General features: G+C 73.6%; 99 protein-coding genes, 1 tRNA gene and 1 pseudogene (2 of these 101 running past the window's edge). 53 read left to right on the top strand and 48 right to left on the bottom strand.

Features of this window, described 5'->3' with window-relative positions; all coding sequences use genetic code 11:
* The 3 genes from aztD to ABEA15_RS03425 form a co-directional block, all read left to right on the top strand.
* Nucleotides 1-1,087 carry the 3' portion of a zinc metallochaperone AztD gene (gene aztD, locus ABEA15_RS03435; protein WP_345555440.1) on the top strand. The gene continues 110 nt to the left of window position 1, outside the view, so only the last 1,087 of its 1,197 coding nucleotides appear in the window; the start codon falls outside the window, past its left edge; the stop codon is at nt 1,085-1,087.
* A 469-nt stretch (nt 1,088-1,556) separates the two neighbouring features.
* Nucleotides 1,557-2,054 carry a DUF2975 domain-containing protein gene (locus tag ABEA15_RS03430; protein WP_344147756.1) on the top strand — a complete coding sequence of 166 codons (498 nt, stop codon included), beginning with the start codon at nt 1,557-1,559 and terminating at the stop codon, nt 2,052-2,054.
* On the top strand, nt 2,054-2,335 hold the full coding sequence (locus tag ABEA15_RS03425) for a helix-turn-helix domain-containing protein (protein ID WP_344147759.1): 282 nt from the start codon (nt 2,054-2,056) through the stop codon (nt 2,333-2,335). Before ABEA15_RS03430 ends, ABEA15_RS03425 begins: the two co-directional genes overlap by 1 nt.
* Before the next feature lie 95 nt (nt 2,336-2,430).
* Here ABEA15_RS03425 and ABEA15_RS03420 read toward each other — a convergent pair whose 3' ends face one another.
* Complete coding sequence (locus ABEA15_RS03420) at nt 2,431-3,276, bottom strand: SDR family oxidoreductase (protein ID WP_344147762.1); 846 nt, start codon at nt 3,274-3,276, stop codon at nt 2,431-2,433.
* 77 nt (nt 3,277-3,353) lie between these two features.
* Between ABEA15_RS03420 and ABEA15_RS03415 the strand changes: the two genes are divergently transcribed.
* Entirely contained in the window at nt 3,354-3,776 is a 423-nt protein-coding gene (locus ABEA15_RS03415) for a MerR family transcriptional regulator (RefSeq protein ID WP_345555439.1), read from the top strand.
* A gap of 132 nt (nt 3,777-3,908) precedes the next feature.
* Here the strand turns inward: ABEA15_RS03415 and ABEA15_RS03410 are convergent, their stop codons facing one another.
* The 6 genes from ABEA15_RS03410 to ABEA15_RS03385 all read right to left on the bottom strand — a co-directional run bounded on the left by ABEA15_RS03410 (nt 3,909) and on the right by ABEA15_RS03385 (nt 12,389).
* Nucleotides 3,909-5,330: a benzoate/H(+) symporter BenE family transporter gene (locus ABEA15_RS03410; protein ID WP_345555438.1), complete on the bottom strand. Its 1,422-nt coding sequence runs from the start codon at nt 5,328-5,330 to the stop codon at nt 3,909-3,911.
* Nucleotides 5,327-6,598 (bottom strand): 2Fe-2S iron-sulfur cluster-binding protein, encoded by a 1,272-nt coding sequence (locus ABEA15_RS03405; RefSeq protein WP_345555437.1) that lies wholly within the window; start codon nt 6,596-6,598, stop codon nt 5,327-5,329. Before ABEA15_RS03405 ends, ABEA15_RS03410 begins: the two co-directional genes overlap by 4 nt.
* The gene (locus tag ABEA15_RS03400; RefSeq protein WP_345555436.1) at nt 6,595-7,512 is read right to left on the bottom strand and encodes an FAD binding domain-containing protein; all 918 of its coding nucleotides are present in this window, start codon (nt 7,510-7,512) and stop codon (nt 6,595-6,597) included. Before ABEA15_RS03400 ends, ABEA15_RS03405 begins: the two co-directional genes overlap by 4 nt.
* A gap of 9 nt (nt 7,513-7,521) precedes the next feature.
* On the bottom strand, nt 7,522-8,301 hold the full coding sequence (locus ABEA15_RS03395) for an enoyl-CoA hydratase/isomerase family protein (protein WP_345555435.1): 780 nt from the start codon (nt 8,299-8,301) through the stop codon (nt 7,522-7,524).
* 104 nt (nt 8,302-8,405) lie between these two features.
* A complete protein-coding gene (locus tag ABEA15_RS03390) occupies nt 8,406-10,814 on the bottom strand; it encodes a xanthine dehydrogenase family protein molybdopterin-binding subunit (protein ID WP_345555434.1) in 2,409 nt (802 codons plus the stop codon).
* 3 nt (nt 10,815-10,817) lie between these two features.
* Nucleotides 10,818-12,389, bottom strand: a complete 1,572-nt coding sequence (locus ABEA15_RS03385; protein WP_345555433.1) for a class I adenylate-forming enzyme family protein — start codon at nt 12,387-12,389, stop codon at nt 10,818-10,820.
* 73 nt (nt 12,390-12,462) lie between these two features.
* Here ABEA15_RS03385 and ABEA15_RS03380 point away from each other — a divergent pair, with 73 nt between their 5' ends.
* Nucleotides 12,463-13,032: a PadR family transcriptional regulator gene (locus ABEA15_RS03380; RefSeq protein WP_345555432.1), complete on the top strand. Its 570-nt coding sequence runs from the start codon at nt 12,463-12,465 to the stop codon at nt 13,030-13,032.
* Nucleotides 13,033-13,129: 97 nt separating this feature from the next.
* On the opposite strand, the gene ABEA15_RS03375 is transcribed toward ABEA15_RS03380, so the two are convergent.
* On the bottom strand, nt 13,130-14,401 hold the full coding sequence (locus ABEA15_RS03375) for an FAD-dependent monooxygenase (protein WP_345555431.1): 1,272 nt from the start codon (nt 14,399-14,401) through the stop codon (nt 13,130-13,132).
* A 113-nt stretch (nt 14,402-14,514) separates the two neighbouring features.
* Nucleotides 14,515-15,978 (bottom strand): MFS transporter, encoded by a 1,464-nt coding sequence (locus tag ABEA15_RS03370; RefSeq protein WP_345555430.1) that lies wholly within the window; start codon nt 15,976-15,978, stop codon nt 14,515-14,517.
* Nucleotides 15,979-16,096: 118 nt separating this feature from the next.
* Here ABEA15_RS03370 and ABEA15_RS03365 point away from each other — a divergent pair, with 118 nt between their 5' ends.
* Nucleotides 16,097-16,660, top strand: coding sequence for a TetR/AcrR family transcriptional regulator (locus ABEA15_RS03365; protein WP_345555429.1), 564 nt, complete (start codon nt 16,097-16,099; stop codon nt 16,658-16,660).
* 114 nt (nt 16,661-16,774) lie between these two features.
* Here the strand turns inward: ABEA15_RS03365 and ABEA15_RS03360 are convergent, their stop codons facing one another.
* Together ABEA15_RS03360 and ABEA15_RS03355 are read right to left on the bottom strand one after the other, a co-directional pair.
* Nucleotides 16,775-18,151 (bottom strand): MFS transporter, encoded by a 1,377-nt coding sequence (locus ABEA15_RS03360; protein ID WP_344147796.1) that lies wholly within the window; start codon nt 18,149-18,151, stop codon nt 16,775-16,777.
* Between the two features lie 313 nt (nt 18,152-18,464).
* Entirely contained in the window at nt 18,465-19,256 is a 792-nt protein-coding gene (locus tag ABEA15_RS03355) for a DeoR/GlpR family DNA-binding transcription regulator (protein WP_344147799.1), read from the bottom strand.
* Nucleotides 19,257-19,458: 202 nt separating this feature from the next.
* Here ABEA15_RS03355 and ABEA15_RS03350 point away from each other — a divergent pair, with 202 nt between their 5' ends.
* The 5 genes from ABEA15_RS03350 (at nt 19,459) to ABEA15_RS03330 (ending at nt 24,976) form a co-directional block, all read left to right on the top strand.
* The gene (locus tag ABEA15_RS03350) at nt 19,459-20,154 is read left to right on the top strand and encodes an HAD family hydrolase (protein WP_344147802.1); all 696 of its coding nucleotides are present in this window, start codon (nt 19,459-19,461) and stop codon (nt 20,152-20,154) included.
* On the top strand, nt 20,154-21,926 hold the full coding sequence (locus ABEA15_RS03345; protein WP_345555428.1) for a dihydroxyacetone kinase family protein: 1,773 nt from the start codon (nt 20,154-20,156) through the stop codon (nt 21,924-21,926). Before ABEA15_RS03350 ends, ABEA15_RS03345 begins: the two co-directional genes overlap by 1 nt.
* Before the next feature lie 8 nt (nt 21,927-21,934).
* A complete protein-coding gene (locus ABEA15_RS03340; protein ID WP_344147808.1) occupies nt 21,935-22,387 on the top strand; it encodes a ribose-5-phosphate isomerase in 453 nt (150 codons plus the stop codon).
* Between the two features lie 79 nt (nt 22,388-22,466).
* Entirely contained in the window at nt 22,467-23,519 is a 1,053-nt protein-coding gene (locus ABEA15_RS03335; protein ID WP_345555427.1) for a 2-hydroxyacid dehydrogenase, read from the top strand.
* The gene (locus ABEA15_RS03330) at nt 23,516-24,976 is read left to right on the top strand and encodes an FGGY family carbohydrate kinase (RefSeq protein ID WP_345555426.1); all 1,461 of its coding nucleotides are present in this window, start codon (nt 23,516-23,518) and stop codon (nt 24,974-24,976) included. The genes ABEA15_RS03335 and ABEA15_RS03330 overlap by 4 nt, the downstream gene beginning before the upstream one ends.
* A 149-nt stretch (nt 24,977-25,125) precedes the next feature.
* Here the strand turns inward: ABEA15_RS03330 and ABEA15_RS03325 are convergent, their stop codons facing one another.
* On the bottom strand, nt 25,126-26,553 hold the full coding sequence (locus tag ABEA15_RS03325; RefSeq protein WP_345555425.1) for a glycoside hydrolase family 16 protein: 1,428 nt from the start codon (nt 26,551-26,553) through the stop codon (nt 25,126-25,128).
* 499 nt (nt 26,554-27,052) lie between these two features.
* On the opposite strand from ABEA15_RS03325, the gene ABEA15_RS03320 reads away from it, so the two are divergent.
* Together ABEA15_RS03320 and ABEA15_RS03315 are read left to right on the top strand one after the other, a co-directional pair.
* A complete protein-coding gene (locus ABEA15_RS03320) occupies nt 27,053-28,048 on the top strand; it encodes a LacI family DNA-binding transcriptional regulator (RefSeq protein ID WP_345555424.1) in 996 nt (331 codons plus the stop codon).
* A 126-nt stretch (nt 28,049-28,174) separates the two neighbouring features.
* On the top strand, nt 28,175-28,426 hold the full coding sequence (locus tag ABEA15_RS03315) for a hypothetical protein (protein ID WP_345555422.1): 252 nt from the start codon (nt 28,175-28,177) through the stop codon (nt 28,424-28,426).
* Here ABEA15_RS03315 and ABEA15_RS03310 read toward each other — a convergent pair.
* Nucleotides 28,423-29,340: a methionyl-tRNA formyltransferase gene (locus ABEA15_RS03310; RefSeq protein ID WP_345555420.1), complete on the bottom strand. Its 918-nt coding sequence runs from the start codon at nt 29,338-29,340 to the stop codon at nt 28,423-28,425. The genes ABEA15_RS03315 and ABEA15_RS03310 overlap by 4 nt on opposite strands.
* A 340-nt stretch (nt 29,341-29,680) precedes the next feature.
* On the opposite strand from ABEA15_RS03310, the gene ABEA15_RS03305 reads away from it, so the two are divergent.
* The gene (locus ABEA15_RS03305; protein WP_345555418.1) at nt 29,681-30,712 is read left to right on the top strand and encodes a methyltransferase; all 1,032 of its coding nucleotides are present in this window, start codon (nt 29,681-29,683) and stop codon (nt 30,710-30,712) included.
* 52 nt (nt 30,713-30,764) lie between these two features.
* Here the strand turns inward: ABEA15_RS03305 and ABEA15_RS03300 are convergent, their stop codons facing one another.
* Nucleotides 30,765-31,385, bottom strand: a complete 621-nt coding sequence (locus ABEA15_RS03300; protein WP_345555416.1) for a CGNR zinc finger domain-containing protein — start codon at nt 31,383-31,385, stop codon at nt 30,765-30,767.
* Nucleotides 31,386-31,522: 137 nt separating this feature from the next.
* On the opposite strand from ABEA15_RS03300, the gene ABEA15_RS03295 reads away from it, so the two are divergent.
* The 5 genes from ABEA15_RS03295 to ABEA15_RS03280 all read left to right on the top strand — a co-directional run bounded on the left by ABEA15_RS03295 (nt 31,523) and on the right by ABEA15_RS03280 (nt 35,312).
* Nucleotides 31,523-32,227 carry a haloacid dehalogenase type II gene (locus tag ABEA15_RS03295; RefSeq protein WP_345555415.1) on the top strand — a complete coding sequence of 235 codons (705 nt, stop codon included), beginning with the start codon at nt 31,523-31,525 and terminating at the stop codon, nt 32,225-32,227.
* Between the two features lie 3 nt (nt 32,228-32,230).
* A complete protein-coding gene (locus tag ABEA15_RS25605) occupies nt 32,231-32,575 on the top strand; it encodes a DUF1905 domain-containing protein (protein ID WP_425579350.1) in 345 nt (114 codons plus the stop codon).
* Nucleotides 32,572-33,042, top strand: coding sequence for a hemerythrin domain-containing protein (locus ABEA15_RS03290; protein WP_345555414.1), 471 nt, complete (start codon nt 32,572-32,574; stop codon nt 33,040-33,042). Before ABEA15_RS25605 ends, ABEA15_RS03290 begins: the two co-directional genes overlap by 4 nt.
* A gap of 432 nt (nt 33,043-33,474) precedes the next feature.
* Nucleotides 33,475-33,813: a hypothetical protein gene (locus ABEA15_RS03285; protein ID WP_344147853.1), complete on the top strand. Its 339-nt coding sequence runs from the start codon at nt 33,475-33,477 to the stop codon at nt 33,811-33,813.
* Nucleotides 33,801-35,312 (top strand): sodium:solute symporter family protein, encoded by a 1,512-nt coding sequence (locus ABEA15_RS03280; protein ID WP_345555413.1) that lies wholly within the window; start codon nt 33,801-33,803, stop codon nt 35,310-35,312. The genes ABEA15_RS03285 and ABEA15_RS03280 overlap by 13 nt, the downstream gene beginning before the upstream one ends.
* Nucleotides 35,313-35,426: 114 nt before the next feature.
* Here the strand turns inward: ABEA15_RS03280 and ABEA15_RS03275 are convergent, their stop codons facing one another.
* Nucleotides 35,427-36,236 carry an SDR family NAD(P)-dependent oxidoreductase gene (locus ABEA15_RS03275; RefSeq protein ID WP_345555412.1) on the bottom strand — a complete coding sequence of 270 codons (810 nt, stop codon included), beginning with the start codon at nt 36,234-36,236 and terminating at the stop codon, nt 35,427-35,429.
* Complete coding sequence (locus tag ABEA15_RS03270) at nt 36,233-36,892, bottom strand: TetR/AcrR family transcriptional regulator (protein ID WP_345555411.1); 660 nt, start codon at nt 36,890-36,892, stop codon at nt 36,233-36,235. Before ABEA15_RS03270 ends, ABEA15_RS03275 begins: the two co-directional genes overlap by 4 nt.
* Nucleotides 36,893-37,101: 209 nt before the next feature.
* Here ABEA15_RS03270 and ABEA15_RS03265 point away from each other — a divergent pair, with 209 nt between their 5' ends.
* Together ABEA15_RS03265 and ABEA15_RS03260 are read left to right on the top strand one after the other, a co-directional pair.
* Nucleotides 37,102-38,046: a nitroreductase/quinone reductase family protein gene (locus ABEA15_RS03265; protein ID WP_345555410.1), complete on the top strand. Its 945-nt coding sequence runs from the start codon at nt 37,102-37,104 to the stop codon at nt 38,044-38,046.
* 393 nt (nt 38,047-38,439) lie between these two features.
* Complete coding sequence (locus ABEA15_RS03260) at nt 38,440-39,396, top strand: NAD(P)-dependent alcohol dehydrogenase (RefSeq protein WP_345555409.1); 957 nt, start codon at nt 38,440-38,442, stop codon at nt 39,394-39,396.
* 201 nt (nt 39,397-39,597) lie between these two features.
* Here ABEA15_RS03260 and ABEA15_RS03255 read toward each other — a convergent pair whose 3' ends face one another.
* On the bottom strand, nt 39,598-40,908 hold the full coding sequence (locus ABEA15_RS03255; protein ID WP_344147869.1) for a sensor histidine kinase: 1,311 nt from the start codon (nt 40,906-40,908) through the stop codon (nt 39,598-39,600).
* Between the two features lie 109 nt (nt 40,909-41,017).
* Between ABEA15_RS03255 and ABEA15_RS03250 the strand changes: the two genes are divergently transcribed.
* Nucleotides 41,018-41,932, top strand: a complete 915-nt coding sequence (locus tag ABEA15_RS03250) for an ATP-binding cassette domain-containing protein (RefSeq protein WP_344145170.1) — start codon at nt 41,018-41,020, stop codon at nt 41,930-41,932.
* Nucleotides 41,929-42,687: a hypothetical protein gene (locus ABEA15_RS03245; protein WP_344145168.1), complete on the top strand. Its 759-nt coding sequence runs from the start codon at nt 41,929-41,931 to the stop codon at nt 42,685-42,687. The genes ABEA15_RS03250 and ABEA15_RS03245 overlap by 4 nt, the downstream gene beginning before the upstream one ends.
* Nucleotide 42,688: 1 nt before the next feature.
* Here the strand turns inward: ABEA15_RS03245 and ABEA15_RS03240 are convergent, their stop codons facing one another.
* The 3 genes from ABEA15_RS03240 to ABEA15_RS03230 all read right to left on the bottom strand — a co-directional run bounded on the left by ABEA15_RS03240 (nt 42,689) and on the right by ABEA15_RS03230 (nt 46,233).
* Nucleotides 42,689-43,363, bottom strand: coding sequence for a response regulator (locus tag ABEA15_RS03240; RefSeq protein ID WP_344145166.1), 675 nt, complete (start codon nt 43,361-43,363; stop codon nt 42,689-42,691).
* 573 nt (nt 43,364-43,936) lie between these two features.
* Nucleotides 43,937-44,197: an antitoxin gene (locus ABEA15_RS03235; RefSeq protein ID WP_344145164.1), complete on the bottom strand. Its 261-nt coding sequence runs from the start codon at nt 44,195-44,197 to the stop codon at nt 43,937-43,939.
* Nucleotides 44,198-44,400: 203 nt separating this feature from the next.
* Nucleotides 44,401-46,233, bottom strand: coding sequence for an amidohydrolase (locus ABEA15_RS03230; RefSeq protein ID WP_345555408.1), 1,833 nt, complete (start codon nt 46,231-46,233; stop codon nt 44,401-44,403).
* Between the two features lie 280 nt (nt 46,234-46,513).
* On the opposite strand from ABEA15_RS03230, the gene ABEA15_RS03225 reads away from it, so the two are divergent.
* From ABEA15_RS03225 to ABEA15_RS03205, 5 genes are all read left to right on the top strand, one after another.
* The gene (locus tag ABEA15_RS03225; RefSeq protein ID WP_345555407.1) at nt 46,514-47,278 is read left to right on the top strand and encodes a MoaF C-terminal domain-containing protein; all 765 of its coding nucleotides are present in this window, start codon (nt 46,514-46,516) and stop codon (nt 47,276-47,278) included.
* 40 nt (nt 47,279-47,318) lie between these two features.
* Nucleotides 47,319-48,776 carry an APC family permease gene (locus ABEA15_RS03220; RefSeq protein WP_345555406.1) on the top strand — a complete coding sequence of 486 codons (1,458 nt, stop codon included), beginning with the start codon at nt 47,319-47,321 and terminating at the stop codon, nt 48,774-48,776.
* Nucleotides 48,773-49,546 (top strand): SDR family NAD(P)-dependent oxidoreductase, encoded by a 774-nt coding sequence (locus ABEA15_RS03215; protein WP_344145156.1) that lies wholly within the window; start codon nt 48,773-48,775, stop codon nt 49,544-49,546. The genes ABEA15_RS03220 and ABEA15_RS03215 overlap by 4 nt, the downstream gene beginning before the upstream one ends.
* 18 nt (nt 49,547-49,564) lie before the next feature.
* On the top strand, nt 49,565-50,332 hold the full coding sequence (locus ABEA15_RS03210; protein ID WP_344145154.1) for an SDR family NAD(P)-dependent oxidoreductase: 768 nt from the start codon (nt 49,565-49,567) through the stop codon (nt 50,330-50,332).
* 100 nt (nt 50,333-50,432) lie between these two features.
* Nucleotides 50,433-51,839: an aldehyde dehydrogenase family protein gene (locus ABEA15_RS03205; RefSeq protein ID WP_345555405.1), complete on the top strand. Its 1,407-nt coding sequence runs from the start codon at nt 50,433-50,435 to the stop codon at nt 51,837-51,839.
* Nucleotides 51,840-52,133: 294 nt separating this feature from the next.
* Here ABEA15_RS03205 and ABEA15_RS03200 read toward each other — a convergent pair whose 3' ends face one another.
* On the bottom strand, nt 52,134-54,071 hold the full coding sequence (locus ABEA15_RS03200; protein ID WP_345555462.1) for a primary-amine oxidase: 1,938 nt from the start codon (nt 54,069-54,071) through the stop codon (nt 52,134-52,136).
* A gap of 358 nt (nt 54,072-54,429) precedes the next feature.
* On the opposite strand from ABEA15_RS03200, the gene ABEA15_RS03195 reads away from it, so the two are divergent.
* Nucleotides 54,430-55,422 carry an AraC-like ligand-binding domain-containing protein gene (locus ABEA15_RS03195; RefSeq protein WP_345555404.1) on the top strand — a complete coding sequence of 331 codons (993 nt, stop codon included), beginning with the start codon at nt 54,430-54,432 and terminating at the stop codon, nt 55,420-55,422.
* A 958-nt stretch (nt 55,423-56,380) separates the two neighbouring features.
* Here ABEA15_RS03195 and ABEA15_RS03190 read toward each other — a convergent pair.
* Nucleotides 56,381-56,527, bottom strand: coding sequence for a hypothetical protein (locus tag ABEA15_RS03190; RefSeq protein WP_345555403.1), 147 nt, complete (start codon nt 56,525-56,527; stop codon nt 56,381-56,383).
* A gap of 94 nt (nt 56,528-56,621) precedes the next feature.
* Here ABEA15_RS03190 and ABEA15_RS03185 point away from each other — a divergent pair, with 94 nt between their 5' ends.
* Nucleotides 56,622-56,837 (top strand): tyrosine-type recombinase/integrase, encoded by a 216-nt coding sequence (locus ABEA15_RS03185; RefSeq protein ID WP_345555402.1) that lies wholly within the window; start codon nt 56,622-56,624, stop codon nt 56,835-56,837.
* Nucleotides 56,838-56,944: 107 nt separating this feature from the next.
* Here ABEA15_RS03185 and ABEA15_RS03180 read toward each other — a convergent pair.
* Nucleotides 56,945-57,018: transfer RNA gene (locus tag ABEA15_RS03180), tRNA-Pro, on the bottom strand.
* Nucleotides 57,019-57,056: 38 nt separating this feature from the next.
* On the bottom strand, nt 57,057-57,620 hold the full coding sequence (locus ABEA15_RS03175; protein WP_345555461.1) for a 2-thiouracil desulfurase family protein: 564 nt from the start codon (nt 57,618-57,620) through the stop codon (nt 57,057-57,059).
* A 717-nt stretch (nt 57,621-58,337) separates the two neighbouring features.
* On the opposite strand from ABEA15_RS03175, the gene ABEA15_RS03170 reads away from it, so the two are divergent.
* Together ABEA15_RS03170 and ABEA15_RS03165 are read left to right on the top strand one after the other, a co-directional pair.
* The gene (locus ABEA15_RS03170; protein WP_344145136.1) at nt 58,338-58,667 is read left to right on the top strand and encodes a hypothetical protein; all 330 of its coding nucleotides are present in this window, start codon (nt 58,338-58,340) and stop codon (nt 58,665-58,667) included.
* 228 nt (nt 58,668-58,895) lie between these two features.
* Nucleotides 58,896-59,726 (top strand): aldo/keto reductase, encoded by an 831-nt coding sequence (locus ABEA15_RS03165; protein ID WP_345555401.1) that lies wholly within the window; start codon nt 58,896-58,898, stop codon nt 59,724-59,726.
* 314 nt (nt 59,727-60,040) lie between these two features.
* On the opposite strand, the gene ABEA15_RS03160 is transcribed toward ABEA15_RS03165, so the two are convergent.
* Complete coding sequence (locus tag ABEA15_RS03160) at nt 60,041-60,199, bottom strand: hypothetical protein (protein ID WP_344145132.1); 159 nt, start codon at nt 60,197-60,199, stop codon at nt 60,041-60,043.
* 347 nt (nt 60,200-60,546) lie between these two features.
* On the opposite strand from ABEA15_RS03160, the gene ABEA15_RS03155 reads away from it, so the two are divergent.
* Entirely contained in the window at nt 60,547-61,287 is a 741-nt protein-coding gene (locus ABEA15_RS03155) for an alpha/beta hydrolase family protein (protein ID WP_345555400.1), read from the top strand.
* A gap of 105 nt (nt 61,288-61,392) precedes the next feature.
* Here ABEA15_RS03155 and ABEA15_RS03150 read toward each other — a convergent pair whose 3' ends face one another.
* The gene (locus ABEA15_RS03150; RefSeq protein WP_345555399.1) at nt 61,393-62,280 is read right to left on the bottom strand and encodes a sulfotransferase; all 888 of its coding nucleotides are present in this window, start codon (nt 62,278-62,280) and stop codon (nt 61,393-61,395) included.
* Nucleotides 62,281-62,648: 368 nt separating this feature from the next.
* Here ABEA15_RS03150 and ABEA15_RS03145 point away from each other — a divergent pair, with 368 nt between their 5' ends.
* On the top strand, nt 62,649-63,422 hold the full coding sequence (locus ABEA15_RS03145; protein WP_345555398.1) for an SIR2 family NAD-dependent protein deacylase: 774 nt from the start codon (nt 62,649-62,651) through the stop codon (nt 63,420-63,422).
* A 169-nt stretch (nt 63,423-63,591) separates the two neighbouring features.
* On the opposite strand, the gene ABEA15_RS03140 is transcribed toward ABEA15_RS03145, so the two are convergent.
* The 5 genes from ABEA15_RS03140 to yczE all read right to left on the bottom strand — a co-directional run bounded on the left by ABEA15_RS03140 (nt 63,592) and on the right by yczE (nt 71,707).
* A complete protein-coding gene (locus tag ABEA15_RS03140) occupies nt 63,592-66,918 on the bottom strand; it encodes an NACHT domain-containing protein (protein WP_345555397.1) in 3,327 nt (1,108 codons plus the stop codon).
* 187 nt (nt 66,919-67,105) lie between these two features.
* Nucleotides 67,106-67,780, bottom strand: a complete 675-nt coding sequence (locus tag ABEA15_RS03135; protein ID WP_345555396.1) for a uracil-DNA glycosylase — start codon at nt 67,778-67,780, stop codon at nt 67,106-67,108.
* 151 nt (nt 67,781-67,931) lie between these two features.
* Nucleotides 67,932-68,660: an MgtC/SapB family protein gene (locus ABEA15_RS03130; RefSeq protein ID WP_345555395.1), complete on the bottom strand. Its 729-nt coding sequence runs from the start codon at nt 68,658-68,660 to the stop codon at nt 67,932-67,934.
* A gap of 78 nt (nt 68,661-68,738) precedes the next feature.
* Entirely contained in the window at nt 68,739-70,526 is a 1,788-nt protein-coding gene (locus ABEA15_RS03125) for a glycoside hydrolase family 15 protein (protein ID WP_345555460.1), read from the bottom strand.
* Nucleotides 70,527-71,020: 494 nt separating this feature from the next.
* The gene (gene yczE, locus ABEA15_RS03120) at nt 71,021-71,707 is read right to left on the bottom strand and encodes a membrane protein YczE (RefSeq protein ID WP_345555394.1); all 687 of its coding nucleotides are present in this window, start codon (nt 71,705-71,707) and stop codon (nt 71,021-71,023) included.
* 106 nt (nt 71,708-71,813) lie between these two features.
* On the opposite strand from yczE, the gene yczR reads away from it, so the two are divergent.
* Both yczR and ABEA15_RS03110 read left to right on the top strand, forming a co-directional pair.
* Nucleotides 71,814-73,238, top strand: coding sequence for a MocR-like transcription factor YczR (yczR, locus tag ABEA15_RS03115; RefSeq protein WP_345555393.1), 1,425 nt, complete (start codon nt 71,814-71,816; stop codon nt 73,236-73,238).
* 226 nt (nt 73,239-73,464) lie between these two features.
* Nucleotides 73,465-75,360 carry an AMP-dependent synthetase/ligase gene (locus ABEA15_RS03110; protein WP_345555392.1) on the top strand — a complete coding sequence of 632 codons (1,896 nt, stop codon included), beginning with the start codon at nt 73,465-73,467 and terminating at the stop codon, nt 75,358-75,360.
* On the opposite strand, the gene ABEA15_RS03105 is transcribed toward ABEA15_RS03110, so the two are convergent.
* A complete protein-coding gene (locus tag ABEA15_RS03105; protein ID WP_345555391.1) occupies nt 75,348-76,184 on the bottom strand; it encodes an alpha/beta hydrolase in 837 nt (278 codons plus the stop codon). The genes ABEA15_RS03110 and ABEA15_RS03105 overlap by 13 nt on opposite strands.
* Nucleotides 76,185-76,422: 238 nt before the next feature.
* Between ABEA15_RS03105 and ABEA15_RS03100 the strand changes: the two genes are divergently transcribed.
* On the top strand, nt 76,423-77,286 hold the full coding sequence (locus ABEA15_RS03100; protein ID WP_345555390.1) for an alpha/beta fold hydrolase: 864 nt from the start codon (nt 76,423-76,425) through the stop codon (nt 77,284-77,286).
* Between the two features lie 39 nt (nt 77,287-77,325).
* On the opposite strand, the gene ABEA15_RS03095 is transcribed toward ABEA15_RS03100, so the two are convergent.
* Nucleotides 77,326-78,501 carry a cation:proton antiporter gene (locus ABEA15_RS03095; RefSeq protein ID WP_344145108.1) on the bottom strand — a complete coding sequence of 392 codons (1,176 nt, stop codon included), beginning with the start codon at nt 78,499-78,501 and terminating at the stop codon, nt 77,326-77,328.
* Nucleotides 78,502-78,513: 12 nt separating this feature from the next.
* Nucleotides 78,514-78,996, bottom strand: a complete 483-nt coding sequence (locus ABEA15_RS03090; RefSeq protein WP_345555389.1) for a cation:proton antiporter regulatory subunit — start codon at nt 78,994-78,996, stop codon at nt 78,514-78,516.
* Between the two features lie 404 nt (nt 78,997-79,400).
* On the opposite strand from ABEA15_RS03090, the gene moaA reads away from it, so the two are divergent.
* Entirely contained in the window at nt 79,401-80,390 is a 990-nt protein-coding gene (gene moaA, locus ABEA15_RS03085) for a GTP 3',8-cyclase MoaA (protein WP_345555388.1), read from the top strand.
* A gap of 167 nt (nt 80,391-80,557) precedes the next feature.
* Nucleotides 80,558-82,123, top strand: a complete 1,566-nt coding sequence (locus tag ABEA15_RS03080; RefSeq protein WP_345555387.1) for a hypothetical protein — start codon at nt 80,558-80,560, stop codon at nt 82,121-82,123.
* Nucleotides 82,124-82,279: 156 nt separating this feature from the next.
* On the opposite strand, the gene ABEA15_RS03075 is transcribed toward ABEA15_RS03080, so the two are convergent.
* Nucleotides 82,280-82,948, bottom strand: a complete 669-nt coding sequence (locus ABEA15_RS03075) for a DUF4352 domain-containing protein (RefSeq protein ID WP_345555386.1) — start codon at nt 82,946-82,948, stop codon at nt 82,280-82,282.
* Nucleotides 82,949-83,271: 323 nt separating this feature from the next.
* Between ABEA15_RS03075 and ABEA15_RS03070 the strand changes: the two genes are divergently transcribed.
* Together ABEA15_RS03070 and mobA are read left to right on the top strand one after the other, a co-directional pair.
* A complete protein-coding gene (locus ABEA15_RS03070; RefSeq protein ID WP_345555385.1) occupies nt 83,272-84,459 on the top strand; it encodes an RtcB family protein in 1,188 nt (395 codons plus the stop codon).
* Between the two features lie 91 nt (nt 84,460-84,550).
* Nucleotides 84,551-85,141: a molybdenum cofactor guanylyltransferase gene (mobA, locus tag ABEA15_RS03065; protein WP_345555384.1), complete on the top strand. Its 591-nt coding sequence runs from the start codon at nt 84,551-84,553 to the stop codon at nt 85,139-85,141.
* Nucleotides 85,142-85,198: 57 nt separating this feature from the next.
* Here mobA and ABEA15_RS03060 read toward each other — a convergent pair whose 3' ends face one another.
* Nucleotides 85,199-85,426 (bottom strand): hypothetical protein, encoded by a 228-nt coding sequence (locus ABEA15_RS03060; protein ID WP_345555383.1) that lies wholly within the window; start codon nt 85,424-85,426, stop codon nt 85,199-85,201.
* Nucleotides 85,427-85,871: 445 nt separating this feature from the next.
* On the opposite strand from ABEA15_RS03060, the gene ABEA15_RS03055 reads away from it, so the two are divergent.
* Nucleotides 85,872-86,081, top strand: coding sequence for a dodecin (locus ABEA15_RS03055; RefSeq protein WP_311545266.1), 210 nt, complete (start codon nt 85,872-85,874; stop codon nt 86,079-86,081).
* A 309-nt stretch (nt 86,082-86,390) separates the two neighbouring features.
* Here ABEA15_RS03055 and ABEA15_RS03050 read toward each other — a convergent pair whose 3' ends face one another.
* Both ABEA15_RS03050 and ABEA15_RS03045 read right to left on the bottom strand, forming a co-directional pair.
* Nucleotides 86,391-87,809: a metallopeptidase TldD-related protein gene (locus tag ABEA15_RS03050; RefSeq protein ID WP_345555458.1), complete on the bottom strand. Its 1,419-nt coding sequence runs from the start codon at nt 87,807-87,809 to the stop codon at nt 86,391-86,393.
* A gap of 5 nt (nt 87,810-87,814) precedes the next feature.
* Nucleotides 87,815-89,302: a TldD/PmbA family protein gene (locus tag ABEA15_RS03045; RefSeq protein WP_345555382.1), complete on the bottom strand. Its 1,488-nt coding sequence runs from the start codon at nt 89,300-89,302 to the stop codon at nt 87,815-87,817.
* Nucleotides 89,303-90,471: 1,169 nt separating this feature from the next.
* Here ABEA15_RS03045 and ABEA15_RS03040 point away from each other — a divergent pair.
* Nucleotides 90,472-91,683: an MFS transporter gene (locus tag ABEA15_RS03040; RefSeq protein WP_345555381.1), complete on the top strand. Its 1,212-nt coding sequence runs from the start codon at nt 90,472-90,474 to the stop codon at nt 91,681-91,683.
* A gap of 405 nt (nt 91,684-92,088) precedes the next feature.
* Here ABEA15_RS03040 and ABEA15_RS03035 read toward each other — a convergent pair whose 3' ends face one another.
* Complete coding sequence (locus tag ABEA15_RS03035) at nt 92,089-92,832, bottom strand: VldE C-terminal domain-containing protein (protein ID WP_345555380.1); 744 nt, start codon at nt 92,830-92,832, stop codon at nt 92,089-92,091.
* A 362-nt stretch (nt 92,833-93,194) separates the two neighbouring features.
* Here ABEA15_RS03035 and ABEA15_RS03030 point away from each other — a divergent pair, with 362 nt between their 5' ends.
* Nucleotides 93,195-93,743 carry a flavin reductase family protein gene (locus tag ABEA15_RS03030; protein ID WP_344145086.1) on the top strand — a complete coding sequence of 183 codons (549 nt, stop codon included), beginning with the start codon at nt 93,195-93,197 and terminating at the stop codon, nt 93,741-93,743.
* Between the two features lie 173 nt (nt 93,744-93,916).
* Here ABEA15_RS03030 and ABEA15_RS03025 read toward each other — a convergent pair whose 3' ends face one another.
* Nucleotides 93,917-94,873 (bottom strand): AraC family transcriptional regulator, encoded by a 957-nt coding sequence (locus ABEA15_RS03025; protein WP_345555379.1) that lies wholly within the window; start codon nt 94,871-94,873, stop codon nt 93,917-93,919.
* An 82-nt stretch (nt 94,874-94,955) separates the two neighbouring features.
* On the opposite strand from ABEA15_RS03025, the gene ABEA15_RS03020 reads away from it, so the two are divergent.
* Nucleotides 94,956-95,804 carry a Rossmann-fold NAD(P)-binding domain-containing protein gene (locus tag ABEA15_RS03020; protein ID WP_345555378.1) on the top strand — a complete coding sequence of 283 codons (849 nt, stop codon included), beginning with the start codon at nt 94,956-94,958 and terminating at the stop codon, nt 95,802-95,804.
* A 244-nt stretch (nt 95,805-96,048) separates the two neighbouring features.
* On the opposite strand, the gene ABEA15_RS03015 is transcribed toward ABEA15_RS03020, so the two are convergent.
* Nucleotides 96,049-97,590 carry an LCP family protein gene (locus ABEA15_RS03015; RefSeq protein ID WP_345555377.1) on the bottom strand — a complete coding sequence of 514 codons (1,542 nt, stop codon included), beginning with the start codon at nt 97,588-97,590 and terminating at the stop codon, nt 96,049-96,051.
* A gap of 354 nt (nt 97,591-97,944) precedes the next feature.
* Here ABEA15_RS03015 and ABEA15_RS03010 point away from each other — a divergent pair, with 354 nt between their 5' ends.
* From ABEA15_RS03010 to ABEA15_RS03000, 3 genes are all read left to right on the top strand, one after another.
* Nucleotides 97,945-98,844, top strand: a complete 900-nt coding sequence (locus ABEA15_RS03010; RefSeq protein WP_344145078.1) for an Lrp/AsnC family transcriptional regulator — start codon at nt 97,945-97,947, stop codon at nt 98,842-98,844.
* 138 nt (nt 98,845-98,982) lie between these two features.
* Complete coding sequence (gene folP, locus ABEA15_RS03005) at nt 98,983-99,858, top strand: dihydropteroate synthase (RefSeq protein WP_344145076.1); 876 nt, start codon at nt 98,983-98,985, stop codon at nt 99,856-99,858.
* A 225-nt stretch (nt 99,859-100,083) separates the two neighbouring features.
* On the top strand, nt 100,084-100,734 hold the full coding sequence (locus ABEA15_RS03000; protein ID WP_344145074.1) for an RraA family protein: 651 nt from the start codon (nt 100,084-100,086) through the stop codon (nt 100,732-100,734).
* A gap of 157 nt (nt 100,735-100,891) precedes the next feature.
* Here ABEA15_RS03000 and ABEA15_RS02995 read toward each other — a convergent pair whose 3' ends face one another.
* From ABEA15_RS02995 to ABEA15_RS02980, 4 genes and pseudogenes are all read right to left on the bottom strand, one after another.
* The gene (locus ABEA15_RS02995; RefSeq protein ID WP_345555376.1) at nt 100,892-102,457 is read right to left on the bottom strand and encodes an alkaline phosphatase D family protein; all 1,566 of its coding nucleotides are present in this window, start codon (nt 102,455-102,457) and stop codon (nt 100,892-100,894) included.
* A 449-nt stretch (nt 102,458-102,906) separates the two neighbouring features.
* Nucleotides 102,907-103,136: pseudogene (locus tag ABEA15_RS02990) on the bottom strand (ABC transporter permease); the annotation flags it as partial.
* A gap of 209 nt (nt 103,137-103,345) precedes the next feature.
* Nucleotides 103,346-103,525: a DUF397 domain-containing protein gene (locus ABEA15_RS02985; RefSeq protein ID WP_345555375.1), complete on the bottom strand. Its 180-nt coding sequence runs from the start codon at nt 103,523-103,525 to the stop codon at nt 103,346-103,348.
* A complete protein-coding gene (locus ABEA15_RS02980; protein WP_345555374.1) occupies nt 103,506-104,321 on the bottom strand; it encodes a helix-turn-helix domain-containing protein in 816 nt (271 codons plus the stop codon). Before ABEA15_RS02980 ends, ABEA15_RS02985 begins: the two co-directional genes overlap by 20 nt.
* 144 nt (nt 104,322-104,465) lie before the next feature.
* Between ABEA15_RS02980 and ABEA15_RS02975 the strand changes: the two genes are divergently transcribed.
* The gene (locus tag ABEA15_RS02975; protein WP_344145066.1) at nt 104,466-104,732 is read left to right on the top strand and encodes a hypothetical protein; all 267 of its coding nucleotides are present in this window, start codon (nt 104,466-104,468) and stop codon (nt 104,730-104,732) included.
* Between the two features lie 423 nt (nt 104,733-105,155).
* Nucleotides 105,156-105,827: a TetR/AcrR family transcriptional regulator gene (locus ABEA15_RS02970; protein WP_345555373.1), complete on the top strand. Its 672-nt coding sequence runs from the start codon at nt 105,156-105,158 to the stop codon at nt 105,825-105,827.
* Here the strand turns inward: ABEA15_RS02970 and ABEA15_RS02965 are convergent.
* Nucleotides 105,791-106,489 carry a FadR/GntR family transcriptional regulator gene (locus ABEA15_RS02965; RefSeq protein WP_345555372.1) on the bottom strand — a complete coding sequence of 233 codons (699 nt, stop codon included), beginning with the start codon at nt 106,487-106,489 and terminating at the stop codon, nt 105,791-105,793. The genes ABEA15_RS02970 and ABEA15_RS02965 overlap by 37 nt on opposite strands.
* 168 nt (nt 106,490-106,657) lie before the next feature.
* Between ABEA15_RS02965 and ABEA15_RS02960 the strand changes: the two genes are divergently transcribed.
* Complete coding sequence (locus ABEA15_RS02960; protein ID WP_386699675.1) at nt 106,658-107,908, top strand: CynX/NimT family MFS transporter; 1,251 nt, start codon at nt 106,658-106,660, stop codon at nt 107,906-107,908.
* Nucleotides 107,909-108,087: 179 nt separating this feature from the next.
* Nucleotides 108,088-108,513 (top strand): DUF3592 domain-containing protein, encoded by a 426-nt coding sequence (locus tag ABEA15_RS02955; RefSeq protein ID WP_345555371.1) that lies wholly within the window; start codon nt 108,088-108,090, stop codon nt 108,511-108,513.
* A 187-nt stretch (nt 108,514-108,700) separates the two neighbouring features.
* Here the strand turns inward: ABEA15_RS02955 and ABEA15_RS02950 are convergent, their stop codons facing one another.
* A complete protein-coding gene (locus ABEA15_RS02950; RefSeq protein WP_386699674.1) occupies nt 108,701-109,561 on the bottom strand; it encodes a CPBP family intramembrane glutamic endopeptidase in 861 nt (286 codons plus the stop codon).
* Nucleotides 109,562-109,772: 211 nt separating this feature from the next.
* Complete coding sequence (aceA, locus tag ABEA15_RS02945; protein ID WP_345555370.1) at nt 109,773-111,071, bottom strand: isocitrate lyase; 1,299 nt, start codon at nt 111,069-111,071, stop codon at nt 109,773-109,775.
* Between the two features lie 213 nt (nt 111,072-111,284).
* Here aceA and ABEA15_RS02940 point away from each other — a divergent pair, with 213 nt between their 5' ends.
* Nucleotides 111,285-111,916, top strand: the start of a protein-coding gene (locus ABEA15_RS02940; RefSeq protein ID WP_344145180.1) for a helix-turn-helix domain-containing protein. Its footprint extends 805 nt past the window's final position; the window shows 632 of its 1,437 coding nt (coding positions 1-632); its start codon is at nt 111,285-111,287; its stop codon lies off the right edge, out of view.

Below are 111,916 nucleotides of genomic sequence, written 5' to 3'. Positions count from 1 at the left end.
AGGCCCGGACGGCGGCGCCGAGGAGGCCGCCAACACGGCCGCGAAGGTGGACGACGCCCTCGTCGCCACCTACGACGGCGGCGTCTACGTGATCGACGGCACGACGCTGGAGGTCGTCGAGGACCTCCGGCTGGACGGGTTCAACCGGCTCAACCCGGCGGGCGACGGGCGGCACGTGCTCGTGTCGACGTCATCGGGCTTCCGCGTCCTCGACGCCGCGGGCGCCGAGCTGACCGACGCCGAGTTCGAGGCGTCCAAGCCCGGCCACGTCGTGCGCCACGCCGGGAAGACGGTCCTGTTCGCCGACGGCTCCGGCGAGGTCACCTCCTTCGACCCCGGCGAGCTGGGGGAGGGGCTGCCCGAGGCCGAGACCCACACCACCGAGCACGCCCACCACGGGGTCGCGGTCGCGCTGGAGGGCGGCGGCCTGGCGACGACCATCGGGGACGAGGAGGAGCGCACCGGCGTCCGCATCCTCGACGCCGACGGCGAGGAGACCGCCCGCAACGAGAGGTGCCCCGGTGTGCACGGCGAGGCGACCGCCCGCGGCGGGGCCCTGCTGTTCGGCTGCGAGGACGGGGCGCTGGTCTACTCCGGCGGCGGGTTCACCAAGATCGACAGCCCGGACGGCTACGGCCGCATCGGAAACCAGGCCGGGCACGAGGACTCCCGCTACGTGCTGGGCGACTACAAGACCGACCCCGAAGCCGAGCTGGAGCGCCCCGAGCGGGTGTCCGTCCTCGACACCGCCGAGCACACGCTGGAGCTCGTCGACCTGGGCACCAGCTACAGCTTCCGCTCCCTGGGCCGGGGGCCCGGCGGCGAGGCGCTGGTCCTGGGCACCGACGGCGCGGTCCACGTGATCGAGCCCGCGGCCGCCGAGGTCACCGACTCCTTCCCGGTCATCGGGGAGTGGCGGGAGCCCCTGGAGTGGCAGCAGCCGCGCCCCACACTGTTCGTGCGCGGCGCCACGGCCTACGTGACCGACCCGGGTGAGAAGCGGCTCTACGCCGTCGACCTCGGATCCGGGCAGGTGCGCACGGAGGCCGCACTGCCGGAGGCCCCCAACGAGATCACCGGCGTCTGAGGGCCGGGCGGCCGCGCGGGCGCGCTCCGCCCGCGCCCCGGCGCCCCGCGCCGGCTGCACCGCAGGCCCGGGCACCGAGCCGGGCCTGCGGCTCCGCGCGTTCCTCCACCCCTCCACGTCCGCGTCCAGCCTGGCGCAGCGCCCTCGCCGACCCTTCGTCGAGCATGCGCCGCGCCGCCGGAGACGCGCGCGGCCCCTGGCATCTCACCGGCACCGGCGACTCCAGGGTGCACGCCGGCGCCGAGGACGCCCGCACGCTCCGGCGGCTCATGCCGCACCGGCTTCACCGCGGGCGCGGAGTGATCCGCGTGCGGACGAACCCCGATCTTCCAGCACCGGCCCGGCCGCCTGGCGGCCGGCCGAGCTGTGGTCGCCACGCGCGCGAGCCGTCGTGCAGACCGCCTCGACCGGTTGCCGCATCTATCGAGTTTCGATAGGTTATTATCGTCATTCGATTGAAGGAGGGGTGATGGGAAAACTGACGGTGCTTGCGCTGCGCGCCGTGCTCGCAGCGCTGCTCGCGGGCTCGGTCTTCTTCGAGGCGGTGATGGTGCCGCTGCTGGCCGCCGATCTGCAGGGGCTCGCTGCGGAGTACGCCTACCTGCGGATACCGCTCCTGGTGATCGTGGTCCTGGGGGCCGTGTCGGTCCAGGTCGTCCTGGTCTGCGTGTGGCGGCTGGTGACGATGGTCCGGCGCGGAACGGTCTTCTCCGACTCCGCATTCCGCTACGTGCACGTCGTGATCGGCGCGTTCGTCGCGGCCGCCCTGCTGGTCTTCACGCTCGGGTTCCTGCTGGCGCCGGGCGAGGCCGTGGCCCCGGGCGTCGTCCTGCTGCTGGGCGGGTTGGGCGTGGCGATCCTGGGCGTGGCCCTCATCGTGCTCGTGCTGCGGATGCTGCTCGCCCAGGCCATCGCACGCGACGTCGAGGCCGATCGGATGCGGGCCGAGCTCGACGAGGTGATCTGATGCCGATCGTCGTCGACATCGACGTGCTGCTGGCCAAGCGGAAGATGTCCGTGGGCGAGCTGGCGGAGCGCGTCGGGATCACGCCCGCCAACCTGGCGGTACTCAAGAACGGCCGGGCCAAGGCGGTGCGCTTCGCGACGCTCGCCGCGCTCTGCGAGGCGCTGGAGTGCCAGCCCGGGGACCTGCTGCGCTGGGAGGCCGGCCCTCCCGCCGACGCCGGCGGCACGCCCGCCGCCAACGCCGCCAACGCCCCCGATGCCGCGGACGCGATGGACGCGTGAGGCGCTCCGCCTGCGCCGCGGCGCACCCGCACCCTGCGCCGCGGCGCAGGCGGAGCGCCGGAGCCAAGCGGGCGTCCGCCTGGCTCCGGACCCGGTCAGATGCCGGCCGGGTCCTCCTGGACCGCCACCGAGAGCGCGGTGTCGCGGTGGGCGTCCAGCTCGGCCAGGCGCGCCGTGAGCGAGGCCCGTACGTGGGCGTAGGTGTCGCTGCCCAGCGGCAGCCGCAGCGGCGCGGTCTCGCCGTCGGCCGAGTCGATCATGGCCTGGGCGATCCGCTCCGGGTCGTTGGGGAGCCGGAAGGTGCCCTCCGCCAGCGCCCGGCGCGTGTCGCCCGCGGGCCCCGCGTCGTACTCCGGCATCACCGGCGCCGTGGCCAGGGCGCCGCCGAACCCGGTGGGGGTGGCTCCCGGCTCGACGATGGTGAGGCCGATGCCGAAGGGCGCGATCTCCTGCGCGACGGTCTCGCAGAAGCCCTCGATGCCCCACTTCGAGGCGTGGTAGTAGGAGAAGTTCGGGTAGGTCGTCTGCCCGCCGGACGTGGAGACCTGGAGGATGCGTCCGTGCCCCTGCCTGCGCAGGTGCGGCAGCGCGGCGCGGATCACCCGGACGGAGCCGAGCAGGTTGGTCTCGACGACGCGGCGGATCTGCTCGTCGGAGGCCTCCTCCACCGACGCGAAGACGCCGTGGCCCGCGTTGTTGACGACGACGTCGACCGTGCCGAGGGCCGCGAACGCCTCGTCGACGGCCTGCTGGACCTGGTGCCGGTCCTCGACGTCGAGCCGGGCGCTCCACAACCGGTCGCCGTACTCGGCCCGCAGGTCCTGCACTGCCTCCGGCCTGCGGGCGGTCGCGGCGACCCGGTCGCCGCGGGCGAGCAGCCGCTCGGTGAGCAGGCGCCCGAACCCGGAGGAGGTACCCGTGATGAACCATGTCTTCGTCACGTTGCGTCCCTTCGATCGCTGTACCGGTGACGCTACGAATTCGAGTCGACTCGAAGTCAACCGCGTAGGCTGGCGGCATGGCCGTCACCGAGGAGACGCTCAGCATCGGGACCGTGAGCGCCCGCACCGGACTGTCCGCGCACACGCTCCGCTTCTACGAGCAGGAGGGCCTGTTCGTCGATCCGGTCCGCCGCGACAGCGCGGGGCGCCGGATGTTCACCCATCGCGAGGTGGAGTGGCTGCGGGTCTGCGTCAGACTGCGCGAGACCGGCATGTCCCTGCCCGACATCCGGCGCTACGTCGAGCTGGTCCGGCAGGGGCCGGGCACCGAACAGGAGCGGTTCGCGCTGCTGCGCGGCCACGAGGCGAAGGTCCGCCGCCAGGTGGCGCAGCTGCAGGAGTCCCTCGGCGTCATCGAGGCCAAGGTCGCGACCTACGCGCGCCACCTGGAACAGGGAACGGCCGACGGGCTGTGGCGCGAGGGCCCCGAGTGCGACTGACCGGCGCACAGCGCGGCCGGACCGCCTGCGGCTGAGCCCGGCTCCGGCGCCGCGTCCAGACCGCACGGCTCCGCCTGCCGGCGGACCCGCCGAGCGGGGGCGGGGCCCGACCGGTCCCCGCCCCCTCCGCCGTCACTCGCGAGCGGGCTCCGGCCGCTCGCCGGACGCGGAGCGCTCGTCGCGCCCGTGCTTCCCAGGCGAAGCGGGGGCCGCGGCCCCGGCCTCGTCGCCGTCCGCGCTCTCCGCGCCTTCGTGCCCGTCCGTCTCGTCGGCGCCCAGTGCGCCCTCCCGGTCCCGGCCGCGGAAGTGCCCGGTCTCCAGCACCAGGGACGCGAGCACGCCGCCGACCAGCGCCCAGAACGGCGCGGAGATCCCGAACGCGGTCACCCCGCTCATCGCGATGACCAGCGCGAAGAAGGCGCCGATCTGGAACCGTCCGCCGGAGAACGCCCGCTGCAGGGCGCTCACCAGCACCGTCACCATCGCGAGGCCCGCCACAGCCGAGATCAGCTGGGACGGCAGCGCGGTGACCAGGCCGACGGCCGCCCCGGCCAGCACGCCGAACGCCGCGAAGAGCACCCCGTTGACCACCGCCGCGGTGTAGCGGCCCGCGCGCGGGCCGCTGCCCGGCGCCGCGCAGATGGCGGTCATCGGTCCGGCGATGTTGGCGCTGTGGGCGCCGAAGGGTGAGGCCAGCAGCCCGAAGACGCCGCTGGCGATCGTCATCGCGTTCATCGGCGGGCGGTACCTCTCGGTGATCAGCACGCCGATGGCCTGGGCGTTCTCCGCACCGACGATGAGGACCGCCAGCGGCACCGAGACCGCCAGCACCGCTCCGGCGTCGAACCCGGGCACCACCGGCTGCGGCGCCGTCAGCGCCACCTCCGTCGCGGGCGCGCCGAACGCGCCCGTGGCGGCGGCCGCTGCGGCTCCGCAGACCAGGGCGCCGAGCACGCCCGGCACGCGGGGCAGAAAGCGGGTCGAGACGAGGAAGCCCGCCACGGCCGCCGCCACGATCCACGGCGCCTCCCGGCCGGCGTCGAGCACCCCGACCGCGAAGTTGATCAGCGCGCCGGCGATCATCGCCATGATGATGGGCAGCGGCAGCCACGACATCACCCGCCGGACGGCGCCGCTGAGGCCCAGGACCAGCACCAGCAGCGCGGCCACCACGTAGGCTCCGGCCATCTCCGCGAACGAGTGGCTGCCGAGCGCGCCCACGGCCAGCACCGCGCCGGGGATGCTGTAGGCGCCCACGACCGGCTGGCGGTAATACGTCGCCAGGACCAGGCTGATCAGGCCGCCGAACACGTACACGCCGAAGATCCACGTCGCCGTCTGCTCGGGGCTGAGCCCGTTGGCGGACGCGCCGTCGATGATGATCAGGGCCGGCCCGGTGCAGCCGAAGATCGCGGCCACCAGGGCGCTGCCGGCGGAGGCCACCGACAGGTTGCGCACGAACGCCCGCGGTCCGCGCGGGCCGGGGGGTGCCGGCTCCACGATGCGCCGGCGTGCTGCGGGGCGCTGCGGCGCGCCCGTTGCGGGGGGAGTCATCGCCTTCCTCCTTCCTCGCCGCGCCCGGTGATGCGCGCGAAGAACGCGCGGACCCGCCGGCGCAGCGCATGGGCCATCAGGCCCAGGGCACTGGGCGCCGCCCCCGGACGGACCGGGGCGGCGCCGGCGGCCGCGGCCTGTTCGAGCGACTCGGCGAACTGCTCGAACATGCGGCGGCTTATGTCACCGGCCAGCGCACGCCCGAACTGGGCGATGCGGCCGGTGAGATAGACGTCGGCGGCGGCGCGCAGAGTCAGCCCGCCGTCGGCGCGGTCGAGGGTCAGCACCACGTCGCCCTGGGTGCGGGCGCCGCCGGTGTCCTGGCCTTGGGCGACGACGTGCACGCGGCCGCGCTCGCGGTCGCGTTCGAGCACGTGCGCGACGCCGGTGAAGGAGAGCTTGACGGGGCCGACCGCCACCCGGGCGCGCCCTGCGTAGCGGTCGGGCCCCAGCTCCTCGGTGAGCTCGGCGCCCGGCAGGCAGCGCGCGAGGGTCCGCACGTCGTCGAGCACCCGCCACAGCCGGTCCTCGTCCACCGCCAGCTCGCTGGTGAGGTCGACGGTGACCGTCGGCTCGGCGTCGGGCAGCCGGATGGCGACGTCCTCCGCGCCCGCCTCGGCGGCCGGGACCCGCTCGCCCCCGGCGCCGGCCGGCGCACCGGCGCCCGGGCCGCCGCGCCCGGTCAGCACGCGCTTGGCGCAGTTGCCCGGAGCCGGCGGCCCGCCGGGGTAGGCGCGCGCCGTCTCGGCGACCGCGGTGACGATGTTGCGGTAGCCCGTGCAGCGGCAGAGGACGCCGGACAGCTGCTCGGGCAGGTCCTCCTCGGCGACGGCGGGCTCGTGGGAGAGCAGGTCGTAGGAGCTCATCAGGAACCCCGGAGTGCAGAACCCGCACTGCAGCGCGTGGTTGCGGCCGAAGGCCGCCTGCAGCGGGTGCAGGTCGTCGGGGCGGCCCAGCCCTTCGACCGTGACGACCTCCGCGCCGTCGAGCTGGCAGGCCAGCAGCAGGCAGGCGCGCGCGGCGTCCCCGTCGACCAGTACCGTGCACATCCCGCATACCCCGTGCTCGCAGCCGGTGTGGGTGCCGGTCAGCCCCAGCCGCTCGCGCAGCGCGTCCAGCAGGGTCAGGCGGGCGGGCACGTGCAGCTCGACGGGCGTGCCGTTGACGGTCATGGCGACGTCGACGCCGTCGTGCGCCGCCGCGCGCACCGGGCGCGGCCCGGCCGCCTCGCGGCCGCCCGCGCCGGGCCGGGACTCGGCGCTACTCATGTGCTCACCTCCGCTGTGCCGCGCTCGGCGCGGCGGTAGGCCCGGACCAGTTCGCGGGCGGCCAGAGTGGCGAAGAGGCGCTTGCGGTAGCCCGGCGAGCCGTGGGCGTCGCCCGCGGTGTCGACCACCTCCTCGGCGAGTTGGGCCAGGGGCGCGGACAGCCGCGCCGCGGCCTCGGCCGCGCCGCCCCCGCCGGGGTCGGCGGTCGCGAGCAGCGCGGCGGCGTCGCGCGTGACCGGCCGGTCGGAGACCCCGAACGCGGTGACCGACGCCCGGGCGACTCCGGCGCCGCCGCCGGTGCTCGACCGGGAGACGTGCACGGCGACCCCGGCCAGCGCGAAGTCGCCGTGCCTGCGGGCGACCTCGGCGAAGCCGAAACCGTCGCCGGGCGCCGCGCGCGGCAGCCGTACCGAGCGCACCACCTCGGCGGGCCCCAGCGCCGTGGTCATGGCGCCGGTGAAGAAGTCGCGGGCGGGCACGTCGCGGTCGCCGGCGGGGCCGGCGAGGGTCAGCACGCCGTCCAAACAGCACGCCACAGCGGGCAGCTCGGCGGCGGGGTCGGCGTGGGCGAGGCTGCCGCACACCGTGCCCCGGCTGCGCAGCTCACGGTGGCCCACCCACGGCAGCGCCATGCCCAGCAGCGGGACGCCCGCGCCGCCCGGCTCCCGCTCCAGCCGGCGCTGGCGCGCCGTCGCGCCGATGCGCAGGGCCCCGTCCTCCTCGCGGACGTCGGCGAGCTCGGCGATCGCGTTGACGTCGACGAGCGTCTCGGGCCGGGCCAGCCGCATCGCCAGGACCGGCATCAGCGACTGCCCGCCGGCGATGACCTTGCCGCCGCCGTCGGCGGCGGCAAGCTCGGCCACCGCGTCCTCGACCCGCGCGGGGCGGACGTAGTCGAACGGAGCCGGCTTCATGGCCGCCGATCACCTTCCCTGGAACTCGGGGGAGCGCTTCTCGCGGAACGCGGCCACCCCTTCGGCGAAGTCGCGGCTGGAGCGCAGCATCGCGTAGGCCTTGCGCTCCAGTTCGATGCCGCTGTACAGCGGGGCGTCCACGCCCTTGTCCAGCACCTCCTTGGCGGTGCGGGCCGCCAGCGGCGAGAACCCCAGCAGCGTGGCCACCAGCTCCTCGGTGGCCGTGCCAAGCCCGTCGGCATCGGGCAGCAGCCGGGCCACCAGACCCCAGTCGGCCGCCTCGCGGCCGGTGATGCGCTCGGCGGTGAGAACGTGGTACTTCGCGCGGGAGAGCCCGATCAGCCGGGCCAGCCGCTGGGTGCCGCCCGAGCCCGGGATCATGCCCAGGCGCATCTCCGGCAGCGCGAACCGGCTGCGCTCGGTCGCCAGCCGGATGTCGCAGGACAGCGCGAGCTCCAGCCCGACACCGAAGCAGTAGCCGTCGACCGCGCACACCACGGGCTTGGCGCTGCGTGCGGGCGCGGTGACGTTGTGGCCGAGGTCGGTGAAGTCGACGGGGTCGACCTCCATGAACCCGGCGATGTCGCCGCCCGAGGAGAAGTGCTCCCCCTCGGCCTGGACGACGACGGCCTGGACCCGGTCGTCGGCGTCGATCTCGGCGAAGCGGTCGGCCATGACCTGGCGGGTCTCCCAGGTGATGATGTTGTAGGGCCCGTGGTCCAGGGTCAGGTAGGCAACGCGGCCGTCGTGGCCGTGGTGCAGCCGGATCTCGCCTCCGGTGAGCGGCATTGCGGTTCTCCACTTCTGCGGTTTCTTCGGTGTCGCGGCGCCGGGCCGGTTCGGCGGCCGACGGTGGTCCGCGGCGGGGGCGGTGCGGTCTCGGCGGGCGGCGCTTAGGGCGCGTCCTCCAGCAGCCGGTGCACCACGTCGCCGTGCAGCGGCAGCGAGTCGATCCGCACGCCGTGCGGCGACAGCGCGTCGGCCACGGCGTTGGCTACGGCGGCGGGCAGGCTCATGCTGCTGCCCTCGCCGCAGCCCTTGGCGCCCAGCCGCGTCAGCGGCGACGGGGTCTGCATGTGGTCGCTGTGCAGCCGGTAGCCGGCCTCGGCGCTGGTGGGGCACAGGTAGTCCATGAAGGTGGCCGCCGTGGGCTGGCCGGAGGCGGAGTAGCGCAGCTCCTCGTAGAGCGCGCCGCCCAGGCCGTGGGCGAGGGCGCCGTGCACCTGCCCCTCCAGCAGGACCGGGTCGAGCACGGTCCCGGCGTCGTGCACCGTGTAGACGTCGGTCAGCTCGATCCGCCGGGTGTCGGGGTCGATGCGCACCACCGCGAGCTCGGCGACGAACCCGTAGCACAGGCTGGAGTTGATCCGGTCGTCGCGGCCCGCCGCCTTGGACTCGGGCGGGGTGAACGCCGCCTCCTCATACAGCCGGGCCGAGACCCCCTCCGGCAGCGCACCGGGGTCCCAGTGCACCAGGCCGGCGGCGTGGCGGAACTCGACGGCGTCGTCGGGGGCCTCGCGCAGGCGCACCCGGCCCCCGGCCAGCTCCACCTCGCCGGGTTCGGCCTCCAGCAGCACCGCGCCGGCCGCGCGCACCGTGGCCGCGAGGCGTTCGGCGGCCTCGACCAGGGCGCTGGTGAGCAGCGGCGCGAAGCGCGACGAGTAGCTGCCGGAGCTGACCGTCCAGGGCGTGGTCGCGGTGTCCATCTCCACGATCGGCCGCACCTGGTCCAGAGGCAGCCCCAACTGGTCGGCGACCACCTTGCGGGCGACCGTCGCGTGCCCCTGCCCCTGGGGCACGGTGCCCAGCAGCACCGAGACGGTCCCGTTCACGTCGACGCTGACGCGCACGTGCTCGGTCGAGCCGGACTTGCCGCGCCCCCGCTGCTCGGCGGGCGTGGCCAGGCCCACGTAGCCGATGTTGGTGGCCGAGGGGTCGACGACGGCGGCCATGCCCAGGCCCAGGTACTCGCCGTTCTCCCGCGCCTGGCGGCGGCGCTCGCACAGCGCCTCGTAGTCGGCGTTCTTCAGCAGCAGCTCGAAGGCGCCGGGATAGTCGCCGGAGTCGTAGACCCCGCCGGAGGGGGTGGCGTAGGGGAAGGCGTCGGCGGGCACGAGGTTGCGGCGCCGCATCTCCGCCGGGTCCAGGCCCAGCTGCGCCGCGGTCTCGTCCACCAGCCGCTCCAGGCCGAAGTACAGCTGCTGGCCGCCGAACCCCCGGTTCAGGCCGGTGGGGGTCTTGTTGGTGACCACGGCGCGGGAGCGCAGGTGCACCGCCTCGATGCCGTAGGCGCCGGTGATGTTGCCGAAGCAGCGGTAGAGGGTGCTGGGCTCGGGCGGGCGCAGGTAGGCGCCCACGTTGTCGACGAGGTCGACGCGCAGCGCGCGGATGCGCGCCTGGGAGTCGACCGCCGCCTCGAAGACCATCGACCGGTCCGAGCCGGCCGAGGAGGCCAGCAGGTGCTCGACGCGGTCCTCGGTCCAGCGCACCGGATGCCCGGCGTGCCTGCTGGCCAGCGCCAGTAGCGCCACGTAGGGATAGATGCCCGCCTTGATGCCGAAGCTGCCCCCGTTGTCCGGGGGCACGACGAGCCGCACGCGGGAGGCCGGGACGCCGATCGCGCCCGCCAGCACCGGGACCATGGAGAAGGGGCCGTGGAAGTTCGCCCAGGCGGTGACGGAGGGCCCGTCGGCCTCGTCGCGCCACTCGGCGACGACCGAGTAGCACTCCATCGGGGTCGAGGAGTAGCGGGGGAAGGAGTACTCGCCCCGCACCACGTGCTCGGCGCGGTCGAACTCGCCGTCGACGTCGCCGAAGTCGAACGTGCGGTCGGTGGCGACGTTGGTGCCGGCCGCCTCGTGCAGCAGGGGCGCGTCGCCGTCCATCGCGGCGCGGACGTCCACGACGGCGGGCAGCGGCTCGTAGTCGATCCGGACCAGCTCCCCGGCGTCCTCGGCGGTGTAGCGGTCGGCGGCCACCACGACGGCGACGGGCTCGCCCACGAACCGGACCTTGTCCGTGCCGGCGGGGTAGTAGTCCATCGGTGTCTTCACCGACAGCGGGAACGGCCGCAGCGCCTCGGCCACCTCCTCGGGGCCCACCACCGCGGCCACGCCCGGGTGGGCGCGCGCCCGGCTCAGGTCGACGCCGCGGATGCGCGCGTGCGGGTGGTCGCTGCGGACCACGGTCGCGGTGAGCGTGCCCGGCAGCGGGTCGAGGTCGTCGAGGAAGCGGCCCCGTCCGCACAGCAGTGCGGGGTCCTCGACGCGCGCGGTCTGCTGGTCGGGTGTCTGCGACGGCACGGGTCAGCGCCCCCTTTCCGTGCTCGCCTCGGCCAGCGCGCGGAAGTCGCCGGCGGTGAGGCGGCGCCGCAGGAGCTTGCCCACGGCCGACTTGGGTATCTCGGCGACCGCCACCACCCGCTTGGGGCGCTTCAGCGACGCCAGCCCGGAGTCCGCGCGCAGGTAGCCGACGACCTCGTCGACGGCGTCCTGCGCAGACGTGCCGGTGCGGGGCACGACGAAGGCGGTGGCCGCCTGGCCCCAGCGGTCGTCGGGCAGGCCCGCGACCGCGACCTCGGCGACGGCGGGGCAGCGGATCAGCGCGTCCTCGATCTCGTCGGGGTAGATGTTCTCGCCGCCGGAGTTGATCATGTCGTCCACGCGGCCGCTGACCCACAGGTCGCCGTCCTCGTCCTGCACGGCGAGGTCACCGGGGAAGTACCAGCCGCCGCGGATGGAGGCGGCGTCGGCGTCGGGCCGCTGCCAGTAGCCGCCGAACGCCTCGGGATTGTCCATGCTGACCGCGATCTGCCCGGTCCGGCCGCGCTCCACCTCGTCCTCGGCGGAGGCCCCCGGCTGCGGCGAGACGAGGCGGACGCGGCCGAACACCCCGGCGCGCCCGGCCGAGCCCGGTTTCGCGGCGACGTCGGGGCCGATGGAGAAGGTGTAGATCTCGGTGCTGCCGAAGTGGTTGACGAAGGCGGCCGGCTCCAGCGCCTCGACCAGGCCCTGCGCCAGCGCCGGCGTCATCGCGGCTCCGGCGTAGGCGAGGCTGCGTACGCTCGCGGCCTCGTGCAGGCGCCCGGTGCGCAGCAGGCTCCAGTAGACGGTGGGCACCAGGTAGAGGGAGTCGACGCGCTCGCGGTGGATCAGCTCCAGCGACTCCTCGGCGTCGAACCGCGTCTGCGGCACCCAGGTGCCGGCGCCGACCAGGCAGGCCAGCAGTGTGCGCAGGCCCATGGTGTGGAACATCGGCATCACACCGAGGGTGCGGCTGAAGGGGCCCGGGCGGGTCTGCAGCAGGTGGGCCACGGCGGAGCTGTGCTCGGCGCGGTGGGTGCGCGGCACACCCTTGGGGCGGCCGGTGGTGCCGGAGGTGTAGAGCATGACGCTGAGGTCGTCGTCGCCGACCGCGACCCCGAGCGGCCCGTCCGGCTGGGCCTGCGCCTCGTGCTCGACCGTGCCGGGGGGCGGGGGAGCGCCGGGGGGTCCGCCCGCGGCGGAGTGCAGCCGCGGAACCGCTGCTCGGAGTCCCGCGGCGTCGGCGGTCGCCTCGGTGGCGGCGTCGGTCACCAGCAGCGCCGGGCGCGCGTCGGCCAGGCAGTAGGCCAGTTCCTCGGGGCCCAGCCGGAACGACAGCGGCACCGAGACCGCCCCGATCTTCTGCGCGGCGAGGTGCAGGCCGGCCAGCGGCTCGCCGCCGCCCATCAGCAGTGCGACCCGGTCGCCGCGGCCGGCCCCGTGCGCCGCGAGGACGCGGGCGAGCCGGTCGGTGCGGGCGTCCCACTCGCGGTGGGTGAGCGGGACCGGGCCGCCCACCGCCCGCAGGTCCGGGTAGCGCTCGGCCGTCCGGCTCTGCACTGTTCCGAGGTCCATGCACCCCTCCAGCAACCGTATGAAACAGATCATATAGATCAGATGGTCGCCAACGTACGGTAAGCTCTGGGGCGTGTCAACAGCGCGCCTTTCGACGACCTCCTATGTCGTGCTCGGGATGATCGCCATGCGCGGCCCGTCGACGTCCTACGACCTCAAACGCGCGATCGGCCATTCGGTCGGCTACTTCTGGCACTTCCCGCACGCCCAGCTCTACTCCGAGCCCAAGCGGCTGGAGGAGCTCGGGCTGCTGGAGTCCGAGGAGGAGGGGGCGGGGCGCCGGCGCCGCACCTACTCCGTGACCGAGGAGGGGCGCAAGGCGCTGCGGGACTGGCTCGGCGAGCCCACGGAGCAGCATTTCGAGCTGCGCGACGTCGCCGAGATCAAGCTCTTCTTCAACGAGTTCGCCGACCACGAGGACGTCGCCCGCCTGGCCGTCGACCAGCAGCGCCAGCACCGCGAGCGCATCCGGGTCTACGAGCGGATGCGGGAGCGCTTCGGCGGCCGCTCCGAGATCGCGTCCCGGATGGTCACGCTGCGGCTGGGCCTGGAGCTGGAGTACGCGGCGCTGAACTTCTGGAGGACCATCAGCGAGGAGATCGAGGCCGGCGAGCCGCCCTTCGACGGAGGCGACCGCTCCTAGACCCGCGGCCGGAGCCGGACCCCGTGCCGGCACGGGGTCCGGCCCCGGCGCTCACGCGGCGGGACCGAGATCCCGAGACCGTCAACTGCCGCACCCTTTAGCGGGCACGTCCACCGAGGGCGCGTCCATCACGGTCGTCTCCGCCGCCGTGCGGGTCTGCGCCACGTCGGGATGGACCCTGTTCGGGCGGCAGCGTGAGGGCCGTGTGCGCGGGGCGCCCGGTTCGCGGCGGCAAGGCGGTCAGGCCGCGAAGCCTGGCGTTGCGCTTTTCGAGGGCGTCGGCGGTGGTGGGAAAGAGCGCCGCGTCGCCTTCACCGACCTGCGCCTGGTTCAGTTCGACGAATCCGCGGGTGTCGCGTTCGTAGGCGGCGAAGGCCGCGGTGTGGCCGCGATGGGCGGCCAGCGATCCGGCGAGCATGTAGGCGCCGACGAGGGCGAGGCTGGACCCCTGCCCGGTCAGGAACGACGGGGCGTAGGCGGCGTCGCCGACGAGCGCGACCCGGCCGCTGGACCAGGCCGGCATGCGGATCTGGCTCACGGAGTCGAAGAACGGGTCGTTCGCGCGGCCCATGGCGGCGACCATGGCCGGGATCTCCCATCCGTCGCCGGCGAAGGTGGCGGCGACGAGGTCGCGCTGCGCCTCGGCATCGCGCAGCGCCTCGTGCGGTGGTTCGGGGCGGGCGAAGTTGAGGAACGCGTGCAGCTCGCTGCTGTCGCCGACCGCGTAGAGCGCCGCGGCCCTTCCGGGAGCGTTCCAGAGGAGGACCTCGTGGGAGAGCCCGAAGGTGTTGGGCATGGTGAACACGGCGAAGCAGTACCCCAGGTAGCGGTGGAACCGCTGCTCGGGGCCGAAGACGAGCTCCCTGGTGTGCGAGTGCAGCCCGTCCGCGCCCACGACCAGGTCGAAGCTGCGCTGGACGCCGCTGCGGAAGGTCACGTCGACACCGTGCCCGTGTTCGGCGAGCGCGTCGATGGAGTCGTCGAACACGAACTCCACATCGTCGCGGACGGCCCCGTAGAGGACGTCGGTCAGATCACCGCGGGGCACCTCGACGTCATGTCCCTCGACTCCGCCGACCACCGCCTGCGGATGCACCACCGCCGCCTCGCCGCCGTCGGCCTCGAGGAAGGTCACCCGGCGCGACTCGACATGCGCTTCCCGGAGCCGCGGCAGGATGTGCATCCGGCGCGCCACCTCCACCGCGGTGCCGCGCACGTCGATCGGGTACCCGCCGCTGCGCAGTCCGGTGGACTTCTCCACCACCGTCACCGCGAATCCGTACCGGTGCAGCCAGAACGCAACGGCGGGACCCGCGATGCTCGCGCCGGAAACCAGGACCGTTCCTCTCGGTGCGGTTCTTATGCCCATTCGTCAACTCCCAAGGCCGTTGTGAGACATCCGGCGACCGACGCGGGTCACCCTGTTCGCGAGGTAGGCGCCGGCTTCTGCCGGCCTCGTCAGAGGTGCGCCGCACCGGGTCGTCACGCCGAATCCCGCTCGACGTCGGGAGCCGGCGAGTTGCGGCTGCGGCGTGTGCTGCGCACGAGCACGACGGCCAGCACCGCGGCGGCCGCGAACGCGCCGGAAGCGAGCCCGATGTAGCTGAACACGCCGGTGGCCGAGTTCGTCGTTTCACCGTCGACGACCACGGCGGTCGACCTGAGCACGGCTGCGCCCAGGAAGTTCAGCACCACCGACCCGATCGAGACCATGACCATGACCAGGCTGGACACGATGCCCTGCCGCTCGGGCGACGCCAAGCTCCCCGCCATGTTGAAGCCGGACGTCCCGAGCGCTCCCACCGTGATCCCCAGCAGGAACACGACGCCGAGCGCGGCGGGGAGCTGGGAGGCGCCGACGAGCATCCCGAGGGTCACCACCGTTCCGAACACGACCGCCCCGGCCAGCGTCGCGGCCGGTCCGATGCGCGCGGCAAGCCATCCGGCCGCCGGACCTCCGAGCATGACTCCGAGCGTCGGCGCCGCGAGCAGCAGTGCCATCGATCCCTGGTCGGCCAGTCCGTACCCGAGCTGCTGATCCGCCGAGACGTCGGCGATGAGGGGGAGGAGCTGAAGCGTGCTCTGGTAGGCGCCGGTCCCCAGGAAGACGACGAGGAGCGTGAGCACCAGCGGCCCGCCGAGGTTCCTGACGTCGATCAGGGGGTCGGGCTTGCGACTCGATACCAGGAACCACCGGGCCAATGCCGCGGCGCCGCCGGCGAGGAGAGCCAGCGGGCCGACGGCGAGCCAGCCGGCGTCCGAGCCCAGGCTGACGTAGCCGAGCACTGCGGCGAGACCGCCGCCGAGGAGGACCGCGCCGCCGACGTCGATCCTGCCCGGTGTCTTGACCAGGGATTCGGGGATCAGGGCGCGCACGCAGACGGCCATCGCGGCCGCGACGAAGGCCGATATGAGGAACAGGATCTGGAAGCCGAACTCCGCGGCCCACTTCTCGATGAGGAAGCGGGACGCGATGTTGAGCACCGCGGAGCCGGAGGTCACGATGCCCACGATGATCATTGCGATGCGGGGTGCGCAGACGCTCCGCACGATCGCGACGGAGAGGAACATGGCGCCCAGAGCCGCTCCCTGCAGCATGCGCCCCGGCACGAACACCCAGATGCTGGGGGCCGCGGCGCACACGAGGGCGCCCGCGCAGCTGAGGAGCAGCGTCAGCACGAGCACCCTGCGCTTGCCGTAGATGTCGGCACTCTTTCCGAGGAGGGGCGCCCACATCACTCCCGCCAGCATCGCGGTGGCGTTGAGCCACGCCGCCTGGTCGGTACCGAAATGGTCGAGCATCGTCGGGAGGACGAGCAGCGGCGCGTTGATGGCCGAGTCGACCACGAAGTTCACCATGGCCAACACGGCCACCAGGCCGATGACCCGCCCGGTCCATCTCGTATGCAGTCCGGGGTCTGTGCTTTCGGCCCTGCTCTGCTGCATTGAGGACTCCTTGCTATGGGCCCGCGACGATGCCGGGCTACCCTTAGGATACGTTTTGGTTTCTTATTGAGCAGGGTAGGGTAGGGCATAAGAAACGTCAAAGTTTCTAAGGAGTGCTGTGGGACGACGGCGCGGCGAAGCGCTCGAGGCGGCGATCCTCGAAGCGGCCTGGGACGAGTTGAGTGAGCGCGGGTACGCGAACCTGACCGTCGACTCCGTCGCCCAGCGAGCCGGCACCAGCAAGCCGGTGCTCTACCGGCGCTGGGCGGACAAGCAGGAGCTGGTCGAGGCGGCGGTCGTGCGCCGCGATGCCGCCCAGCAGGTCACCCCGGCCGACACCGGGTCCCTGCGCGGCGACCTGATCGCCACCCTCACCGAGTTGAATGAGCGGGGGCCCTACCTCGCCCAGCTCAGCCTGCTGCTCGCCGGCTACTTCGCCGAGACCGAGACCAGCTTCGCCGAGCTGCGCCGGACGGTCCTCGCCGGACGCCGCTCGGGAAGCGACGAGATCATGGAGCGCGCCGTCGAGCGCGGCGAGCTCGATCCGGCCAAGCTCACGCCGCGGATCGCCGCACTCCCCTTCGACCTGCTGCGAGGCGAGGCGATGATGACGCTGCGGCCGGTCGCACCCGAGGTGATCGAGGAGATCGTCGACACGGTCTTCCTCCCGCTGGTCCGCTAGAGGCGGCCGTGCGCACCGGTTGCCGCGGCCGGGACCGGCGCGCAGGGGCGCATGCGCGCGCGAGGGCCCGCCGGCGCTCGTGCGCCGGCGGGCCCTCGCGGTCGTCGATCCGGGTCAGGCGGCCTCGGCCGTCGCCGCGGCGGCCAACCGCTTCTCGCCCGGGTCGCTGGGGTCCTTGAGCCGCGTGGACAGCACGGCCACCGCCAGGTACATGCAGCTGAAGATCACCGCGACACCGCCGCCGCCGACGAGCGGGTAGGCCAGGGTGACCACCATGGGGCCGACGAAGGCGGCGCCGCCCGCGCCGAAGTTCAGGATCGCCAGCGACGCGCCCTTGTCCTTGTGCTGGACCATCGACGGCATCAGCGCCGACAGCGGCACGAACCCGGCCAGCAGTACGCCGTAGACGCAGCCCAGCGTGATGGTCATGCCGAAGCTCTCGGTGGCCACCGCCGTGAAGTACCACAGGGGCGTGGCCACGGCGCAGCCCAGGCAGCCGAAGAACGTCACGGTTCGGCGCCAGCCGAAGTAGTCGCCGAACACGCCGAAGAACAGGTTGGCCGCGATGTTGGAGCCGTAAGCGGCCGCGGTCAGCGTCGCGATCTGGGCGAGGCTGAGGAAGCCGTCGTTGCCGCCCGCGCTGCCGAGCGTGAACGGGAACATCGCGAAGAATCCGTACTGGGGCGCGGTGTTGACGATGCGCACCAGCCCCCCGGCCAGGGTGCGGCGGTCGCGCCAGAGGATGTCGACGCCCTCCAGCAGCCGGCGGTAGCTGGTGGGGTTGGCCACCGACTCGTCGGCGATGGGCTTGAGGCCGTTGGGCTCGCGCACGGCGAAGGAGCCCAGGACGCCGCCGACGGCGACCAGCACCAGCGACAGGATGAGCGTGTCGTAGAGCGAGAAGCCCAGCGGCCCGATCGCGAGCGCAGCCACTCCGGCGCCCAGCGTGGGCAGGCCGCCGGTGAAGGCGAACCAGAACCAGCCGGCGACCGAGCCGCGCATGCGCTCGGGGCTGGTGGTCTGCGCCCAGACCAGGAAGGCGAAGGCGAAGAGCGGGTAGGCGAAGCCGCGGATGCCGTAGACGGAGACGATGAACGCGAAGTTCTGGGAGGGGATGGCGGCGAACAGGAAGATCGCCTCGAAGACGACCCACCACGCGGCGCCCAGCCAGATCACGCGGCGCGGGCCCCAGATCGCCGAGAGGGTGCCCGACAGCCAGGAGGCCAGCATCACGGCGACACCGTAGACGGTGACGGTGGCGAACGTCGCCTGCTCGCCGGCGAGGCCGCCGCCGTCGGGCTGCTGCAGGTAGTCGGTGAGGTAGCTGATCTCGACGCCGTCGCCGACCATGTAGATCAGCACGGCGACGAATCCCCAGAAGAGCGGCTTGGGGATGCCGATCCGCTCGATGCCGCTCAGCGGTCTCGACGCGGGCTCGGGCTGGCTGGCGGGCGGGTGCTGCGGCTGACGGGACGTCGCCGACTCTTTCATGGTCTCTCCTCGCAGGGGGTGGGATCCGCCCGCCGCGCTGAGCGGGGCCGGGGGCCGGAGTCGTCCGGCGCGTCCCGGCACCCGCTCGGTGCGGGCGGATTGGCGGTGCCTCGCCCCCCGCACCAGCCGGCCGCGGGCGGGCCGGGTGCGGGGCGGCGTGCGGGGGTGCGGGCCGGGGCCCGCACACAAGCCGAGCCCCCGCATCCGCGCGGCACCGCGACCTGCGTCGTGATCGGCTCCGCGCGTGATCCGGGTCTCACCTTCGCCACACGAGGAAACATAACTCGCGTGAAATTAACACGCAAGGCGTTAACTAGTGATTCGTCGTCGCGACCTCCACCTCCACGCGGTCGCGCAGCTCCGCCAGGAGGACGGGATCGACGCCGTCGTCGACGATCACGCGGTCGTAGGCGTCCACCGGCGCCAGGTGGTGCAGCGCGGTGCGCGGCATCTTGCTGGAGTCCATGAGCAGCACCTTGGTCGCGGCCGCGGCGAGCATGGCCCGCTTGACCACGACGATCTCCTGCTCCTGGTGGTAGGTCATCGCCGCGGTCATGGCCGAGGTGCTGAGGAACGCGGTGTCGACGCTGACCGAGGCGATGGCCTCGGTGCAGGGCAGGCCGTTGAAGGAGTCGTGGGTGCGGAAGTAGTCGCCGCCCAGCGCTATGAGCCGGACGTCCTTCATCGCACACACCTCGTCGATGGTGCGGCGGTAGTTGGTGACCACGGTCAGCGGCGCGAGCGGCTCCAGCAGCGTCGCGAGCTGCAGTGCGGTGGTGGAGTCGTCGAGCATGACCGAGCCGCCCGGCTCGACGAGCTCCACGGCGCGGGCGGCGATGGCGCGCTTCTGGTCGATGCGCGCGTTGAGGCGGTACTCGGCGTCGCTCTCGAAGACGGTCGAGGGCTGGGCCGAGACACCGCCGCGGAACTTGCGCAGCAGGCCGCGCCGCGCCAGCTCGTCGAGGTCGCGGTGCACCGTCATAACACTGACGCCGGTCAGCTCGGCCAGCTCGACCGCCGTCGCGGAGCCCTGCTTGGCGACGAACTCGGCGATGGCCTGCTGGCGAGCTTCCTGGGGGCGGGATTCGCCGCGTCGGGTGCTCATGGGACCCCTGTCCTCGATGTCGGCCGGCTGCTGGATGCTGCACTGCTCGTCCGACGCTAGCGGAGCGGGGCCGCGCCCCGGAGGCGACAGGTCCGGCGGCGGAGCGGTGCCGACCCGAGCGGTAACACCGGGGCATGGCTAAATAACTTTCATCGTGTTAATTTAACGCCATACATGTCATGAAGGTGGATGAGAGGATGCGATGAGCAGCAGACTCAGCGCCGTGGTGTTCGACCTCGACGGCGTATTGATCGAGAGCGACCACCTGTGGGAAGAGATGTGGTCGGGCTACGCCGCCCGCCACGGCGCGCAGTGGACCTCCGAGGACACCGCGACCGTCCAGGGCATGAGCTCGCGCGAGTGGGCGCACTACCTCAACCGGATGTCGGGCGCCGGTGAGAGCGAGGCCGGGACCGAGCGCGCGGTCGTCGACGGCATGGTGGGGGCCTTCGAGCAGGAGCGCGTGGACCTGCTCCCCGGTGCGCGCGAGACCGTGAAGGCCGTCAGCGCCGAGGTGCCCATCGCCCTCGCCTCCTCCGCGCCGCGCCGGCTCATCGACGCCGTGCTGCGCGGCCACGGTCTCGTCGACCGCTTCAGCGCCACGGTCTCCAGCGCCGAGGTCGAGCGCGGCAAGCCGCACCCCGACGTCTACCTGGAGGCTGCTTCGCGGATCGGCCGGCAGGGCATCGACTGCGCCGCCGTCGAGGACTCCTCCAACGGCATCCGGGCCGCCCACGCCGCCGAGATGACCGTGGTCGCGCTGCCCAACCAGGCCCCCGGCTACCGTCCGGCGCCCGATGCGCTCGCGCTGGCCGCCGAGGAGGCCGGCGACCTCGCCGACGTGTGCGCCCGGCTGCTGCGGCTGCTCGGCCGCGCCGAGGCCCCGAGGAGCAGCTGATGTCCACGGCCGACCCCGCCGCATACAAGACCTCCTGGCTGGAGGGCCTGTGCAGCTCCTACTCCCGGCTGGTCGCGCCCGTGCCCGACGCGTACGGCGTGATGAGCGCACGCTCCCCTGAGCAGGGCCGCGTCAGCGTGGTCATCGGCGGGGGCTGCGGCCACTACCCGGCCTTCGCGGGCCTGGTGGGTCCGGGCCTGGTCGACGCCGCCGTCGTGGGCGACGTGTTCACCAGCCCCAGCGCCGAGCAGGTCTACCGCACCGCGCGGGCGGTCGACGGCGGCGCGGGCGTGTTCTTCAGCTACGGCAACTACTCCGGCGACGTGATGCACTTCGGGCTGGCCGCCCGCCGGCTCGCCGCCGAGGGCGTCGACTCCCGCACCGTGCTGGTGACCGACGACGTCGCCAGCGGATCGCCGGAGGAGGCCGCGCAGCGCCGCGGAGTCGCCGGCGGGTTCTTCGTCTACCGGATCGCCGCGGCCGCCGCGGCACGCGGCTACGACCTCGACGGCGTCGCCCGCGTGGCGGCCCGCGCCAACGCCATGACCCGCACCTTCGGCGCCGCATTCGGCGGGTGCACTCTGCCGGGCCAGGACGAGCCGCTGTTCAGCGTGGCGCCGGGCACGATGGAGCTGGGACTGGGCATCCACGGCGAGGCCGGGCTGCGGCGCGTGCCCGCGCAGGACCCGGCCGGGCTGGCCGACGTGCTCGTCGACACCCTGCTGCCCGAGCTGCCCGAAGCCGCCGGCGGCGCACGCGCGGCCGTGCTGCTCAACGGTCTGGGCCAGACCCCCTACGAGGACCTGTTCGTCTGCTACTCCCGCGTGCACAACCGCCTGGCCGAGGAAGGGGTCGCCGCGCACCGCCCCGAGGTGGGCGAGTTCGTGACCTCCCTGGACATGGCGGGGCTGTCGCTGTCGCTGATGGTGCTCGACGACGAACTGGCCGACCTCTACGACCAGCCGTGCCAGAGCCCGGCCTACACCCTGACCCCCGTCGCCGAGCCCGCTGTGCCCCGGCCCCGGACCGCCTCCCGCGCGGGCTCGGCGTCCTCGTCCGCTGAGAGCGCGGCCGATGCGCGACCGGGCACCGGCGGCGGCGTCGCGGCCGAGGCGCTGGAGGCGGCGCTGGCCGCGGTGGAGGACAACGAGCAGGAGCTCGGCCGGCTCGACGCGGTCGCCGGCGACGGCGACCACGGCCAGGGCATCGTCCGCGGGCTGCGCGCGGCCGCCGCGGCCGCCCGCCGCTCCGGCCCCGGCTACAGCGCCGAGGACGCGGGCCGGGCGCTGCTGCTGGCCGGTACGGCCCTGGCCGACGCGGCCGGCGGCGCATCGGGCGCCCTCTACGGGCTGCTGCTCACCGAGATCGGCGGCGGGCTGGCCGAAGCCGGGCCGGCGCCGGTCACCGCGAAACTGGTCGCCCCCTCGGTCGAAGCCGCCTTCGACGCCGTCTGCGAGCTCGGCGGCGGCGCCGTCGGCGAGAAGACCCTGCTCGACGCGCTCGCCCCCTTCCGCGACATCCTCGCCGAGCACGCGCGCGCGGGCGCGCCGCTGGCGGCCGCCTGGTCGGCCGCCGCGGCCGCCGCCACCGCCGCCGCCCGCGCCACCGCCGACATGCCCGCCAAGCGCGGACGCGCCGCCCGCCTGGGCGAACGCGGCCTCGGCCACGCCGACGCCGGAGCCACCTCGCTGGCGCTGATGGCCCGGGCCGTGGGCGGCGTCCTCGACGCCCGGTGCTCCGCGCCCGCCGACAACGACCCCGAAAGCCGGTGAAGCACGCCATGAAGATCGCCGTCGCGGCCGACAACGCCGGAGTGGCGCTGAAGAACGAGCTGCGGGACCTGCTGCGCGCGGACGGGCGCATCGCCGAGGTCCGCGACCTCGGCGTCCCCGACGCCGCCGACGACCGGGCCTACCCCCTGCTGGGCATCGCCGCCGCCGAGGCGGTCGCCGCGGGCGAGGTCGAACGCGCCCTGCTGGTGTGCGGCACCGGCATCGGCATGTGCATCTCGGCCAACAAGGTCCCCGGGGTGCGCGCGACCGTCGCCCACGACTCCTACTCCGCCGAGCGCTCGGTCAAGTCCAATGACTGCCAGGTGCTGACGATGGGGGCCCGGGTGATCGGGCCCGAGCTGGCGAAGCGGATCGTCACCGAGTGGATCGGCCACGTCTTCGACCCCGAGTCGGCGAGCGCGGCCAAGGTCGCCCGCATCAGCGACTACGAACAGGCCTGAGCCGCGGCGGACGGCCTCGTCCCCGAATCCGCAGCCCCCCGACGGGGTATCGACGACGCGAACTCGAACAGGAGCCGACATGCGAGTACTGGCCGCGGGTGACAACTTCGTCAGCCCGGACCTGCTGGTGACCGCCTTGGAGGAGGAGACCGGCGCCGATCGGCTGGAGCCCTTGGAGGCCACCCGGCTGCACCTGCCCTGGCCCGTCGAGCCGTTCGGCCCCGTCGGCGGAGTCGAGGAGGCCAGCGGGACCGAGGAGCAGGTGATCGCGGCCCTGCGCGGGGCCGAGGTCTGCATGACCCAGATGGCACCGGTGACCTCCCGGGTCATCGACGCCTGCCCCGGCCTGCGCCTGGTGTCGGTGTGCCGGGGCGGGCCCGTGAACGTGGATCTGGAGGCGGCCACCCGCGCCGGCGTCGCCGTGACCTACGCACCCGGCCGCAACGCCACCGCGGCCGCCGAGTACGCGATCGCGATGATCCTCGCGGCGCTGCGCCGGGTGCCCGCCGCCGACGCCGAGATGCGCGAGGGCCGCTGGCGCGGCGACTTCTACGCCTACGACCAGGCCGGGGTCGAGCTGGACGGCACCGCGGTGGGTCTCGTGGGCTACGGCGCCATCGGGCGGATCGTCGCCCGCATCCTGCGCGCGTTCGGTGCGCACGTGCTGGTCAGCGACCCCTACACCGACAAAGCCACGGCCGAGGAGGACGGCGTGCGCCTGGTCGGGCTGGAGGAGCTGCTCTCCACCTGCACCGTGGTCAGCCTGCACGCGCGCCTGACCGAGGAGACCCGCAACCTGATCGACGCCGACCGGCTGGCCCTCATGCCGCGCGGCGCGGTACTGGTCAACACGGCGCGCGGCGGGCTGCTCGACCACGCGCCGCTGCCCGACGCGCTGCACAGCGGCCGGCTCGGCGCGCTCGCGCTGGACGTCTACGACGTCGAGCCGCCGCCCGCCGACTGGCCCCTGCGCGGGCTGGACAACGTGGTCACCACCCCGCACCTGGCGGGCGCCACCCGGCAGACCGCCGAGCGCGCTGCGCGTATCGTCGCTGGTGAGGTGGGTCGCTATCTGCGCGGCCAAGCGCCCCGCCACCTGGCCAACCCCGAGGTGCGGGAGGTGCGCGCATGATCATCGGCGTCGACGTGGGCACGACGGTGACCAAGGCCGCCGTCTTCGACCGCGACGGCCGCGCGGTGGCCGAGGCCGAGGAGCCGACCACCCTGCACCGCGGCGGCGGCGCCCGGGTCGAGCAGGAGCTGGACGAGGTTTTGGCGACCGTCTCCTCGGTCGTGCGCAAGGTCGCCGCCGCCCGGCCGGAACCGGTCACCGCCGTCGCCCTGACCGGGCAGGGCGACGGGCTCTGGCTGCGCGACGCCGACGGCCGCCCCACCCGGCGCGCCGTCTCCTGGCTCGACGGGCGCGCCGGCGACCTGGTGCGGCGGTGGTACGAGGACGGCACCATGGCGCGGGTGCACCGGCTGACCGGCCAGGGGATGTTCCCGGGCGCCCACGGCCCGCTGCTGGCCGCGCTGGACCGCGAGGAGCCCGAGGCGCTGGAGCGCTCCGCGGTGGCCGGCTACTGCGTCGACGCGATCGCCCAGCATCTGACCGGCGAGATCACCGTGGACGCCTCCGACGCCTCGCTGCCCTTCCTGGACGTGGGCACCCGCACCTACAACTCCGAGGCACTGGCCGAGTGCGGCGTCGAGCGGTGGCGCCGGCTGCTGCCCGAGCCCGCCGAGCCGCACCGCCTGTTCTCCCTCGACCGGCGCGGGGCCCGGCTGCTGGACCTGCCGGAGGGCACCCCCGTGACCGGCGGTCCGTTCGACCTGCCCGCCTGCCTGCTCGGCAGCGGGCTCAGCGAGGTCGGCGACGGCCTGCTCACCGTGGGCACGACCCTGGCCTGCCAGGTCGTCGCCGACCGGGTGGACGTGGAGCCCGGCGGCGAACCCGCCGGAATGTGGCTGTGCACCGACCGGCCGGACCGGTTCTCCCGCGCGATGCCGGCCATGGTCGGCACGGCCGGCCTGGACTGGCTGCTGGACCTGCTGGGCCTGGGGATCGGCGAGGTGGAGCCGCTGCTGGAGGCGAGCCCGCCCGGAGCCCGCGGCGTGTCGGCCCTGCCGTTCCTGGCGGAGTCGGGCGAGCGGGCGCCGTTCGTGGACCCCTGGGCCCGCGGCCAGCTCACCGGGGTCAACCTGGGTACCGAGCGCGCCGACGTCGTCCGCGCGGTCTGCGAGAGCATCGCCTACGCGGCCCGGCACTGCCTGGAGGCGGCCGGTCTGGCCGGCGAGCTGGCCGTCTGCGGCGGCGGAAGCCGCTCGCGCGCGTGGATGCAGGTCTTCGCCGACGTCCTGGGGCGGCCGGTGGTCCTGCCCTCCGACGACGCCATCGGGGTGCGCGGCGCCACGGCCGCGGCCTGGCGGGCCCTCGGCGACGCGCCCGACGAGGCGCGCTGGCTCGCCCAGGGGGAGCGGATCGCCCCCCGCACCGAGACGAGCGCCCGCTACGCCGAAGGCTATGCCCGCTACCGCGCGCACCTGGACAGCGCGCGTGCGCTGTGGGCCTCGGACGCGCCCGCCTGACGCGGGCTTCCGCTTGCGACTGCGCGGCCGCGGCCGCGGACACGGGCCCCGCCCGCCGGAGTCGGCGGGCGGGCACGCGGACCGGGGCCGGCGGGGGAGCCGGGGAACCGCGCGGCCGTCGCCGTCGCGCGGTTCCCCGGCGAGCGGGGTCAGGCGGTGGAGAACGTGAACCAGTTCAGGTTCACGAAGTCGGCCGGCTGGCCGCTGGAGAACGTCACGTAGACGGTGTGGGTCCCGCTCACCGCGTCCATGTTCGCGGGGACGGTGCGCCAGCTCTGCCAGCCGCCGGTGTTGCCGACGGCGAAGCTCGCGACCGGTGCGGCGGTGCGGCTGTCCAGCCGGACCTCCACCAGGCCGCTTACCCCCGCCGCCGCGCCCGAGGCCACCCGGGCCTTGAACTGGTGCGCGGCGGTGGAGCCGAAGTCGACCCCGTCGAAGCGGAGCCAGTCGCCGTCGGCGAGCTGGGCGACGTTCTGCCCGCCTCCGGAGTCGGAGGTGGTCTCCAGTGCGGTGCCCGACTGACCCTGGTAGTCCTCGCCCTGGATGGTGGAGCGGGCGTCCACGCCGCCGCCGTCGCCACCTCCGTCGTCGCCACCTCCGTCGTCACCGCCGCCGTCGCCGGATCCGGTCTCCCACACGGCGACGTAGTCGACGACCATCGGCTCGCCGGGCCGCGTCGCGCCGGTGGGGGTGGCGCTGCCCTGCACCCCGTCGGGGAAGGCGCCGCCCATGGCGACGTTGAGCAGGATGAAGTAGCCCGCGTGGCTCGTCATGTCGCTCCACGCCGAGGCGCCGACCTGGCCCTGGTCGACGCTGTGGTACTGCTGTCCGTCGACGTACCAGCGCAGTTGGCTGGAGGAGCCGGTGCGGTCCCACTCGAAGCTGTAGGTGTGGAAGGTCGACTGGCACGTGGAGCCGGGGCAGGCGCGGCTGCCTCCGAGCCCCTGGGTCTCGTTGCACGGTCCGCCGGGGGAGACCCCGCAGTGGAGCACGCCCCAGACCGAGTCGATCCCGTTGACGTTCTCCATGATGTCGAACTCGCCCACGCCGGGCCAGTTCCAGTACTCGCCGCGGTAGGGCGAGCCCAGCGCCCAGAACGCCGGCCAGTAGCCGAGGGCCTCCTGGCCGGTGACGTCGGGGACCTGGATCCGGCCCTCGATGCGCAGGGTCTCGCCGTCGGCGGGTTTGAAGTCGGCCCGCCGGGTCTCGATCCGGGCCGAGGTCCACTGGCCCGAGGAGTCGCGGCGCGGGGTGATGCGCAGGTTGCCCTGCCCGTCCAGGCCGATGTTCTCGGGATTGTCGGTGTAGGTCTGGATCTCGCCGGTGCCCCAGTTGGCCGGACCGCCGGGGTAGGAGGTGCCGGTGTCGACGATCCAGTCGTCGGCGTCGGGCAGGGAGCCGGCCTGGCCTTTGAAGTCGTCGCTCCACACCAGGTTCCAGCCCTCGGGGTCGGGGGGCAGGTCGGCCTGGGCGGGGGCGCTTGCCGTGGTCGCCATGGAGATCGGGAGGACGAACGCGGCGAGGGCGGCGAGGAGTCTGCGCCGGCGCCGGTTCCTGGAGGGCCGGTTGCTCTCCATTCTGACCTCTTTCCTTACGTGTCGCATTTCCATACGTTTCGCAGGTGGGGGATGGATCGGTCAGTCGCGGTGCCTTTCCGCCCCGGGTGCTTCGGCGGACCCGTGTGGCGGAGACCCCGGAAGGGGTGGTGGCAGGCGTTGGCGAGAGAGCGCTCTCTCGCATACCGAACATGGCACACTTCACACGGGCGGGCAAGGCGGGTCGGGCATTCGGATTCGGCTCGGGCGGACCGGTGCGCGGGGTGCCGAACCCCTTCTTCTTCCGAAAGAGGGGCGCGAACTGGAATGATGGGAACGCGCGGTAGAACCGCCGAGCCGGCCGGCCGCCCGGTGCCGGGCGAGCGCGTCGGCGCGCCCGCACGCGGCCGTTCCGCGATCGCCGGGGCGGGGTGGGAGGCGGTGGCGCCGGCCGCGTTGGCGAACCAGGGAACATTCGGAGCGGCGGTCCACGTCAGAGAGCGCTCCCCGGCAATGCGGCCGGCTGCGGCAGGGAGGATCATTGGGTAGCAGACGTCCCACATTGGAGGCGGTCGCCGCTCGCGCGCGGGTGTCCCGTGCCACGGTGTCGCGTGTGGTCAACGGGCGGACCACCGTCGACCCCGAGATCCGCGACGCCGTTCTGCGCGCCGTCGCCGAACTGGGCTACGTCCCCAACTCCGCGGCGCGCAGCCTGGTCACCCGGCAGACGGACTCGATCGCCCTGGTCGTCTCCGAGCCGCCGACCCGCGTCTTCTCCGACGATCCGCTGTTCTCCCTGGTGGTGCGCACCGTGAGCAGTGAGCTGGAGGCGGCCGGCAAGCAGGCGGTGCTGATGCTGGCCAGTTCCCCGCAGGCCCAGGCCCGGGTGGAGGACTACGTCTCCGGCGGGCACGTCGACGGGGTCATGCTGCTGTCCATGCACGGCGCCGACCCGCTTCCGGGCGCCGTCGCGCGCATGGACGTGCCCGCCGTCTCCTACGGGCGCCCTGCCGTGGACCTGCCGCACGTCGACAACGACAACGTGGGCGGCGCCGAGCAGGCCGTGCGGCACCTGAGCGGCGTCGGCCGCCGCCGCATCGCGGCGATCGCCGGGCCGCAGGACATGACCGCCGGGCAGGACCGGCTCACCGGGTACCGCGACGCGCTGCGCTCGGCGGACCGCCGCGCGATCGTGGCCGTCGGCGACTTCACCCGGGCCTCCGGCGCCACGGCGATGCGCCATTTGCTCGAGGACGACCCCGGCCTCGACGCGGTCTTCGCCGCCAACGACCTGATGGCCATCGGCGCCCTGCAGACGCTGCGCAGGGCCGGGCGCCGCGTGCCCGACGACGTGGCGGTGGTCGGCTTCGACGACATCGAGGCCGCGAGCTTCACCGACCCGCCGCTGACCACGGTCCGCCACCCGGTCGTCGAACAGGCCACCGCCATGGTCGGGCTGGTCCTCACCCCGCCCGAAGAGCGCGAGAGCGACCGCGTCGTGCTGCCCACCGAACTGGTCGTCCGCGAGTCCGCCTGAGCTCCGGCCGCCCACCGCGCCGCCGCCGCGCCCCGCACCGGTGCTGCCGTGCAGGCCCCTCGGCCGGCGGGGCTCGGGCGGGCCTAGGCTGGGGCGACGGCGCTCGCACGGGAGAGGGGGTCGACGGTGACCGCAGCGGAGCATCCGGCGAAGAAGGTCAAGTCCGCCGGCAGGGCGCTGGAGATCGTCGACTTCGTCGCCGAGCGGGGAAGCGTGACCTTCCAGGACGTCGTCGACTCCGGGCTGCCCAAGTCGAGGGCCGGCCCGGCCCGCGGCCGTGCGCGCCCGGCCCCGGGCCCTGCGCGGCGGGCCGGGGCTCGGGGGCCGTCCCGCGCACGCCCGGCGGCAGGGCGGAGCGCGGGGGAGGCGTGCCCCTAGCGGAAGCGGAACCCGCTGGAGAGGCCGACGTGGGCGGCCCATTCGCCGGCGGGGAGCTTGCCTCTGCGGGTGTGGCGCACCCGCCCGACGCGCAGCACGCCGCCGTTGAGCCGGACCGAGAAGCCGTCGTCGTCGACGTCGAGGACATGGCCGGGCATGCCGGGGCGCTGTTCTCCGGTGAGGCGGCAGTCGAGGAACCGCAGCTTCTCCCCGTCGAAGCGGGTCCACGCGCCCGGCTGCGGGTCGCAGCCCCGCACCAGGTCGTAGACAGTCTGGGCGGGGCGGTGCCAGTGGATCTCGGCGTGCTCGTCGCGGCACGCGGGCTCGAACGTGGCGCCGGCGTGGTCCTGCTCGATGCGCGGTGCGTCGCCGGCCGCCACCAGCGACACCGCCTCGGACATGGCGTCCACCCCCAGAGGGAAGAGGCGGTCGAAGTAGAGGCTGCCGACGGTGTCGTCGGGCCCGATCTCGCACCGCTTCTGCAGCAGGACCGGACCGGTGTCGATGCCGTCGTCCGGCCAGAACACGCTCAGGCCGGTCTCCTTCTCCCCGTTGATGACAGCCCAGTTGATCGCCGACTTGCCGCGGTGCAGCGGCAGCAGGCTGGGGTGGTACTGCGCCGTTCCGTGCTCGGGCTGGGTGAACACGTCCTCGGGCAGAAGCTCGGTGACGAACGCCATGAGGCAGAAGTCGGCCTCGAACTCCTTCCACTTCACGAGGCCGCCGGGCTCCTTGAGGCTGCTGGTCGGCACCCGCGGGACGCCCGCCGCCGCGCTCGCGGTCCACAGGGGGTCCTCCCGGCCGCCGCCGGCCGGCTCCGGTGCCGCGACGCAGGCGACGGTCACGCCGTCCTCCTGCAGCCGCCGGAGCACCGCTTCTCCGAAGGCCGCCTGCCCGATGATGGCAACACGCATATATCACTCCCGGCCGAGATGGACGTGGATCCCCCCGTATGAGCCTTTCGGCAAGGTACCGGATGGCTTCGGACCCGCTGCGACCCGCCCGCGGCCGGGAGGTCCGGGTTCTCGGGCCGGTTCGCGTCCCCGCCGGTCAGAGCGCAGGAGGGGGCAGGTCGGGCGCCGGGCTCAGGTCAGCAGGTCCTCGGCGGCCTCCTGCGGCACGGTCCGCCGGGACCCGACCGCGTCCGCGGTGCACCCGCCGGAACCGCGCGCTCCACGGCCGCAAGCGGCCCCGGCACAGGCGCGGCGGCGCCGGCTCTGGCACCGGCCGTCCGGGCGCGGCTAGGCTCGTCCGATGGCGAACGGAGATGAAGCCGCCGATCAGCGGCGGGCGGTAATGCGGTTGATGCTCGGGTACATGGCATCCCACGCGCTGGGGGCGGCGGCGCGGACCGGCCTGGTCGACCTGATCGGCGACGGTCGGCGGTCGGCGGAGGACCTGGCGGGCGACTTGGGGCTGCCGCAGCAGTCGGCGAGCCGGCTGATGCGCGCACTCGCGGCGCTGGGCCTGCTGACCGAGGAGGAGCCCGGGCGGTTCGGCGTCTCCGGCGCGGGCGCGCTGCTGCGTAGCGACCGCCCCGACTCGGTGCGCGGCATGGTCCGGATGTTCACCGACCCGGCGATGATGCGCGCCTGGGAGGGGATCGACGAGAGCCTGCGTACCGGCGAGACCTCGTTCGACCGCATGTTCGGCACCGACTTCTTCAGCCACCTGGGCACCGACCCGGAGTTGTCCGCACTGTTCAACACGGCGATGAGCCAGGGCACCCGGAGCGTGGCCGATGCGCTGCCCGCCCGCTACGAATTCGCCTCCGCCGCCGCCGTCATGGACATCGGCGGCGGGGACGGAACGCTGATCGCCGCCGTGCTGGGCGCCAACCCCGGCATGCGCGGCACCGTGTTCGACACGGCCGAAGGCGCGGCGCAGGCGCCGGGGCGCCTGGAGGAGGCCGGCGTCGCCGACCGCTGCACCGTCGCCGCCGGCGACTTCTTCGAGGGCGTCCCCGCCGGCGCCGACGTCTACCTGCTCAAGAGCATCGTGCACGACTGGGACGACCGGCGGGCGGCGACGATCCTGTCCCACGTCCGCGCGGTGGTCCCGGACCACGGCCGGCTGCTCATCGTGGAGCCCGTGCTGCCCGCCACCGTCCCGCCCGAGGGGTTCTCCGGCCTGTACCTGACCGACCTGAACATGCTGGTCAACGTGGGCGGCCGCGAGCGCACGCGAGACGACTTCGACGCCCTCTGCGCCGCATCGGGCTTCGCCGTGTCCGACGTCGTCCCGCTGGCCGCGGGGTTCAGCGCCATCGAGGCGGTCCCGGTCTGAGGCGCCTCGACCGGCGACGTACCGGGCGGACCGGCGGTCGCCTGTCAGCGGGTCATTCGGTGCCGGGGCGGCGATGGTCCGCGGCGGCTCGGCGGGCGCGGTGGTTGGCGACGTTGACCCGGTTGCCGCACAGGCCGGGCATGCAGTAGCGGCGGCGGCCGGGCCGGGTGGTGTCGATGAACACGCCGCGGCAGGTGGGTGCGCCGCACGGGCGGAACCGCTGCTCGCCGAGGGTGTGCACGGCGCCGAGGATCCCGACGCCGCAGACCAGCGACAGGGCCTCGGCCACGGTCGCGCCGTCGCGGAGCGGGGCCGCCCAGCGCGTGCGGCTCCGGTGTGCGGGGTCGGCGACCAAAGTGGCGCCCCGGGCGGGCCGGGTGAGCGCGGTGGCGCCGGCGACGAGGCGGCCGCGGTCGGGGTGGTCGATCAGGTCCCGCACGTTCGCCCGGAGCGCGTGGACCGCACGGAGGTCGGCGGCGCCGACGCGGCGGGCCAGTTCGGACAGCGTGCCGGGGGCCCCGTCCTCGGACCGGTCGCCGTGCAGGTCGGCGAACGCGGCGAGGGCGGCCGCGTCGGGCAGCCGGTCCTCGCCCCGCCACACCTCGGCGGAGGTGTTGACCAGTTCGGTCGCGACCCCGGCCGCCCACACGTAGTCGTCCAAGGCAACTTGCATCGGCTGGGAGCCTCCCGCTAGGTTCTGTTAAAAGCCACTTTAGTCCTTACAGCGACGCGGTTCGACCCGCCCCGGCCATGCGGGCGGAGAAGGGCGGCCGCGGCCCGCGCCCACCGCTTCTTTCGGGGAGACCGCCCATGCCGGTGCCGGACATCGATGCCCTCGTCTTCGACGTGCTCGGCACACTCGTCGACGAACCCGCCGGGCTCCGCGCGGGCATCCGCGGACTCGACCCCTCGCTCGACGACTCCGGAGCCGAGCGCCTGCTGTCACTGTGGCAGGGGCACATCGAGCGCGAGCAGCGCCGCATCCGGGACGGCGCCCGCCCTTACGCCGCCGGCGACGCCCTCGACCGCGAAGCCGCCCGAATCGTCGCCGACGCCGCCGGAGTCGGCGACCCGGCCGCCGTGGCGGCGCTGGCCCTGGCCGGCCGCCGGCTCCCGCCGTGGCCCGACGCCGCGGCGGGGCTCGCCCGGCTCGCCGAACGGTTCCCGCTGATCGGACTCTCCAACGCGAGCCGGACGGCCCTGCTGGAACTCGACGCCCACGCCGGGCTGCGCTGGCACCAGGCCCTGTCCGCCGAAGACGCCCGGGCCTACAAGCCGGACCCGGCAGTCTACCGGCTGGCCGTCACCGTGTCCGGGCGGCCGCCGGAGCGGCTGATGATGGTCGCCGCCCACGCCTGGGACCTGCGCGGTGCCCAGGCGCTGGGCCTTCGCACCGCCTACGTCGCCCGCCCCGTCGGCGACCCGCCCGCCTCAGCGGACCGCTTCGACCTGCACGCCGAGGGCCTGGCGGACCTGGCCGACCAGCTCGACGGGCTCCGGGGCCGATCCCGCTAGTCAGTGCAGGGGGTCCTCGACGGCCGGGCGTTCCAGGGCTCGTTCACGGCCGCGGGCGAGGGCAGCCACACGCTTCCCGTGCGCGCCGAGCCGCGCCGGGCCATCGCCGCGAACCCGGGCGAGGCGGTCACGGCCAAGCTGGTCGAGCGCCCGGCCCGGCGCGCCGCACCGGCGGGACCGGAGCGGCGCCCCGGCGCGCCGTCATGGACCGTCCGCGCTCGGAGCGCGGCCGCTGCTATGCTCCCGGCAGCGTCGCGTGCCGGTGGCAGGCAGTGCCAGGCATGGAGGCGCCGGACCGAAGGAGTCGCGACGCATGCCGAGTCGCCGCCCTTCGCCCCGCTCCTGTGAGTGAGGGCGAGAAGACCAGGCTTGTCGCCTGGAGCCGTGAACTGCGTTCCGTCCACGAACGGCTGCGCGAGGCGCTGCGCGTGACGCGGGAGGCACTGGCCGCGGGCGGCTCCGCCGAACCCGCGGCCCGCGACCTGCTGCTCTTCTGCCACGGGTTCTGCAGCGCCCTGACCGGTCACCACGCGGGCGAGGACCGCGAGCTGTTCCCGGCGATCGCCGCCCGGCACCCCGGGCTGCGCCCGACCCTGCGCCGGCTGGAGCAGGACCACTCGATGATCGCGCACCTGCTCGCGGGGCTGCGGGAGGCCGTCGACCGGTCGGCGCCCCCGGCGGAGCTGGACCGCCATCTTGAGGGGATCGCCGCGATCATGGAGTCCCATTTCCGCTACGAGGAGCGGCGGCTTTCGGAGGTGCTGGAGACGCTCGCGCTGGACGCCGACCCGAGCCGCGTACTGGGACCGCTGTGAGCCGAGCCGGGCCCGCGCCGACCGGGCAGGTCCGCCGGCGCCGCGCCCGCTCCGCGTTTCCACCCCCGAACGGGGCACGCGGTCCATTTCCAGCGCGTCACGGTTGTTCGACGCCTCCTTGACGTAACCAGTCGGTAACCCACATTATTCGTCGACACCGTGAATATCGTCTTTGCCGCGGGTCCCGTGCCGATGCGCCGAGGCTCCGGCGCCGCCCGGGCGTGCGCGGCGCCCTACCCCCGGAACGCGCCCGAAGGCGCCGCCGCGCGTACCGGAGGCGGGCCCTGCAACGCCCTGCGGCCCGGGCCGCCGTCGCCGGTGGTCGTCACACTGGGTGACGACGGCCCTACGCCCCCGTCCCTTCGCCGGAACGGCCGCCGCGCACCGGAGCGCGCGGCGGCCGTTCCGCCGCAGCACAGAACAGGAGTGCGGATGTCTGCGACGAGCGGCGGTCGGCCGCCCGAGGAGGCCGGCCCGGGTCGGCGAGAGCCGATCCGCAGACCCTGGCCCTGGGTGGGGCTCGGCGTGATCGTCCTCGCCGGCGTCCCCTGGTACCTGCCGCCCGGCACCGTCGGCCCGGTCGTCCTGGGCCTGCCCCTGTGGGCGCTGGTCGCGGTGGCGTCGTCCGTGGCGGTCGCGGCCTACCTGAGCTGGATGCTCTCGCACCTGTGGAACGTCGTGGAGGACGTCGAGGAGTCCGCGGGTGAGCCCGTCGGTCCCGACACGCCCCTGGACGACGTCGAGGGGAAGGGACAGCGGTGGAGTCCCTGACCTTCAGCGGCGCGCCCGGGATCATCGTGCTGTGCGCCTATGCCGCGCTCATGCTCGGGATCGGCTTCTGGGCGGGGCGCCGCCGGCCCGACAAGAAGCACACCCTCAAGAGCTACTACCTCGCCGGCGGCAACCTCGGCGTGCTCGTGCTGTTCTTCACCCTCTACGCCACGCAGTACAGCGGGAACACGGTCATCGGCTACGCGCCCCAGGCCTACCGCGCAGGGTTCCCGTGGTGGCAGTCGGTGACGTTCTTCATGGTCATCACGGCCGGGTACATGCTGTTCGCGCCCCGCCTCTACGTCCTGGCGAAGAGGAAGTCGTTCGTCACCCCCACCGACTGGATCCGCCACCGGTTCGGCTCGCCCGCGGTGACCCTGCTGGCGACGCTGCTGATGCTGTGGGCGCTGGCGAACTACCTCCTGGAGCAGCTCGTCGCCATGGGCCACGCCATCGCCGGGCTGACGGGCGGCACGGTCCCCTACCAGGTCGCCGTCGCCCTGTTCGTGTGCGTCATGCTGCTGTACTCCTGGACGGGGGGCATGCGCGCCGTCGCGCTCACCGACGTCATGCAGGGCATCGCCCTGCTGCTGGGTGTGGCTCTCCTGCTGACCGGCGCCTTCTACCTCACCGGCGAGTCCCCGGCCGGAACGACGCGGTACCTGATCGAGAACGACCCGGAGTCCGTCTCCTCGCCGCCCCTGGAGGTCTCGGTCAACTGGATCTCGATGATCGTGATGGTGGGGCTGAGCATCTGCCTGTATCCGCACGCGATCCAGCGGATCTACGCGGCGCACAGCGAACGCGCCCTGAAGCGGTCCCTGCGGTTCCTCGTGTGGATGCCGCTCGTCACCGCGGGGGCCGTGTTCTGCGTCGGGATGGTGGGGATCCGCCTCTTCCCCGGCCTCTCCGACGGCGAGTCCGAGCAGCTGGTCGGGATGATCGCCAACGAGGTGGGGGCGATCAACACCGCCTTCTACGTCGCGATGGTCCTGCTGTTCGGCGGCATCGTCGCCGCGGTCGTCTCGACCGCCGACTCGGCGTTCCTCTCGCTGTCGTCGATCATCTCCAAGGACGTCTACGGCCGCTACGTGAACCCGCGCGCCGAGGAGCACCGCCAGGTCCGCCTCGGCAAGACCGCCGGCATCGCGGTCGTCTTCGTCCTGCTCCTGCTGGCGTGGAACCCGCCCACCACCCTGGTGAACATCTTCGTGCTGAAGATGGAGCTTCTGGTGCAGCTCGCTCCGTCCTTCATCCTCGGGATGTACTGGAAGCGGCTCACCGGGACCGCCGTCTTCTGGGGCATGGCGGTGGGTGTCGTCATCGCCGGCGGTATGACGTGGCTGCAGATCGAGAACGTGTACGGCGTTCACGGCGGGATCATCGGTCTGCTGGCCAACGTCGCGATCTGCGTCGCCGGCTCCCTGGCGGCCCGACCGCAGGCCCCTCGCACGGACCGCCCGGAGGCCGAACACCCCCGGCAGCTGCACGAGGAGTGAGAACAGGGGGCGGCCCGCCCACCACCGATGGGCGGCCTCCCGCGGCAGCCGGTCGCGGGGAGACATCCGCCCGCCCGGAGCGCCCCTGTCCGCGGAGCCGGGGCGGCCGGGCCATCAGAACGGCTGCCGTCTGCGGAAGGGGGCGGTGAGCAGGTGCGAGGCGGTGCGGGCGGGGGTCAGCCAGGTCAGCCGCCTGCCGTTGCGTCCGGCACGCAGGATCCGCGGGGCGAAGCCGCGGGCGACGTCCTCGGCCGAGTCGCCCAGGATGCCGGCCATCCGCCGGGTGGCGGCCGGAAGCTCGGTGTCCGGGCCGCCGAGGACCACCGGGGTGGGCATGATGCCCGGGCGGAGGAACCCGATCTGCACGCCGGTGCCCCGGCATTCCTTGGCCAGGGCGCGGAACGCGTAGCCGGCGGCTGACTTGCTGGCCCCGTAGACGCCGATACCGGCCATCGCCGGCTGGAGCCGGGAGCTTCCCAGGCCCTCGGTCAGCCAGATCCGGCCCCCGCCGGGCTGGGTGAGCATCCCCTGCAGGGCGCGTCGCGCCCCGGTCAAGGCGCCGGTGAGGTTGGTGCCGAGCACGGCGTCGACCTGCTCGGGGTCGAGGTCGTCGAGCCGGCGGTGCGGATGGCCGATCCCGGCGTTGTTGATCCAGTGGTCGACCCTTCCGAACCGGGCGACCGCCGCCTCCCAGAGGGCGTCGACCTCCGGTGCGCGCCTGACGTCGCAGCCGACGCCGAGAATCCGGGCTTCTCCGAGGGCGGAGGCGGCCTCCTTTGCTTTCTGCGCGCTGCGGCCGGAGAGCACGACGGCGGCACCGCGTGCGGCCAGCTCCCGGGCCAACGCTCGACCCAGTCCCGAGGTCCCGCCGGTGATCACCACCACCGGAGCGGGCCGGGCGGCGGGGTTCCGCCGGTCGGTCATGCCGTCCTCCTCTGCGCCGAGTCGGGGCTCGGTGGGCCGGTGTGAGGGGGAGGGGCACAGGCCAGCGGCCAGACCACGGCCTCGATGACGTGCCGCATGTAGTCGAGGGGTGCCGGTGCGCCGGTGATCAGCGAGCGCTGCAGAACCAGGGCGGGAAAGACCTCCGCCAGCAGGTCGAGGTCGTGGCGGGCCGAGATCTCGCCCCGGGCGGCGGCGCGGTCGAAGACCGCCCGCAGCCGGGCCCGCAAGGGGAGGACGAACCGCTCATGGAAGGCGGCCCGCAGGTCGGGATGGCGGTCCAGTGCTCCGGCCACGCCGATCGTGACCTTGAGGCTCATCCCGTCCTCGGCGCCGGCGGCGGCCAGGGCGGTTTCGTGCAGGTCGCCGCGCAGTGAGCCCGTGTCGGGGGGTTCGCCCGCGGCTTTCATGGTGTGGAAGGCGTCGGCCACCAGGTCGGCCTTGCTCGCCCAACGGCGGTACAGCGTGGCCTTCCCGGCGCCGGCCCGGACGGCGACCGCCTCGACCGTGAGCGCTTCGTAGCCGACCTCGGCGAGCAGCTCCAGGGCGGCCTGACGCAGTGCGGCCTCTCGTGCCGGGTCGGGCCTGCGCCCACCCGACGAGCGGCCCGTCCGTCGTGTCGGCGGGTTCTGTGTCATGCGTTGCCCCATTTCGATACGATGTCGTTTTGAAACGCTACCGTTCCGGTTCGGGGGTGTCCACCCGCGAGCGGGGCGCCCACGCGTGCTGCGCCCCTCCGAGTCATCACTAGTTGCTCGGACAACTTTATTCGCCGAGCTCTTGTATTATCCCTGTTTGAAAGGCATAGTGAAGTTGATTGTCCGAGCAACAATGCAGGGAGAGAGTTGTGACCGAGTTCAACGACCGCGTGATCGCGTCCTTCCGGTCGAACGGCGGACACGTCGGCGCGTGGGGATCCAGCCTCGTCCTCATCCACCACCGCGGGGCCCGCACGAAGACCGAACGGGTGAACCCCGCGATGTCCCTACGCGACGGCGACGACTGGCTGGTGGTCGGATCCGCGAAGGGGGCGCCGCGCGACCCGGCCTGGACGGTCAACCTCCGTGCCTTCCCCGAAGTCGAGATCGAGGCCGTGGTGGACGGCGCGGTCACCACGGTGCCGGTGCGAGCGACCGAGCTGACCGGCCCGGACCGCGAGGCCGCGTTCGCGCGCTTCGTCCAGGTCGCCCCCGCGTTCGAGCAGTACCAGGCCGCGGCGCCGCGCCCGCTCCCGGTGATCCGGTTCCGCCGCCGCGCGCTGCAGGACGCCGGCGGCGAGGCCGGGGCGTCGGCGGCCGGCATCGGTCCTGAGGACCCCGCCCGGGACATCGCCGTGCGCCGCCCGGACAGCGACCCGTCACTACCGCACTACGGCGCCGTCGGAGACACCTATACGGTCCTGCTGACCGGGGCCGACACCGGCGGCCGGTACGGACTGATGGACATGCACATCCCACCCGGCGGCGGCCCGCCACCGCACCGCCACGACTTCGAGGAGATGTTCCACGTCCTCGAAGGCGAGATCGAGATCACCTTCCGGGGCGAGACGACCACGGTGCGGGAGGGCGAGACGGTCAACATCCCCGCCCGCGCGCCGCACTTCTTCCGCAACGCCTCCGGTCGCAACGCCCGCATGCTGTGCGCGGTCACCCCGCCCGGCCTGGAGGACTATTTCAGCCGATGGGGCGAGCCGCTGTCCGGCCGCACAACGCCTCCGGACCCCGCGCAGACCGCCGAGCGGCTGCGGACCGCCGTCGAACTGGGCCCCGAGTACGCCATCGAGAACCTCTGAAGCCGTCGGCCGTCCGATCACCCGGCGACGAACCAGGAGTAGGCCATTCCGCTCGGCTGCCCACCCCCGACGACGCCGCCGTCTTCTGACCGACCACCACCTCGGCGCGATGAGCCGGGCCGGCTCCACCGAGCGGCAGCTCGTCAATGCGAACGCGCTCGCCCCGGACGAGTCCGCCGCGGCACTCGGCATGCCGCCGGACACGGCGCAGCGGATGCCGCCCGGCAGGTCGGCCCCGGCGCGGGGCCGACCTGCCGGCATGGTCGGCACGACTGCCGCAAGGGCGGCCTTTGCCGGGCACCTGCCCGATCGCGATCGCCCGGCTGCGCCCCGATTCCGGCCTCCCGGCGCTAAGCTGATACCCCTAGTTGCTGCGAGACGGGAGTCTCCCGCATGAAGGCCGTCAGCCAGGCACGGTACGGGACGGCCGACGCCGTCACCGTCGAGGACATCCCGGAACCGGTCCCGGCGGCCGACGAGATCCTGGTCCGGGTCCATGCCGCCTCGCTCAACGGATCCGACCGCGAGAACCTCGTCGGCCGGCCCTTCTATGCGCGCCTGGGCGGGCTGCGGCGCCCCCGCAACCCGGTGCCGGGCTCGGACGTCGCCGGCGTCGTGGCGGCGGTCGGGAGCGCGGTGACGGAGTTCGCGCCGGGCGAGGAGGTGTTCGGCGAACTGGCCGGCTACCGCGGCGGACTCGCGGAGTACGTCGCGACCCCGCCGCGGCTGCTGGCCCGCAAGCCTCCCCACCTGTCGTTCGCCGACGCGGCGGCGATCCCGCAGGCGGGGTGCATCGCGCTGCGGGCCACCCGCGGACTGCGGCCGGGGGAGCAGGTGCTGGTCAACGGCGCCGGAGGAGCCGGCGGGGCGTTCGTGGTCGGTCTCGCCAAGCACCTCGGTGCCGTGGTGACCGCCGTGGACCGTGCGGACAAGGCCGACCACCTGCTGCGCGTCGGAGCCGACACCACGATCGCCTTCGAGGACGAGGACTGGGCCGGCCACCGCGGCCGCTACGACCGCGTCGTGGACCTCGTGGCGCACCGCTCGCCCCACCGCGTGCACGCGGCGCTGCGCTCCGAGGGGACCTACCTCGTCGTCGGCGGGCACACCCGCGTCCTGCTCGCGACACTGGTCGCCGGGCCGCCGATCCGCTGGACCACGGGAAAACGGATCAGGGTGCTGGTGGTGCCGCAGTCGCGCGCCGACCTGGAGACGGTCACCGCCCTGGTCGCCGACGGCGCCGTCGTCCCCGGCGCCGACCGCGTCTACGCCCTGGAGGAGGCGCCCGCCGCGTTCGCGCGGCTGGCCGCCGGGGACCACCGGGGAAAGATCGTCATCGCCGTGGCCTGACCCGGGCGGGTGGCGCGTTGCCGCGAGGCCAAGGCCGCCCGCACTACCGTCCGCCGCCCGGCCCGTGCCCGGCGCCCGTGCCCTCCGTCGGCGGGGTCGCCCCCGGACGGGGGTGTTGGGACGAGCACGCGGCTACCGCTGTCCTTGGTGGGAACCGCCGGGCGGACGGTGCCCCGCGTGGGCGGCGAACGGGGGCCGGAGTCAGCTCCAGCCGCGGTCGAGCAGATAGACCAGCGCGAGAAGCACCACGATCGCCGCGATGGGCCAGACCGCTCCCGCCAGACCGCGGACCAGATCACGGCGCGAGCGGGCCTCTGCGCGGCGTGACCGCAGGGCGTCCGACGGCGGGGGCGGTGCCACCGGTTCCCGCAGCGGGAACCGCGCCTTGAGCGCGAACTCGCCATAGCGGGGTCCGGCCTCGAGGCTCCCGCCGACGAGGCGGACGCGCTCGTCCAGACCGATCAGACCGTAGCCGCTGTGGGATTCGGGCACGGCCGCCGGCAGTTCGCTGGTGACCGCGACGATCAGGTGGTCGGCGTCCCGGTGCAGTGTGACGCGGACGGGACGGCCCAGGGCGTGCTTGGCCGCGTTGGTGATGCCCTCCTGGACCACGCGGCGTGCGGCCCGCACCGTGCTGTCGGGCAGCGGAGGGTCCGGGGAGCCCTCGTCGGCGCGGTCGTCGAGGGTGACGTCCATGCCCGAGGCCGCCGCACGGCGGACGATCTCGGCCACGGGTGCGCCGGCCGGCTGCAGCAGCGCGGCCTCACCGTCGTCGCGCAGTATGCCGATGATCTCCCGCAGGTGGTCGGTCGCCTCGGCGGCGTCCCGGCGCAGGTCGGCCGCAGCTCGGCGCCCTTCGTCGCTGATGGCGGGGTCGAGCTGCAGCGCGGCCGCGCGCACGGCGAAGAGGCTGAGCTCGTGGCCGAGGGAGTCGTGCATGTCGGTCGCGATCCGGGCGCGCTCGCGCAGCCGCACCTGGTCGGCGACCCGCTCCTGCTCGCGCTCCAGCCGCTCGGCGAGGTCCCAGCCCGCCCGAAGGGCCTGCGCCTGGTGGCGTACGAGCTGGCCCACCGTCCACGGCAGCAGCGACAGCAGCAGTGCGGTGCCGCCGAGCTCGAACCAGTCCTGGGCCGCCAGGTCCGGCCACGTCAGCTGGGCCGCGGCGACGGCGGCGAGGTAGGCGCAGAGCAGGGCGAGGGCCCGCCTCCCGCCGGTCCGGCGGCCGAGCAGGTAGGCGAGGAGGATCCCGGCCACGGTCAACTGGTCGCTGTAGAGGCTGCCGGCCGCGGCGACGGACAGCGCCGCCGGCGCCGCAGCGGCGGCCGCGGGCAGCCGACGCGCCGCCAGGACGGCCGCGAGGATCACGCAGGCGGCGGCGATCCGCAGCGCGGTGGGCTGAAGCCGGGAATCGGGTGGCAGGTCGGGCCCCAAAAGCACGGGCGGCAGCGCAACGGCGAGCGCCCCCGCGTCGAGCGCCCACCGGCTGCCGATCACCCTCTCGAACCGACGCACGCTCCGACCCTACGCCGCGCCCCGTCCCGCGCCCTTAGACGAAAGTCAGGGGTGGCAGGCGACGATCGGATCGGGTGCGCAGGGGGCGTGCGGCCATAGGTTCTCCGGCATGATCCGACTGAGACGCCTGACCAAACGCTACGGCGGCACCACCGCCGTCGACGGGCTGGACCTCGAACTCCACCCGGGGGCCGTCACCGGTTTCCTGGGGCCCAACGGCGCCGGCAAGTCCACGACGATGCGCCTGATCCTCGGGCTCGACACGCCGACCTCGGGCAGCGCGCTCGTCAAAGGCGTGCCCTACGCCCGGCTGAAGCAGCCGCTGCGGACCGTCGGCGCGCTGTTGGACGCCACGGCCGTGCATCCGGGCCGCTCGGGACGCGACCACCTGCGGGCCATGGCCCTGAGCCAGCGCATTCCGCTGCGGCGGGTGGAGGAGGTGCTCGAGACCACCGGAATGACGCAGGCCGCCCGGCGCCGGGCCGGCACCTACTCGCTGGGGATGAGCCAGCGGCTGGGCATCGCCGGCGCGCTGCTGGGCGACCCCGAGATCCTCATGCTCGACGAGCCCGTCAACGGCCTCGACCCCGACGGCGTCCGGTGGATCCGCACGCTGCTGCGCAGCCTGGCCGCGCAGGGGCGCACCGTCTTCGTGTCCTCCCACCTGATGAGCGAGATGGAGCAGACGGCCGACCGGCTGGTCGTGGTGGGCAGGGGGCGGCTGCTCGCCGACGCCGCGATGGCGGAGCTGCGCACCGGTACCGGGACCGCGGTGCGCGGCCCGGCGCTGCAGCCGCTTGCCGACGCGCTCGACGGCGCCCGATGGGCGGGGCCGCAGGAGCTGCGGGTCGCGGACCGGCGGCCGGAAGCGGTGGGCGAGCTGGCGCACGAGCTGGGCGTCGTCCTGCACGGCCTGGCGGCCGTGGAGCCCTCGCTGGAGGAGTCCTACCTGAGCCTGACCGAGGAGAGCGTCGAGTACGCCGCCGACCGCACCGGGCCGGCGCACGGGGGAGGGACGCCGTGACCGCCTCCCCCGCCGCGCAGACCCCCCGAGCCGCGACCACCTTCGCGACCACCGCCGCCGAGCTCCACAAACTGGTGACGGTCCGCTCCACCTGGTGGTTCGTCGGCGGCGCTGCCGCCGCCATGCTCGCCGTCACCGTGCTCGCCTCCGACGACCGCGACCCCGCCACCGTGCTCGCGGTGCCGGTCGCCGTCCAGGCGCTGGCCAACTTCGTCCAGTACATCCTGGGCGCGCTCGGGATCGCGGCCGTCACCGGCGAGTTCGCCTCGCGCAGCATCACCGTCACCTTCGCGTGCACGCCCTCCCGCCCCCGCGTCATGGCCGCCAAGGCGCTCGTGGTGGGCGGGGCCGTGCTCGTCGCCGGGACCGCGATCGCGGCGCTGGGGGTCGGCGTGGCCGCGGCGCGGTTCGACGAGCTCGGGGACCTGGGCGCCGCCGAGGCCGCCGACGTGGCCAGGATGGGCCTCTACCCGGCCTTCCTGGCGACGCTCGGCCTGGGCATCGGCACCCTGGTACGCCGGACCGCCGGCGCGCTGACGATCTTCGTCGTGCTCCTGGTCCTGGTCCCCGAGCTGCTGGGCTTCGCCGCAGACAGGTTCGGCCTGGCCTGGCTCACGACCGTCGCCGACTACACGCCCTCGCCGGCCGGCTGGCGGTTCGTGTCCGGCCAGTGGGAGGAGGCGCTGGTGCTGCTGGCCTGGTCCGGCGCGGCGGTGGCAGCGGCTGCGTGGACGGTCCGGATCAGAGACGTGTGACCTATCCGCCCGCGGGGTCGGCGTCGGACACGATTCCGGCCTCGTGGGCCAGCACCGCCGCCTGAACGCGGTTCTGCGCCCCGAGCCGGACGAGGAGGGCGCTGACGTGCGCCTTCACCGTCCCCTCCACGAGGTGGAGCCGTCGGCCGATCTCGGCGTTGGACAGGCCGGCGCCCACCAGGGCGAGCACCTCGCGCTCGCGCGGCGTCAGCGGCTCCAGGCGGTTGCGGGCCGCGGAGCGCCGCGTCATCGCGCTGCCGCTGACCTGCTGCATGACCCGGCGGGCCACCTTGGGGGAGAGGTAGGAGGCGCCCTCGTGGGCCGCGCGGACCGCCGTCACGAGTTCGTCGGGGTCGCCCGACTTCAGCACGAACCCCGCTACGTCGGCGTCCAAGGCGCCGGCGATGTACTCGTCCTCGCAGAAGGTGGTCAGGATGACGACGGCCGCGGCCGGTACCAGCCGCCGCAGCTCCGCGGCCGCGCTCAGACCGTCCATGGCGGGCATGCGGATGTCGAGGAGGACCACGTCGGGTCTGAACGCCAATGCGGCGTCGACGGCGGAGCGTCCGTCGCCCGCCTCGGCGACGACGCCGATGTCGTCGGCGGCGGACGAGATGATCGAGCGGAGCCCGGCTCGCATCATGGACTCGTCGTCGGCCAGGAGTACGCGGATCACACCGGTCATCCTAGAACCCCTCGCCCGGCGCCTCAGGGCCGAAGGGGCGCGGGCGGACCGTCGCGGCGGCCAGGAGCACCAGGAGGACGCAGGCGGCGGCGGAGACCCGTCCGGCCCGCACCGCCTCGGCCGGTGCGTGCGGTTCCCGTCCCCCTCGTCCGCGCAAGGGCGGCGGCCGGTCGCCCGCGGGAGGAGGGCACGGGTCTGCGAGCCGGTCCGGGGCGGCTGGACCCCGGCGAGCACGACGGCGGTGATGCGCTCCGCATCGCTCCGGGAGAACGCGGGATCGCCGCGGCCGGGACGGGCGTGCACCGGTCCACCGCCAGGTGCGCGTAGGGCGCGGGGCCCACCGCTGAGCGGCGGGGTGCCACCGGAGCGGGCCGTGCGGGCGGGGCGAGGGCGGCGGCCACGGGCCCGGCTCCGCGCGCGCGACGTTCGCGCACGCCCCTCCGAGGGTCGACGACGCCGCCCGTCGAGAGCCCCGCCGGCAACGGGCGGCCGCCGCTGATCATCGGAGGCCGGGCGCGGCGGACACCGGCCTTTGGCGCCTCCTCGCCGGAGGAGCGTGCCGGCTCAGCGGTCCCGCCGGCGGTCGTGGCCGTCGGGCCGGTGCCGCGGGTCGCGCTTGCCCGGAGCGCCGCGCCCCCCGCGCCCGCTCTGCTTTGCGAGGTACCTCGACGCCGCGCCGGTGGCCTTGTCGATCTGCCGGTTGTACCTGCCGCCGGTGCGCTTCTTCACCGTCTCGCCGACCGTGTGCAGATGCCGGTTCGCCTTGCCGGGGTTCTTGCGGATGTAGCCGAAGACCTGCCGGAGCAGGCGTTGCAGGTTGGCCATTGTGCTCACCTCGTGGTCGAAGGCTCTCGGGGGCGCGCATTCTCCAGCACGTCCCCTGACGCGACATGTCGCGTCACCGTCGAGTGTAGGCAACGATCGATGCCGAGTCCCGGAGGAGAGCCGGTCGGCCGGGGGCGCGGGTGCTCCGGTGCCCGCCGCGCGCCTGCACACCGCGTCGTCGGCGGGGCCGCCTCCCGGGGAGGTCAGACGTCGCAGCAGCCGGTGCTCATGTACTTCACCAGGCCGCTCGCCGCTGACGCGGGGGAGGCGGTAGGCGCAGGCGCGTCGTTGGAGGCGTCGTAGACCACGTCGCCGCCGACCACGGTCATCGATACGGGGATGTCCACGATCTCCTCCGCCGGTGTGTCCAGGAGGTCGCCGTCGAGAACCGCGAGGTCGGCCGCCATGCCCTCGGCGAGCGTGCCCTTCCAGTCCTCGGCGCGGTCCTGCCACGCGCCCGCGGTCGTGTAGGTCGCCAGGGCCTCTTCGAGGCCGATGACCTGATCGGCGCCGAACACCTCGCCGGTCGCCAGGCTCTTGCGCGTCAGCATCGCGGCCAGTCCCTCGCGGAAGTCCCCGACCCCGACCACGGGGGAGTCGGAGGCGCTTCCCACGGAGACGCCGAGATCGAGCGCGCTGCGGTACGGCCACTGGTAGTCCGTGCGCTCCCGGCCGATCACATCGACCAGTTGGTGGGAGAGGGAGCGCTTGATCTGGGGGTTGAAGCTCGCCGGGAACCCGGACTCGGCCATGCGCTCCAGGTCTTCGGGGGTCGTCAGGTCGCCGTGGATGATGTAGTGGCGCAGGCCCTTGCCGCCGAATTCGGCGACCGCGGCCTGGTAGGCGTCGAGCGCCGCCGCGATCGCCCTGTCGCCGGTGGTGTGCGAGCCCACCTGGAACCCCAGCTCGTGTGCGGTCATGACCTGGTCGTGCAGGGTGGCGAGCTGCTCCTCCAGGGTGTCGCCGGGAAGAACCGGGCCTCCGGTGCCGCCGCCCGCATACGGCTCGGACAGCCAGGCGGTCCGCGCCTGTGTGGGCACACCGTCGACACGGACCTTGACCTGGCTGACGTTCAGCCAGGCCGGGTCCGTCTCGACCTCGCGCACACCGAGCAGCGCCGCGCGGAGGTCGGGGGTGGCCGCCGAGATCATCACGGTCACCCGCTGCCGGATGTCGCCCGAGCCCTGCAGGTCGCGGTAGAGGTCGACCATCCCGGGGGCGACTCCCGCGTCGGTGATCGAGGTGATGCCGTACCTGTGCATGATGTCGACGGCCATCCGCATGCCCCGGCGCTGCTCCTCCTCGGTGAAAGGGGGGACGCTGACGAGGCCGGCGGCCCCCTCCAGCAGCAGGCCGGTCGGCTCGCCGTCGCCGTCCTTGACGATCTCGCCTCCGGGCGGTGCCTCGGTGTCGCGGGTGATGCCGGCGAGCTCGAGCGCCTCGGTGTTCACCCACAGGGCGTGCCCGGACCATTCGCGCAGGGCGGCCGGATGGTTCGGGGAGACCTCGTCGACGTCGTGCCGGGTGGGGTAGCGGCCTTCGGCGAGGTACCCCTGGTCCCAGCCGAATCCGCGGATCCATTCACCCGGCTCCTTGCTCTGGGCGGCCTCGGCGACGAGGTCGCGGATCTCGGCGATGGAGCTGACCGCGTCCCGGCTGAGATCGAGGGTGAGCGGCGGCTGGTTCGTGCCCAGCCCCATCGGGTGGAAGTGCGCGTCGTTGACGCCGGGGATGACCGTGCGGCCGCGGAGGTTGACGACCCCGGTCCGCGCGTTCGTGAATCGGCGCAGCTCAGAGGTGCGCCCGACCGCCTGCACCACGCCGTCCTTGACGGCTATGGCCTCGGCGGCCTCGAACCCGCCGGCCATGGTCACGATCCGGCCGTTGTGCAGCAGCAGGTCCGCCTTCCCGCGCCCGGCGGCGTGGCCGGGGCCGGCCGCCGCCGCGGTCGCACCGCCGAGTGCCCCGAGTGCGATTCCGGCTCCGGCGCCTTGCAGGAACCTGCGGCGTCGGACGTTCTTCGGTCGTTCGGTCACGGTGGCCTCCCATCCCGCGGTGCCGCCACGGCGCCGCGAGGGCGATGAGTGATTGGCCCGCATCCTGCGCTCAGGCGGGCCGCGGCGTCTTGCGCCCGGCTGCGGCGTGCTTGTCCCTGAGCGCGCATCGGAGGTCACCGGCCCCGGCGGGACCGTGCCGCCGCTCGATAAGACGCGCGTCGGTGGACAAGGCTTATGCGCGCTCGTCCTAGCCCTTTTCGCCGGGGCTCCTTCATGGTGAACGGCATCCGGCTCCACCGCTCGACGACACGGAATGCCCATGAACGGCTCATTCATCCCGGTCGGCGCCCTCGGCGCGGAGTTCTCCCCCGAGGGGGACTTCCTGGACGCGACCTCCGACCTCGACGGCCAGACCTTCACCCTGCACTTCGACGCTCCGACCACGCTGCGTATCGCCGAGGGCCGCGCCGCGTGGGGCGGGCACGGCGCCGCCGACGCGCGGGTGACCTCGATCCGCTCCGGCGTCTACCTCGTCGACGGCGTAGCGGGCGGGGTGTCCACGAGCTTCGTCCTCGACCTCGACACGGGAGCCGCCACCCGTGTGGAGGGCCGGCTGCCGGACGCGGAAGCGAGGCGGGAGTCCGCCTACACCCGCATCCGGAGGGGAGCGGAGCCCACGGGCGTGACCGCGCGCATCGTCCACGGCGGCATCGGCGGCCCCGCCGCGGCCCCCCACGCACCGACGGCGGCACTCGTCGGACTGCGCAACACCTACACCTACTCGCCGAGTGAGGTCTACGAGCACATCTACCTCACCCCGGAGCTGTACACCTGGCACTGCCTGAGCGGGGCCGAAGCGGGCCTCGCCGACACCGACCGGTGCCACCACGTCGCGCTCCGGGACCGGCTGTCCCTTTTCGTCTGGCGAGAGAAGGTCGTCCCGACCCTCGGCCTCGTCCTGATCGACCTCGGCAGCATGCGCACCGACGGAAAGATCTTCGGCCACGCGGGCTTCGACTCCGAATCGCTCGTCAACTTCCCGGTCGGAGCGCGCGCCGAGATCCTCAACGCCACCGAACACTGACGCCGCGGCGTCCCGACCGGCAGGGAGAAGGAAGCAGACGATGTCCCCCACCCCAGAAACGAGACTCCAGGGACACCTCGGCGTGCCGGGGATCGTGTTCCTCGTCCTGGCGGCCGTCGCACCGCTGACCGGCATCATCGTCATCGGCGGAATCAACCTCGCCGTGGGCGCCGGCGGCGGGACGCCCATGATGTTCCTCCTCGCCACCGGCGTCTTCCTGCTCTTCGCCGTCGGCTACGCCCAGATGGCCAAAGGCCTCGTCAACGCCGGCGGGTTCTACGCCTACGTCGTCCGCGGACTCGGACGCCTCCCGGGACTCGTCGGCGCCTTCATCGCCCTGGTCGGCTACAACTGCTTCGTCGCCGGGGCGGTCGGCGCCAGCGGGTTCTTCACCTCGCTGGTCGTCGCCGACGTCTTCGGCCTGAACCTGCCGTGGTGGGTCTGGAGCCTGGCCTCGGTCGCGGCCGTGTGGCTGCTGACGCGCAGCGGCATCGACCTCTCGGCGAAGGTGCTGGCCGCCGCCCTGATCCTCGAGGTCGCGATCCTGGTCGTCCTCGACGTCGCCGTGCTCCTCACCACCGGCTACTCCTTCGAGCCCTTCCTGCCGGAGGTGTTCCTCGCAGGCTCGCTGGGGCTCGGGCTGCTGTTCGCGGCCAACGCGTTCGTCGGCTTCGAGGCCACCGGGCTGTTCGGCGAGGAGGCGCGCGACCCGAAGCGCACGATCCCGCGCGCCACCTACATCGCGATCACCTTCATCGGCGTGTTCGCCGCCGTCACAACGTGGGCGATCGTCTCCGCCCTCGGTGTGCGCGAGACCCGGGAGACCGCTCTGCAGCACCTCGAGGCCGGCGACCTCGTCCTCGTCGTCTCCCGCGAGTACCTCGGCGAGGGCATGACCGACGTGATGATGCTGCTGCTGGTGGTGAGCCTCTTCGCGGCACTGCTCGCGTTGCACAACGCCGCCACCCGCTACCTCTACGCCCTGGGCCGGGTCGGCGTGCTGCCGCGTCCGCTCTCCCACACCCGGCGCGAGAACGGGGTACCGGTCGTCGCCTCGACGACACAGCTCGTCTTCGCCACCGCCGTCGCGATGGCCCACGCGATCGCCGGCCTGGACCCGGTCGGAGACCTCGTCGCGGTCTTCACCGGCATCGGCACACTGGGCATCATCGTGCTCCAGGCGCTCGCGGCGACCGCCATCGTGGTGCACTTCCGGCGGGTCCGGGACCCGCGCCGGCTCACGACCTTCGCGCTCCCGCTCGCCGGCGGTGCGGGGCTGTGGACCGTGACGGTCCTCGCCTTCGCCAACTTCCCCGAGCTCGCGGGCAGCGACAGCCGGGTCATCACCCTGCTCCCCTGGCTGGTGCCCATCGCCGCTGTCCTCGCTGTCATCCTCGGGTACCGGCTGAGGTCGTCCCGACCGCAGGTGTGGCACTCCCTCGACCAGGACCTCGACCGCGTCGCCCCCGGCAGAACGATCACGGAGGCGGCCGAATGAGCGGATACCTGGTCACCGGCGGCGGCACCGGGATCGGCGCCGCGATCGCGGCCCGCCTGGCCGCGGACGGCGGCGACGTCGTCATCGCCGGTCGGCGGCGCCAACCGCTGGAGGAGGTCGCCGCGACTCACCCGCGCATCACCGCGATGGTCGCCGACGCCGCGGACGGCGCCGCCATGCGCCGCGTCGTCGACGAGGCGGGCGAGCGCTGCGGGAGCCTCGACGGCGTCGTGGCGAACGCGGGAGGACACGGCTACGACACCATCGGCGCCACCGGTGACGAGGCCTGGCGCGCGAGTCTGGAGGGCAACCTCACGACGGCGTTCGTCACCGCCCGCGAAGCGCTGGGGTCTCTGGAGGCGTCGCAGGGGAGCATCGTGGTCGTCTCCTCCCTCTCGGGATTGCGGGCGGCACCGCAGACGGCCGGATACACGGTCGGCAAGCACGCGCTGCTCGGGCTCGTGCGGTCGCTGGCGCGCGACTACGGGCCCCGGGTGCGGGCCAACGCCGTGTGCCCGGGCTGGGTCCGCACACCCATGGCCGACGAGGAGATGCGGGTCCTCGTCGACGGCGGGGGCGCCGCCGACATCGACGCCGCCTACGCCGCCGTGACCCGCGACGTGCCGCTCGCCCGGCCCGCCGCCGCGGAGGAGGTCGCCGGCGCGGTCGCGTTCCTGCTCGGTCCCGACGCCGGCTACGTCAACGGAGCGACCCTGGTGGTCGACGGCGGCGCGCACATCGTCGACGTCCCCACCCTGGCGTTCGGCTGAGGGGAACGGGAGACCACGATGACGAGCACATTCCCGGACCTCGACGGCGCCGTCGTCCTCATCACGGGAGCGGCGAGCGGTATCGGCGCCGCCGTCGCCCGCCGGGCCGCCGCCCGGGGGGCGACACCGGTGCTGCTGGACCGCGACGGCGCTGGTGCGCAGGAGCAGGCGCAGGCACTGCGCGCGGGCCGGGCCGGACCGGCGCCGGCGATCACCGCGGACGTCGCGGACGAGGCGTCGATGCGTTCGGCCGTCGCGTCGGCGCTCCAGCGCCTCGGGCGCATCGACGCCGTCGTCACCTGCGCCGGTGTCTCCGGTCCGGTGGGCAGCCGGCTGGAGCAGGTCTCCCTCGCGGACTGGCAGCGGGTCTTCGCCGCCAACGCCACCGGCGCCTACCTGACGCTGAAGCACACCCTCGGCGCCCTGCGCCGCTCGCCCCACGGCGCCGCGGTGCTGGTGGCGAGCGACTCCGCGCTCGTCGCCGCCCCGGGGATGGTCCCCTACTGCGCGTCGAAGGCCGCCGTGGTCCAGCTCGCGCGGGCCCTGTCGGTGGAGACGGCCGGCGAGGTGCGTGTCAACGCCGTCTGCCCGTCCGTCGTCGACACGCCGATGAGCCGCGGCGACCTCGACCGCGGCGACTTCAGCGGCGCGGACTTTCCCGTCCATCGGCCCGAGGACATCGCCGAGCACGTGCTGTTCCTCGCGTCCCCCGCCGCCGCCGGAATCCACGGCGCGGCGCTGGCCGCGGACTTCGGCTACTCCGCACGATCGGCCTTTCCCGCGTGAGCCGTGCGCGCCCGCGCGGGCCCCCTCCTACGCCCGCACGCCCCCGCTCGGGCGCGTACCGGCACGGACCGTCGAGACGACACAGAGGTGAGACAGGACAATGGAGACCTACGAGAGTCTGCTGGCCGCCGTGACGGCGGCGGACGGCGGCCGGCCGGTGTCGGACCCCGCCACCGGCGAGGTGCTCGGCCGGGCGCCGGAACGCGGTACCGGCGACCTCGAGCAGGCCGTCGCGGCCGCACGCACGGCGCAGCCCGACTGGGAGTCGCTCGGCCACGAGGAGCGCTCCCGGCTGCTGAACACCGCGGCCGACGCCGTCGACCGGTCGGCCGAGGCGCTGGCGCATCTCATCTCCCGGGAGCAGGGCAAGCCGCTGAACGGCCCCGGCAGCCGGTTCGAAGCGGGCGGGGTGTCGGCCTGGCTGCGCGCCACCGCCGCGACCCCGCTCGAGCCCGAACGGGTACTCGACGACGAGTCCGGGCAGGCGACCCTCGGCTACCGGGCCGCCGGCCTGGTGGGCGCCATCGGACCGTGGAACTGGCCGGCGCTCATCGCCACCTGGCAGTTCGCCCCCGCCCTGCGCATGGGCAACACCGTGGTGATGAAGCCCTCGGAGCACACTCCGCTGTCGGTGCTCGCACTGGCCGCGATCGTCAACCGGGTGCTTCCCGAGGGCGTGCTGACGGTACTGCCCGGGGGCGGGGACCTCGGCGCGGCGATGGTGGCCCATCCGGCGTTCGACAAGCTGATGTTCACCGGTTCGACCCGGACGGGCAGGGCGATCACCGCGGCGAGCGCCGCCAACCTGCCGCGGCTCACGCTCGAACTCGGCGGCAACGACCCGGGGATCGTGCTTCCCGACGCGGATCCGGCCGCGATCGCCGAGGACCTCTTCTGGGGCGCCTTCATCAACACGGGCCAGACGTGCGCCGCGCTCAAGCGCCTGTACGTGCACGAGTCCCTCCACGACGACGTCGCCGAGGCACTCGCCGGCGTGGCGGCCCGGATGCCCATGGGGCCGGGAACCGACGAGGCCAGCATGCTCGGCCCCCTGACCACCGCCGGACAGTTCCGCATCGTCGACGACCTCGTGGCCCAGGCCGCGGCCGCGGGCGGGCGCCTGATCACCGGCGGCGGTCCCGACCGGGAGGCTCCCGGCAACTTCTTCCCGGCGACGCTGGTCACCGGACCGCCCGCCGACGCACCGCTCGTCGTGGAGGAGCAGTTCGGGCCGGCGCTGCCGATCATCGCCTATTCCGACCTCGACGAGGTGATCACGCACGCGAACGCTCTCGACGTGGGGCTGGGCGCGTCGGTCTGGTCGGGCGACGTGGAGCGGGCCAAGCAGGTCGCGTCGCGCATCGAGGCGGGCACGATCTGGATCAACAAGCACGGGACGGTGCACCCGATGGTGCCGTTCGGGGGCGTCAAGGGATCCGGCTACGGGCTGGAGTTCGGCGCGGAGGGGCTGAAGTCCGTCGCGGTCCCGCAGGTGATCGCGACCTGACCCCGACCGCGGGCGGACACTCCCTCTCCCGGGGTGCCCGCCCGGCCGCCGTGCCCGCCCGCGAGCCGGACCGCGGGCCGCACGGACGGACGGGAGCCCCTCCCGTCCGTCCGTGTGCGGGCACGGCGGCGCGCGGGCCGGCGGCTCCACGACTCTCCAGCCGTCCGCACCGTCCGCACCGTCCGCCCCGGCCCTTCGGCGGAGGGCGGGCCGGCGGCGACGGGGGCCCGCCGGGGAGGATTCTTTAACGACGCGGCCCGCCGGCTCGTTCGTTTGCTCGCCTACCGCGCCCGGTCACTCACAGCACTCGCCGTGCGCGCCGCCGCCTCCGCGGCTGCGGGAGGACCAGTCCGGCAGGTCGAGCGCCGGGTTGGCATCGAGGAAGCCGTGCGGCTTGAGCCAGAACCCCGAGTAGTCGACGGGCATGACCGGCCAGTCCTCGGGCCGGGGGATGTGGGTCGGCCCGAAGGTGTGCCACAGGACGACGTCGGTGTCCGTGAGCTCCCGGTCGGCCTGCGTCCACCGCCCGAGGCCGTCGCCCGCGTGCTGGTTCGGGTAGTCCCCGGCCGGGAACCGCTCGGCCGGGTCGTAGGCGGTCGCCCACAGGTGGTGGCGGGCGAATCCGGCGCGCTCGGCGGCCGAGGAGCCCGGCTGGGCCATGAGCCGGGGACCCGGCATCGGCGTGAGCTGGTAGGCCGTGGGCCTGCCGACGGCGTTGCGCCGGTGCGCGCTGGTGACGTACCAGCGGCGCCCGGTCTCGCTGTCGGCGTCGCGCGCCGCCTGCGACTCGCGTGCCAGCCGGGTGCGCTCGTAGGTGAAGGCGTTGCCGTGCGGGTTCTGCGGGCCGGTGGGGACGGCGACGAGGTTCTCCTCCTCGACCGAGTTCTGCAGACCGTCGACGGACATGTCCAGGCGCGCGCAGAAGATGTGCTGGTGGACCGGGCCGATGATGCCCGGTGCGATCTCGGGGGCGTGGGGGTTCTCGGTCCCCGGCTCTGCGGCGCCGACGAACACGATGCCGGTCGCCTTGGTCTCCATCTGGATCGAGCCGTCGAGGTAGAAATACCAGAAGAAGCCGTAGTCGTAGTTGCCGACGGTGGCGAAGTAGGAGATCACCAGGCGGCGCGAGCGGCGGACCTGGGGCGGTCCCCCCGGTTCCGTGTGCTTCCAGAGGATCCCGTAGTCCTCCTCGTGCATGCACACGGCGTGCGGGATCGGCATCGGCTCGCCGCGGTCGTCGGCGACCACGGCGTCGACGTAGGTGATCTCACCCAGGCAGTCGCAGCCGAGCTTGAGCGAGTTGGCGTTCTTGCCCAGGGAGTACTCGCCGGCGTCGAAGTAGCTGATCCAGTAGCGCGCCGGCGCCGGGTCGCCGTAGGGCACGACCATCTCGGGCACCGAGGCCCGGTACACGACGGGGCGGTCCTCCCCGCCGTCGCGGAAGGTGATCCGGTTCAGGACCAGGCCCTCCTGGGCGTTGAAGCCGATCCGCAGGGTCCAGTCCTCCCACCGGACGCGGCTGCCCTCCACGGAGAACGAGGGGCCCTCGGGCTGGGTGATCTCCAGCGGCTTGAGGGAGGTGCGGGCGGGACCGGTGTGTTCGGGCGTGTAGTCCCAGTCGTCCCAGGGCACGGGGGCCGGGGCCTCGCCGTCGTCCTCGAGGCGGACCACGGTGCCCGAGGTCAGATCGACATGCGCGATGACGCCCTCGACGGGATGCGCCCACGGGTTGTCGCCCGCATGGCGGCGGTGGAAGGTCAGTGACCGCATCATGCGCCGGCCGGCACCGCCCTCCTCGGGGAAGAACCCCGGCGCGAGCGGGGTGACGAAGGTGTGGGTCGTGTCGGTGATGCCGCGGCGCGCCATGGCGGCACGCCAGCGGGGGTCGGCCTTCACGATCTCGGCGGCCCGGTCGTACTCCTCGAACAGGTAAGGGGGCTGCCCGTAAGGGGGTTCCGCCGTCGGAAGGTCCCGCCAGGAGGTGACGGCGCCGGCGGTCACCGACACCACGGCTTCGCTGACCCGCCCGGTCGCGGTGTCGAGCAGCGTGGCGAGCACACTGCGGTCGAAGTCGTCCGAGCCCGGGGTGTGGCCCAGGACGGTCTGCTTGTCCGGCTCGATCGGCAGCAGCCGCGGGAAGCGGGTGGTCTCACCCACCAGTCCGCCGCGGACGAGGACCTCCCGAGCGGCCGCGATCTCTTCGGCTGTGAGCATGTCGAGAGGGTGCGTCACACCGAAGGACGACGGCGCAGCGCCGGTCGGGGTGGTGTCCGTCGCCAACGATTCCTCCTCCGTGAACCCGGGGCTTGGGGGGCCGGGATGCGCGGTCGGCTTCCGCGCGCCGGATGTGTGCGGGCGCGCCTTGCGGCGAGGCCGGGCCCGACGCCGGCGCGGCCCCGTGTAGCGGGAACATACCCGGCACAGAGAGCGCGGCCCCAGCGCTGGAGCCGGATCGGGCACGCAGAGTCAAGCGGGTCGCGCCCTGCGACAAGGCCGCCAGAGAACCGTCGGTCACCCGAGCTCGCAGGGGTGGACCTGATGGGCGATTCTGATCATCATGGGTGTCCCAGCCCACGCGACGGGAGCAGCGATGCGCTATTCCGGCAGCACAAGCCGTGTCGCGGACATGCCCGGCCTGCCCTTCGATCTGGAGGTCTGGAGGTCCACGGTCGCGCGCACCGTGGTGCCGCTGGAGATCGAGGAACTCGGTGACGTCGCCTTCCAAGGCCGCCTCTCCCGGACCGTGGTCGAGGACGTCTCCCTGTTCGAGATGGTGGCGACGCCGCATACGGTGCGGCGCACCCCGGACCTCATCTCCGAGGACGACCCCCGGTTCTACAAGCTGAGCCTCCAGCTGGCCGGTTCGATGGTCCTGAAGCAGGACGGCCGCACCGCCGAGCTGAGGCCCGGCGACCTGGCCATCTACGACACCCACCGGCCGTACACGCTGGCGTTTCCCGAGGCGAACCAGGCCATGGTCATCATGTTCCCGCACGAGCTCGTGGACCTGCCTCGCGACGAGGTCGCCCGGGTCACCGCGACGTGCTTTCCCAGCGACGCCGGTCTGGGGCGGGTGATCAACCCGTTCTTCGTCGAACTGGGGCGGAACATGGACCAGCTGGCCGGGCCGCACGCCACGCGGCTGGTCCACTCGGGCCTGGACCTGCTCGTCACCATGCTGTCGCAGGAGCTGCACCGCCGCTTGGGCCCCGTGGCCAACCCGGCCCGGAGCCTGGCGCGCGAAGTGCGCGAGTACATCCTCGACCACCTCGGCGACCTCGACCTCACGCCCGCGAGCCTCGCCCGCGCCCACTTCATCTCGACCCGGCACCTCTACACCATCTTCTCGGCCGAGGGGCAGACGGTCTCGGCGTGGATCCGCACGCGGCGCCTGGAGCGGATCCGCCGCGACCTGGGGGATCCGCTGCTGGCGGACCGCCCCGTCTCGTGGGTCGCGGGCCGCTGGGGCCTGCCCGACGCGGCGCACTTCAGCCGGTTGTTCAAGGCCGAGTTCGGCGAGTCGCCTACGGGCTACCGGGAGCGCATCCTCGGCGGCCACCGCTGTGAGTCACAGTTGCAATGACGATGGAGTTGGATCTGGCCGATGGTTCCGGCCTGGACCGTCGTTCCCGACACTGGACCATTGACTGTGTTTCGAGTCTTGCCGTGATCGGTATCGCGGGTCGGGCTCCTCCGATGCCGTATGAACTCCAACAGGACTCCTGCAAGCCCCCAGCCGAAATTTACTGAAAATGCTGCTGCTCCAAGAAATGCCACCAGTAGGAGCGTCAGGAGGAGAATATGTAGGGGGCCGAGATTCTGATTTTGGGCAGGGGGTGTTAATGAGTCGCTACATAAAACGAGCTAAATATCCCTGTTCCCATTCTGCCTTCTCGGGATCTCCTTCTGTAGTCCGGTTAGGGCTGGTGGACACGCCCGAACGACCTCGTAGTGTAACAGCTTCCTCCCGGAGGATCTCTGCTGCAGCGGCCGCCGCCCTCCTCCGGGCGGCTCCCCGGCCCGCGTGGCCGCCGATGAAGCATCGCACCGGCGGTCGGCGCTCGATGCGGCCGCAACCGCGGGCCTTGCTGAGGCTCTGTGCGCCCGCGGACTGGGGCGCGTCTGTGGGTCGCGGATGCGCGGCGGGTGCAGATCCCTGCTGAGAAGATGGAGGCCGCGGTGGGCCTGCTGCTTGAGCAGCCGGCTGCGCTGTGAGGGGCGACCCCGGCCTCCGAGCGGCAGCTCGCCCATCGGGCCGGGCTATCCGCCGGCCGCCCCCCAATACCCGGCGCCCTATCCTGCCGGTCACGCCTATCCCTATGCGCCCCGGCCCGAGAAGTCCGGCCAGCCCGGCGCGGTGATCGCCGCCCGCATCTGCGCTTTCGTCTTCGGTGGTTTCCTGATGCTGACGGGGCTCGTCTTCGGGCTCGCTGCGGTGGGTGCCCGCTTCGACTCGGCCATGGGGACCGACGCCGAGCGCGTCTCCAACGAGATCGGTATCGGGGCTCTGGCCTTGGTCACGGCGGCGGTGCTGTACTTCGTCATCGGATCGGGGGCTGTCGCTCCTCGGCGGTGCCGTGGGGGAGCCTGGTCGCCTTCGCGGTCGTGGCGGGGGCGGGGGTGGCCTGCTTGGCCGCGGAGTGGACGAGGCTGTGTGCGGCCTCGCCGTCGCGGATCAGACAGAACACGCACGCACCCACGGGGCCTCCGTTCGCCGGGGGGAGCCCAGCGTGGCACGGCACGCGGCGGGCGTCATCCGGATTTCCCAGCCGCGGACCGGCCGTGCCGCCCTCAGCGAACCTGGCGCCGAAGGAGTGGACGCCGCGGGAGTTGCGGCACAGCTTCGTCTCGCTGATGTCGGACTCCGGTGTGCCGCTGGAGGACATCGCGCGCCTGGTGGGCCACAGCGGTACTGCGGTCACCGAGGCGGTCTATCGCAAGCAGGTACGGCGCGTCTTCACGGGCGGCGCGGAAGCGATGGACGGCGTCTTCGGATGAGCGCGTTGCCTACCGTTTGCCTACTTGCGACAGACAGGGACCCAGTTAGGGGCCCGTGAACGAGTGAAGGGGTACCGCTCACCTGGCGATACCCCTTCTGATCTGTGTCGGGACGGCGGGATTTGAACCCACGACCCCTTGACCCCCAGTCAAGTGCGCTACCAAACTGCGCCACGTCCCGGTGTCCGGTGGGTTGCTGCCCTGCGGACGAGTAAGACTCTATCGCATCTGCGGGGCTGCTTGTGACGGGTTTGCGGGCCCGGTGGGGGCATCGTGGGCCCGTGCGGGAGGTCGGGTGTCGGCGGGCGGGGTCCGCAGGTGGGCATCGGCGGCTTCCAGCTCGGATTCGGGGAAAACGGCGATCCCGTGGTCCTGGAGGAGCAGCGCGGTGACTCCCGGGCCGGGGGCGGTGGCTCCGGTGAACGTGCCGTCGTAGACCCGGTTCAGTCCGCACGAGGGGCTGGACTCCTTGAGCAGGGCCGTGCGCACGCCGTTGCCGGCGGCCGCGGCCAGGGCCGTGCGGGCGCCCGCGACGAAGTGCCGGGTGACGTCCTCGCCGTCCGGGGTGAGGATGCGCGCGCGTCCCTCCAGGACGGCGCGGGCGTCGGCGCCGGGCTCGATCTCGGCCGGGGGCCGGGGGACCGGCAGGCCGCCGGCCACCTCGGGGCAGTGGGCGACGATGCGGCCCTCGGCGCGCCAGCGGTCGACGATGTCTGCGGCGACGGTCTTGGCCCGGCCGTCGAACCGGACACGGCCGCCCAGCAGGCAGGCGCTGACCAGGATGCGCCCGGGCGCCGTGCCCTCGGTGCCGGCCGGGCGCTCGGATTCCCGCGCGTCGGCGGCAGCGGCTGCGCCGGCTCGGGCGGCCGCGTTCGCCGGGCTCTCGGCCTTGTCCGTGCCGGACCCGTGCGCCGCGCCTGTGTCTGCTGTGCCGTCCATGACCTGCCGTCCGGCTCCTGTGCTCCTGCGCTCCTGTGCCGCGGTTCCTCGTTTCCGAGCTTCCGCGGATTCGCGGTTCCCGCGGGCGCCGCCGCCGGGACCGCCCGCCCTTCGCCGTCGAGCCTACGGCACTCCGTCGCCCGCGGCCCGCCGTCTGCCCGCCGCCCCTTGCCCCCGCCCACCCGCCTGCTCCGCCACTCCGCCACGCCCCGCCCTGTACGCGCACGACGACCCGCACGGCCTCCCCGGGCGTTCAGGCCCGAGGCACGCCCCCGGCCGGGCGGCTCCCACGCGCGACGGGGGACGCGGGCCTCAGGGCGGCCGTGCGGTCCCCTCAGCCGCACCTCCGGCCCGCCCCTCCGTTCCTGCGGGCCCGTCCTTACGGCCCGTCCCCCGACCTGCTCGGCCTGCCCGACCTTCCCGGCCTGCCCGCGGTCCGCCTGCCGGGCCCCTCCCGCCCCTCTCACCCCTGCCTCCGTTTGGGGCGGCCTCTGGGGGGTTACTGGGAGACCAGAGGAAGGCAGGCGGCACCCTGATCGGCGGTTGAGGAGTTGGTGCGCCATGAGCGGGAACACGCGTGAACAGCGCCTGGACTCGGGAGACGCGGCGATGGAGGAGGTCGGCGGCCTGGCCGCGCTCGTCCCGGCGCAGGCGCGCCCCGTCGACCTGGTCTACCGCCCGCTGGGCTCCTCCGGCACCGAGAGCGACGCGCAGGGCGAGGTCGCCGCCGCTGCGGCCCGCACCGCCGTGGCCGGCGAGATCGAGAAGCTGCGCCCCGGCGAGCCCTACGTCCTCCACCAGGGCCGCGTCGGCGACTACCCCGGCATCGCGCCGGAGCTTTCGCCCGACGAGCTTCTGGTCTTCGGCGTGGTCTACCGGTTCGGCGCGTGACGCCCCGCCGGTCCCGCCCCGCTGCGCGGCCGCGGTCGGACTCCGCGTAGCTGCCGCACCTCAGATGCCCCTGAAGTGCGCCGATGTCGCACAATGGGACCCCGGCCCCGCCGCGGGTGCGACGGGGTGGCACTGTGCACATCGCCCGCGGCGCCGGAATGCGCCCTACGGGGCCCGCGGTTGCCGCCGGGGGGAGACAGATCGTGCACCTGAGAATGGGGAGGACTCATGACCACGGTTCCCGACGTGACGCTGAACAACGGCGTGCGCATCCCGCAACTGGGGTTCGGCGTCTGGCAGGTGGACGGCGGCGAGGTCGCAGACGTCGTCAGCACCGCCCTGGAGACCGGGTACCGCAGTATCGACACCGCCGCCGCCTACGGCAACGAGGAGGGCGTCGGCGAGGCCCTGCGCCGCTCGGGCCTGCCGCGCGACGAGCTGTTCGTGACCACCAAGCTGTGGAACAGCGACCAGGGCTACGACAGCACGCTGCGCGCCTTCGACGCCTCGCTGGAGCGGCTCGGCCTGGAGTTCTTGGACCTCTATCTGATCCACTGGCCGATGCCCGCCCGCGACACCTTCGTGAGCAGCTGGAAGGCCATGGAGCGGCTTTACGCCGAGGGCCGCGTGCGCGCAATCGGGGTGTCCAACTTCCACGCCGACCATCTGCGCCGCATCCTCGACGAGGGCGGCATCGTGCCCACGGTCAACCAGGTCGAGCTGCACCCGCGCCTGACCCAGCAGGAGCTGCGCAGGTTCGACAAGGAGCACGACATCGCCACGGAGGCCTGGAGTCCGCTGGGCCAGGGCCAGGTGCTGCAGGACCCGACCATCGCCAAGGTGGCCGAGGCCTACGGCAAGACGCCCGCTCAGGTGATCCTGCGCTGGCACCTGCAGATGGGCAATGTCGCCATCCCGAAGTCGGTGACCCCCGAGCGGATCCGCGCCAACTTCGACGTCTTCGACTTCGAGCTGTCCAGCGGCGACGTCGACACGATCTCCGGGCTCGACGACGGCGGGCGCATCGGCCCCGACCCGGACACGATGAACGCGGCCTGAGCCGGACCGGGCGGCCGCCCGCCCCTTCCCGCGCTCGCCGGCGGCGCCCTCGCGGCTCGCCTCCGGGGCAGGCTGTACCAAGCCGCCGGTCGCCGTGCCCGACGGTGCGCCGACCACACCGCCGAGCGGTGACGCATGCGCAGCGGCCGACTACCCCGGTCCCCGGGGCGGTCGGCCGCTGCGCGTCGCGTGCGGCGCCGCGTGCTCACGACGGGTCCGGTACCGCCTTCAGCGGTGTCGCGGGGCCGCGGCGGCACGCCCGGATGCGACCGGCCGCGCCCCCGCCCCTGCGCGCTACCGACCGGGCGGCCCGGTCAGGCCACCTCGCGCCGCTTGGCGGCGTCGGCGAGCGTGGCCTGCGTGCCGCGCCTGGCCAGCCGGACCACGTAGACGATCCCGCCCGCGACGATGGAGGCGGGCACCCCCACGATTGCGATCAGCGCGATCAGGCCCAGGATTCCCATTTCTCCCATGGCCCCATGCTAGAGGAGGGGTTCGGGGGAACGGGAGGCGTCCACAGGTCGGCTGCGCCACTCCGGGCCCATTCGGCCGCTTCCGCTCCCGTCCCGCGGCCCTCCGGCCCCAGCCCCCGCCGCACACGCATGCATCCCTCCGGCCCGCCTCCGGCGCGCCCAGCACCGGCCCCGCCCGCATCCGACGCGCCCCCGTCCGCCCCGCCCGCCTCAGCGAAGCGTGACCGCGCGGTCGCTCCAGGCCACGGCGAATGCGACACTTTGGCCAGGGGCGCGGTCGTGCGGCGGAGCCGGGCGAGCAGCAACGGTGCCGGCGGCCACCGGACCGCGGGCGAGTGGGAGGCACGATGGCGAGCACGCACGTTTTCGCATACGGGGAGCATCCCAGCCGGATGGTCCGCATCCACCAGCCCGATGCCGACGACAGCGCGCCCTTCCCCGTGGCGGTCCTGCTGCACGGCGGCTGGTGGCGCGATGCCCACGACCTGCGCCTGATGGAGCCGATCGCCGCCGTCCTCGCCGACTCCGGCTGGCTGGTGTGGAACCTGGAGTACCGGCGCACCGGCGGCGACGGCGGCGGCTGGCCGCAGACCCTCGACGACGTCCGCGCCGCGCTCGACCTGCTCGGCGCCCGCCTGGCGGAAGGTGCCGAACCCGGCGACCCCGGCCGGGTGGTCGCCGTCGGCCACTCGGCGGGCGGCCACCTGGCGCTGCTGGCCGCTCACGACTCGCCGCTGACGGCCGTCGTCGGCCTGGCGCCGGTCACCGACCTGCGCGCAGCGGCGCAGGCGGGCCTGGGCGAGGGCGCCGTCGCCGACTTCCTCGGCCCGGCCCCCGACGAGCGCGCCTACGCCGCGGCCGCCCCGCTGCACCGCCTGCCCGTCGGCCTTCCGCAGCTGATCGTGCACGGCGACGCCGACCACCGGGTCCCCGTCGAGCACAGCCGCACCTATGCGGAGGCGGCCCGCGCCGCGGGCGACCGGGTCGACTACGCGGAGATCCCCGGAGCCGACCACTTCGCCGTCGCCGATCCGGGACACGCCGCCTGGCACGCGGCGGGGGAGTGGCTGCAGCGGGTGTCGGCGTAGGCGGCCCGAGCACCGCACCCCGCGCCCGCGCGACCGGCCGCGCCGACCGCCCCGCGCGCCGCGCCCGAGAGCGCTTTCGTACCGGGGCTCCGGGCCGCTCGGACCTCAGCGCTGCTTCGCATAGCCCAGCCGCTGGAGCTCGGACCCCGCGATCGTGCGGACGTCCTCGCGCTGCTCGGCGCTGAGCCTGCTGCGCCAGGACCCGATGCCCGGCGAGTCGCTGCGCACCAGCTCCACCGCCGACACCCGCGCACCGGTGAACTCGCGCAGCTGCTCGGCGGTGGCGACCTCGCCGCCGAACAGGTCCTCATAGCGCAGCGTCATCAGCCGGTCGGCCCCCAGCGCCCCGCGCAGCCGCGCCGACAGCCGCACCGCGCCCCGCCAGCGCATCGCGCACTTGGCCGCGATGGACAGCTTCGGGTACTGCGCGCGGTCCTTCTCGTCCTCGATCCCGAAGAACGGGTTGGGCATCTCGTGGTCGAGGTTGGCCAGCGCGGGCCGGAACCACGACAGCGCCTGCTCGTCGCCGAGCATCGACGCCGCCACGTCCCGCCCGTCCCGGATGACCTGCACGAATACGGCGTCCTCGAACGCCCGCTGCAGCGCGGCGGCGCAGTAGAGCAGGTCGGGGCTGGCGTCGCCGTAGCGGCCGACGCCACCTGCGTGGCGGCACGGCGCGGCCGCGTCGCGCGCGGGCACCGGGCCGCCGGGACAGCGCGGGCAGGTGAGCGGCGTGAGCTGCCAGGACTCGGCGAACGCCGCCCGCAGCAGGGACGCGGTGCCCTGAGCCCGCTCCTCGGCGATGGACGGTCGGCGCGCCAGGGCGTGGACGGCGTCCTGTACGGCGCCGTGGCCTGCGCCGACGTGGAATCCGGGGGCCTTGCCCAGGGCGCGGGCGACCAGGCCCACCCCCGAATGCGGCGCGCCCAGGACGAACACGGGGCGGCGGACCTTGGTCCCGTTCACGATGAGGATGTAGGGCGGCTGTTTCATGAGCAAGGAGATTTTTGCACTCTTCGGCGGGTTCTGGGCCATTCGCAGCCTTCCGGAACCGGCGCGGCCGGCTGCCCACTGATCCCAGCGAACCCCATCGGTCTCGAGTGACCTCCGCTTTCCTGGGGGATCGGCGCGTCGCCGCCCCTCCTCGGCCGGGCACACCCGGACTCTCTCATGCCGCACTGCGTGTCACCGCTGTGAGGCGAGATTACCGCGAAGTACGCCATGCGGCGGTATGTCCGAAGGGGTGGTGGATGAGACGTGGTGGATACGTGATCTTCCCGTGAGCACGCGCATGCGGCGCTGCCACAATGGGAGGCGAACCACCCGGCCGACCCCCGACGCCGAGGACCGAGGGACCGCCCATGACCGCAGCCGCCAGCCCCGCCGACGTCGCGCCCCTGCTCGCCGCAGCGGGGGGCATCACCGTTCTGACCGGGGCCGGAATCTCCACCGACTCGGGAATCCCCGACTTCCGGGGTCCGCAGGGCGTGTGGACCCGGGACCCCGGCGCGGCCGCCCTGTTCGACCTCGACACCTACATGTCCGACGCGGACGTCCGCCGCAAGGTCTGGCTCATGCGCCGCGACCACCCCGCCTGGGACGCGCGCCCCAACGCCGCCCACCGGGCGCTGGCCGACCTCGACGCCGCGGGCCGGCTGCGCGCCCTGGTCACCCAGAACATCGACGGCCTGCACCAGGCCGCCGGCACGGCCCGCGACCGCGTCATCGAGGTGCACGGCAGCATCAAGCAGGTGGTGTGCATGCAGTGCGGCGCCCGCACGCCCACGCCCGAGGTGCTGGCGCGGCTGGAGGAGGAGTCCGACCCGCGCTGCCCGGCCTGCGGCGGCATCCAGAAGGCCGACACCGTCTCCTTCGGCCAGCGCCTCAAGCCCGCCGTTCTCGACGCGGCGGTCCGGGCGGCCGCCCAGGCCTCGGTCTTCGTGACCGTGGGGACGTCGCTGGCGGTGCATCCGGTGGCCGGGCTGTGTGACGTCGCGCTGGAGAACGGCGTGCCGCTGGTCGTCGTCAACGCCGAGCCGACCCCCTACGACGGCAGCGCGCGGGCGGTGCTGCGCGACCCGATCGGCGAGGTGGTGCCGCAACTGGCGAAGTACGCGCTGGACGCGGCGGGCTAGGAGCCGCGCGTCGGCCCGGGCTGCGGCGGCGGGCTCGGGCGGCGGACGCAAACATCCGGTTCGCATGCCCGGCCGCGTCGCCGCGTGGCGGCGGGGTTCCACGGTGGCCGCCTTCTCCGCTGCGGCCGGCCCCGTGTGCCGAACCGCCTGCACAAGGCGGCGCCCGCCGCTACCCCGAGCCCCAGCTCCGGCTGTTGTCGGCGTGCTCTGCGTACCCGAAGGGCGCGGAGCGGTCGGCGACCGGTCGCCCCCGCCGCGACGTGCGGCGGGGCGCCGCGCCGCCCCGACCGCCGTCCGCCTCCTGCAGCTCTTCGGGGAGCGCGACCACGGCTTCGGCGCCCGACTCCGCCGCCGCGTCGGCCGCCTCCAGGATCAGGGCGGCGTGCCGCCCGTAAATGCTGTGCTCGAAGCCCGAGAAGTGCGCACCCAGTTCGTCGAACACCGTGCGCAGGGCCGCCGCCGAGCCCGGCGCCGCGGGAGCGACGACGACGACCTCCTCCACATAGGCTTCCACGACGTATCGGAGCAGGCGGCTGTAGGACTCCGCCGCGCTGGGGCCGGGGCCGGAGTCGGCCGCGACGCGGGCGGCGTAGGAGAGGTCCTCGGCCGCCTGGCGCAGCACCAGCGACTCGCAGGCGCCCAACCGGTCCGATCCCTCCAGCAGCCGCTGGAAGCGGCGCAGGCGCCCCCTCCACGCGCCGCCGTCGAACGAGGGTGCGGCGAGCCGCAGCTCCAGCACGTCGTGGCCCTCACCGAAGACCGTGCCCTCCTCCCGGTCCTCCCTCCACCGCAGCGGCTCGCCGCCGACGTGGGCCAGGTAGGGCAGCAGCATCAGGGCCATCCGGGCCGGAGTGCCGTTGATCCGCATCGCCGACGAGCGCATCAGGTTCGTCGTGAGCCCGCCCGCGGGCAGGGTGACCGAGTAGGGGTCGGTGACCGACAGCGTCTCGCGGCCGTCGATGTCGAAGCCGATGCACTCCCCGAGGTTGAGGTCGGCGCCCTCTTCCACCGGATACAGCAGCGTGTGCGGGGCGTCGCCGCCGTAGCCGATGTGCCGCAGCCGGACGGCGTTCAGCAGTCCGTGCCACTGCGCGTTCGGCAGGCCGCGCCACTGGCCGGCCAGCGCGCGCCAGTCCCTCAGGTGGCCCCACCCCTCCTCGTGGGGGAACAGCTCGGCGATGTCCAGGCCGTCCGGCGCCACGCGGGTGAGCAGCAGGACGAGGTTGGCGGTGTAGGCGGCCTGGCGCTCGGTGACGGGCACGCGGCGGGGCCGGTAGGCCGTGTAGGAGCGGTTCTCCGGCGGATACGGGGCCTCGCGGAACAGCTCCACCAGCAGTTCGCGGTACTCGGCGCGCTCGTCCGGGCTGCCGGCGAAGCGGCGGTCGAGCAGGTCCTGGACGAACTCCACCATCGCCGCCGAACCCGCCAGCAGCGCGTAGGACGTCAGCGCGTAGAGCAGCCCGTCGTCCACCGGCGGCGCGGCGCGCGGCCGCAGCGCCGCGAAGCGGCGGGCCTGCAGCAGGTCGTCGAGCGCGTCGGTGACGGCGCGCGCCACCAGGTACTCGCCGAAGGTCGCGTGCAGGAACTCGTAAACGCTCGCAATACCGGACTCCCGGCGCGCCTGCGACTCGTGCACGAAGAAGAACCGCCCCAGCACCTGGTGCGCGTCGCCGACCGCGCCGTGCGGATCGGTCTCGGCGGGGCGCACCGCGGTAGCGGGCATCAGCACGGCCAGGTCGCCGTCCAGGTCGGCGGCGCTGACGTGCTGCCGCTGCCGGACGAACATCGCGACGGCCACGACCTCCAGCCGGTGCAGCTCGTCGTCGACGGAGCGGGCCATGGCGTCGTCGCTCAGGTTCGGCCGGTGCTTGCGGACCTCGCGCTCGGCGAACATCCGAAGCAGCTCCTCGTAGAGCTCGCTGCGCGAGAGCGCGCCGCCGGAGCGCTGCAGCGCGTTCTCGCCGGAGTCGTAGACCAGCAGCATGAGCAGGAGCAGCGGCTGTGCGGCGAGCTCGCCGAACGCCAGCAGCGCGCCGGCGTCGGGCGGCCGCAGCCCGCGCTCGGCGTAGGCCGCCTCGTTGGACCCGCCCCAGATCTCCACCATGCGGGCGACCTGCCGGCCGTCGAAGGGCTCCAGCCGCAGTACCGGGGTCTCGTCGGGGAAGCGGGTGCGCTCGGCGACGACGGTCCGGCTCGTCACGATGACCGCGACCGGCTGCCCCACGGCCTCCTGCCGGCGCTGGAACTCCTGGACCTGCTCCAGGTAGTCCGACCGGTTCACCCCGCCGGCCTGCACCAGCTCGTCGAAGCCGTCCAGGATGACCACCGGAAGCGCGCCGCCGGCCGACTCGGCCAGCTCCCGCCACGCGACCCGCGTCTGGAGCGTGGCGGCCAGGCCCTCCTCGATCTGGGTGTGCAGGGGAGCGTCGGGCGGCACCGCGCGAAGCTCCACCCGCAGGGCGAAGAAGTCGGCGGTGGACAGCCGGGCGGCGAGCATCTCGGTCAGCACCGACTTGCCCGCGCCGGGGTGGCCCAGCACGACGACGGGGGCCTTCACCACCTCAGGGCTGGTCAGCAGCCGGGCGAGGAGCGACTCGACGTCGTGGTGCAGCGGTGCGTCGGCCCACCACCGCTCCGACGAGGGCTGGGCGGCCGCGTCCACCCGGTTGAAGCGTCCGCGCGGGGTCAGGTAGGCCGACTCCATCGTCGGCAGGACCAGTCCTGCGGGTGCGTCGGCGGAACGCAGCAGCCGCCGTCCCAGCGCGGCCCGGTAGACGGCGGCCAGTTCGGCGCGGCGCCGGTCGGGGGCGGGCGCCGCGGAGGCCATCTCCTCGACGAGGTCGCGCAGGCGGCCCATGCCGGTGCCGATCTCGGCGACGTCCCGGCGCGTGGCCGCGTGCTCGGCCGCCTGGGCCCACACGCCGAACTCGGGCACATCCGCGGCCAGTTGCCGGAACGACTCGTCGAAGCGCCGCTGCGCGAGTGCGGGGAGGCGGTTCTCGAGGTCCCGCCTGGCCTCGACGCGGGTCGCGGGGTCCAACCGCTCCCAGGCCGCCAGGCCCGCTATGACGTCGATGAGCGCCCACGAGGCCACCTCGGCCCTGTCGTGCGCCGCGACCGAGCGGTACTCGCCGAGCAGGCGCTGTTCCAGCCTCAGCCGCTCCTCGCGGGTCAGTTCGAGTTCCGCGGGCAGCCGCCCGGGCGGGTCCCGGAGCACCGCGTCGAGCGCCTCGGAGACCGCGACCGCGACCAGGGTGCTGTACGCCATCGCGACCCGCTCGGTGCGGTCCATCCGGCTGATCCCGGTGACCTTCTCCCGGATGCCGGTCAGCGCCCGGCGCCCCATCTGCGCGATCGCCCCGCCCGCGCTCGACAGTCCGGGTATCCCCAGGGCGCCCAGCCCGCCTTCGGCCAGCTTCTCCGCGAAGTCCAGCACGATCGAGTCGTCCTGGCCCAGAACCCTCAGCGCGTCGGCGTAGCCGAGCCTTGTGGCCATTGCGCGGGCGCCCTCCCCTGTTGTGCCGCGCGTCGTACGCGGGTGCTCCCATCCCGACGGGACGATTCAAGTACGGCGGGCGCGCGCCCCTCAATGCGGGCGCATCGGCGCGGGCGGCCACATCCGGCCGCCCGCGGCCGCCCGCCGCCTGCGAACCGGGCCGGCCGGCTCCGGGAGCGCTCCGCCTCTACGGCAGCCGCCAGTCGACCGGCTCGGCCCCCTGCTCCTCCAGCAGCCTGCTCGCGCGGCTGAACGGCCGCGAGCCGAAGAAGCCGTTCTTGGCCGACATCGGACTGGGGTGGGTGGACTCCACGCACGGCACGCCCGGCATCAGCGGGCGCAGGTTGCGGGCATCGCGGCCCCACAGGATGCCCACCAGCGGGGTGCCGCGCTCGGCCAGGGCGCGGATGGCCTGGTCGGTGACCTCCTCCCAGCCCTTGCCGCGGTGCGCGGCCGGCTTGCCCGGCGCGACGGTCAGCGCCCTGTTCAGCAGCAGGACGCCCTGCTTGGTCCAGGGGGAGAGGTCGCCGGTGGAGGGCATCGGCAGACCGAGGTCGTCGCTGTACTCCTGGAAGATGTTGCGCAGGCTTCCCGGGAGCTTGCAGTCGGGCGCGACGGAGAAGCTCAGCCCCACCGCGTGACCGGGGGTGGGGTAGGGGTCCTGGCCCGCGATGAGGACCCGCACGTCCTCGAAGGGCTGCTGGAAGGCGCGCAGCACGTTCTCGCCGGCGGGCAGGTAGGTGCGGCCCGCGGCGACCTCCTGGCGGAGGAACTCGCCCATCCGGGTGATCCGGTCCTCCACCGGGGCGAGCGCCGCGGCCCAGCCGTCGTCCATCACTTCGTTCAAGGGTCGTCCTGGCATGGCAGCACCCTAGCGGCCGGCGGGGACGTCCGCGCCCGCTCGCGAAGGCCCGTACGCCCGGCGCAGCGGGCCATCCGGCACGGCGGGTTCGGGCGAGGGCGGCGCCGGCCGCGCGGACCGCGGCGGCCGGGGCCGCCGCGCGCTCCTCAGCTCACTCCTCGTTGGCCGGCTCGCCGATGCGCACGGACAGCACCCCCGGGGTCTCGGCGAGAGCGGCTGCGAGATCCTGCGTCTGCGTGCCCTTGCCGCCGCGGACGTGCAGGACCAGTTCGATGACCGCCGCGCGCGGGTCGCCGACCTCCTTGCGCCGGGTGTCGACCTCCTGCACCGAGAACCCGCGCTCGGTGACGTCGGCCAGGACGGCGCGCAGCACGCCCTGCCCGTCCTGGTAGGACACCCGGATGGGGGCGGTCTGCGGGCGCCGGCGGGTGATCAGCCGCAGCAGCGGCGGGTAGCCCAGGGCGACCAGGTAGTGGGCGGCCGTCACCGCCGCGGCCACCAGCCACAGCCCCGCTCCCGCCGCTGTCCCCACGGCGGCGGCGACCCAGATCGTCGCGGCGGTGGTCAGCCCGCGCACGATGTCCTGGCGCACGAAGATGACGCCGGCGCCGATGAACCCGATGCCCGAGGCGATCTGGGCGGCCACGCGGGAGGGGTCGAGCGTGATGGAGTCCTCGTCGATCACGTCGAAGAACGCGTACTTGCTGACCACCATGAACAGGGCCGCGCCGACGCCCACCAGGGTGTGCGTGCGCAGGCCCGCGTTCTTCTGCCGCAGCTCGCGCTCCAGGCCGATGAGCGTGCACAGCACGAGCGCGACGGCCAGGGCGATCAGCTGCGCCGGCCCCTGGCCCTCCAGGTTCTCCGCGAATCCGTCCATGGCCCACAGCTACCCGCGGCGGGCGCCGTCCTCCCGCCCGAAGCGGCGCGGGAGGACGCCGGGGAGGAACGCCGGCGGTCAGCCGCGCCGGTGCCCGTTCTGGTGGGAGAGGTTCAGCGCGGTGGTGACCAGCGGAACGTGGCTGAAGGCCTGCGGGAAGTTGCCCACCTGGCGGCCGCTGGAGGCGTCCCACTCCTCGGCGAGCAGCCCCACGTCGTTGCGCAGCGCCAGCAGCCGGTCGAACAGCTCGCGGGCCTCCTTCTCGCGGCCGATGGACAGCAGCGCGTTGGCCATCCAGAAGCTACACGCCAGGAACGCGCCCTCGCTGCCGGGCAGGTGGTCGGCGGCTTCCTCGCGGTCGGTGCGGTAGCGCATCACGAAGCCGTCGATCATCAGGTCGTCGCGGATGGCCTCGATCGTGCCGACGATGCGGGGGTCGCTGTAGGGCAGGAAACCCACCTCGGGCATCAGCAGCAGCGCGGCGTCGAGCTCCCTGCTGCCGTAGTACTGGGTGAAGGTGTTGCGGCGGGCGTCGTAGCCGTACTCGCAGACCTCGGCGTGGATGGTGTCGCGCAGCGCCTTCCAGCGCTCGATGGGCCCCTCCTTGCCGAAGTCCTCGATCATGCGCACGGCGCGGTCGGCGGCCACCCACGCCATGACCTTGGAGTGCACGAAGTGCTGGCGGGGCCCGCGGACCTCCCACAGGCCCTCGTCGGGCTCGTCCCAGCACCACTCCAGGTAGTTCACGAGCGAGCGCTGCAGTCCCCACACGTGCTCGCCGCCCTGCAGGCCGCTGCGCCGCGCCAGGTGCAGAACGTCCATGACCTCGCCGTAGACGTCGAGCTGGTACTGGCCCACGGCGGCGTTGCCGATGCGCACCGGGCGGGAGTCCTCGTAGCCCGGCAGCCAGTCGGCCTCCCACTCCGACAGCCGCCGCTCGCCGCGCACGCCGTACATGATCTGCATGTGCTGGGGCTCGCCGGCCACCGCGCGCACCAGCCACTCCCGCCAGGCCTGCGCCTCGTCGGTGTAGCCGCTGCGGATCAGGGCCTCCAAAGTGATGGTGGCGTCGCGCAGCCAGCAGTAGCGGTAGTCCCAGTTGCGCACCCCGCCGACGTCCTCGGGCAGGGAGGTCGTGGGCGCGGCGACGATGCCGCCGCTGGGGCGGTAGGTCAGTGCCTTGAGGGTGATCAGGGAGCGGACGACGGCGTCGCGGTACTCGCCCTCGTAGGTGCACTGGTCCACCCAGTTGCGCCAGAAGCGCTCGGTGCGCGAGAGGGCCTTCTCGGCGTCGAGGTGGTCGGACTCCTCGACCTGAGAGGGATGCCAGGTCAGGACGAAGGGGACGCGCTGTCCGGCGCTGACGGTGAAGGTGGCGTCGTGCAGGAAGTTGTGGCCCTCCAGCGGCACGGGGGAGCTCATCCAGACCGAGTCGGGCCCGGCGATGGCCACCAGTTCGGTGCCGCTGCGGTGGATCCAGGGGACGACGTTGCCGTAGTCGAAGCGCAGGCGCAGGGCGGTCTGCATCCGCACGGTGCCGGCCAGGCCCTCGACGATGCGGACGATGTGGGGGGCGCCGCCGCGCGGGGGCATGAAGTCGATGACGCGCACCGAGCCTTCGGGGGTGTCCCACTCGGATTCGAGGACCAGCGTCTCGGGGCGGTAGCGGCGCCGCGCGGCGCGGGGCTCGCCGTTGGCCGGCCGCATCCACCAGTTGCCGTTCTGCTCGTCGCCCAGAAGCGCGGAGAAGCAGGCGGGGGAGTCGAAGTGGGGAAGGCAGAGCCAGTCCACGGAGCCGTCGCGCCCCACGAGAGCTGCGGTCTGCATGTCGCCGATCAGCGCGTAATCCTCAATCCAGCCGGACACGCGGCTCACCCCCTTCTCAACCAAGATCACGTCCACGCGGACGTACCGTATCCAACTCCGAACCGCCCCGCGGACACGCGAGAGCGGCGCGTGCACGCGCCACGGCGACGGTATCCGCGCCGGAGTCCGGAGTCGCGGTGGGCCGGTCGGCTGTGCGGGCCGCGTCGCCCGCTGCCGTCACGCTACCGGTTGAAGCGCTTTCCCAGGTGGAGGGCCGACTAAATGTGCTCTAGCAGATACCCGCGCGATGCGTTCGGGAAGCCCCGGGGAAGAGCGGGCTTTTCGCGGGCACGGGCGCGGGCCTCTCCTGATGCCGCGATCGCGCGCAGCCGGGGGTTTGCGACTGAGGATCCGTTATTTCGACGTGATCGGTGCGGTGCGGTGAGCGCCGCTGAAATCGGGGTCCGGATCCGTTTTCCGGGCGACCGATTCCGCGCCCGGCGAGGGCCGCGCAGGGCCGACCGGATCGGCCCCGCGCCGGGCGGATCGGCCGGTCAGCGGCGTTCGTGCGGGCCGGATCCGGCCTCGGCCGGCTCCGGCCCGCCGATGCTCAGCAGCGGGAGCGCGCGCTGGGCGAGCGGCCCGATGGCGACCGCGAACAGCAGTGTGCCCACCCCCACGGTGCCGCCGAGCAGGGCGCCGGCGGCCACCACGGCGACCTCGATGGCCGTGCGGGCGGTGCGCACCGACAGCCGGGTGCGCGCGGCCAGGCCGACCATCAGCCCGTCGCGCGGGCCCGGGCCCAGCCGGGCGCCGATGTAGGCTCCGGTGGCCAGGCCGGTCAGCAGGATGCCGGCCACCAGCACGGCCCAGCGCGCCGCGAGGCCCTCCACTTCCGGCAGCACCCACAGCGAGGCGTCCACCGCCAGTCCCACGACCACGGCGTTGCTGACGGTGCCCAGCCCCACCCGCTGGCGCAGCGGCGCCCACAGCAGCATCACCGCGCCGGCGGTCAGGATGCTGCAGGCGCCCACGGACAGGCCGGTGTGCAGGGCCAGGCCCTGGTGCAGCACGTCCCAGGGCATCGCGCCCAGGCGGGAGCTGATCAGCAGCGCGCAGCCCAGCCCGAAGGCGCTCAGCCCCGCGTAGAGCTGCACCAGGCGGCGCGGTCGGGGCGGCGGCAGCAGCGGGTGGAGGAGCACGCTCCGCGCGATCCTGATCGGCCGGGGTGCAGTGGACACGTGGGTGCCTTTCCGAGTGGGTGAGCGCGGCAGATGGGCCGCAGGGGTTATGTTGGCTCCGCACAATCCGGGAAAAACAGCGCCAATTTCGGAAAGTGGCCCCCTCGTGGTTGGTGAGCGGCGGATCAACGGCCATCTCCTCGCCCGGCTGGTCGGCCCCGAAGCCGACGGCCGGCCCTACTACCTCGCCCTGGGCCGGGCGGTCAGCGGCCTCGTCCTGGACGGCCGGGTGCCCACCTTCACCCGGCTGCCGGCGGAGCGGGACCTTGCCGCGGCCCTGGGCGTCAGCCGCAACACGGTCACCGCCGCCTACACCTGGCTGCGGGAGAACGGGTTCCTGGACAGCCGGCAGGGAGCGGGCAGCTGGACCGTCCTGCCCGAGGGAGGCTCGGCGCCCGGTGTGCTGATGCCCCGTACCGATCGGATCGACCTGGGCGTGGCGGCGCCGTCCGCCGTCGACGGCATCCAGCAGGCCGCGCGCCTGGCGGTGGACCAGCTGGCCGTGCACGTCGGGGGCATCGGCTACAACGTGCGCGGGCTGCCCGAGCTGCGCCACGCCATCGCGCGGCGCTACGTCGAACGGGGCCTGCCCACCGCACCCGAGCAGATCTTCGTCACCAGCGGCGCCATGCACGCCGTCGCGCTGCTGATGGACATCCTCACCGAGCCGGGTGACAGCCTGCTGGTCGAGTCGCCCACCTACCCCCACGCCCTGGACGCCGCGCGTCGGCTTGAGGCGCGCGTGCGCACTGTCGGCGTCACCCCCTCCGGCTGGGACATGGACCACGTGCTCGACGCGTTCCGCCGCATCAGGCCCGCGGCCGCCTACCTCATCCCGGACTTCCAGAACCCCACCGGCGTGCTGATGGACGACCGCGAGCGCGCCGCCGTGGCCGCCGAGGCCCGCCGCGCCGGCAGCGCGCTGATCGTCGACGAGGGCGTGGCCGAACTGGCGATCGACTCCGGCGACCTGCCCGCGCCGCTGGCCGCCCACGACACCGACGGGCGCGTCTTCACCGTCGGCTCGGCCGCCAAGTCCTTCTGGGGCGGCCTGCGCATCGGCTGGGTGCGCACCACACCGCCCATGGTCGAGCGCCTGACCACCGCACGCCAGCGCCTGGACCTCTCCAGCTCGCTGCTGGACCAGCTCACCGTCACCCACCTGCTCGCCGACACGCTGCGCATCCGCGCCGAACGCAGCCGGCAGCTGCGCCGCAACCGCGACGCCCTCGTCGCCGCGCTGCGCGAGAAGCTGCCCGACTGGGAGTTCAGCAGCCCCTCGGGCGGACTGGTGCTGTGGGCGGGACTGCCCGGCGCCGCGGCCAGCGCGCTGGCCGAGAGCGCTTCGCGGCACGGCGTGTACGTGGCGCCCGGGCCGCTGTTCGGCGCCGACGGAACGTTGGAGCGGCGCGTGCGCCTGTCCTACGCGCACGCACCCGAGGTGCTGGTCGAGGGCGTCGACCGGCTGGCGCGCGCCTGGACCCACACGCCGAGCCGGCCCGGCCGGGTGCACCACGGCCTGCTGGGCTGACCGTTCGGGCTCGGCACCGATCGGCCCGCCCGGCCGCCGGCGCCGCGCGCAGCCCGGTCCGGCGGGCGCACCGCCCCGCGGGGCCGCACTCCGACCTTTCCGGGACCGCCTGCGCCGCGGCCGGTGCGCCTGTCGGAAGCCCGCCCCGCAGGGTCCTTGCGGCCGCCCGCGGGCCGTGGTGCGATGAGCGCACCGGAAGCGACCCGCGCCACATCGGGAGGCCGTGATGGACGACACCGGCGGCGCCGACACCGAGGTCCTGCGGCTGCAACGGGAGATCGACGCGCAGATCGTCGGCCCGACCCTCGTGGACCGGCTGCGCCGGACGGCCGACGAGCACGGGGACCTCCCGGCGCTCTCGCGCCGCGTCGCGGGGGCCGACGGCACCGGCGCCGAGTGGGAGACGCTGACCTGGGCGCAGTACCGGCGGGCCGCGCTGGAGACGGCGGCGGGTCTGATCGCCTACGGCCTGCGGCCCGGCGAGGTGGTCGCCCTGATGCTGCCCAATCGCCCCGAGCACCTCGTCGCCGACATGGGCGCCGTGCATGCCGGCGGCGTCCCGCTCACCGTCTACGCGACCTTCCCGCCCGAGCAGGTCGAGTTCGTCGCCGCCGACTGCGGCGCGGCCGCCGCCGTGCTGCAGGGCGCCGATGAGCTGGAGCGCTGGCGCCCCGCCCTGGAGCGCCTGCCGCGGCTGCGCACCGTGGTCCTGCTCGACGCCGGCGCGGTACCGGACGGACCCAGCCCGGGCGGCACCGCGTTCGTCAGCTGGGCGGAGCTGCGCCGCACCGGCGGCGAGCGCTACGCCGCCGACCCCGCGGCCGTGCACGAGCGCGCGGCCGCGCTCGGCCCGCAGGACACCGCCACGCTGCTCTACACCTCCGGCACCACCGGCAGGCCCAAGGGGGTGCCCGAGACCCACCGGCAGGTGCTGTTCCAGGCGGCGACCACGCTGCGCGCCAACGACCTGCCGTTAGGCGGGTCCTCGGTCTCCTACCTGCCGCTGGCCCACATCGCCGAGCGCATCCTCAGCGTGTACCTGCCGATCCAGGTGGCCGGGCACGTGCACTTCTGCCCCGACCCCGCCGAGCTCGGCACCTACCTGGGACTGGTGCGCCCGCACGCGCTGTTCGGCGTGCCGCGGGTGTGGGAGAAGCTGCAGTCGCGCCTGGCGGCCGCCCTGGACGCAGCGCCCGACGAGCAGCGCATGGCCATGGCCGAGGCCTCCGAGACCGCCCGCGCCTACCTGGAGGCCGGCCAGTACGGGCGCACTCGCGGCCCCGAGCTGGAGCGGAGCTTCGCCGAGACCGACGCGGCCGTGCTGGCGCCCATCCGCGCCCTGATCGGGCTGGACCGCTGCACCTCCTTCACCACAGCGGCCGCGCCGATATCCGAGGAGACGCTGCGCTTCTACAGCGGGCTCGGCGTGCTGCTGCGCGACGTGTACGGCATGACCGAGAACTGCGGTCCGGCCACCGTCAACCGCCCCGGCGCCTACAAGTTCGGCAGCGTCGGCCGGCCCTGCGACGGCGTCGAGGTCGCCACCGCCCCCGACGGCGAGATCCTGGTGCGCGGCCCCGTCAACACCGCCGGCTACCTCAACCGCCCCGACGACACCGCGGCGCTCTACTGCGGGGACGGCTGGCTGCGCACCGGCGACCTCGGCTCCGTGGACGACGACGGGTTCGTCTACGTGCTCGACCGCAAGAAGGAGCTGATCATCACCTCGGGCGGGGAGAACATCGCGCCGGCCGCCGTCGAGAGCCGCCTCACCGAGCACCCGCTCATCGGCCAGGCCATGGCCTGCGGCGACGGGCGCCCCCACGCGGCGGCGCTGCTGACGCTGGACGCCGAGGCGGCGCCGGGCTGGGCGCTCGCGCAGGGGCTCGGCGAGACCGACCCGGCCGTGCTCGCCGCGCACCCCGACGTGCTGGCCGAGGTCGAACGTGCGGTCGACGCCGCCAACGCCCGGCTGGCGCGCGCCCACCGGGTCAGGCGCTGGCGGCTGCTGCCGGGGGAGTGGACGGTCGAGGGCGGGGAGCTGACCCCGTCGCTCAAGGTCAAGCGCCGGGTGGTGCAGCGCAAGTACGCCGACGCCATCAACGGGCTCTACGCCGGCTGAGCCCGGGCGGCGCACCGCCCGGCGAAGCGCACGACCTCCTCCAGCACCTCCTCCCGGTTGGTCTCGTTGAAGACCTCGTGCCGGGCGCCGGGGAAGATCCGCACCGCCACGTCCTCGCCCGCGAGCTCCTCGATGCCCACCCGGGTGTCGGAGATCGGCACCAGGCTGTCCTGCGAGCCGTGTACCCACAGCAGCGGCGTGCCGCCGAGGCGGCCGTGCTCGCGGATGCGCGCCAGCTCGGTGTGCAGGGCCTGCAGCAGCTCCCGCTTGAAGGGGCCGTGCCAGACCAGGTCGTCGGCGGTGTAGTCGGCGGCCACCTGCGGGTCGCGCGAGAGCGTGGAGGCGTCCAGCGGCACGTCGGGGATCTCGGGCGCGGCCAGCAGCTCGCTCGCACTGGTCCAGCGGCCCAGCACCGGGCCCGAGAGCACGAGCCCGGCGAGCCCGCCGGGGTGCAGCTGGGCGTAGCGGGCGGCGATCATGCCGCCCATGGAGTGGCCGACGAGTACCAGGGGCAGCGTGCGGTAGGCGGTGCGGGCCTGGGTGACGAGCCGGTGCACGTCCTCGACCACCCCGTCGAAGTCGTCGATGTGCACCCGCTCCCCCGAGGAGCGGCCGTGGCCGCGGTGGTCGAGCCCGTAGACGGCGGCGCCGCCGGCGCACAGCGCCCCGGCGGTGTGCTCGTAGCGCCCGATGTGCTCGCCGTAGCCGTGCACCAGCACCGCCAGCCACGCGGGTTCGGCGCGCTGGGGCGCCCACGCCCGCGCGTACAGGCGCTCGGAGCCGTTGCTGCCGCCGGGCAGTTCCCATTCGCGCGATACGACCACTGCGACTCCTGATCCTTCCCGGACGACCCTGTCGCGGGCAGCCTAACGACCCGTCCGCGCCCGGCACACGCACCCGTGCCCCGGCCCCGCGGCCGCCGGCGCGTGATGGCGGTCGGCGCGGCGCAGTGGCGATCGCTGAACCCATGGGGGTGTAACCGGAAAAAGATTCATTCAAGCATTACCGTCTGCTAGTGTAACCGCTAAATAACAAGTTTGAACGTTACATCCGGAGGGTTCCATGCCGACCACCGCCGGCGCGTCCGCGTCGATCCCGCCCGTCTTTGCCGCCTGGAGCCTGCCCGAGCGCATCGCCGTCTCGGGCGGCAGCGTCGCCGCCGGCGCGCTCGGCCAGGGTCCGCCCGTCGTCCTGGTGCACGGGACGCCGGCCTGGTCCTATCTGTGGCGCGGCGTCGCCGAACGGCTCGCCGAGCACCGCACCGTGTACCTGTGGGACATGCTCGGCTACGGCGACTCCCACCCCGCCCCCGGCGTCGCGCCCACGATCGCCCGCCAGGCCGCCGTACTCGCCGAACTGGTCGAACATTGGGGGCTGGAGGCGCCCGCCCTGGTCGGCCACGACATCGGCGGCGGTGTGCTCGCGCGCGCCCACCTGGTGGAGGGTGTGGCGGCGAGCGCGCTGGGGCTGGTCGACGCCGCCGTACTGGGACCGTGGAACACCCCCTTCACCGACCACCAGCAGCGCTACGCCGAGGCGTACCGCACCATGCCCGCCGACGTGTTCGCCGACCTGGCCGCCCTGCGCCTGCGCAGCGCCACGCGGACGCCGCTGCCCGACGAGGTCGCCGCCGCCTACCTGGCCCCGTGGGCGGGGCGGAGGGGGCAGCGGCGCTGGGTCGACCAGGTGGCCGCCGTGCACCACGAGGACACCCGCGAAGCGGTCCGGCGCATGGACGCCGTCGCCGCTCCCACGCTGGTGCTGTGGGGCGAGCAGGACACGTGGCTGCCGCCGGAGACCGGTGAGCGCCTCGCCGCCGCCATCCCCGGAGCCCGCCTGCGGACGGTGCCCGACGCGGGCCACTTCCTGCCCGAGGACGCGCCGGAGGACGTGGCGGCGGCGCTGCTGGAGCACGTCGGGAGCTGACGCGGGCGGACCGGCCCCGAGGTTCGGGCCCTCGGGCGGTCAGGCCTGGGCGCCGTTGCCGGCCCCGCCCGCCCAGACGGGGGTGCGCACCACTCCCGCGAGGTAGGTGACCACCGGGCCCGCGACGGCCAGGATGATCACGTAGGCCGCGGCGAACGGGACCAGGCCCGGCGCGGCACCCGCGGCCAGCCCGGCGATGACCACGGAGAACTCGCCGCGCGGGATGAGCACCGTGCCCGCGCGCAGCCGGCCGCGGCGGCCCACGCCGTCGCGGCCGGCTGCGTAGAAGCCCACCGCCGTCTTGGTCAGCGCCGTCACCGCGGCCAGCGCGGCCGCGGCGGGCAGCATCGGAACCAGGTTGCGCGGGTCGATGGTCAGCCCGATGGCCAGGAAGAACACCAGCGAGAACAGGTCGCGCAGCGGTTCCATGGCCAGGCGCGTGCGCTGGGCGAGCTGGCCGCTCAGCGCGAGTCCGACCAGGAAGGCGCCCACGGCGGCCGAAGCGTGGGCGGCCTCGGCCGCGCCCGCCACCAGCAGGGTGAGGCCGAGGATGCGCAGCAGGAACTGCTCGGAGTCGCCGGTGTCGAGGATGCGGTTGATCGGCTCGTGCAGGCGGTGGGACGCGAACAGGGCGACCGCCACCGCCACCAGTGCCGTGGTCAGCGTGAACGTGGTCCGTCCCCAGGTGCTGCCGACCACCGCCGCGCCCAGCAGCGGCAGGTAGACCGCCATGGCGATGTCCTCCAGCACCAGCACCGACAGAACGGAGGGCGTCTCGCGGTTGCCCAGCCGCCCCAGGTCGTGGAGCAGCCGCGCCACGATGCCCGACGACGAGATCCAGGTGATCCCCGCCAGCGCGACGACGCCGCGCCAGTCCAGCCCCAGCAGCCAGCCCGCCGCGGCTCCGGGCAGCGCGTTGAGCACCGCGTCCAGCACTGAGGAGGGCAGGTGCAGCCGCAGGCTCTGCGAGAACTCCTCGGGGGAGAACTCCAGCCCCAGCAGCAACAGCAGCAGGACCATCCCGATCGCCGCCCCCGTGCCGATGAAGTCGCCTGCCGCCGGCACCGGAGCCACTCCGCCCTCGCCCAGCGCCAGCCCGGCCAGCAGGTACAGCGGAACCGGGGAGAGGCCGAAGCGCCGCGCGGCGGCCGAGATCAGGCTGAGCACCACCAGCACGGCGCCGAGTTCGAGGAAGAGGGGGACGGAGATCTCCATGTCGGGGGCCGGTTAGGAGGCGCCGACGATGTGCTCGACGCCCGCGATGCCTTCGTCGGTGCCCACCACGACCAGGACGTCGCCTGCGTGCAGCGCCTGGGCGGGGGTCGGAGAGGCGATGACGTGGTCGCCCCGCACGATCGCGACGATCGACGCGCCGGTGCGGGTGCGCGCCCGGGTGTCGCCCAGGGTGCGGTCGCGGTAGGGGGAGTGCTCGCCGATCTCGATCTGGCCCGAGACCAGGCCGGGGACCTCGCGGGTGAGGTCGGCGAAGCGCTCGGCCACGCGCGGTGCCCCCAGCATCTCGGCGACGGCCTCGGACTCGTCGCGGTTCAGGTGCATCAGGTGGCGCGGCGAGTCGGGATCGCCGCTGCCGTAGACGAGCAGTTCGGCGTCGCCGGTGCGGCGGGCGATCACCCCCACGCGCGCGCCGCGCGAGGTGGTGAACTCGTAGCGGATGCCCACTCCGGGCAGAAGTACTTCAGTGACCTCCATGGACGACATGTTCCCGGCGCGGGTCCCGCTACGCCCGGGGGCGCGCGGCGGTTGTGCCCACAGGTGTGCGGGCGGCGCGCCCGGGGGTGCGCGCCCCGGGAAGGCAGGGGGTCGGGGGCAGGTCGCGGCGTGGCCCGATCCGGCCGGGAGTTGCAAAGCCGCCGTCGGCGGCGCGATTGGTAGGATTGTATACAGGAGTGCGGTGCCGACGTAGCATTACTCCTAAGAGGACGATGTTCGCTGATCGGAATAATCACCACTAACGGCTCAGTGATCGACAGACGCGACCAAGCAGGCATCTTTTAGGCTGGAGCTGCGCCGGGAACCACCTAAGTGACGTCACCGCTGACGCGAACGCATCGCCGAGGCCGGACGGCCACCCGAGACAGAAGAGGTGACGCCCCATGCTGGCCGACTCCTACGGAAGGGTCGCCACGGACCTGAGGGTCTCGCTCACCGACCGCTGCAACCTGCGCTGCTCCTACTGCATGCCGCCCGAGGGCCTGGAGTGGCTGCCCAAGGACGAGGTTCTCACCGACGACGAGGTGAACCGCCTGATCCGCATCGGTGTCACCATGCTCGGCATCGAGGAGATCCGCTTCACCGGCGGCGAGCCGCTGCTGCGCCGCGGCCTGACCGGCATCGTCGCCGCGAGCACCGCGCTGCGCCCCCGTCCCCAGACCGCCCTGACCACCAACGGCATCGGCCTGGCGCGCACCGCCCCGGCCCTGGCCGAGGCCGGGCTGGACCGCGTCAACGTCTCGCTGGACACGCTGCGCCCCGACGTCTTCGAGCGGCTCGCCCGCCGCCGGCGGCTGCCCGACGTCCTCGAAGGCATGGCCGGAGCCGCCGCGGCCGGGCTCACCCCGGTCAAGGTCAACACCGTGCTGATGCGCGACGTCAACGACGCCGAGGCTCCCGACCTGCTGCGCTACTGCCTCGACCACGGCTACCAGCTGCGGTTCATCGAGCAGATGCCGCTGGACGCCCAGCACGGCTGGCGGCGCGACACCATGGTCACCGCCGACGAGATCCTGGACCGCCTGGGCGCCGTCTACCGTCTGGATCCCGCCGACGACCACACGCGCGGCAGCGCTCCGGCCGAACTGTTCTACGTCGACGGCGGACCCGAGACCGTCGGGGTGATCGGTTCGGTCACCCGCCCGTTCTGCGGCGCCTGCGACCGCGTGCGGCTGACGGCCGAAGGCGAGATCCGCAACTGCCTGTTCGCCCGCGAGGAGTCGGACCTGCGTGCACCGCTGCGCAGCGGCGCGACCGACGAGGAGATCGCCGAACGCTGGCGCGCCGCCGTCGCCTCGAAGCTGCCCGGACACGGCATCAACGACCCCAGCTTCCTGCAGCCCTCCCGGCCGATGTCGGCCATCGGCGGCTGAGAGCCCCGGCACACGGCGCCCCAGCGCACAAGCCGCCGGAGCCTTCGGCACCGGCGGCTCGGGGCGCACGCCCGGCGGCCCCGGCGCCGCCGGCCGGTGCACCCTGTTCCGCCGATTCCTGCCGCACCGGTTGTCGGCCCCGCGAAGTCCGGCGAGACTCCTTAGCTATGAAGGGCGACGACGAGGACGACGAGACCGGCGCACCGGGCGGCATCCGCAATGTGTCGACCGGCGACGCCGCCAACGTGATCCAGGCGGGACACGTGCACGGCGGTATCCACGTGCACGGGCCTTCGCCCGCGGATCCGGCCGCTCCCCGGCCGCTGATCCTGGCCGGCACCCCGCACCTCACCCGGCACGAACTGGCCGCCACGCTGCGCGGCCACTGGGGCCAGGCCCGGCACCGGTTCTTCGCCGCCATGGGGACCCCCGAGGCGCCCTCCGAAGGCTGGAGCGACCTCGTCTCGTGGCTGCGGCAGTTCGACGACCCCGACCACGACGACGTCGAGGGCCGGATCGAGCTGATCGACCACTACCTCAAGGACACCGCGCTCAGCCCCGACGTGAAGCTGCTGCACCTGCTGCGCTGGCTGGCCCCGGAAGGGCCCGTGGTCTACCGGGGCCGGAGGATCGGCGCCGGTCTGCTGATCGACGCCTGCCGCCCGGGACCGACGGATGACCGGGGCGGCGACCCCGGCCTCTACGCCGATGTGCGCAAGCACCGCCTGCTGGACGTGTTCGCCCGGTTCACCCGGCTGCGCGCGCTCACGGGCGTGCAGAGCAGGTGGGACGACGCCTGGCGCACCTGGCGCGCCGCGGCGCAGAGGGTCCCCGGGCTCCCCGAGGAGATCCGCGCCTGGGCCGGGGCGGACGCCCGGCGGCCGCTGCTGCTGACGGTCCTTCCCTACGCGCGCGCCGCGGAGGCGCTGCGGGAGGCCGCGGCCGCCACCGCGGAGCCGGACACCGCCGACGCGCACTGGTGTCCGTGGTTCCCCCGGCTGGTCGAGGCCATGGGCGGGCCGGAGAGGCCGCCGGCGCTCGTGGCGCGGTCGGCCTGCGGCGCCTTCGCGATGCGCGTCGCGGGCGCGGAGCGCCACCGCGCGCGCACCGAGGACGAGCTCGGGCGCCGGCGGCGCTCCGCCGTCGAGGAGCGGCGGCGCCGCGAGCAGGAGTGGCGGGACTACGAGGCGGCCCGCCTCGCCCCCGCGGCCCGGTGGCGAGCGGCGGGGCGGGGCGCGGTCTGGGTCGCGATGTGGTGCGCTCCGGGCGTCGCCGCGGCCTGGCTCATCTGGGGTCCGCTGCTGGGCACACCCGACATCGCGCGGCTGGTCCTCTACCAGGCCGTCGCCGCGACGGCGGCCGGCATGGGCGTGCGCGCCGCTCTCGCCGCCAAGCTGGGCGGCGCCTACCGTCCGCCGATCAGCAGCCCGCACCGGTGGATGCCGACCGGCGCCGCGGACGTCCGCCGCGCCGCGGTGCGGCTGGCCGGCTTCGGGGTGTTCCTCTTCCTGGTAGGAAACACGGCCCACGACTTCGTCCTGCGTCGGGAGGAGGCGGCGATCGGCCCGTCGCCCGGCTTCTCCCTGGGCCTCGCCGTCACGGGAGCCTTCCTCCTCGGGTTCGCTGTGTTGGCGGCCATGATGACCGCCGTGGCGTGTGCGGGTCTGCAGAGCTGGGACGAGGAGCACCGGGAGCGCCGCCGCGCCCACCTCGAGGGGAGCCGGGAGCACTAGGCGACGCCGGTCGACGCGATCGGCCCGCCGCCGGGCGTCGAGGGCATGGCGGCGGCCGCGGACGCCTCCGGTAGGAACCGCGGTTCTCGGACAGGCCGACCGGGTGGCAACGCCTCCGCCGGCCGTCCGAGGGGCGGCACTGCCCCGACCGGCGCGTCACACCCCCGAGAGGTCCACCACGGCGGAGTCGTCGAAGCTGACGAAGCCCCGCAGCTCCAACGTGTCGAGCTGCACGCCCTGCGGAACGTCGAACACCAGCTCGCCGTCGACCGTGTTGCCCGGGTTGATCTCGTTGAGGAAGCTCTCGGCGCCGCCGGTGATCTCCGCCGCCGTATCCGTCGAGTACTCCTTGCCCTCGACGTCCACCAGCGTCTGCGAGCCGGAGTCGAAGTATCCCGCCTCATCGCCGACGTTCTGCACGGTCACCGACACCACCACGTACTGGCCGTCCGGGGTCTCGGTGAGAAACCCCGACTCGTCGGTGACCTCCATGACGCCGGTCTGCACGTCGGTGACGGTGAAGGAGAACGCCCCGGACTCGACGGCGTCGCCGAGCGCCGCCGGCTCATCGTCCCCGCCGCTGGACCCGCCCTCGGTCGGCTCCGCGCCGGTGCCGCCATCGGCCTGCGGCGGGGTCTTGGGCTCGACGGCGTCTCCGCCGGGCGCGGCCACGATCACGGCCATGCACCCGCCCACCAGCAGGACGAATCCCACGATCGCGGCGATGCCGCACCCGAGGCCGATCTTGCTTCCGGTGGTGAGCCCGCCGCTTCGCTGCGGCCGGCTGTGGATCGGCGGCGGGGGCGGCGGGACGTTGTAGCTCATGGCGCGCTCTCCTTCGGCGTGGTGCCCGGGTAGCGCCGAATGTAGACCGGGCCCGCGCCTGCGGTGCGGGAACTGCGGGGATAGGCCGGTGCCGGACAGCGGGTGAACCGATCGGGGGTGGCGGGGGTCCGGGGGCGCGCGGACAAGTGAGTCGGGCGGCCCCGGTCGGACACCGCGGCCGCGGCGGCCACGGGAACCCCGGCGGCGGGCCGGCGCGGGAAAACCGGTTGCCCGGGCCGGTGGCCCTCTGGCTTCATCAACGGGCACGGCCGAGCCTTCGCGCGGGCAGCGGGGTCGGTGGAGTCCGATGGAAGAGGCGCACAATGGCCTACACCGAGGTTCCCGGTGCGCGGGTGCCCATCCGCATGTGGGCCGACCCGGACACGGTCGATACCGAGGCCATGGACCAGCTGCGCAACGTGACGCGGCTGCCCTGGGTGCACGGCCTGGCCGTGATGCCCGACGTCCACTACGGCAAGGGCGCGACGGTGGGGTCGGTGATCGCCATGCGCGACGCGGTCTCGCCCGCGGCCGTCGGCGTCGACATCGGCTGCGGAATGACCGCGGTGCGCTCCAGCCTGTCGGCCGAGGACCTGCCCGACGACCTGGGGCGGCTGCGCTCGGGGCTGGAGAAGGCGGTGCCGGTCGGCTTCGGCGCGCACCAGCGGCCGGTCGACCCGCGGCGCGTGCACGGGCTGGCCGCCTCGGGCTGGGACCGGTTCTGGGCCGGGTTCGACGGCCTCGCCGAGCCGGTGCACCGGCGCCGCGAGCGTGCGACCCACCAGATGGGCACTCTCGGCGGCGGAAACCACTTCCTGGAGGTCTGCCTGGACGACGACGGCGCTGTGTGGCTCATCCTGCACTCGGGTTCGCGCAACATCGGCAAGGAGCTGGCCGAGCACCACATCGAGCGCGCCCGCCGCCTGCCGCACAACCGCGACCTGCCCGACCGCGACCTGGCGGTGTTCGTCGCCGGAACCCCGGAGATGGAGGCCTACCGGCGCGACCTGTTCTGGGCACAGGAGTACGCGCGCCGCAACCGCGACGTCATCCTGGGCCTGGCCTGCGGCGTGCTGCGCAGCACGGTGCCCGGCGTGCGGTTCGGCGAGCGGATCTCCTGCCACCACAACTACGTGGCCGAGGAGACCCACGACGGCGTGCCGCTGCTGGTGACCCGCAAGGGCGCCATCCGCGCGGGCAAGGGCGAGCACGGGATCATTCCCGGGTCGATGGCCACCGGGAGCTACATCGTCCGCGGGCTGGGCAACGCCGACTCGTTCGACTCCGCCTCGCACGGGGCCGGGCGGCGGATGAGCCGCAACCGGGCCAAGCGCCACTTCTCGCGCGAGGACCTCGTCGCGCAGACGGCCGGGGTGGAGTGCCGCAAGGACGCGGGCGTGTTGGACGAGATCCCGGGCGCCTACAAGGACATCAGCGCGGTCATCGACGCCCAGACCGACCTCGTCGAGGTGGTCGCCCACCTGCGCCAGGTCGTCTGCGTCAAGGGATAGCCGGGGCCCTCGCCGCCGCGGCCGCGCGCGGCCGCGGCGGCGAGGCGGGTGGCATGCTGGGGCGGGAGAGCCGGGGCGGGGAGGGGACGCTATGAGTGAGCCTGCGCCGTTCGACGCGGTGATCCTGGCTGGAGGCGCCGCGCGGCGCATGGGGGGCGGCGACAAGCCCGGTCTGGACGTCGGCGGCCTGAGCCTGGTCGAGCGTGTGGCCGCCGCCGTGGGCGATGCCGAGCGGCTGGTCGTCGTCGGCCCGCACCGGGAGCGCCCCGCCGCCCGCTACGTCCGCGAGGACCCGCCGGGCGCCGGACCGGTGCCGGCGCTGCGCGCCGGACTGCACGAGGTCGCGCACCCGAGCTTCGCGCTGCTGGCCGGGGACCTTCCGTTCCTCACGCCCGACGATGTCGGCGCGCTGCGGCGCGCGGCCCGCGGCCGCAGCGGCGCGGTGCTCGTCGATGCCCAGGGGCGTGTGCAGTGGCTGCTGGGCGTATGGCGCACCGATGCGGTGCGCGGCGCCCTCGCCGACTACACGGGACGCTCGCTGCGCGGCCTGCTGGGCCCGCTGGAGCCCCGCCAGGTCGCGGCCGAGGGCACCGCGGCGCGGGCGGCCTTCGACTGCGACACCCCCGAGGAGCTGGCCCGCGCCCGTGCGTCCGGCCGGGACGGCCCCGACGGACGCGGGTGACGCGCAGTACGGCGAGCACGGAGCGGCTTGGAGCGGCTCGGCCGCCCGGGACGCGCGCTAACCGGAGAAGTCGGCGACGGGGACGGTCTCCAGCAGGAAGCCGCGCACGTTCAGGAACTCGGCGAGGTAGCCGCGGTGCTCGTCGCAGGCCACCCAGGTCTTGCGGCGCTCGGGTGTGTGCACCTTGGGGTTGTTCCACACCAGCACCCACTCGGCGGGGGCGCGGCAGCCCTTGCGCGAGCAGTGCGGCGCTTCTTCCTCGGGCGCGGCCGGGCCTTCGGTCACCTGGTGCGCTCCACGTTCGCTCGACGTCCGGGGCATCCGGCCGCTACGCAAAGTACCGGCCGGCAGGCACGAAAAAGCGACGTCGGGTGGCTACGGGGGCAAACCACCCGACGTCGCAACCGGTGTTCCGACGGGGGCTCGAAACACCGCGTCAGCGCTCCGACGGGGGACCGAAGCGCTGGATCCCAATGTACACCGCACATCCCCTGTGTACGTCAAGACTTAGTTACGACGTGATCTCGGGAGAGTTCAGCGGCCCGGTGGTCCCAGGTCCCAAAACGTGAGCAATCCGGCATGGTTCACACGTGTTACGCAGTGCACCCATGATCGGGCAACGCGCCGGTTATCCGCGCGTCAAGCGGTCAGCGGTGTCCGCGTGCCCCGTTGTCCGCGGAGCGGGCGGCGGAGAGTGTGTCGGGAGACGTCCCAGGAGGAGGCAGTGCCCATGTCGCACAACACCTACCGCGTAAGCGAGATCGTCGGCACCTCGCCCGACGGCTTGGAGCAGGCCGTCCGCAACGGCATCGAACGCGCGTCGGCGACCCTGCGCCAGCTCGACTGGTTCGAGGTCACCGAGATCCGCGGCCACCTGGAGGACGGCGCGATCGCCCACTTCCAGGTCGGCATGAAGGTCGGCTTCCGCCTCGACGAGTAGCGCCCCGGCGACCGGGGACGGCCGCGCCCGCCGCGCCGGGCGAGGCGGCGCGGCGCCCAAGGCCCGGCGGGGCGTCGCGCCGTGCCGCGTACCGTCGGCTGCGCGTCGCCGCTGTGCTCGTGTGTGCCGCACCGCCGGGGCGTGCCGAGTTGTGCGCTGTCCGCTCCGGCTTCCGGCCATGCGGGGGCTTGGGCCCGGGGTGCCGGATGCGGGTGTCGGCGGGTCTCCGGCAGCGCCGCCGCCTGCGATGCGGCGCGGCCCGATGCGGCACGCGGACGCCGACGTTCCCGCGTGCCGCACCGGGCGATGCTACGAGGCCTGACTGACCGTGGACATGTTGAAGTCGGGGATCCGCAGCGGCGGCATGGCCGTGCGGGGGAAGCTGTCGCCGACCTCGCGTCCCAGGGTGGGGACGGTGGCTCCGGCCTGGGTGGCGCGGTCGAGCAGGGACACCGGCGACTCGTTGAACCGGAAGTTGTTCACCGCCCCGGTGACCTCGCCGTCCTCGACCAGGTAGACGCCGTCGCGCGTCAGGCCCGTCAGCAGCAGGGTCTGCGGGTCCACCTGGCGCACGTACCACAGGCACGTCAGAAGCAGACCGCGCTCGGTCTGGGCGACCATCTCCTCCAGGCCCGCCGTGCCGCCGCCGGCCTCCAGCACCAGGTTGTCGATGTGCGGAGTCAGCGGCAGCCCCGTCAGCTGCGCCGAACGCCGGGTCTGGGGCAGGGCCGCGAGCTTGCCGCCGGAGACCCACTCCGTACGGGTCAGCGGCACCCCGTTGTCGAAGGCGGTCACCCGCCGCCCCGCCGCGGGCGCTGCGATGAACGGCGCGCACTCCAACCCCGGGTAGGCGGGGTCGCTGAGCAGGGTCAGCGGCATGCCGGCGAGCCGGTCGCCGATCCTGGTGGCGCCGCCGCCCTCGCCGCCGGAGAACACGGTGCGGCCCTCGGCGGCGTCGCGCGCGGTGGCGGCCGAGTACAGGAAGTACATCATGTCGGCGACCGCGCTGGAGGGCATCAGGGTCTCGTAGCGCCCCGCCGGAAGGTCGACCCGGCGCCGGGCCCAGCGCACCCGCCGCGCCACCTCGTCCTCCAGCTCGGCCGTGTCGACGTCGGTGAAGTCGCGCGTAGCACGGCCCGCCCACGCCGAGTGGCCGCCGTCGGCGGAGGAGAAGGACGAACCGGTCTTGGCGTTCAGCTCCACCGTGCCCGAGGGCTGGTCGTGGCGCAGCCGCACCCCGGTGGAGCTGCCGAAGAAGACGGAGTCGACGGTGTGCTCGGCGTAGCCGTAGAGCCGGCGACCGCCCGCCGAGCCGCGCTCGAAGGCCCGGCCCAGCCCCGGCGCCAACCCGGAGAACACCGAGATGTCGGTGGTGGGCACCGGTGCGTCCCAGTCGGCGGCCTCGGGCACCCGGGCCTCGCCGGGCTCGAGGAGCGGCGCGGAGTCCTCGGCCGGCAGCGCCTGGCCGGCGGCCTCCTCGGCCGCGCGCACCAGGTCCTCCAGGTCGTCGTCGGCCCCGCCGGTGCGGGTGCGGGCCCCGATGGACACCCCCCGCCCCGAGGCGCTCAGCGCGATCACCGTGACCGTGCGCGATCTGGTGGCGCCGTTGGTGGTCAGCGAATTCCCGGCCCAGCGCAGGTTGGCTCGCGCGCTTTCCTCGACCAGCACCATGCAGCCGTCCGCGCGCGCCAGTTCCAGCACGCGCTCCACCACCGCCTGGGGAGTCATCCCGCTCACTGCCCTGCCTCCTGCACTGTGTTGAGGACGCGGATGCCGGAGAAGACCGCCGTGGGGCAGCCGTGGCTGACCGCGGCGACCTGGCCGGGCTGTCCCTTGCCGCACATGAACGAGCCGCCGAGCTCGTAGGTCTGCGGCCCCCCGAGCGCGCGCATCGCACCCCAGAAGTCGGTCGTGGTGGCCTGGTAGGCCACGTCGCGCAGCATCCCGGTGATCCGGCCGTTCTCGATCCGGTAGAACCGCTGGCCGGTGAACTGGAAGTTGTAGCGCTGCATGTCGATGGACCAGCTCTTGTCGCCGACGATGTAGATGCCGCGCTCGACGCCCTCGATCAGCCCGTCGGTGGAGGGCCCGCGCGGGTCGGCGGCCAGCGAGACGTTGGCCATGCGCTGGATGGGCATCGTGGCGGGGGAGTCGGCGTGGGCGCAGCCGTTGGAGGCCGTGTAGCCCTGGAGGCGGGAGATGCGGCGGTCGCGCTGGTAGCCCACCAGGACGCCGTCGCGCACCAGGTCGAAGGACGTGGTGGCCACGCCCTCGTCGTCGTAGCCGATGGTGGCCAGGCCGTGTTCGACGGTGCGGTCGCCGGTGACGTTCATGATGTCGGAGCCGTAGCGCAGGCTGCCCAGCAGGTCGGGTGTGGCGAACGACGTCCCGGCGTAGGCGGCCTCGTAGCCCAGCGCCCGGTCGAGCTCGGTGGCGTGGCCGATGGACTCGTGGATGGTCAGCCACAGGTTCGAGGGGTGGACGACCAGGTCGTAGTCGCCGGGATCGACGCTGGGCGCCGCCAGCTTCTCGGCGAGCAGCTCGGGCAGCGGGTCGATCTGGGGCTCGACCTGGGCGAGGTACTCCCAGCCGCGCCCGACCGGCGGGGCGACCGTGCGCATGCTGTCGAGCACACCGCCGCGGGTGGCGAACGCCTCGGCCTCCGGTGCGATCCGCACCCGCTGCTGGGTGGTGGTCGTGCCGGCGGTGTCGGCGTAGAACTTCTGCTCCTTGACCGCCAGCACGGAGGCGTCGACGTGGTCGACGCGGCTGTCGTCGAGCAGGCGGCGGCTCCAGCCGGCCAGGGTGGCGGTCTGCTCGCGCGGCCCGACATCGAAGGGGTCGACCTCGTAGGAGGAGACCCAGGTCGCGTCGGAATGGGCGGGCTCGGGGGCGAGCTCGATGCGCTCGGTGCTCGCCGCGGACGAGACCGCGGCGACCTTGACGGCGCGCTCGGCGACGGCGGCCGCCGAGTCGGGGCTCAGCTCGGTGGAGGCGGCGAAGCCCCACACGCCGTCGTGCACGACACGAACGGCGAAGCCGAGGGTGTCGCTGTCGTACTCGCTGTCGAGCTCGGCGTCGGTGAGTGTGAGGTAGCGGCCCCGGATCCGCTCCAGGCGGAAGTCGGCGTGCTCGGCGCCCAGGTCGCGGGCCCGCTGCAGCGCCGCGTCGGCGAGCCGCCGCATCGGCAGGGCGAGGAAGTCAGCATCGATATCAGGCACGCTCGCCAACTTAGCGAGCCACCGGGGCCCGGTGCCAGCAAGAGTCCCCTTGTGTGGACGACGCCGCGGCGACGGCCCCGCCGCTGCCGAACCGCCTCCTTGGGGCCGAAGCGGTGATCCCCGCCGGGGCCCTCGGCCGCCTCCCGGTCCGCGTGGCCGAGGGCCGCCTGGTCGCGCGTGGCCGCGGCGGCGCGCGCGTGGGGACCGCCTGCGATATTCCGCTGTGCCGATGGACGCGGCCCGTCGGCCGCTGTATCTGCGTGGTCTGGCGCGGTGCGTTGTCGGCCGCGGGCGGGGTGGCTCCGACTGGGTCGTTCCGGGGTGGGCGGGAATGCGGATGACGGGGGCGACCGGACAGCGGGGACGGGGGGTGTGGTCTCAGCGGCCCGGTGGCTTCGGCGGTGCGGAAGGACGGGGGTGAGCGGGGGAGTCGGGAGGTTGGGAAGGCGGGGAGAGGCGGGAGGAGGCTCCCGGCGGCGCTTTCGCGCCGGATGCGGAAACGCCCGCGGCCGCGCTTCCCCGCGCTTCGGACGTTCTCCCGCCGCCCTCCGGCGGGCTCGCGCCCGGTCCCGCAGGCGTTCGCGCAAGGGGGCCTCGGACGGCGCGGCGCGCCGTCGCGCGGCACCGGGCGACGGCCGCGCGCGGGGTGTGGCACGCGACACGGAAAGCGGAGCGTTCGCAGGTCGCATAGGGGATTTTCGCCCTGTTAGCGTGGATTCGCCGCACGGTCGAGACGGTCCGCGTCCGCGGGCCGACCGGGCGGCTTCACCCCTTCGGCGCGGAGGCCTCCGCGCCGGAGAATCCTGAGACGAGGCGGCGCACACGCGTGCGTCGTCCACGGGCAGCGACGTCCCGACTCGGTCGGCCCCTCGGCCGAGCGGAACGCATCGGACCGTGTCCGCGCCGCGGCGTTCTCACACACCCCGTATCCGCATATCCGCAACCGGTGCGCAGCCCCGGCAGCCCACGCCCGAATCCGACCGCCTTGCGCGGCACGGACCCCGGGTCCGTTCGTCCTGCCCGGAAACCGGTGGCTCGTCGGCGCTGAACCGTCGGCTTGTTCGGCATGCCCGAATACCGCCGGCCCCAACGCGGCGGCGGTGCCGTGCGCTCCCAGCGGATGCGTCGCGCCTTCCACCCGTCGTTCTCCACTGTCCGCAGGAGCCGCCATGCCGGTGAGGATCCTCTCCCTCGCACTGGGTAATTTCGCCGTGGCCACCGGTGCCTACGTCGTCGCCGGAATGCTGGCCGACGTGGCCTCCCATACCGGCGTGGCGGTCTCTGCGGCCGGGCAGCTCGTCACCGTCTACGCGCTCACCTACGGCGTGGCCGCGCCGGTGCTCTCGGCGCTGTTCGGGCACAGCGACCGGCGGCGACTGCTGGCCGCCGCGCTCGTGCTGTCGGCCGTGGGCAACGTGCTCACCGCGCTCGCGCCCGGATTCGCCACCCTGGCGGCCGCCAGGGTGCTCGCGGCCGTCGGAGCCGCCCTGTACGCCCCCGCCGCCATCGTGATGGCCGCCGACCTGGCACCGCTGCACCGGCGCGGCAGCGCCGTCGCGCTGGTGGTGACCGGGTCCACGCTGGCCACGGTGCTGGGCGTGCCCGCCGGGGTGATGCTCGCCGGCCCGCTCGGCCACCAGGGGGTCTACGCGGGCATCGGCCTGCTGTGCGTGGGCGCGCTGGCCACTCTGCGGGCGCTTCCCCGCAGCGGCGGCGTGCCCCGCGTACCGCTGCGCACCGGGTTCGGCGCGCTGAAGGGCGTGCTCGTCCCCGCCGTGCTCGCCGTCTCCCTCCTGGCCTCCGTCAGCGACTTCGCCGCCTACACGTTCGCGGTCCCGCTGCTGTCGCACGTGGGCGACCCCGCTCCCCAGACGGTGAGCGTGCTACTGGTGGTCTACGGCGTCGCCGGGTCGCTGGGCAACACCGGCGCCGGCTGGGTGACCGACCGCATCGGCGCCCTCTGGGCGATGCTCATCGCGCTGACGCTGCTGGGCGCGGGGCTGGTCGCGCTGCCCCTGGTCGGGGGCTCGGTCATGCTCACCGGCGCGGCGCTGGCCCTGTGGGGCCTGGGCGGCTGGGGCATCCTGCCCGCCGTTCAGGCCAAGCTGCTCGACGCGGCGCCCGAGGCCGCCGGCTCGGTGGTGGCGTTCAACGTCTCCGTGGTGTGGCTGGGCATGGGCCTGGGCGGAATCGTCGGCGGCGGTGTCATCGAGGCCGCCGGGATGAGCGCGCTCGCCGTGGCCGCCGGACTGGTGGCGGTGGCCGCCCTCGCCCCGCTCGCGGTGGCGGCGCGGGCCGTGCGCACGGCAGCACGGGGCGGCGCCGACGGCGCCGCCCGGCAGGCGCCGGCGGACGGGCACGCCGTCTCCGCCGGGCGCTGAGTGCCCGGAGCACGTGCCTCGCGGCGGACGCTGGACCGGTGACTGCGCGCTGGCGACGTCGATGTCCCCTGCGTGCGGCTGCGCCGGCGGTGCCGACTCGCACCGGCGGGTCCGGGCTCCGGCGTGTGCTCAGTCGGTGTGGAAGGCGGTGATGACGGGGCCGAGGATCGCGGGGTCGCGCAGGCGACCGTGGCCTCGGCGGGGGCGCCGAATCGGCTCGCCGGCCCGCGCCAAGGGCTGCTCGGCAGGGGCCGGAACGTGCTGACCCAGCGGCTGCGCGCGGGGGAGGGGGCGGGCGCGTCGTCCCGGCTGCGGGCGCCGCCGCCCGCGGCCGGGACGGTCGAGGGGCCGACCGCCTTCCGCGCCGGTTCCTACCGGCTTTCGACGCCCACCGGTGCCGCCGATTCACGCCTCCCAGACGTCCACGTGGACGTGGTCGAGGTGGCGCAGGATCGCGTTGTCGGGGTCGGGGGCCTGGTAGGGCCACCAGCCGCCGCGTGAGCCGCGGGAGTTCCAGATCTTGTCGTCGAAGATCACGTTGGCGACGTGCAGCTCCTCGGCGTGGGCGACCATCCAGTGCGCCAGCAGCCACCCCTCGCGCCTGTTCTCCTCGCTGACGGGGCGGTAGAAGAAGTCGATGGCGCGGCCCTCGTAATGCGCGGAGTCCGCGCCGTGCCCGCTGGAAACGCCGCCGGGCTCGTAGCCGCCGACGCTCATGGTGCCGAACACCTCGGTCACGGAGTCGAGCACCTCCTGGGCGCGCGGTGTCAGCCCGCTCTCCGTGAGGTCCTGCTCCTGCAGCCCCTCGGGCGAGGAGGCACGGCAGGTCAGACTGGGACCGGGACCGGCGGGAGGGCCGTCGCGCAGCCGCCTGAGCACCGCGCTGTCGATACCCGGGGTGTCGGGCGCCTCGGCGCCGCGGGCCCGCAGCGCCACCGCCGTGGTGGCCAGGCGCGCCTCCTCCAGCGACAGCATGACCGTGCCGTCGGCGGTGTCCACCGAGCAGGGGTCGGCCCACGGTAGGGCTGTTCCGTCGATCCCCGCGCGCGCCAGCAGCCAGGGGCCGACCGCTGCCAGCCCGCCTCCGCACAGGGCCAGGACCGCCAGAATCACCAGGACACGGCGGCCCCGGGAGGTGGGAGTGGGCATATTCCGGACTTTAGTCGGCCTGGTGGGCGAAGTCGCGCTCCAACCGGTTGCGGCGCGTCACCGGCGAGCCCGAGCGGGGCTGGTGGAGGCCCCCAACGTGCGGGCTTCCGCGGAGCATGCGGGTCCATGCCCGGTGTTTCGCTGTGAGCGAAACCGGCCACCCCCGGTGACCTCCCTCCGACCTCGTGCTCCGCCGGTCCGGCCCGAGGCCGCCGACCCCGCCGTGTGAGAACCTGCGCACATGAGGAGTTCCGCGGGAATAGCGCGCCCGCACGGGAGGCTGACCGGACGTAGGACGTCTGCGACGGCGGCCGAGGGCGTACGCCCACCACGACGGCCCGGACCACGGATGGAGGCGCGCGTTGCGCAGATCGGCGGAGGCGGAAGCCGGCTCGGAGCCCGGGAGGTCGGGGCGGCTCCCGCAGGAGGGCGCAGTCGCCGCTGACGGGTTCCGCCGCGTCATGGGGGCGCACGCCGCGGGCGTGGTCGTGGTGACCGCCGAGGCGCCGCACGGCCCGGTCGGGGTCACCGCCACCTCCTTCACCAGTGTGAGCCTGGACCCGCCCCTGGTCTCCTTCTACATCGGCGACGGCTCCTCGACGTGGCCGGGCCTGCGCGAGGCGCCCTGCTTCGCGGTCAACATCCTCGGTGAGCACCAGCAGGAGGTCGCCTCGCGCTTCGCGACCCGCGGCGTCGACCGGTTCGCCCCGCCCACGCGCTGGCAGCAGGGCCCCGACGCCCTACCCCTGCTGCAGGGCGCGATCGGCCACCTGCTCTGCCGCAAGCACGACGTGCTGGCCGTCGGCGACCACTGGCTCGTCGTCGGCCGGGTCGCCCAGGCCCGCGTGTCGCCTGAGGCCGATCGCCCGCTGCTTTATCAGCGGGGGCGCTACGGGAGGTTCTCGGCCTGAGAGCGCCCGGCAGACGGTGGTCGGCGCAGTCGGCGGTCGGCGGGTCGGGTCGGGCGGCGGTCGGGTACGGGTGAACCCGGCGGCGACCTCTCCTTTTCCTTCGCGGCTCGCCGTGGCTCTTCCGGTGGGTGCCGGTGAGCGTGGGCGTCCGACATGGGTGGCCCGACCGGCGGTCACGACCGGTTGCGGTGGCGTTGCGGACTGATCCCGCGGGCTCGTTTGAACGCGGCGCTGAACGCGAACGCGCTGCCGTAACCCGTCTGCCGGGCTATGGATTCGATCGTGGCGTCGGAGTTCTCGAGGAGATCGGCGGCCAGGTCGATCCGCCGTTCGGTGAGGTAGGCCATCGGCGGGATGCCGGCGAGGTCGGCGAAGCGGCGGGCCAGCGTCGCTCGCGAGACCCCGGTCCGCCCGGCGAGCCCGGCCACGGTCCAGGGACGGTCCGGGTGGGCGTGTATGAGCCGCAGGACGGGTCCGACGACGGGATCTTGGTCTGCCCGGTACCAGTGTGGCGCTTGGGCATCAGACCGGGTGAACCGTGCGCGGAGGACGGCGACCAGCAGGAGGTCCAGAAGCCGTTCGAGGACGAGGTCCTGACCGGGCTCGTTGCGTACGGTCTCCTCGGCGAGTAGCGACACCAGCGCGGACTCGCCGTGGGCGGCCCCGGGGACGACCAGAAGCGGAGGCAGCGCGCTGAGCAGGCGCGCGGCGATCTCGCCCGGTCGGCGGTACTTGCCGATCAGCAGCACCGACGAGCCGTCCGCGCCGTCATCACCGGTCCGCATGCCGTTGGCCCAGGTGCGCACCCCCGTGTCCGCGACCTCGGCCGGTTCCGCACCGGCGGGGGTCGTCCGCCGGGGGCCGGGCCGAACGACCACCTGGGTCGGAGTACGTGGATCGTCGGCGAAGCTGAACGCGTCGGGGCCGCGCATCACCGCGATGTCGCCCGGTTCCAGCCGGACCGCACCGCCGGCACCGGGGACCACCCAGGGCGTCCCGCTCAGGATCGCCACGACGTTCAGCGGCGCCCGGTCGCGTACCTGTACCGACCACGGCGAGCTCTGGATAGTCCGTAGCACGAACGCGCCCCTGGCCCTGGCGCCGTCGAGCAGGATCGACAAGGGGTCCACCGGAGCAGTTTAAGACGCACCCTTATGGACCTGCGAGCCTCGATCATGGCCTTCGGCCCGGCGCTGCGGTGGACTGCGGATCATGACACCTACTGCTCAGACGACCTTGGTCCTCGCGGGGACGGGCAAGACCGGACGGCGCGTCGCGTCCGGACTCCTGGCGCACGACGTTCCGGTACGGGTCGGCTCACGGCGCGCCGATCCGCCCTTCGACTGGCAGGACGACACCACGTGGGAACCCGCGCTGCACGGCATCGACGCGGCCTATGTGGCCTTCTATCCTGACGCGGCGTTCCCCGGAGCGGCCGCAACCGTGGGCTCCTTCGCGGACCTGGCAGTGGACTGCGGCGTCCGGCGCCTCGTCCTGCTCGCCGACCGCGGTGCCGGCGAGGCCGAGCGGTGCGAACAGGCGGTGCGGGACTCGGGGGCGGAGTGGACCGTCGTGCGGGCGGGGTTCATCACCCAGAACTTCAGCGAGGCGTTCCTCGCTGAGTCGGTCCGGGCCGGTGTGGTCGCGCTTCCGGCCGGGGGCGTCGCGGAACCGTTCACCGACGCCGAGGACATCGCGGATGTCGCCGTCGCGGCGCTGACCGGGAACGGCCATGGCGGCCGGATCCACGACGTGACCGGACCGCGACTGCTCACTTTCGCCGAGGCCGTCGGCGAGATCGCGCGGGCGGCCCGCAGGGATGTCCGCTATATGCCGGTCACACCCGAGCACTTCATCTCGTCTGTGACCGCACGAGGCGTGCCGGCCGAGTACGCGACGCAACTGGCCGGCCTGATGGCCGAGGTCTTCGACGGGCGCAGGGCCGCCGTGACCGACACCGTCGAGCGCGTTCTCGGCCGCTCGCCCCGCGACTTCGCGGAGTATGCGCACGAGACGGCCGCAACCGGCGTCTGGGACACCCGGGCTGGGTCCAGCGGGTGAGCCTGACGTGCGCGGGCGGGCAGCGCACACCTCGACCGGACCCGGTGAACCACCGGCGGGCATGCTCGCCGGCGCCGGGTTCGAGCGCGCGCCGCTGGAGCATCGACGCGCCCGGTCCCCGCCCTCGCGCTGCGGCCCGTCGAACCGTGGACGGCGGTGCCGGGGGCCGGGAGGCGCCCGCGGCCCGCGCGGCGCAGCGGCCGCCGGCCGCAGCGGGCCGGCCGCCCCGGGGTGCCCGCGCGGGTCACGGGCAGAGCGCCTCCAGCGCGGTGGCGTCCTCGCCGACCTGGCGGCCGGGCGGCGGGGAGGGCTCGTCCAGGCCGGTGTACTCCTGCCACTCGGTCTGCTCGTCCTGGCCGGTCTGCTCGTCGGAGGCGCCGCCAGTGGGCGTGGGCGAGGACGAGGGGACCTCGTCGTCGCCGTTCTCCTCGGCCTCCTGCCGCGCCGACTGGGCGTCCTCCTGCTCGCGGATGGCGTCGGCGATCAGTGAGCGGATGTTCTTCCAGTCGGGGTGGGCGGTGTTGACCTGGGGCGGGGAAAGCTGCAGCGTCGACATCCGCCCCTTGTCGGTGACCAGGTCGGCCAGGTCGATGAAGGCCGGCACCTTGGACTGGGGTATGTCGGTGCGCAGCGTCTTCTTGGTGGCGCCCGCCAGCTCCTGGAAGCTGGTCAGCACCGTGGTCGGCTCGGTCTGCTCGGCGACGTACATCAGCAGGCAGCCCTGGCGGCCCATGCGCGCGTAGTCGTCGCTGTTGGTGCGGCTCCGGCCGTACCACAGCGCCTCGTAGCCGTCGAGGTGCTGGTCGCCCGCCTCCAGGACGTCGCCCTCCTGGCCGTAGGGGATGGGCTCGTCGATGTGCACGTCGATGCCGCCGATCGCGTCGATCAGCGACGCGAAGCCCCGCATGTCCACCAGCGCGTAGTAGTCCAAATCCAGGTCGACGAGGTTGCCGATGACGCGCTTGAGGGTGTCGGCGGCCGGGTCCTGGGCCGACGGGTCGATCGCCAGCTTCTTCGGGTTCTCGGCGACCGTCTGGTAGACCTCGTTGAGCAGGTCGTCGAAGCCGTAGGGCGGCGGGTACCGCTCGGCCAGCGCCGTCCCCTCGGGGAACTGCGTGTTCTCCAGGTTGCGCGGCAGCCCGATCAGGACCACGTCGCCGCGGTGCACGTCGATGCTGGCGACCATCATGGAGTCGGTGCGCAGCCCGTAGCGGTTGCTGCCGGCGTCGCCGCCCAGCAGCAGCACGTTGACCCGGTCGCGCCCGGTCCACGGGTCGGCCTCGTCGTGCGGCTCGCCCTCGGGCTCGGGGCCGAACACGGAGTTGATCGTGTCGTAGGCGGTGTAGGTGGTGCGCAGCACGGCCGCCGCCGGGACGGCCACCGCCAGGCACAGCGCAAGGACCACGAGGCCGCCCGTCGCGCGGGCGAGCCTGCGCGAGCCCGGCGGCCGCAGGATGACCCACGAGTGCACGATCACGGTCATCCACAGCACCGCGATCGCGAAGGCGACCGCGGCCGCGGTGAACAGCCAGCGCCCCTGGACCGCGAGCTGCGCGCCGCGCAGGGCGTCGCCGTTGATCGCGAAGGCCCCCGCGGCGGCCGCGGCGATCAGCACCAGGTAGCAGCCCAGGATGGTCCAGCCCGGGACGCGGCGCCCCATGCGCAGGTGGGCCAGGCCGGGCAGGGGCAGCGATCCGGCAGTCCACAGCAGCGCCCGCCAGGTGTTCGCGGGCCGGGAGGCGGCCTCGGACGTCCCCCGGTCCGGCGGATCTCCCTTGTATGCCATGGACTCCCCTTCTTACTGCCCCGTCCCCGAGGCGCCGTCGACGACAGGAGTCGTCGGGCGGTGGGACGTCGTTCCTCTCCTACCGCGCACGGCGCCGAACATGCCGCAGAACAGTGTCTCGCTTTGCCGGAGTTGTTCGCACACGAGGGGCCGACCACGGCATGTTTGTTACGTGCCCGGGATGTCGGTATACCCGGCTCGTTGTCCGGATCTCCGGGGATGGACGGTCAAAGTCGTCCTTGTTTCTTTCGTGATCAGTAGTTAACCGTCGCAACAACTGCCATGATCTGGCCGCAGGAGGGGGCGGCGCCCGGGGGGAAGGGGCGCCGTCATGTGAGGGAAAGGCATGCAATCGTGCTCGATGCGGTCGACGCGGCGCTGATCAGAGCGCTGCAGGGGGACGGAAGAGCGACATACCAGGCACTCGCCGACGGAGTGGGGCTGTCCCGGACAGCGGTGCGGGCGCGCGTCAAGCAGCTGGTCGGCGCGGGCGCCATCCGGATCGTGGGAGTGCTGCACGCCGGTGTATTGGGGATGGAGGTGTTCGCACACGTATCCTTCCGCGTCTCGGGCCCCGTGGGCCCCTTGCTGGAGGAGCTGGCCGAGCGCGAGGCCGTGGTCTTCGCCGCGCAGACCGCCGGGCGCTTCCCGGTGGTGGCCCACGTCCGGGTTCGCGACGACGAGGCGCTGGCCAAGGAGCTGGGGGCGCTCCGCTCGCTGAGCGGGGTCACCGGGGCCGAGGCCTTCCGCGGCGGGCAGATCGCCAAGGACGCCTACAGCAGCGTGCGCGAGCTGCGCGACGTGGCGATCGACCCGTTGGACTGGCGGCTGGTCCGCCACCTCCAGCGCGACGGGCGCGCGTCCTACGCGGAGCTGGCCCGCAGGGTCGGCCTCTCGCAGGCGGCCGCGCGCTCGCGCGTGGTGCGGCTGATCGAGGCCGGCGTCATCCATGTCACCGCCATCGCCGAACCGGCCGCGGTGGGCGCCAGCGAGCAGGTGGGCTTCGGCCTGCGCTGCCGCGGCGATTCGGGCGCGGTGGCGGCACGGCTCGGTAGCCTGTCAGGGGTCTCCTTCCTCGCGACGGGTTTCGGGCGCTACGACGTCATCGGCTCGGCCAGCGCCGCCGACCGCCCCGCGCTGGTGGAGGCCCTGGAGGCCGTACGCGCCTGCTCGGACGTCACCTACGTCGAGACCTGGGAGCATCTCGCGGTGACCAAGGAGCGCTACGGCGGCGACGCCGCACCGGCCGCCTGAGCGCTCCGGCCCCGGGCGCGGATTTCGGTCGTCCCCGCCGCGAGCGGCTTCGCGGCGGGGACGCGCCCGCGCCGCAGGGGCGGCGGTGCGGCCGGCGGGCGCACCGGTACACGGGCACACGGGCAGCAGCGGGGGGCGATGAGCGACGAGGCGGCGCCGGGAGGGGTGCTGCGTCTGCGCGGACGCGAGTTCGGCCCCGGCAGCCACGCGGTGATGGCGGTAATCAACCGCACCCCCGACTCCTTCTACGACCGCGGCGCCACCTACGACTGGGGCGCCGCGCTCGCCGCGGCCGACGCCGCCGTGGCGAGCGGCGCCGACATCGTCGACGTCGGCGGCGTCAAGGCCGGCCGCGGCGCCCACGTCGGCGCCGCCGAGGAGATCGAGCGCACCGCCCCGTTCGTGGCCGAGTTGCGCGCACGCCACCCCGAGGTGGTGATCTCGGTGGACACCTGGCGCGCCGAGGTGGGCCGCGCCTGCGCCGAGGCGGGCGCCGACCTGGTCAACGACACCTGGGCCGGCGCCGATCCCGACCTGGCGCGAGTGGCGGCCGAGGCCGGGGCCGGGCTGGTGTGCAGCCACACCGGCGGCCTGGCGCCGCGCACCGACCCGCACCGCGTGCACTACGCCGACGTGGTCGCCGACGTCCTGGAGACCGTCACGGGCCTGGCGCGCCGCGCCGTCGCGCTGGGCGTGCGCCCCGACCGGGTGCTGATCGACCCCACCCACGACTTCGGCAAGAACACCTACCACTCGCTGGAGCTGACCCGGCGCATGGGCGAGCTGGCCGCCACCGGGTGGCCCGTCCTGGTCGCGGTCTCCAACAAGGACTTCATCGGCGAGACCCTGGACGCGCCCGTGGAGCAGCGGGGGCCGGGCACGCTGGCGGCGCTGGCGGTCTCGGCATGGCAGGACGCGCGGGTCTTCCGCGTGCACGACGCGGGGGCGGCACGCGCCGCTCTCGACGCCGTGGCAGGCCTGAGCGCGCCCGCCGGTGGAGGTCGGAGGGTGTAACCGCCGGTAGCGCATTTTTGTATTTTCCGCTTCACACGTCTTGCGTGCCGGTTAAGTTACCCATGAGTATAAGAGCAGTCGGGTCGCAGGGGAGAGCCCCGGCTCTCCCAGGCAGCGCCGCCCGCGGCCGGGGACGGGCCCCGCCGGGTGCGATGAGGCGCAGCGGCCCGCGAGGCGCGCTTGCAATGGGAGGCTGACGTGGCGCTTGCGGACACCATGACTGCGATGGGCACTGCCGCGCTGACACGGTGCGGTGCCCGACCGCTGGGGGCCCACCTCTTCGCGGTCTGGCCCGGGGCGTCCTTCGCCGCCACGGCGCTCCCGGTGCGCTGCGCGCCCGGCGACAACCTCGCCCTGCACGTGGCCGTCGCCCAGGCCGCACCGGAGACCGCCCTGGTGGTGGACGTCTCCGGCGAGCCCGAATACGGCTACGTCGACGAGATCCTGGCGGTGGCGGCCCGCATGCGCCGCATCAGCGGCATCGTCGTCGACGGCTGCGTCAGCGACGTCGCCGCCATCGCCCGCTCCGGAGTCCCCGTGGTCAGCGCGGGCGTATCGGTGCGCGCGCCCGGCCACGAGGCCGGCGGCGAGGTCGGGCGGGAGGTCCGGCTCGACGACGGCCGCGCGCCCGTGCCCGTTCGCCGCGGCGACTGGATCGTGGCCGACGACGACGGCACCGTGTGCCTGCCGCGCGGGCGGGCCACGGCCATCGTCGCCGACACGGTCGAGGCGGTCGCCGCCGAGCAGCGGATGGTCGACGCGCTGTCCGCCGGCGCGAGCACGCTGGACCTGCTCAACCTGGACCCCTCGCGCGTGGCCGGCTGGGAGGGCGCGCCCGCGGCCCCGGCCGCCCGCTCAGCCGAGCGGGCGGGCTGACCACCGCGCCCGCCGGAGCGGACCCCCGCCCCGCGAGCCGGGCGCCGCCCCCTCGCCTCACCCGGGCTCGCCACGCGCCGCCGGGGCCTCCGCCGGACGCGCGGCGGGCGCTGGGGGCCTTCGGCGGCGCGCAGTCGGCGCGGCGCACCGCGGGGGATCACGGCTTCGCCGTCACACCCGGGGCGCCGTCCTCGACCACGAAGCTCGCCCGGGTCGACACGGGTGCGCCCGGGCGGGTCACGTAGGGCACCACCCGGAAGTCGGTCTGCCACTGCTCGGGCGTGAGGGTGCAGCGCACGTAGCCCCGCTGCTCGTTGACGAAGGCGAAGTGGGGGTTGGCCTCCAGGAAGCGCTGCCCGTCGGCGCCGAGGTCCTCGCCGTCGCCGTTGGTCGAGACCGACGTGCCCACGAACTCGGTGGCCACGGTCGGCGCGTTCTCGTCGCGGTAGTCGGCCTTCAGGTCGGCCGCATAGTTCTGGTGCCGGTCGCCGGTGACCACCACCAGGTTGCGCACGCCCCGCTGGGTCGCGGCGTCGAGCACCCGCTCGCGGTCGGCGGCGTAGCCGTCCCAGGGGTCCATCCAGACGCTGGTGCCCGAGCCCGGGGTGTTGTCGGTCTGGGTCATGGGCGACTGGTTGCCCAGCACCTGCCAGCGCGCGGGCGAGTCGCCGAAGCCGTTGAGCAGCCAGTCGCGCTGGCGCTCGCCGAGGATGCTGCGGGAGGGGTCGAAACGCGCGTCGCAGTCCTCCTCCAGCCGTCCGCTGCAGGCCTGATTGTCGCGGTACTGGCGGGTGTCGAGCATGGTGAAGTCGGCCAGGCGGCCGTAGCCGATGCGGCGGTGCAGGCCCATGTCGGGGCCCGCGGGCATCGAGGTGCGCCGCAGCGGCATGTTCTCGTAGTAGGCCTGGAAGGCCTCGGCGCGCCGGCTCAGGAACTTTGCGGGCGGGTCGTCGTCCTGGGAGAGCTCGTCGGCCCAGTTGTTGTCGACCTCGTGGTCGTCCGGGGTGACCAGCCAGGGGAAGCGGCCGTGGGCGTTCTGCAGGTGCTCGTCGGACTTGTAGAGGGCGTAGCGCACCCGGTAGTGCTCCAGCCGGGTGGTCTCGACGAGCAGGTGGTCGGGGACGCCGCCGCGCAGGTCGCCCTCGATGGGGTACTCGTAGATGTAGTCGCCCAGGTGCAGCACCAGGTCCAGATCCTCCTCGGCCAGGTGCTTGTAGGCGGTGTAGTGGCCGTGGTCCCACTTCTGGCACGAGACGAACGCGAAGGACAGGGAGCCGGCCATCGAGGACGCCGGGGGAGCGGTGCGGGTCGTACCGACCGGGCTGATGTCGCCCATCGCGCGGAAGCGGTAGTAGTACTCCCGGCCCGGTGACAGGCCGGAGACCTCGGGATGCACCGAGTGGCCGAGCTCGGGTCCGGCGACGGCGCTGCCGCGGTGGACGATCCGGCGGAAGCGGGAGTCCAGCGCCACCTGGTACTCGACGGTGATCTCGCGCGGCGGCATGCCGCCCTTGCCGTCGGCGGCCAGCGGGTCGGGCGCCAGGCGGGTCCACAGCACGACGCCGTCCTCGGCGGGCTCGCCGGAGGCGACGCCGAGGGTGAACGGGTAGTCGCCCTTCGGTTCGGCCGACTGGGCCGAGGCGGTGGCGGAGAACACTCCGGTGCCCAGCGCGACGGCGGCGGCCGAGGCCGAGCCGATGCCCAGGAAGCGCCGGCGCGCCATGCGCGACCGGGCAGAATGCGATGCGGAGGTGGCGATAAGGTGTCTCGTGGTGACGGACAAGGCTGACCTCCAGCAGGGTCGTGCTGCGGTTGGGCGGTATGTCCGCAGGTGATGCTCCGGTCCCGGTATGGCCGCAGGACGAGGTTATGGTCACGCTGTGGTGAAGTCTCCGTGACACACCGTCGCCGTCACGCTCCGGAGTAGATTCGCCGAAACACCTCCTCGATGCCGGGTTCGCGCAGCGTGATGCCGGCGACCCGGTATCGGCGTGACCGCGGCGATCACGTTCGCGGGGTTCCCGTGCAGCTCAAGCCACTGGCGCGGTCCCTCGACAGCCGCCGTTCGCACGCCGTCCACCTCGATCGGCGGCGCCGGCTGCGGCGCAGCAGCGGCCTTCGGCCACGGTGAAGGTCTTGCCAGCCCCTCGGCCTCGCCCGCGGTAGTCACGGCGGGCCCATGATCGCGGTGGGGCCGATGAGCGCCTGGGCGTCATAGACCTGGGTGACTTCGTCGGCGGCGGTGTAGCCGTTGATGCGCGGCTGGGCGGCGAAGACGGCCAGCCGCACCATGGCGTTGATCGCGCCGAAGACGCTGTTGGTGAAGACCCCGGCGGCCGTGGCCGCGCGGTACTCCGAGAAGCGGCCAGCCCGTGGCCGAACACCGCGACATACACCCGCACCGTGCCGTGCCCTCCTCGCAGGATCGAGCTCATGGCACGGCCCTGCGGAGCAGATCCGGGACGCCGGAACCGCGGAGGTTGGCAGAAGCGGGCGGAGACCGCCGAACAGAAGGGAAAGGCCTCGGCAGGAGAACGCCCCCGGCAGAGAGGTGCCGGGGGCGCTGGCGGGTGCCGGCCGGCGCGAGGGCGGACGGCGCGAGGGGGGACGGTCAGAGGGAGTGGAGTTCGCCGACGAAGGCGGCCCATTCATGAGGGGGGAAGGTCAGGTGCCCGTGGTCGCGGTGCTGGGTGTCTCTGACCTGGGCGGAGTGTTCTCCATTGGATACGCGTGCCTCGACACACTCGTTCCGGACGCCGCTGTAGGTGGACTTACGCCATTGCCTGTCCATGTCGCTCTCTCGCTTCCCTGATCACCTCTCGACTGTCCATCGGAGAGTACGCCCATCCTTGTAGCTCACCGAACAGGATTTCGTGCCGTCGGATCTCGGCCTGATCGTCGATGATCACTGCACCGCTGGAGTGCTCCACCCAGAGGACCGATCGATGCGACGTGAATCCGAGGATCCTGTAGGGGCCCCCGGCGCCCGGCTGGACGGGAATCGATTCGCCGATCACCTGGATCCGTACGCGATCCTGGTCGATCAGGTCGAGCAGACGACCGCATTGCTCGGACATCACCTCGGCTCCGCCGGTCGGTCGCGTGATCACTATTTCGGGCAACACGGCCCAAAGGCGGGGCAGCCGCGCCGAGATCATCTGAGCGGCTCGCTTCGTCTTGCGCAGGACGTGCTCCCGCTGGGTCTCCGGGCTATCCAACGGTGCGAGGATTCGGAATATCTCTGTCGTGTACGCCTCGGTCTGAAGTGCTCCCGGTATGAGCGTCGGATGGGACATGCGGATCTCCGCAGCGCGCTTCTCCGACTCCTCGACCTTTCTCCACCATTCGGGGTTTCCGCTGTTCTTCAGTACGGCCGACCATGAGCGCAGCACGGAACCATTCGCCCGGTACAGCTCGTCGAGGAGCTCAGCGGACGGTTTGGACACGCTGCGTTCGCCAGACTCCTGCTTGCGGACAAGCGACGGCGTAACTCCTGTCGCATGAGCTGCGTCCTGAACGGATAGCCCGAGCTCCTTCCGCCGAACCCGCAGGTCCTCACCAAACGGCCTCCATGCATCACGGTTCATGGGACAAGAGTGACACGCCGCCAGGACATCCGAAGGACAAGTGGACCCAATCAATTCCCGGACCTGTCCGTTTCCTATGATCTGCTTCAAGGCGCGGGGATCGTTGTTGCGTCAACAACAGCCCAGTGCACACGTGGAGTCCCCATGGCACCCGACGACTACTCCGACTTCCCTCGAGAAATACAAATCCGACTCATCGACCTCAACCGGGTCAATTCCATGTACCGGGTCTGGGCGTCGCGGAACGACGACGGCGGTTTCGGCGCCTATTACGCCAGCCTCCGCCCGTACCTCAACCGCACCGGCAGCCGGTTCGCCCCCACGCTCGGCTCGGAGTCCCACATCTGCATGGAGCGCCTGCTCGACTTCCCGCCCGACCGCGTCCCGCCGCCGCGCATGCCCTCGGAGTGAGTCATGGAACAGCACACACCGGCACGAACCGACCGGCGGACACCCGCGTGGGACTGCCGCCTGTGTACCCGCGCCAACGAACCCGGGCGCGAGGCCTGCGGCTACTGCGGCAACCCAGAGGCGGCCAACCACACGCTGCCGCCACTGCCCCCGCAACCCCTGCCGTCCCCGCCGCACGGCAGGCGCCGCCCGCTCCGGCGCGCGCCGCGGGTGCGCCCGTACATCCCCGCCCTCGCCCCTCCCGGCGACGGATGAGCCCGGTGAGCAGCAGAGCGAAAGCTCCGCTCGCCTCGTACGGATGCGCGTGAACCGAAGGGGCGCGGCCGGATCCGGCTACACGCATCCGCACGACGCGCGCTACCGGCAGACTGGTGCGGCGGTCTCAGCAGAACCTCGGGTAGATCCACGGAGCCGGTAATCACGATGAGCGACGATTCGGAGGCGGGCGGCGACCGTGCCGCGGGCGCGGTCGGTGCCGGCGGCGCCGTTTCGGCGCGCGGGCGGGCCACCCGGGCGCGGCTGCTGGCCGGTGCGCGCGCGGAGATCCTGGAGGGCGGCGGCACGCTCGAAGTGGCCGCGGTCGCCCGCCGCACCGGTGTCTCGGCCGGGCTGCTCTACCGCTACTACGCGGGCAAGGACGGTCTCGTGGCCGCGGTCGTCGACGACTTCTACGACGGCTACGACTCCGAGGTCTTCAACACCCGGCTCGACGACTCGCTGAGCTGGCCCGAACGCGAGCACGCGCGCCTGGGCCGGGAGATCGACTTCCTGTGCGACGCCCCGCTGGGCCGGATGATCATCGGGCGGCGGCTGCGCGAACCCGCCGCGGCGCAGACCGACGCCGAGCGCCTGGCGCGCCAGGTCGACATCGCCGCGCGCAGCATCGCCAAGGCGCAGCGCGAGGGGGAGCTGGGCGGCTCGTTCTCACCCCGCCTGGCCGCGGCCGCCACCCTGGGCGCGTTCCGCGAGCTGATGGCCGAGGCGCTCAGCGGCGACGGCGATCCGCCGCGCGCCGAGCTGCTGGAGGCGATGTGGCGGGTGGGCTCCAGCCTTCTCCTTCACTCGCCCGCGAGGGACAGCAGCTCGTCCAGGTAGCAGGCCGCCTCGCGCAGCGCACGGTCGGGATCGCCCTCGCGCACGGCGTCGGCCAGCCCCTTGTGGTCGATGCCGGTGCCGGCGCTTCCCTCTTCGGAGTCGGAGCCGGGCAGGCCGTAGGCGGTGTGGGCGATGCTGTCGTAGACCGCCTGGGCGATGTCGTCGTACAGGTCGACCAGCAGCGGGTTGTGCGTGGCGTTGACGATCGTGCGGTGGAACGTGAAGTCGGCCTCGACGAAGGCGGCCATGTCGCCCTCGTTCCAGGCGGAGTCGCGCAGCGCCACGGCGTGCTCGATGTCGGCCAGGTCCTGGTCGGTGTGGCGCATTGCGGCCAGGCGGGCGGCCTCCATCTCCAGTGCCCGCCGCACCTCCAGGTTCTCGCGCAGCCGGGAGCGCTCCAACCTGCGGCGCAGCGCCCCGCCCAGCTCGCTGGAGGCCCGCACGAACGTGCCCGCGCCCTGGCGGATCTCCAGCAGGCCGGCGTGCGCCAGCGCGCGGACCGCCTCTCTGACTGTGTTGCGTCCCACCTCCAGCTGGTCGGAGAGCTCGGACTCGGTGGGGATGCGGTCGCCGATGCCCCACTCGCCCGAGTCGATCTGGGCGCGCAGTTGGCTGATGACCTGGTCGACGAGGCCGGTGCGGCGCGTCGAAGCGAGAGGCACGCGATTACCTCCTACGGGTGGCGGCCACAGGCGGCATGGCCGGTCGGATGTGCGGGCGCTTTAGGCGGGAGCTTAGATCAGATCCGGCCGCTAGGCGGCACTCGCGCCGAATGCGTTACGGTCATGATGTAGATCCTGTGATCCCATCTCTATGTCCTGGAGGCAAGCGTGTCCGGCGCCTCAGCTGAGACCGCCGCGCAGTCGGCGGGCGAAGGCGGCTCCTCCGTGCCCGCCGGCCGACGCCCCCGCCACGTCGTGTGGCTGCTCGTCGCCGGTGTGGCGCTGGCCGCGCTGAACCTGCGTACCGGCATCACCAGTGTCGGCCCGCTGCTGACCGAGGTGAGCAGCGGCCTGGGCATGTCCGCGGCCGTGGCGGGCGTACTGACGACGCTACCGGTGCTGTGCTTCGCGCTGTTCGGCTCGCTGACGCCCATGCTCATCCGCAGGCTCGGCGAGCACCGCCTGCTGGCCGCCGCGCTGCTGGCGCTCACCCTCGGCCTGTCCACCCGCACGCTGGTCGACGCCCCGTTGCCGTTCCTGGCGCTGAGCGCGGTGGCGCTCTCGGGCGGCGCCGTGGGCAACGTGCTCCTGCCGACGCTGGTCAAGCAGCACTTCCCCGAGCGCGTGGGCGCGATGACCACCGTCTACACCACGTTCCTTGCACTGGGCACCACTGTCGCGGCCGCGGCGACCGTGCCGGTGCTGCAGGCGAGCGGCAGCTGGCGGCTGGCGCTGGGCGTCTACGGCGCCTTCGGTCTGGTGGCGCTGGTCCCGTGGCTGGCGCTGCTGCGCCACGAGCCCCCGCGCAGCTCCGGCTCGACCCCGGTGGCGCTGGGCCGGGTGCTGCGCACGGCCATGGGCCGGCAGAGCGTGCTGTACTTCGGCACGCAGTCGGCGGTCGCCTACATCATGTTCGGCTGGTACGCCGAGATGCTGCGCGACGAGGGCATGAGCGCGGCCGAGGCGGGGCTGATGCTGTCCTACCTCACGGCGCTGGCGATCCCCCTGTCCCTCGTGCTGCCGGGGCTGATGGCGCGCGTGCGCGACCACCGCGCGTTCGTCGCGGTCTTCTTCGCCTGCTATGCCGCCGGGCTGACGGGGCTGTGGGTGTCCCCGCTGGAGGGGACCTGGGTGTGGACCACGCTGATCGGGATCGGCATGGCCGCGTTCACGCTGGCGCTGACGTTCTTCGCGGTGCGCACACGGACCTCCGGTGCCACTGCCGCGATGTCTGCTTCCAGCCAGAGCATCGGCTACCTGATGGCCGGCGCGGGGCCGTTCCTGTTCGGCATGCTGCACGAGCTGACGGGCGGCTGGCACGCCCCGCTGCTGCTGGTCGCGGTCATGGTCACCGCGAACCTGGCGGTCGGCCTCCTGCTGGGCCGCCCGCGCTACCTGGAGGACTCGCTGCCCGAGTAGGCCGCGGAGGCGTTCGCGCGGCCGGGCGCAGTGCGTCCCCGTAGGTGAATGGAAGCGCTCCCATTGTCTCGCGCGGCCCTTGCTGGCACGCTGTGCGCAGTTGCCGTACCGACGCGGACGGCCAGATCGCCGGGCGCTCGGCGAACGGGCGGGAGGCGAAGAGGGGTGGCTTGGCACGCATGGGATGGCTCGTTCTCTTGACAGCGGCTTTCGCGTCACTGGCGGTGTTCGAGGTGCGAAACCTCCGGGCGCTCCTGCGGCTGCGCCGGAACGGGACCCGCGTGCCCGGGACGGTCGTCTCCGCGGAGCGGAGCAACAGGGTCGTCCGGACGTCGGAGCGTCCCGGCGTGGACAAGACGATCGACATCGCCTTCCGATTCGAGACCGTCGACGGCCGCGCGGTCGAGGTGAGGCCCAAGATCAAGAGCGCGGTCCGCACGGTACACACCGGCCAGCACGTCACCGTGGCCTACGATCCGGCGAACCCCGAGTACGCCGACATCCTCGACTCGAAGGGCGCGGTCTGGCTGCATGCGGGCGCCATCGCGTTTTCGGTCGTCGTCTGCGCGTCGTGTGTGTGGACGGTCGTGCGCCCCGGCCCCTAGCGCGCGCCGGTCTCCCGCCGATGGGATGCGGAGGCGAAGGGGCGGATCGCCCCGTTTCGCCGGGCTCGGTGTTCGCTCGGCGGAGCAGGATCGGGAGAGTCCCGTGAGAACCGGCGCCGAGAGGGCCGGGAAGCGCCGCTGGAGCGGGTGCCGTCGCCAACCCCGCCGTCGCGCCGCCTCGCGCGGCTCAGCCGGTCGGCAGCCAGTCCACGTGGCCGATCAGGTAGACCGAGCCGACGAAGGCCACGATGTCGATGAGCGAGTGGGCGGCCACCAGCGGCATCACGCGGCCGTAGCGGCGGTAGAACCAGCAGAACACCAGCCCCATCACCAGGTTGCCGAAGAACATGCCCACGCCCTGGTAGATGTGGTATGAGGCGCGCAGCAGGGAACTGGCCACCGCCGCGCGCATCGGGGACCAGCCCAGCCGGTCCAGGCGCAGCATCAGGTAGCCCACCACGATGACCTCCTCCAGCACGCCGTTCTTGACGGCCTGCAGGAGCAGCACCGGTACCGCCCACCAGTGCTCGTTGAGGGAGCTGGGCGCGACGGTCACCGACAGGCCGAGCTGGTAGGAGACCAGGTACACCACCAGCCCGCCGCCGCCGATCACGGCGGCCAGGGCGGCGCCGCCGAGCAGGTCGCGCCCCGGGCGGGTGGCGTCGAAGCCGATGGTGCGCGCCGACTCGCGGCTGCGGTGCAGCAGGTAGACCACCAGTGCCACCGGGGCCAGCGAGAAGACCAGGGAGGCGAGCTGGCGGGAGAGGTCCAGCCAGGGCCGCTCGGCCGAGGCCTGCGAGCCGACCAGGCTGGCCGTCTGCTGGGCGAGCTCCTCCGGTGCCGTCAGCGAGCCGACGAAGGAGATCAGCGCTGCCACCGCCGAGGCGGCCAGCGAAAGGGCCAGCACCAGCAGGACCTCGCCGGCCAGCATCCGCCGCGTCAGTGGGGCCGCCGCCAGCAGGGCCGGGGCCTCCGGCGGCGGTGGCGGCGGCTCGGAGCCGTCGTCGGTGAACCGCCGGTCGCGCTCGTCGGAGGTGGGCTCGGGCATGGTCCGATGATCGCACGCCCCGCGCGCCCGCCCGCATGCAGGCGGGGGCGCGTGCGGGGGCACCCCCGCATCCGGCTCCGGCGGCGCGCAGGAAGAAGCCGCCGGCCCCGCGGGTGACACGGATGCCGCGGGGCCGGCGGAGGGGACGGCGGACCCGCCGCGCCCCAGCCACGAAAGCGGGGCGGGCCGCCGTCGGCGGACGAGGACCAGATCAGTGAGCCGCTGAGAACTGGTCCTCTTCGGTGGAGCCGGTGAGAGCGGTGGTCGAGCCGTCAGGCGTGATCGCCGTGCTGACCAGGTCGAAGTAGCCGGTGCCGACCTCGCGCTGGTGGCGGGTGGCGGTGTAGCCGCGCTCCTCGGCGGCGAACTCCCGCTCCTGGAGCTTGACGTAGGCGCTCATGCCGCCCTCGGCGTAGCCCTTGGCCAGGTCGAACATCGAGTGGTTCAGCGAGTGGAACCCGGCCAGGGTGATGAACTGGAACTTGTAGCCCATGTGGGCCAGCTCGCGCTGGAACTTGGCGATGGTGGAGTCGTCCAGGTGGCGGCGCCAGTTGAACGACGGCGAGCAGTTGTAGGCCAGCATCTGGTCGGGGTACTGCGCCCTGATGCGCTCGGCGAACTGGCGCGCCACCTCAAGGTCGGGCGTGGAGGTCTCCATCCACAGCAGGTCGGAGTAGGGCGCGTAGGCCAGGCCGCGGGCGACGCAGGCCTCCAGCCCGTTGCGGACCCGGTAGAAGCCCTCGGCGGTGCGCTCGCCGGTGATGAACGGCGCGTCCTGCTCGTCGACGTCGCTGGTGATCAGCGTCGCGGCCTGGGCGTCGGTGCGCGCGATGACCAGCGACGGCACCCCGGCGACGTCGGCGGCCAGCCGGGCGGCGTTGAGCGTGCGGACGTGCTGGCCGGTGGGGATGAGCACCTTGCCGCCCAGGTGGCCGCACTTCTTCTCGGAGGCGAGCTGGTCCTCCCAGTGCACGCCCGCGGCGCCGGCGGCGATCATGCCCTTCATCAGCTCGAAGGCGTTGAGGACACCGCCGAAGCCGGCCTCGGCGTCGGCGACGATCGGCGCCATCCAGTAGGGCGCGTCCTCGTCGCCCTCGGACCAGGTGATCTCGTCGGCCCGCTTCAGCGCGTTGTTGATGCGCCGGACGACCTGCGGCACCGAGTTGGCCGGGTACAGGCTCTGGTCGGGGTAGGTGTGGCCCGCCAGGTTGGCGTCGGCGGCGACCTGCCATCCGGAGAGGTAGATCGCCTTCAGCCCCGCGCGGACCTGCTGGACGGCCTGGTTGCCGGTCAGGGCGCCCAGCGTGTTGACGTAGTCCTCGGTGTGCAGCAGCTTCCACAGCCGCTCGGCGCCGAGGCGGGCCAGCGTGTGCTCCTCGGTGACCGAGCCGCGAAGCCGGACCACGTCCTCGGCCGAGTAGGTGCGCTCGATGCCGGACCAGCGCGGGTCGGTCTCCCACTCCTGCCGGAGCGCCGCTGCCGCTTCCTGCTGACGACCGCTGATGCTCATGGCCTGTCACCGCCTTACGTGTATCCCCTGGAAGTCGTGTCGGCCGGGGTGGCCGGGCACGGGCTCTGCGCCCTGCCGCGGCTATGTTCCCCGCCGGTAACTACGATTCTTGGCAAAGATCCAGGGTTTTTCGAGGCCTTCTGGGGTGAAGATCTGTACATCTTTCCCTACCATGAACCCATGGCGTACTTCGGGACTGAAGAAATACCGTCTTTGCCGGGCGACCTGGATCTGGTCACCTTTGGGCAGAGACTGCGGCATCTGCGCCGCACGCGCGGCCTGACCCTCTCCGACCTGGGCGAGCGGGTGGGTCGGGCGCCCTCGCAGCTGTCGCTGCTGGAGAACGGCAAGCGCGAACCCAAGCTCTCGCTGCTGACCTCGCTGTCACAGGCGCTGGGGGTCTCGGTGGAGGAGCTGCTCTCGCGCCAGCCCCCGAGCCGGCGCGCGCAACTGGAGATCGCGGTCGAGGAAGCCCAGCGCGACCCCGTCTACCAGTCGCTGAGCCTGCCGCACCTGAAGGTCGGCAAGCGCGTGCCCAACGACGTGCTCGAACACATCGTCGGGCTCTACGACGAGCTCAAGCGGCGCAGCATCAAGCCCACCGCCACCCCCGAGGAGGCGCGGAGGGCCAACGCCGACCTGCGGCGCCAGATGCGCGAGCGCGGCAACTACTTCGAGGCGATCGAGAAGGCCGCCCAGGAGACTTTGGACGCGGTGGGCTACAGCAGCGGCGCGCTCTCCCAGGGCCAGATCCTGTCGATGGTGACCCACCACGGCTTCACCCTGCGCTACGTGCAGGACCTGCCCCGCTCCGTGCGCTCGGTCACCGACACCCGCAACCGGCG

This window comes from Streptomonospora halophila, assembly GCF_039542725.1.
GTDB classification, from domain to species: Bacteria; Actinomycetota; Actinomycetes; order Streptosporangiales; family Streptosporangiaceae; genus Streptomonospora; species Streptomonospora halophila.
Note: the sequence above shows the minus strand (reverse complement) of the source record. Positions and strands in the feature narration are given on the sequence as shown.

Bases quoted from the DNA above. Each gene is read 5' to 3' on its own strand.
- ABEA15_RS03375 (WP_345555431.1), bottom strand. From the start codon at position 14,401: ATGGGCATAAGAACCGCACCGAGAGGAACGGTCCTGGTTTCCGGCGCG.
- ABEA15_RS02975 (WP_344145066.1), top strand. From the start codon at position 104,466: ATGGCACCCGACGACTACTCCGACTTCCCTCGAGAAATACAAATCCGA.
- ABEA15_RS02980 (WP_345555374.1), bottom strand. From the start codon at position 104,321: ATGAACCGTGATGCATGGAGGCCGTTTGGTGAGGACCTGCGGGTTCGG.
- ABEA15_RS03160 (WP_344145132.1), bottom strand. From the start codon at position 60,199: ATGGGAGAAATGGGAATCCTGGGCCTGATCGCGCTGATCGCAATCGTG.
- ABEA15_RS03410 (WP_345555438.1), bottom strand. From the start codon at position 5,330: ATGACTCCCCCCGCAACGGGCGCGCCGCAGCGCCCCGCAGCACGCCGG.
- ABEA15_RS03310 (WP_345555420.1), bottom strand. From the start codon at position 29,340: ATGCGTGTTGCCATCATCGGGCAGGCGGCCTTCGGAGAAGCGGTGCTC.
- ABEA15_RS03015 (WP_345555377.1), bottom strand. From the start codon at position 97,590: ATGGCATACAAGGGAGATCCGCCGGACCGGGGGACGTCCGAGGCCGCC.
- ABEA15_RS03395 (WP_345555435.1), bottom strand. From the start codon at position 8,301: ATGCCGCTCACCGGAGGCGAGATCCGGCTGCACCACGGCCACGACGGC.
- ABEA15_RS03425 (WP_344147759.1), top strand. From the start codon at position 2,054: ATGCCGATCGTCGTCGACATCGACGTGCTGCTGGCCAAGCGGAAGATG.
- ABEA15_RS03225 (WP_345555407.1), top strand. From the start codon at position 46,514: ATGAACGGCTCATTCATCCCGGTCGGCGCCCTCGGCGCGGAGTTCTCC.
- ABEA15_RS03220 (WP_345555406.1), top strand. From the start codon at position 47,319: ATGTCCCCCACCCCAGAAACGAGACTCCAGGGACACCTCGGCGTGCCG.
- ABEA15_RS03250 (WP_344145170.1), top strand. From the start codon at position 41,018: ATGATCCGACTGAGACGCCTGACCAAACGCTACGGCGGCACCACCGCC.
- ABEA15_RS03170 (WP_344145136.1), top strand. From the start codon at position 58,338: ATGAGCGGGAACACGCGTGAACAGCGCCTGGACTCGGGAGACGCGGCG.
- ABEA15_RS03260 (WP_345555409.1), top strand. From the start codon at position 38,440: ATGAAGGCCGTCAGCCAGGCACGGTACGGGACGGCCGACGCCGTCACC.
- ABEA15_RS03035 (WP_345555380.1), bottom strand. From the start codon at position 92,832: ATGCCCACTCCCACCTCCCGGGGCCGCCGTGTCCTGGTGATTCTGGCG.
- ABEA15_RS03400 (WP_345555436.1), bottom strand. From the start codon at position 7,512: ATGAAGCCGGCTCCGTTCGACTACGTCCGCCCCGCGCGGGTCGAGGAC.
- ABEA15_RS03295 (WP_345555415.1), top strand. From the start codon at position 31,523: ATGCCGGTGCCGGACATCGATGCCCTCGTCTTCGACGTGCTCGGCACA.
- ABEA15_RS03095 (WP_344145108.1), bottom strand. From the start codon at position 78,501: ATGGAGATCTCCGTCCCCCTCTTCCTCGAACTCGGCGCCGTGCTGGTG.
- ABEA15_RS03270 (WP_345555411.1), bottom strand. From the start codon at position 36,892: ATGACACAGAACCCGCCGACACGACGGACGGGCCGCTCGTCGGGTGGG.
- ABEA15_RS03300 (WP_345555416.1), bottom strand. From the start codon at position 31,385: ATGCAAGTTGCCTTGGACGACTACGTGTGGGCGGCCGGGGTCGCGACC.
- ABEA15_RS03140 (WP_345555397.1), bottom strand. From the start codon at position 66,918: ATGGCCACAAGGCTCGGCTACGCCGACGCGCTGAGGGTTCTGGGCCAG.
- ABEA15_RS03305 (WP_345555418.1), top strand. From the start codon at position 29,681: ATGGCGAACGGAGATGAAGCCGCCGATCAGCGGCGGGCGGTAATGCGG.
- ABEA15_RS03235 (WP_344145164.1), bottom strand. From the start codon at position 44,197: ATGGCCAACCTGCAACGCCTGCTCCGGCAGGTCTTCGGCTACATCCGC.
- ABEA15_RS03335 (WP_345555427.1), top strand. From the start codon at position 22,467: ATGCGAGTACTGGCCGCGGGTGACAACTTCGTCAGCCCGGACCTGCTG.
- ABEA15_RS03020 (WP_345555378.1), top strand. From the start codon at position 94,956: ATGACACCTACTGCTCAGACGACCTTGGTCCTCGCGGGGACGGGCAAG.
- ABEA15_RS03145 (WP_345555398.1), top strand. From the start codon at position 62,649: ATGACCGCAGCCGCCAGCCCCGCCGACGTCGCGCCCCTGCTCGCCGCA.
- moaA (WP_345555388.1), top strand. From the start codon at position 79,401: ATGCTGGCCGACTCCTACGGAAGGGTCGCCACGGACCTGAGGGTCTCG.
- ABEA15_RS03215 (WP_344145156.1), top strand. From the start codon at position 48,773: ATGAGCGGATACCTGGTCACCGGCGGCGGCACCGGGATCGGCGCCGCG.
- ABEA15_RS03345 (WP_345555428.1), top strand. From the start codon at position 20,154: ATGTCCACGGCCGACCCCGCCGCATACAAGACCTCCTGGCTGGAGGGC.
- ABEA15_RS03155 (WP_345555400.1), top strand. From the start codon at position 60,547: ATGGCGAGCACGCACGTTTTCGCATACGGGGAGCATCCCAGCCGGATG.
- ABEA15_RS03130 (WP_345555395.1), bottom strand. From the start codon at position 68,660: ATGGACGGATTCGCGGAGAACCTGGAGGGCCAGGGGCCGGCGCAGCTG.
- ABEA15_RS03135 (WP_345555396.1), bottom strand. From the start codon at position 67,780: ATGCCAGGACGACCCTTGAACGAAGTGATGGACGACGGCTGGGCCGCG.
- ABEA15_RS03330 (WP_345555426.1), top strand. From the start codon at position 23,516: ATGATCATCGGCGTCGACGTGGGCACGACGGTGACCAAGGCCGCCGTC.
- ABEA15_RS03340 (WP_344147808.1), top strand. From the start codon at position 21,935: ATGAAGATCGCCGTCGCGGCCGACAACGCCGGAGTGGCGCTGAAGAAC.
- ABEA15_RS03415 (WP_345555439.1), top strand. From the start codon at position 3,354: ATGGCCGTCACCGAGGAGACGCTCAGCATCGGGACCGTGAGCGCCCGC.
- ABEA15_RS03430 (WP_344147756.1), top strand. From the start codon at position 1,557: ATGGGAAAACTGACGGTGCTTGCGCTGCGCGCCGTGCTCGCAGCGCTG.
- mobA (WP_345555384.1), top strand. From the start codon at position 84,551: ATGAGTGAGCCTGCGCCGTTCGACGCGGTGATCCTGGCTGGAGGCGCC.
- ABEA15_RS03110 (WP_345555392.1), top strand. From the start codon at position 73,465: ATGGACGACACCGGCGGCGCCGACACCGAGGTCCTGCGGCTGCAACGG.
- ABEA15_RS03205 (WP_345555405.1), top strand. From the start codon at position 50,433: ATGGAGACCTACGAGAGTCTGCTGGCCGCCGTGACGGCGGCGGACGGC.
- ABEA15_RS03195 (WP_345555404.1), top strand. From the start codon at position 54,430: ATGCGCTATTCCGGCAGCACAAGCCGTGTCGCGGACATGCCCGGCCTG.
- ABEA15_RS03070 (WP_345555385.1), top strand. From the start codon at position 83,272: ATGGCCTACACCGAGGTTCCCGGTGCGCGGGTGCCCATCCGCATGTGG.
- ABEA15_RS03285 (WP_344147853.1), top strand. From the start codon at position 33,475: ATGTCTGCGACGAGCGGCGGTCGGCCGCCCGAGGAGGCCGGCCCGGGT.
- ABEA15_RS02950 (WP_386699674.1), bottom strand. From the start codon at position 109,561: ATGCCCGAGCCCACCTCCGACGAGCGCGACCGGCGGTTCACCGACGAC.
- folP (WP_344145076.1), top strand. From the start codon at position 98,983: ATGAGCGACGAGGCGGCGCCGGGAGGGGTGCTGCGTCTGCGCGGACGC.
- ABEA15_RS03080 (WP_345555387.1), top strand. From the start codon at position 80,558: ATGAAGGGCGACGACGAGGACGACGAGACCGGCGCACCGGGCGGCATC.
- ABEA15_RS03210 (WP_344145154.1), top strand. From the start codon at position 49,565: ATGACGAGCACATTCCCGGACCTCGACGGCGCCGTCGTCCTCATCACG.
- ABEA15_RS03040 (WP_345555381.1), top strand. From the start codon at position 90,472: ATGCCGGTGAGGATCCTCTCCCTCGCACTGGGTAATTTCGCCGTGGCC.
- ABEA15_RS03150 (WP_345555399.1), bottom strand. From the start codon at position 62,280: ATGAAACAGCCGCCCTACATCCTCATCGTGAACGGGACCAAGGTCCGC.
- ABEA15_RS03405 (WP_345555437.1), bottom strand. From the start codon at position 6,598: ATGAGTAGCGCCGAGTCCCGGCCCGGCGCGGGCGGCCGCGAGGCGGCC.
- ABEA15_RS03355 (WP_344147799.1), bottom strand. From the start codon at position 19,256: ATGAGCACCCGACGCGGCGAATCCCGCCCCCAGGAAGCTCGCCAGCAG.
- ABEA15_RS03360 (WP_344147796.1), bottom strand. From the start codon at position 18,151: ATGAAAGAGTCGGCGACGTCCCGTCAGCCGCAGCACCCGCCCGCCAGC.
- ABEA15_RS03055 (WP_311545266.1), top strand. From the start codon at position 85,872: ATGTCGCACAACACCTACCGCGTAAGCGAGATCGTCGGCACCTCGCCC.
- ABEA15_RS03000 (WP_344145074.1), top strand. From the start codon at position 100,084: ATGGGCACTGCCGCGCTGACACGGTGCGGTGCCCGACCGCTGGGGGCC.
- ABEA15_RS03050 (WP_345555458.1), bottom strand. From the start codon at position 87,809: ATGACTCCCCAGGCGGTGGTGGAGCGCGTGCTGGAACTGGCGCGCGCG.
- ABEA15_RS02995 (WP_345555376.1), bottom strand. From the start codon at position 102,457: ATGGCGCGCCGGCGCTTCCTGGGCATCGGCTCGGCCTCGGCCGCCGCC.
- aceA (WP_345555370.1), bottom strand. From the start codon at position 111,071: ATGAGCATCAGCGGTCGTCAGCAGGAAGCGGCAGCGGCGCTCCGGCAG.
- ABEA15_RS02955 (WP_345555371.1), top strand. From the start codon at position 108,088: ATGGGATGGCTCGTTCTCTTGACAGCGGCTTTCGCGTCACTGGCGGTG.
- ABEA15_RS02985 (WP_345555375.1), bottom strand. From the start codon at position 103,525: ATGGACAGGCAATGGCGTAAGTCCACCTACAGCGGCGTCCGGAACGAG.
- ABEA15_RS03385 (WP_345555433.1), bottom strand. From the start codon at position 12,389: ATGGACCTCGGAACAGTGCAGAGCCGGACGGCCGAGCGCTACCCGGAC.
- ABEA15_RS03100 (WP_345555390.1), top strand. From the start codon at position 76,423: ATGCCGACCACCGCCGGCGCGTCCGCGTCGATCCCGCCCGTCTTTGCC.
- ABEA15_RS03165 (WP_345555401.1), top strand. From the start codon at position 58,896: ATGACCACGGTTCCCGACGTGACGCTGAACAACGGCGTGCGCATCCCG.
- ABEA15_RS02970 (WP_345555373.1), top strand. From the start codon at position 105,156: ATGAGCGACGATTCGGAGGCGGGCGGCGACCGTGCCGCGGGCGCGGTC.
- ABEA15_RS03075 (WP_345555386.1), bottom strand. From the start codon at position 82,948: ATGAGCTACAACGTCCCGCCGCCCCCGCCGCCGATCCACAGCCGGCCG.
- ABEA15_RS03275 (WP_345555412.1), bottom strand. From the start codon at position 36,236: ATGACCGACCGGCGGAACCCCGCCGCCCGGCCCGCTCCGGTGGTGGTG.
- ABEA15_RS03090 (WP_345555389.1), bottom strand. From the start codon at position 78,996: ATGGAGGTCACTGAAGTACTTCTGCCCGGAGTGGGCATCCGCTACGAG.
- ABEA15_RS03325 (WP_345555425.1), bottom strand. From the start codon at position 26,553: ATGGAGAGCAACCGGCCCTCCAGGAACCGGCGCCGGCGCAGACTCCTC.
- ABEA15_RS03370 (WP_345555430.1), bottom strand. From the start codon at position 15,978: ATGCAGCAGAGCAGGGCCGAAAGCACAGACCCCGGACTGCATACGAGA.
- ABEA15_RS03350 (WP_344147802.1), top strand. From the start codon at position 19,459: ATGAGCAGCAGACTCAGCGCCGTGGTGTTCGACCTCGACGGCGTATTG.